At 59.8% G+C, this 115,343-nt stretch carries 107 protein-coding genes and 4 pseudogenes (2 of these 111 running past the window's edge); 26 read left to right on the forward strand and 85 right to left on the reverse strand.

Going from position 1 to position 115,343, the window contains the following annotated elements; translation table 11 throughout:
- The 12 genes from ACA067_RS23880 to sdhC form a co-directional block, all read right to left on the reverse strand.
- Positions 1-270 carry the 5' portion of an MAPEG family protein gene (locus tag ACA067_RS23880; RefSeq protein ID WP_497458780.1) on the reverse strand. It extends 132 nt beyond the left edge of the window, so 270 of the gene's 402 nt are visible here — the first part of the coding sequence; its start codon is at positions 268-270; its stop codon lies off the left edge, out of view.
- Positions 270-1,007: a DUF599 domain-containing protein gene (locus ACA067_RS23885; RefSeq protein ID WP_497458781.1), complete on the reverse strand. Its 738-nt coding sequence runs from the start codon at positions 1,005-1,007 to the stop codon at positions 270-272. Before ACA067_RS23885 ends, ACA067_RS23880 begins: the two co-directional genes overlap by 1 nt.
- A gap of 279 nt (positions 1,008-1,286) precedes the next feature.
- Positions 1,287-2,600 carry a branched-chain amino acid transport system II carrier protein gene (brnQ, locus tag ACA067_RS23890; RefSeq protein ID WP_497458782.1) on the reverse strand — a complete coding sequence of 438 codons (1,314 nt, stop codon included), beginning with the start codon at positions 2,598-2,600 and terminating at the stop codon, positions 1,287-1,289.
- A 421-nt stretch (positions 2,601-3,021) separates the two neighbouring features.
- Positions 3,022-3,903 carry a succinate--CoA ligase subunit alpha gene (gene sucD, locus ACA067_RS23895; protein WP_007898976.1) on the reverse strand — a complete coding sequence of 294 codons (882 nt, stop codon included), beginning with the start codon at positions 3,901-3,903 and terminating at the stop codon, positions 3,022-3,024.
- Positions 3,903-5,069: an ADP-forming succinate--CoA ligase subunit beta gene (gene sucC, locus ACA067_RS23900; protein ID WP_103498765.1), complete on the reverse strand. Its 1,167-nt coding sequence runs from the start codon at positions 5,067-5,069 to the stop codon at positions 3,903-3,905. The genes sucD and sucC overlap by 1 nt, the downstream gene beginning before the upstream one ends.
- A gap of 196 nt (positions 5,070-5,265) precedes the next feature.
- On the reverse strand, positions 5,266-6,702 hold the full coding sequence (gene lpdA / locus ACA067_RS23905) for a dihydrolipoyl dehydrogenase (protein WP_497458783.1): 1,437 nt from the start codon (positions 6,700-6,702) through the stop codon (positions 5,266-5,268).
- Positions 6,703-6,800: 98 nt separating this feature from the next.
- Positions 6,801-8,021, reverse strand: a complete 1,221-nt coding sequence (gene odhB / locus ACA067_RS23910) for a 2-oxoglutarate dehydrogenase complex dihydrolipoyllysine-residue succinyltransferase (protein ID WP_010456848.1) — start codon at positions 8,019-8,021, stop codon at positions 6,801-6,803.
- 42 nt (positions 8,022-8,063) lie between these two features.
- A complete protein-coding gene (locus ACA067_RS23915) occupies positions 8,064-10,895 on the reverse strand; it encodes a 2-oxoglutarate dehydrogenase E1 component (RefSeq protein WP_497458784.1) in 2,832 nt (943 codons plus the stop codon).
- A 261-nt stretch (positions 10,896-11,156) separates the two neighbouring features.
- Positions 11,157-11,861, reverse strand: a complete 705-nt coding sequence (locus tag ACA067_RS23920) for a succinate dehydrogenase iron-sulfur subunit (RefSeq protein ID WP_064679033.1) — start codon at positions 11,859-11,861, stop codon at positions 11,157-11,159.
- A gap of 11 nt (positions 11,862-11,872) precedes the next feature.
- On the reverse strand, positions 11,873-13,645 hold the full coding sequence (gene sdhA, locus ACA067_RS23925) for a succinate dehydrogenase flavoprotein subunit (protein ID WP_497458785.1): 1,773 nt from the start codon (positions 13,643-13,645) through the stop codon (positions 11,873-11,875).
- A 3-nt stretch (positions 13,646-13,648) separates the two neighbouring features.
- Entirely contained in the window at positions 13,649-14,017 is a 369-nt protein-coding gene (gene sdhD / locus ACA067_RS23930; RefSeq protein WP_007959040.1) for a succinate dehydrogenase, hydrophobic membrane anchor protein, read from the reverse strand.
- Complete coding sequence (gene sdhC, locus ACA067_RS23935; protein ID WP_497458786.1) at positions 14,011-14,385, reverse strand: succinate dehydrogenase, cytochrome b556 subunit; 375 nt, start codon at positions 14,383-14,385, stop codon at positions 14,011-14,013. Before sdhC ends, sdhD begins: the two co-directional genes overlap by 7 nt.
- Positions 14,386-14,747: 362 nt before the next feature.
- Between sdhC and gltA the strand changes: the two genes are divergently transcribed.
- Positions 14,748-16,037 carry a citrate synthase gene (gene gltA, locus ACA067_RS23940; RefSeq protein WP_497458787.1) on the forward strand — a complete coding sequence of 430 codons (1,290 nt, stop codon included), beginning with the start codon at positions 14,748-14,750 and terminating at the stop codon, positions 16,035-16,037.
- A gap of 1,134 nt (positions 16,038-17,171) precedes the next feature.
- Here the strand turns inward: gltA and ACA067_RS23945 are convergent.
- The 3 genes from ACA067_RS23945 to ACA067_RS23955 form a co-directional block, all read right to left on the reverse strand.
- Positions 17,172-18,830 (reverse strand): cation acetate symporter, encoded by a 1,659-nt coding sequence (locus ACA067_RS23945; RefSeq protein WP_497458788.1) that lies wholly within the window; start codon positions 18,828-18,830, stop codon positions 17,172-17,174.
- Complete coding sequence (locus ACA067_RS23950) at positions 18,827-19,138, reverse strand: DUF485 domain-containing protein (RefSeq protein WP_017337238.1); 312 nt, start codon at positions 19,136-19,138, stop codon at positions 18,827-18,829. Before ACA067_RS23950 ends, ACA067_RS23945 begins: the two co-directional genes overlap by 4 nt.
- Positions 19,139-19,432: 294 nt before the next feature.
- Complete coding sequence (locus tag ACA067_RS23955; protein ID WP_497458789.1) at positions 19,433-20,284, reverse strand: glycine betaine ABC transporter substrate-binding protein; 852 nt, start codon at positions 20,282-20,284, stop codon at positions 19,433-19,435.
- A gap of 301 nt (positions 20,285-20,585) precedes the next feature.
- Here ACA067_RS23955 and ACA067_RS23960 point away from each other — a divergent pair, with 301 nt between their 5' ends.
- Positions 20,586-22,181, forward strand: coding sequence for a glycoside hydrolase family 17 protein (locus ACA067_RS23960; RefSeq protein ID WP_497458790.1), 1,596 nt, complete (start codon positions 20,586-20,588; stop codon positions 22,179-22,181).
- Positions 22,182-22,316: 135 nt separating this feature from the next.
- Here the strand turns inward: ACA067_RS23960 and ACA067_RS23965 are convergent, their stop codons facing one another.
- A complete protein-coding gene (locus tag ACA067_RS23965; protein ID WP_497458791.1) occupies positions 22,317-22,685 on the reverse strand; it encodes a hypothetical protein in 369 nt (122 codons plus the stop codon).
- Positions 22,686-22,909: 224 nt separating this feature from the next.
- On the opposite strand from ACA067_RS23965, the gene ACA067_RS23970 reads away from it, so the two are divergent.
- Positions 22,910-24,208 (forward strand): serine/threonine protein kinase, encoded by a 1,299-nt coding sequence (locus ACA067_RS23970; protein ID WP_497458792.1) that lies wholly within the window; start codon positions 22,910-22,912, stop codon positions 24,206-24,208.
- Positions 24,201-24,989, forward strand: a complete 789-nt coding sequence (locus ACA067_RS23975) for an MlaA family lipoprotein (protein ID WP_497458793.1) — start codon at positions 24,201-24,203, stop codon at positions 24,987-24,989. Before ACA067_RS23970 ends, ACA067_RS23975 begins: the two co-directional genes overlap by 8 nt.
- A gap of 198 nt (positions 24,990-25,187) precedes the next feature.
- Here ACA067_RS23975 and ACA067_RS23980 read toward each other — a convergent pair whose 3' ends face one another.
- On the reverse strand, positions 25,188-26,102 hold the full coding sequence (locus tag ACA067_RS23980; RefSeq protein ID WP_497458794.1) for a DUF808 domain-containing protein: 915 nt from the start codon (positions 26,100-26,102) through the stop codon (positions 25,188-25,190).
- Positions 26,103-26,236: 134 nt separating this feature from the next.
- On the opposite strand from ACA067_RS23980, the gene ACA067_RS23985 reads away from it, so the two are divergent.
- On the forward strand, positions 26,237-26,845 hold the full coding sequence (locus ACA067_RS23985; protein ID WP_448145269.1) for a TetR/AcrR family transcriptional regulator: 609 nt from the start codon (positions 26,237-26,239) through the stop codon (positions 26,843-26,845).
- 126 nt (positions 26,846-26,971) lie between these two features.
- Here ACA067_RS23985 and ACA067_RS23990 read toward each other — a convergent pair.
- Together ACA067_RS23990 and ACA067_RS23995 are read right to left on the reverse strand one after the other, a co-directional pair.
- Positions 26,972-27,425 (reverse strand): annotated as a pseudogene (locus tag ACA067_RS23990) (REP-associated tyrosine transposase).
- Positions 27,426-27,638: 213 nt separating this feature from the next.
- Entirely contained in the window at positions 27,639-28,079 is a 441-nt protein-coding gene (locus ACA067_RS23995) for a GlcG/HbpS family heme-binding protein (protein ID WP_497458795.1), read from the reverse strand.
- Positions 28,080-28,345: 266 nt separating this feature from the next.
- Between ACA067_RS23995 and gcl the strand changes: the two genes are divergently transcribed.
- From gcl to ACA067_RS24035, 8 genes are all read left to right on the forward strand, one after another.
- Complete coding sequence (gene gcl, locus ACA067_RS24000; RefSeq protein WP_497458796.1) at positions 28,346-30,121, forward strand: glyoxylate carboligase; 1,776 nt, start codon at positions 28,346-28,348, stop codon at positions 30,119-30,121.
- A 154-nt stretch (positions 30,122-30,275) separates the two neighbouring features.
- Positions 30,276-31,058 carry a hydroxypyruvate isomerase gene (hyi, locus tag ACA067_RS24005; RefSeq protein WP_497458797.1) on the forward strand — a complete coding sequence of 261 codons (783 nt, stop codon included), beginning with the start codon at positions 30,276-30,278 and terminating at the stop codon, positions 31,056-31,058.
- A 191-nt stretch (positions 31,059-31,249) separates the two neighbouring features.
- On the forward strand, positions 31,250-32,143 hold the full coding sequence (locus ACA067_RS24010) for a 2-hydroxy-3-oxopropionate reductase (RefSeq protein WP_497458798.1): 894 nt from the start codon (positions 31,250-31,252) through the stop codon (positions 32,141-32,143).
- A 175-nt stretch (positions 32,144-32,318) separates the two neighbouring features.
- Complete coding sequence (locus ACA067_RS24015; protein ID WP_497458799.1) at positions 32,319-33,599, forward strand: glycerate kinase type-2 family protein; 1,281 nt, start codon at positions 32,319-32,321, stop codon at positions 33,597-33,599.
- Positions 33,589-35,004, forward strand: coding sequence for a pyruvate kinase (gene pyk, locus ACA067_RS24020; RefSeq protein WP_497458800.1), 1,416 nt, complete (start codon positions 33,589-33,591; stop codon positions 35,002-35,004). Before ACA067_RS24015 ends, pyk begins: the two co-directional genes overlap by 11 nt.
- 132 nt (positions 35,005-35,136) lie before the next feature.
- On the forward strand, positions 35,137-36,051 hold the full coding sequence (locus ACA067_RS24025) for an urea transporter (RefSeq protein WP_497458801.1): 915 nt from the start codon (positions 35,137-35,139) through the stop codon (positions 36,049-36,051).
- 21 nt (positions 36,052-36,072) lie between these two features.
- Positions 36,073-36,897, forward strand: coding sequence for an ion transporter (locus ACA067_RS24030; protein WP_497458802.1), 825 nt, complete (start codon positions 36,073-36,075; stop codon positions 36,895-36,897).
- 199 nt (positions 36,898-37,096) lie between these two features.
- A complete protein-coding gene (locus ACA067_RS24035) occupies positions 37,097-38,095 on the forward strand; it encodes a sulfate ABC transporter substrate-binding protein (protein ID WP_497453379.1) in 999 nt (332 codons plus the stop codon).
- A 108-nt stretch (positions 38,096-38,203) separates the two neighbouring features.
- On the opposite strand, the gene ACA067_RS24040 is transcribed toward ACA067_RS24035, so the two are convergent.
- Complete coding sequence (locus ACA067_RS24040; protein ID WP_497458803.1) at positions 38,204-38,833, reverse strand: hypothetical protein; 630 nt, start codon at positions 38,831-38,833, stop codon at positions 38,204-38,206.
- Between the two features lie 231 nt (positions 38,834-39,064).
- Here ACA067_RS24040 and ACA067_RS24045 point away from each other — a divergent pair, with 231 nt between their 5' ends.
- Positions 39,065-40,270, forward strand: a complete 1,206-nt coding sequence (locus ACA067_RS24045) for an MFS transporter (RefSeq protein WP_497458804.1) — start codon at positions 39,065-39,067, stop codon at positions 40,268-40,270.
- A gap of 65 nt (positions 40,271-40,335) precedes the next feature.
- On the opposite strand, the gene ACA067_RS24050 is transcribed toward ACA067_RS24045, so the two are convergent.
- From ACA067_RS24050 to ccmA, 14 genes are all read right to left on the reverse strand, one after another.
- Positions 40,336-40,740, reverse strand: a complete 405-nt coding sequence (locus tag ACA067_RS24050; RefSeq protein ID WP_497458805.1) for a type II toxin-antitoxin system HicB family antitoxin — start codon at positions 40,738-40,740, stop codon at positions 40,336-40,338.
- The gene (locus ACA067_RS24055; RefSeq protein WP_497462840.1) at positions 40,740-40,952 is read right to left on the reverse strand and encodes a type II toxin-antitoxin system HicA family toxin; all 213 of its coding nucleotides are present in this window, start codon (positions 40,950-40,952) and stop codon (positions 40,740-40,742) included. Before ACA067_RS24055 ends, ACA067_RS24050 begins: the two co-directional genes overlap by 1 nt.
- A gap of 198 nt (positions 40,953-41,150) precedes the next feature.
- Complete coding sequence (gene phnP / locus ACA067_RS24060; RefSeq protein WP_497458806.1) at positions 41,151-41,900, reverse strand: phosphonate metabolism protein PhnP; 750 nt, start codon at positions 41,898-41,900, stop codon at positions 41,151-41,153.
- Positions 41,891-42,460, reverse strand: coding sequence for a phosphonate metabolism protein/1,5-bisphosphokinase (PRPP-forming) PhnN (gene phnN / locus ACA067_RS24065; RefSeq protein ID WP_497458807.1), 570 nt, complete (start codon positions 42,458-42,460; stop codon positions 41,891-41,893). The genes phnP and phnN overlap by 10 nt, the downstream gene beginning before the upstream one ends.
- Positions 42,461-42,504: 44 nt before the next feature.
- The gene (locus ACA067_RS24070) at positions 42,505-42,915 is read right to left on the reverse strand and encodes a hypothetical protein (protein WP_497458808.1); all 411 of its coding nucleotides are present in this window, start codon (positions 42,913-42,915) and stop codon (positions 42,505-42,507) included.
- Positions 42,916-42,929: 14 nt separating this feature from the next.
- The gene (gene ccmI / locus ACA067_RS24075) at positions 42,930-44,132 is read right to left on the reverse strand and encodes a c-type cytochrome biogenesis protein CcmI (protein WP_497458809.1); all 1,203 of its coding nucleotides are present in this window, start codon (positions 44,130-44,132) and stop codon (positions 42,930-42,932) included.
- Positions 44,125-44,598, reverse strand: coding sequence for a cytochrome c-type biogenesis protein (locus ACA067_RS24080; protein WP_497458810.1), 474 nt, complete (start codon positions 44,596-44,598; stop codon positions 44,125-44,127). The genes ccmI and ACA067_RS24080 overlap by 8 nt, the downstream gene beginning before the upstream one ends.
- On the reverse strand, positions 44,595-45,131 hold the full coding sequence (locus tag ACA067_RS24085; RefSeq protein ID WP_497458811.1) for a DsbE family thiol:disulfide interchange protein: 537 nt from the start codon (positions 45,129-45,131) through the stop codon (positions 44,595-44,597). The genes ACA067_RS24080 and ACA067_RS24085 overlap by 4 nt, the downstream gene beginning before the upstream one ends.
- Positions 45,128-47,131, reverse strand: coding sequence for a heme lyase CcmF/NrfE family subunit (locus ACA067_RS24090; RefSeq protein ID WP_497458812.1), 2,004 nt, complete (start codon positions 47,129-47,131; stop codon positions 45,128-45,130). Before ACA067_RS24090 ends, ACA067_RS24085 begins: the two co-directional genes overlap by 4 nt.
- Positions 47,132-47,134: 3 nt before the next feature.
- On the reverse strand, positions 47,135-47,590 hold the full coding sequence (gene ccmE / locus ACA067_RS24095; RefSeq protein ID WP_307328183.1) for a cytochrome c maturation protein CcmE: 456 nt from the start codon (positions 47,588-47,590) through the stop codon (positions 47,135-47,137).
- Positions 47,587-47,763: a heme exporter protein CcmD gene (ccmD, locus tag ACA067_RS24100; protein WP_064679077.1), complete on the reverse strand. Its 177-nt coding sequence runs from the start codon at positions 47,761-47,763 to the stop codon at positions 47,587-47,589. Before ccmD ends, ccmE begins: the two co-directional genes overlap by 4 nt.
- A complete protein-coding gene (locus ACA067_RS24105) occupies positions 47,760-48,515 on the reverse strand; it encodes a heme ABC transporter permease (RefSeq protein WP_497458813.1) in 756 nt (251 codons plus the stop codon). The genes ccmD and ACA067_RS24105 overlap by 4 nt, the downstream gene beginning before the upstream one ends.
- Positions 48,516-48,609: 94 nt before the next feature.
- Entirely contained in the window at positions 48,610-49,278 is a 669-nt protein-coding gene (gene ccmB, locus ACA067_RS24110; RefSeq protein WP_093225052.1) for a heme exporter protein CcmB, read from the reverse strand.
- Complete coding sequence (gene ccmA, locus ACA067_RS24115; RefSeq protein WP_497458814.1) at positions 49,275-49,910, reverse strand: cytochrome c biogenesis heme-transporting ATPase CcmA; 636 nt, start codon at positions 49,908-49,910, stop codon at positions 49,275-49,277. The genes ccmB and ccmA overlap by 4 nt, the downstream gene beginning before the upstream one ends.
- A gap of 198 nt (positions 49,911-50,108) precedes the next feature.
- Here ccmA and fliK point away from each other — a divergent pair, with 198 nt between their 5' ends.
- The gene (gene fliK / locus ACA067_RS24120) at positions 50,109-51,683 is read left to right on the forward strand and encodes a flagellar hook-length control protein FliK (RefSeq protein ID WP_497458815.1); all 1,575 of its coding nucleotides are present in this window, start codon (positions 50,109-50,111) and stop codon (positions 51,681-51,683) included.
- Positions 51,680-52,009 (forward strand): EscU/YscU/HrcU family type III secretion system export apparatus switch protein, encoded by a 330-nt coding sequence (locus tag ACA067_RS24125; RefSeq protein ID WP_497458816.1) that lies wholly within the window; start codon positions 51,680-51,682, stop codon positions 52,007-52,009. Before fliK ends, ACA067_RS24125 begins: the two co-directional genes overlap by 4 nt.
- A gap of 104 nt (positions 52,010-52,113) precedes the next feature.
- On the opposite strand, the gene ACA067_RS24130 is transcribed toward ACA067_RS24125, so the two are convergent.
- Positions 52,114-52,368, reverse strand: coding sequence for a hypothetical protein (locus ACA067_RS24130; RefSeq protein WP_497458817.1), 255 nt, complete (start codon positions 52,366-52,368; stop codon positions 52,114-52,116).
- Between the two features lie 362 nt (positions 52,369-52,730).
- Here ACA067_RS24130 and ACA067_RS24135 point away from each other — a divergent pair, with 362 nt between their 5' ends.
- Positions 52,731-53,090, forward strand: a complete 360-nt coding sequence (locus ACA067_RS24135) for a hypothetical protein (protein WP_497458818.1) — start codon at positions 52,731-52,733, stop codon at positions 53,088-53,090.
- Positions 53,091-53,270: 180 nt separating this feature from the next.
- Here ACA067_RS24135 and ACA067_RS24140 read toward each other — a convergent pair.
- The 15 genes and pseudogenes from ACA067_RS24140 to flhA form a co-directional block, all read right to left on the reverse strand.
- Positions 53,271-53,888 (reverse strand): annotated as a pseudogene (locus tag ACA067_RS24140) (EamA family transporter); the annotation flags it as partial.
- A 134-nt stretch (positions 53,889-54,022) separates the two neighbouring features.
- On the reverse strand, positions 54,023-54,418 hold the full coding sequence (locus tag ACA067_RS24145; protein WP_497458819.1) for a DUF2802 domain-containing protein: 396 nt from the start codon (positions 54,416-54,418) through the stop codon (positions 54,023-54,025).
- Positions 54,419-54,904, reverse strand: coding sequence for a chemotaxis protein CheW (locus tag ACA067_RS24150; RefSeq protein WP_150764505.1), 486 nt, complete (start codon positions 54,902-54,904; stop codon positions 54,419-54,421).
- A gap of 87 nt (positions 54,905-54,991) precedes the next feature.
- Positions 54,992-55,844 (reverse strand): annotated as a pseudogene (locus tag ACA067_RS24155) (CheW domain-containing protein); the annotation flags it as partial.
- A 123-nt stretch (positions 55,845-55,967) separates the two neighbouring features.
- Positions 55,968-56,756 (reverse strand): ParA family protein, encoded by a 789-nt coding sequence (locus ACA067_RS24160; protein WP_497458820.1) that lies wholly within the window; start codon positions 56,754-56,756, stop codon positions 55,968-55,970.
- A gap of 42 nt (positions 56,757-56,798) precedes the next feature.
- Entirely contained in the window at positions 56,799-57,692 is an 894-nt protein-coding gene (motD, locus tag ACA067_RS24165; protein ID WP_497458821.1) for a flagellar motor protein MotD, read from the reverse strand.
- Between the two features lie 15 nt (positions 57,693-57,707).
- Positions 57,708-58,448 carry a flagellar motor protein gene (locus ACA067_RS24170; RefSeq protein WP_497458822.1) on the reverse strand — a complete coding sequence of 247 codons (741 nt, stop codon included), beginning with the start codon at positions 58,446-58,448 and terminating at the stop codon, positions 57,708-57,710.
- A complete protein-coding gene (locus tag ACA067_RS24175) occupies positions 58,448-59,584 on the reverse strand; it encodes a protein-glutamate methylesterase/protein-glutamine glutaminase (RefSeq protein ID WP_497458823.1) in 1,137 nt (378 codons plus the stop codon). The genes ACA067_RS24170 and ACA067_RS24175 overlap by 1 nt, the downstream gene beginning before the upstream one ends.
- Before the next feature lie 50 nt (positions 59,585-59,634).
- The gene (locus ACA067_RS24180) at positions 59,635-61,884 is read right to left on the reverse strand and encodes a chemotaxis protein CheA (RefSeq protein ID WP_497458824.1); all 2,250 of its coding nucleotides are present in this window, start codon (positions 61,882-61,884) and stop codon (positions 59,635-59,637) included.
- A 23-nt stretch (positions 61,885-61,907) separates the two neighbouring features.
- Complete coding sequence (locus ACA067_RS24185) at positions 61,908-62,696, reverse strand: protein phosphatase CheZ (protein WP_497458825.1); 789 nt, start codon at positions 62,694-62,696, stop codon at positions 61,908-61,910.
- Between the two features lie 22 nt (positions 62,697-62,718).
- Positions 62,719-63,090, reverse strand: coding sequence for a chemotaxis response regulator CheY (locus ACA067_RS24190; protein WP_162530195.1), 372 nt, complete (start codon positions 63,088-63,090; stop codon positions 62,719-62,721).
- A 166-nt stretch (positions 63,091-63,256) separates the two neighbouring features.
- Positions 63,257-63,997, reverse strand: a complete 741-nt coding sequence (gene fliA, locus ACA067_RS24195; RefSeq protein ID WP_497458826.1) for an RNA polymerase sigma factor FliA — start codon at positions 63,995-63,997, stop codon at positions 63,257-63,259.
- Entirely contained in the window at positions 63,994-64,824 is an 831-nt protein-coding gene (gene fleN, locus ACA067_RS24200; protein ID WP_497458827.1) for a flagellar synthesis regulator FleN, read from the reverse strand. Before fleN ends, fliA begins: the two co-directional genes overlap by 4 nt.
- Before the next feature lie 116 nt (positions 64,825-64,940).
- Complete coding sequence (gene flhF, locus ACA067_RS24205; protein WP_497458828.1) at positions 64,941-66,272, reverse strand: flagellar biosynthesis GTPase FlhF; 1,332 nt, start codon at positions 66,270-66,272, stop codon at positions 64,941-64,943.
- 11 nt (positions 66,273-66,283) lie between these two features.
- Complete coding sequence (flhA, locus tag ACA067_RS24210; protein ID WP_497458829.1) at positions 66,284-68,413, reverse strand: flagellar biosynthesis protein FlhA; 2,130 nt, start codon at positions 68,411-68,413, stop codon at positions 66,284-66,286.
- Positions 68,414-68,802: 389 nt separating this feature from the next.
- On the opposite strand from flhA, the gene ACA067_RS24215 reads away from it, so the two are divergent.
- Positions 68,803-69,897, forward strand: coding sequence for an RHS repeat-associated core domain-containing protein (locus tag ACA067_RS24215; RefSeq protein ID WP_497458830.1), 1,095 nt, complete (start codon positions 68,803-68,805; stop codon positions 69,895-69,897).
- A 552-nt stretch (positions 69,898-70,449) separates the two neighbouring features.
- Here ACA067_RS24215 and ACA067_RS24220 read toward each other — a convergent pair.
- Positions 70,450-70,992 (reverse strand): hypothetical protein, encoded by a 543-nt coding sequence (locus ACA067_RS24220; protein ID WP_497458831.1) that lies wholly within the window; start codon positions 70,990-70,992, stop codon positions 70,450-70,452.
- 348 nt (positions 70,993-71,340) lie between these two features.
- Between ACA067_RS24220 and ACA067_RS24225 the strand changes: the two are divergent.
- The 4 genes and pseudogenes from ACA067_RS24225 to ACA067_RS24240 all read left to right on the forward strand — a co-directional run.
- Positions 71,341-71,646: pseudogene (locus ACA067_RS24225) on the forward strand (RHS repeat-associated core domain-containing protein); the annotation flags it as partial.
- 1,118 nt (positions 71,647-72,764) lie between these two features.
- Complete coding sequence (locus tag ACA067_RS24230) at positions 72,765-73,127, forward strand: DUF6124 family protein (protein ID WP_497458832.1); 363 nt, start codon at positions 72,765-72,767, stop codon at positions 73,125-73,127.
- Positions 73,128-73,457: 330 nt separating this feature from the next.
- A complete protein-coding gene (locus ACA067_RS24235) occupies positions 73,458-74,555 on the forward strand; it encodes an RHS repeat-associated core domain-containing protein (protein WP_497458833.1) in 1,098 nt (365 codons plus the stop codon).
- A 509-nt stretch (positions 74,556-75,064) separates the two neighbouring features.
- Positions 75,065-75,427: a DUF6124 family protein gene (locus tag ACA067_RS24240; protein WP_497458834.1), complete on the forward strand. Its 363-nt coding sequence runs from the start codon at positions 75,065-75,067 to the stop codon at positions 75,425-75,427.
- Positions 75,428-75,580: 153 nt separating this feature from the next.
- On the opposite strand, the gene flhB is transcribed toward ACA067_RS24240, so the two are convergent.
- The 34 genes from flhB to ACA067_RS24410 all read right to left on the reverse strand — a co-directional run bounded on the left by flhB (position 75,581) and on the right by ACA067_RS24410 (position 111,999).
- Complete coding sequence (flhB, locus tag ACA067_RS24245) at positions 75,581-76,720, reverse strand: flagellar biosynthesis protein FlhB (RefSeq protein ID WP_497458835.1); 1,140 nt, start codon at positions 76,718-76,720, stop codon at positions 75,581-75,583.
- A gap of 3 nt (positions 76,721-76,723) precedes the next feature.
- On the reverse strand, positions 76,724-77,506 hold the full coding sequence (gene fliR / locus ACA067_RS24250; protein WP_497458836.1) for a flagellar biosynthetic protein FliR: 783 nt from the start codon (positions 77,504-77,506) through the stop codon (positions 76,724-76,726).
- Positions 77,507-77,509: 3 nt separating this feature from the next.
- Complete coding sequence (gene fliQ / locus ACA067_RS24255) at positions 77,510-77,779, reverse strand: flagellar biosynthesis protein FliQ (RefSeq protein WP_007948918.1); 270 nt, start codon at positions 77,777-77,779, stop codon at positions 77,510-77,512.
- Positions 77,776-78,534, reverse strand: coding sequence for a flagellar type III secretion system pore protein FliP (gene fliP / locus ACA067_RS24260; protein WP_497458837.1), 759 nt, complete (start codon positions 78,532-78,534; stop codon positions 77,776-77,778). The genes fliQ and fliP overlap by 4 nt, the downstream gene beginning before the upstream one ends.
- Positions 78,534-78,989, reverse strand: a complete 456-nt coding sequence (fliO, locus tag ACA067_RS24265) for a flagellar biosynthetic protein FliO (RefSeq protein ID WP_497458838.1) — start codon at positions 78,987-78,989, stop codon at positions 78,534-78,536. The genes fliP and fliO overlap by 1 nt, the downstream gene beginning before the upstream one ends.
- On the reverse strand, positions 78,990-79,445 hold the full coding sequence (gene fliN / locus ACA067_RS24270; protein ID WP_497458839.1) for a flagellar motor switch protein FliN: 456 nt from the start codon (positions 79,443-79,445) through the stop codon (positions 78,990-78,992). It lies immediately after the preceding gene.
- A gap of 68 nt (positions 79,446-79,513) precedes the next feature.
- The gene (fliM, locus tag ACA067_RS24275; protein WP_150764524.1) at positions 79,514-80,482 is read right to left on the reverse strand and encodes a flagellar motor switch protein FliM; all 969 of its coding nucleotides are present in this window, start codon (positions 80,480-80,482) and stop codon (positions 79,514-79,516) included.
- A gap of 9 nt (positions 80,483-80,491) precedes the next feature.
- Positions 80,492-80,992, reverse strand: a complete 501-nt coding sequence (fliL, locus tag ACA067_RS24280) for a flagellar basal body-associated protein FliL (protein ID WP_497458840.1) — start codon at positions 80,990-80,992, stop codon at positions 80,492-80,494.
- Between the two features lie 201 nt (positions 80,993-81,193).
- Positions 81,194-82,474: a flagellar hook-length control protein FliK gene (locus ACA067_RS24285; RefSeq protein ID WP_497458841.1), complete on the reverse strand. Its 1,281-nt coding sequence runs from the start codon at positions 82,472-82,474 to the stop codon at positions 81,194-81,196.
- 105 nt (positions 82,475-82,579) lie between these two features.
- A complete protein-coding gene (locus ACA067_RS24290; RefSeq protein ID WP_497458842.1) occupies positions 82,580-82,927 on the reverse strand; it encodes an Hpt domain-containing protein in 348 nt (115 codons plus the stop codon).
- 30 nt (positions 82,928-82,957) lie between these two features.
- A complete protein-coding gene (locus ACA067_RS24295; protein WP_497458843.1) occupies positions 82,958-84,664 on the reverse strand; it encodes an ATP-binding SpoIIE family protein phosphatase in 1,707 nt (568 codons plus the stop codon).
- Positions 84,665-84,669: 5 nt separating this feature from the next.
- A complete protein-coding gene (locus tag ACA067_RS24300; RefSeq protein ID WP_497458844.1) occupies positions 84,670-84,969 on the reverse strand; it encodes an STAS domain-containing protein in 300 nt (99 codons plus the stop codon).
- Between the two features lie 212 nt (positions 84,970-85,181).
- On the reverse strand, positions 85,182-85,631 hold the full coding sequence (gene fliJ / locus ACA067_RS24305) for a flagellar export protein FliJ (protein WP_497458845.1): 450 nt from the start codon (positions 85,629-85,631) through the stop codon (positions 85,182-85,184).
- A gap of 6 nt (positions 85,632-85,637) precedes the next feature.
- Complete coding sequence (gene fliI / locus ACA067_RS24310) at positions 85,638-86,996, reverse strand: flagellar protein export ATPase FliI (protein ID WP_497458846.1); 1,359 nt, start codon at positions 86,994-86,996, stop codon at positions 85,638-85,640.
- Positions 86,986-87,792 (reverse strand): flagellar assembly protein FliH, encoded by an 807-nt coding sequence (gene fliH / locus ACA067_RS24315; protein WP_497458847.1) that lies wholly within the window; start codon positions 87,790-87,792, stop codon positions 86,986-86,988. The genes fliI and fliH overlap by 11 nt, the downstream gene beginning before the upstream one ends.
- Before the next feature lie 7 nt (positions 87,793-87,799).
- Entirely contained in the window at positions 87,800-88,819 is a 1,020-nt protein-coding gene (gene fliG, locus ACA067_RS24320; protein ID WP_497458848.1) for a flagellar motor switch protein FliG, read from the reverse strand.
- On the reverse strand, positions 88,812-90,599 hold the full coding sequence (gene fliF / locus ACA067_RS24325; RefSeq protein WP_497458849.1) for a flagellar basal-body MS-ring/collar protein FliF: 1,788 nt from the start codon (positions 90,597-90,599) through the stop codon (positions 88,812-88,814). Before fliF ends, fliG begins: the two co-directional genes overlap by 8 nt.
- Positions 90,600-90,614: 15 nt before the next feature.
- Positions 90,615-90,944, reverse strand: a complete 330-nt coding sequence (fliE, locus tag ACA067_RS24330; RefSeq protein WP_064679115.1) for a flagellar hook-basal body complex protein FliE — start codon at positions 90,942-90,944, stop codon at positions 90,615-90,617.
- Between the two features lie 417 nt (positions 90,945-91,361).
- Complete coding sequence (gene fleR / locus ACA067_RS24335) at positions 91,362-92,747, reverse strand: sigma-54-dependent response regulator transcription factor FleR (protein WP_497462841.1); 1,386 nt, start codon at positions 92,745-92,747, stop codon at positions 91,362-91,364.
- A gap of 5 nt (positions 92,748-92,752) precedes the next feature.
- Positions 92,753-93,976: a sensor histidine kinase gene (locus tag ACA067_RS24340; RefSeq protein WP_497458850.1), complete on the reverse strand. Its 1,224-nt coding sequence runs from the start codon at positions 93,974-93,976 to the stop codon at positions 92,753-92,755.
- 131 nt (positions 93,977-94,107) lie between these two features.
- Complete coding sequence (locus tag ACA067_RS24345) at positions 94,108-95,583, reverse strand: sigma-54 dependent transcriptional regulator (protein ID WP_497458851.1); 1,476 nt, start codon at positions 95,581-95,583, stop codon at positions 94,108-94,110.
- A gap of 172 nt (positions 95,584-95,755) precedes the next feature.
- Entirely contained in the window at positions 95,756-96,052 is a 297-nt protein-coding gene (fliT, locus tag ACA067_RS24350) for a flagellar protein FliT (protein WP_497458852.1), read from the reverse strand.
- Positions 96,053-96,067: 15 nt separating this feature from the next.
- Positions 96,068-96,466 carry a flagellar export chaperone FliS gene (gene fliS / locus ACA067_RS24355; protein ID WP_497458853.1) on the reverse strand — a complete coding sequence of 133 codons (399 nt, stop codon included), beginning with the start codon at positions 96,464-96,466 and terminating at the stop codon, positions 96,068-96,070.
- Between the two features lie 96 nt (positions 96,467-96,562).
- Complete coding sequence (gene fliD, locus ACA067_RS24360) at positions 96,563-97,924, reverse strand: flagellar filament capping protein FliD (RefSeq protein ID WP_497458854.1); 1,362 nt, start codon at positions 97,922-97,924, stop codon at positions 96,563-96,565.
- Between the two features lie 151 nt (positions 97,925-98,075).
- Positions 98,076-100,127, reverse strand: coding sequence for a flagellin N-terminal helical domain-containing protein (locus tag ACA067_RS24365; protein WP_497458855.1), 2,052 nt, complete (start codon positions 100,125-100,127; stop codon positions 98,076-98,078).
- 239 nt (positions 100,128-100,366) lie between these two features.
- Positions 100,367-101,293 carry a ketoacyl-ACP synthase III gene (locus ACA067_RS24370; protein ID WP_497458856.1) on the reverse strand — a complete coding sequence of 309 codons (927 nt, stop codon included), beginning with the start codon at positions 101,291-101,293 and terminating at the stop codon, positions 100,367-100,369.
- Between the two features lie 337 nt (positions 101,294-101,630).
- The gene (locus ACA067_RS24375) at positions 101,631-103,220 is read right to left on the reverse strand and encodes a flagellar hook-associated protein 3 (RefSeq protein WP_497458857.1); all 1,590 of its coding nucleotides are present in this window, start codon (positions 103,218-103,220) and stop codon (positions 101,631-101,633) included.
- 14 nt (positions 103,221-103,234) lie between these two features.
- Positions 103,235-105,259, reverse strand: coding sequence for a flagellar hook-associated protein FlgK (gene flgK / locus ACA067_RS24380; protein ID WP_497458858.1), 2,025 nt, complete (start codon positions 105,257-105,259; stop codon positions 103,235-103,237).
- A gap of 17 nt (positions 105,260-105,276) precedes the next feature.
- Positions 105,277-106,578 carry a flagellar assembly peptidoglycan hydrolase FlgJ gene (gene flgJ, locus ACA067_RS24385; RefSeq protein ID WP_497458859.1) on the reverse strand — a complete coding sequence of 434 codons (1,302 nt, stop codon included), beginning with the start codon at positions 106,576-106,578 and terminating at the stop codon, positions 105,277-105,279.
- An 11-nt stretch (positions 106,579-106,589) separates the two neighbouring features.
- Positions 106,590-107,663, reverse strand: a complete 1,074-nt coding sequence (locus ACA067_RS24390; RefSeq protein WP_497462842.1) for a flagellar basal body P-ring protein FlgI — start codon at positions 107,661-107,663, stop codon at positions 106,590-106,592.
- A 42-nt stretch (positions 107,664-107,705) separates the two neighbouring features.
- Positions 107,706-108,401, reverse strand: coding sequence for a flagellar basal body L-ring protein FlgH (flgH, locus tag ACA067_RS24395; RefSeq protein ID WP_497458860.1), 696 nt, complete (start codon positions 108,399-108,401; stop codon positions 107,706-107,708).
- Between the two features lie 52 nt (positions 108,402-108,453).
- Positions 108,454-109,239: a flagellar basal-body rod protein FlgG gene (flgG, locus tag ACA067_RS24400; RefSeq protein ID WP_128871735.1), complete on the reverse strand. Its 786-nt coding sequence runs from the start codon at positions 109,237-109,239 to the stop codon at positions 108,454-108,456.
- Positions 109,240-109,287: 48 nt separating this feature from the next.
- Positions 109,288-110,025 carry a flagellar basal body rod protein FlgF gene (locus ACA067_RS24405; protein ID WP_150764546.1) on the reverse strand — a complete coding sequence of 246 codons (738 nt, stop codon included), beginning with the start codon at positions 110,023-110,025 and terminating at the stop codon, positions 109,288-109,290.
- Positions 110,026-110,439: 414 nt separating this feature from the next.
- Entirely contained in the window at positions 110,440-111,999 is a 1,560-nt protein-coding gene (locus ACA067_RS24410; protein ID WP_497458861.1) for a sigma-54-dependent transcriptional regulator, read from the reverse strand.
- Between the two features lie 434 nt (positions 112,000-112,433).
- Between ACA067_RS24410 and phhA the strand changes: the two genes are divergently transcribed.
- The 4 genes from phhA to ACA067_RS24430 all read left to right on the forward strand — a co-directional run.
- Positions 112,434-113,219, forward strand: a complete 786-nt coding sequence (gene phhA, locus ACA067_RS24415; RefSeq protein WP_497458862.1) for a phenylalanine 4-monooxygenase — start codon at positions 112,434-112,436, stop codon at positions 113,217-113,219.
- 117 nt (positions 113,220-113,336) lie between these two features.
- On the forward strand, positions 113,337-113,693 hold the full coding sequence (locus ACA067_RS24420; protein ID WP_428269888.1) for a 4a-hydroxytetrahydrobiopterin dehydratase: 357 nt from the start codon (positions 113,337-113,339) through the stop codon (positions 113,691-113,693).
- Positions 113,693-114,886 carry an amino acid aminotransferase gene (locus tag ACA067_RS24425; protein ID WP_497458863.1) on the forward strand — a complete coding sequence of 398 codons (1,194 nt, stop codon included), beginning with the start codon at positions 113,693-113,695 and terminating at the stop codon, positions 114,884-114,886. Before ACA067_RS24420 ends, ACA067_RS24425 begins: the two co-directional genes overlap by 1 nt.
- A gap of 334 nt (positions 114,887-115,220) precedes the next feature.
- Positions 115,221-115,343, forward strand: partial view of a hypothetical protein gene (locus ACA067_RS24430; RefSeq protein ID WP_307328006.1) — the 5' portion only. 9 nt of this gene lie beyond the right edge of the window; 123 of the gene's 132 nt are visible here — the first part of the coding sequence; it begins with the start codon at positions 115,221-115,223; its stop codon lies beyond the right edge, outside the window.

Here is a 115,343-nt window from a genome sequence, read left to right on the forward strand (position 1 = left end):
CACGAAAATGATTGCCAGCGAATCGATAAGCCACCCCGCCGTCTGCGTGGTGTGCGCCATCAACACCCCCACCGCAAACAATATGAATGCCTCGATACAGTTCTGATGCGCCGCCAGCGCCCGGGCACCGAAGCCGGTGAGTTGCGCCTGCTGCTGGCGCGGCAGGTGGTTATCGTAACCGCCCTGCTCTTTCATGGCCTTGGCCACCGGGATGCGGGCCACATAAATCAGCAAGGCACTGATAAACACACACCAGAACGGAATACTCATCAAGCGACCTCTTTATTCACCTCGGGCAAGGGTGCCTCTGTAGGGGTATAGACCATCACGTCGAGAACGTCGGAGTGAAACTCCCGGCGATAAAGCACCAATACCACCCCGGTACTCATCAACATGAACAGCCAGGGACTGACGAACCACGCCAGCATGGTCATGCCGAAGTAATAGGAGCGCAGGCCGAAGTTGAACTGGTTGGCGGCCATGGAAATCACCCGGGCTGCCCGGGCGGCAAAGGCCTTGCGTTCCAGTTCGGAAACATGCCGTTCACCGACCATCGGCGCCGAACCCACCAGAATCGCCGCGAAATTGTACTGACGCATGCACCAGCTGAAGGTAAAGAACGCATAGACAAATACCAGCGCCAGGCACAACAACTTGATTTCCGACATGCCCTGGGACGCTTGCTGCACCATCGGGATATCCGCCAGCAACGACACTGCCCTTTCGGAAGCACCCAGTACCGTGAGAATGCCCGCCAGAATAATCAGCGTGCTGGAAGCGAAGAACGAGGCGTTGCGCTCCAGGTTGCCGATCACACTGGCATCGGCGATACGGTTATCGCGGAGCAGCATGCGGCGCATCCAGTCTTCGCGGTACAGGTGCAGCACGCTGGCCAGGCACGCGGTGTCGCGGGCTTTCCACGTCGCATAGCGGGTGTAGCCGCCCCAGCAGATGACAAACCAGGCGGCGGCGAGAATGTGGATCAGGTTGGCGAGGATGAACGACATGGAGGTCCTTGTGGTGTGTCTGCGCAAATACTGCCCCGTGTGGGAGCGAGCTTGCTCCGGGCGGCGTTCCGACGATAGCGGTCTGACTTCAGCAGATAGGCTGATTGATACACCGCTATCGCGAGCAAGCTCGCTCCCACAGGGAACGGGCAATGCTTCGACGTTAACTTAAGAGAAAAGACACTGCACCGAGTCCAAAAAAAATGCCCCGTATCGATTGATACGGGGCATTTCTGTTTATGCTTTCACAGGCCCGCTTGTGGCGGTCCTTGCAGCGGCTTACGCCAGCGCTTCTTCGCGCTTGCCCAGCAAACGATCACAAACCACAGCCACCACCAGCGTCATGACCGATGGTACCAACCACGCCAGACCTTGCTCGCTCAACGGCAGGTGAGCCAACTGAGTGGGCAGCCAGTCCGCCAGACCGGCGCCTTTGAGTGCATCAATCAGGCCGAAAATGAAGGACACCAGCATCACCGGGCCGACAATACGGCCCTGCTCATGCCAGAAGTCCTTGCAGAAGCTCAGGGCCACCAGGGCGATGCACGGCGGGTAGATTGCGGTCAGTACCGGGATCGAGAACGCGATCAGCTTGGTGAGGCCCAGGTTGGACACCAGCAGGGAAAAAGCGGCGAGGATGATCACCAGTGTCTTGTAGGACAGCGGCAGCACACGGCTGAAATATTCAGCACAGGCACAGGTCAGGCCGACCGCCGTGACCAGGCAGGCCAGGGAGATCAACACCGCCAGGAAGCCGCTGCCCAGGGAGCCAAAGGTGTGCTGCACGTAAGCGTGCAATACCGCCGCGCCATTGGTCGCACCGGCGGCCACTTCATGGCTGCCCGAACCGAGACGGAACAGGCTGACGTACACCAGGGCCAGACCCACGCCGGCAATCAGCCCGGCAATGATCGCGTAACGGGTGATCAGCGCCGGCGACTCGACACCACGGGAGCGGATGGCATTGACGATGACAATGCCGAAGACCAGCGCCCCCAGGGTATCCATGGTCAGGTAACCATTGATAAAGCCTTGGGAGAATGGTGCCGCCACGTACTCGGGAGTGCCCGCGCCGATGTCGCCGGCCGGCAATGCAAACGCGGCGATGCCGAGAACAGCCAGGGCGATGATCTTCAGAGGCGCGAGGAAACGTCCTACGGTATCCAGCAAACGGCCCGGGTACAGCGAGATGAAGAACACCAGCAGGAAGTACACCGAGCTATAGAGAAACAGCGCCAACGGGCTTTCGCCGGTCAGCGGTGCCAGGCCGACTTCGAAGGATACGGTCGCGGTGCGCGGCGTCGCGAACAGCGGGCCGACAGCGAGGTAGCACGCAGCGGCCAGCAGGCCCCCGGCGACTTTACCGATCGGGCTGCTCAAGGCATCCATGGCGCCGCCGACTTTGGCCAGGGCTACCACTGTGATCACCGGCAGACCGACTGCGGTGATCAGAAAGCCCAGCGCCGCCAGCCAGACATGAGGTCCGGCCTGCAAGCCGACGATAGGCGGAAAGATAATGTTGCCAGCCCCGACAAACAGGGCAAAGGTCATAAATCCAAGTGCCAGGATGTCCTGGCCTTTCAACACTTTCATTAAGGAAATACCACACTACTGAATCGGAATTTAGAGGGGGACTTCCCTATGGGTGAGGGAAATGCTGTCGGTCCGAATAGGACTGACCCGTTTAGCGCGTCGCTGCCTTGTGAGCTGCGGACGCAAAAATGGCGGTTAGCCTAACGAATTTGGCCGGGAAACGCACTGTTAGGGTGCGAACTATCCGATACACGACATTTCCATGTCGCGTTTACATATCTAAATTTCATGTCTCGGCACAGATCGTTCCCACGCTCTGCGTGGGAATGCATCCCGTGACGCTCTGCGTCACATCCAAAGGCGGAACGCGGAGCGTCCCCGGCGGCATTCCCACGCGGAGCGTGGGAACGATCACCCGGAAACGACAAAGGCCACCCGAAGGTGGCCTTTGTCTTGGCGAAGCGTCAGATAAGCGCGAGGCTTACTTGATCGCCCAACCGGTCAGCTCGGACAAAGCCTTGCCGATGTCTGCCAGCGAACGCACGGTTTTCACGCCTGCGTCTTCCAGGGCAGCAAACTTCTCGTCTGCAGTGCCTTTGCCGCCAGAGATGATTGCGCCAGCATGGCCCATGCGCTTGCCCGCAGGGGCAGTCACACCAGCGATGTAGGAAACAACCGGCTTGGTCACGTTAGCCTTGATGTAGGCAGCCGCTTCTTCTTCAGCCGAACCGCCGATCTCGCCGATCATTACGATCGCTTCGGTCTTCGGGTCTTCCTGGAACAGCTTCAGGATGTCGATGAAGTTCGAACCCGGGATCGGGTCACCGCCGATGCCGACGCAAGTCGACTGACCGAAACCGGCGTCAGTAGTCTGCTTGACAGCTTCGTAGGTCAGGGTGCCGGAACGGGAAACGATACCGACCTTGCCTGGCAAGTGAATGTGACCTGGCATAATGCCGATCTTGCATTCGCCTGGAGTGATCACGCCTGGGCAGTTAGGACCGATCAGGACTACGCCCAGCTCGTCACACTTGACCTTGGCATCCAGCATGTCCAGGGTAGGAATGCCTTCAGTGATGCAAACGATCAGCTTGATGCCGCCGAAGGCTGCTTCCAGGATGGAGTCCTTGCAGAAAGGAGCTGGAACGTAGATCACGCTGGCGGTGGCGCCAGTGGCAGCTACAGCGTCTTTCACGGTGTTGAACACTGGCAGACCCAGGTGCTCGGTGCCGCCTTTGCCCGGAGTAACGCCACCGACCATCTTGGTGCCGTATTCGATGGCTTGCTGGGTGTGGAAACTACCTTGCGAACCGGTAATACCCTGGCAGATAACTTTGGTGTCTTTATTGATCAGGACGCTCATTATTTGCCCTCCGCAGCTTTGACAACTTGTTGAGCAGCGTCGGTCAGGCTGGTAGCAGCGATGATGTTCAAACCGCTTTCTGCCAGTACTTTAGCGCCCAGCTCAGCGTTGTTGCCTTCAAGGCGAACAACAACCGGGATTTTCACGCCGACTTCTTTCACAGCGCCGATGATGCCTTCGGCAATCATGTCGCAACGAACGATGCCGCCGAAGATGTTGACCAATACTGCAGCGACGTTAGTGTCGGACAGGATGATCTTGAACGCTTCGGTAACGCGTTCTTTGGTAGCACCGCCGCCCACGTCGAGGAAGTTGGCTGGCTTGCCGCCATGCAGGTTGACGATGTCCATGGTACCCATGGCCAGGCCAGCACCGTTGACCATGCAACCGATGTTGCCTTCCAGCGCTACGTAGTTCAGTTCGAACTTGGCAGCGTGCGCTTCGCGCGGATCGTCTTGCGACGGATCGTGGAAAGTCTTCAGCTTCGGCTGACGGTACATGGCGTTGGCGTCGATGTTGATCTTGGCGTCGAGGCAATGCAGATCGCCGTCAGCCTTGATCACCAGCGGGTTCACTTCCAGCAGAGCCAGGTCGTGATCCTTGAACAGCTTGGCCAGACCGACGAAGATCTTCGCGAACTGAGTCACTTGCTTGCCTTCCAGGCCCAGCTGGAATGCCAGCTCGCGACCCTGGAATGGCTGAGCGCCAACCAGTGGATCGATGGTGGCCTTGAGGATTTTCTCAGGGGTGTCGTGAGCGATTTTCTCGATGTCCACGCCACCTTCGGTGGAAGCCATGAACACGATGCGACGGCTCGAACGGTCAACGACAGCGCCCAGGTACAGCTCTTTAGCGATATCAGTGCACGATTCAACCAGGATCTTGGTGACTGGCTGACCATTGGCATCAGTCTGGTAAGTCACCAGACGCTTGCCCAACCACTGTTGAGCGAACGCTTTGGCGTCTTCTTTGCTGCGAACCAGCTTGACGCCGCCCGCTTTACCGCGACCACCTGCGTGAACCTGGGCTTTGACAACCCATTCGGTCCCGCCGATTTTGTCGCACGCTTCTGCTGCTGCTTCCGGGGTGTCTACGGCGAAACCCTGGGATACTGGCAGGCCGTATTCAGCGAACAGCTGCTTACCCTGATACTCATGAAGATTCATGCTTATTACCGTCTTCGTTAGGTACTGCGCATTCGGTGCTGCACTTGTTCAAGTGCCGCACCACCTGTGACTGCTGCTTGCATAGCCTTTCCGGACAACCGGTGCAGCTACGCAAGACTGCGTCCAGCGGATATTCCGCGGTGAGTCTTGCAAGCAAGGCTCACGACGGGCCATACCGCCGTGGTTTCTTATTGTCTTAACGCTTCTTCTTGTTGGCGATGTGAATGGCGCCGCCATTCACTGCCAGAGCGGCTTCGTGCAAGGCTTCGGACAGGGTCGGATGGGAGAAGACCATCATGCCCAGGTCTTCAGCGCTGGTGCCGAATTCCATACCGATCGCGCCCTGCTGAACCAGTTCTGCAGCGCTCGGGCCAATCACGTGGACGCCCAATACGCGGTCAGTCTTGGCATCGGCAATGACTTTCACGAAACCGCCGGTATCGTTGGCTGCCATGGCACGGCCACTGGCTGCGAACGGGAAAGTGCCGACGTTAACTTCAACGCCTTCAGCTTTCAAGGTCTGCTCGGTTTTACCGACCCATGCGATTTCCGGGTGAGTATAAATAACCGAAGGGATCAAGTCATAGTTCATCTGGGCTTTGTGGCCCTTGATGCGCTCGACAACCATGATGCCCTCTTCCGAGGCCTTGTGAGCCAGCATCATGCCGCGAACCACGTCGCCGATCGCGTAAACGCCCGGTACGGTGGTGGCGCAGTGATCGTCAACGTGCACGAAACCGCGCTCGTCGAGGGTCACGCCGCAATCGGCGGACAGCAGATCAGCGGTCACCGGACGGCGACCAACGGCTACGATCAGCTTGTCGAACGTGATGTTCTGTTCGCCCTTGGCGTCGGTGTAGTTCACCACGACTTCGTCGCCGTTCACTTTGGAACCGGTGACGCGAGCGCCCAGCTTGATGTCCAGACCCTGTTTGGTCAGGGTTTTCAGCGCTTCCTTGGAAACGGCAGCGTCAGCGGCCATCAGGAAGGTGTCCAGCGCTTCGAGAACGGTGACTTCTGCGCCCAGACGGGACCAGACCGAACCCAGTTCCAGACCGATGACGCCAGCGCCGATCACGCCCAGACGTTTTGGTACGGATTGGAATTCCAGCGCGCCCGTCGAATCGACGATCACATTCTGGTCAACCGGAGCCGGTGGAATGTCGATCGGACGCGAACCTGGCGCCAGAATCACGTTTTCGGCTTCGATGATTTCTACCGAACCGTCAGGTTTGGTGACTTCAACTTTCTTGCCGGCCAGCAGCTTGCCGTGACCCTGGATGGAGGTCACACCGTTGGCTTTGAACAGGGTCGCAACACCGGAAGTCAGACCTTTGACGATGTTGGCCTTGCGGCCGACCATCGCTGGCACGTCCATGGTCACGCCGGCGTGGTTGATACCGTGGATCGCGAAGCCTTCTTTGGCTTCCTTGTATTTCCAGGAGCTGTCCAGCAGCGCCTTGGAAGGAATGCAACCGACGTTCAGGCAGGTACCGCCCAGAGCCAGCTTGTCTTCCTTGTCGGTGTACTTCTCGATGCAGGCCGTCGTCAGACCCAGCTGCGCGGCCTTGATGGCAGCCACGTAGCCGCCAGGGCCCGCGCCGATCACTACTACGTCAAATTTCTGCGACATTCAAAAAATCCTCTTTTGGCAACAAGCTTGAAGCCACAAGCCTCAAGCCAGGCTGCAATTTCTTGCAGCTTGTGGCTTGAAACCTGTAGCGGCTTCTATCAGATATCCAGCAGCAAACGAGCCGGGTCTTCCAGCAGGTTCTTGATGGTAACCAGGAAGGTCACAGCTTCTTTGCCGTCGATCAAACGGTGATCGTAGGACAGCGCCAGGTACATCATCGGACGGATAACCACCTGACCGTTGATCGCCATAGGACGCTGCAGAATGTTGTGCATGCCCAGGATGGCCGCTTGCGGCGGGTTGACGATCGGTGTCGACATCATCGAACCGAAAGTACCACCGTTGGTGATGGTGAACGTGCCACCGGTCATCTCGTCCATCGACAGTTTGCCGTCACGAGCCTTCTTGCCGAAGGTGGCGATGCCGCCTTCGATTTCAGCCAGGCTCATCAGTTCGGCGTTACGCAGAACCGGTACAACCAGGCCGCGGTCGCTGGAAACAGCCACACCGACGTCAGCGTAGCCGTGGTAAACGATGTCGGCACCGTCGATCGACGCGTTGACGGCCGGGAAGCGTTTCAGCGCTTCGGTGGCAGCCTTGACGAAGAACGACATGAAGCCCAGGCGCACGCCGTTATGGCTCTTCTCAAAGAGATCCTTGTACTTCGAACGCAGGGCCATGACTTCGGTCATGTCGACTTCGTTGAAAGTGGTCAGCATCGCCATGTTCGATTGAGCTTCAACCAGACGCTTGGCGACGGTGGCCCGCACGCGGGTCATCGGTACGCGCTTCTCGATGCGATCGCCAGCAGCGAACACTGGAGCAGCAGCGGCAGGCGCAGCAGCCTTGGCTGGCGCGGCAGCCGGAGCGGCTTTCTTGGCAGCAACAGCCGCTACCACGTCTTCCTTGGTCACACGACCGCCTTTGCCGGTGCCGGCAACGGAAGCGATGTTGATGCCGTTTTCTTCAGCCAGTTTGCGAGCAGCCGGTGCAGCAACCGGATCGTCTTCGCCTTCGGCGGCTGGCGCTGCAGCCTGTGCAGCGGCCGGAGCAGCGGCAGCGGCTGGAGCGGCAGCAGCGCCGCCCGCTTCGATGGAGCCCAGGACTTCGTCGGACAGAACGGTGTCGCCTTCGTTCTTGACGATAGCGCCCAGTACGCCATCAGCGGTAGCCAACACTTCCAGTACGACTTTGTCGGTTTCGATGTCGACGATCAGGTCATCGCGCTTGACGGCGTCGCCCGGCTTTTTGTGCCAGGTGGCAACGGTGCCATCGGCAACCGATTCCGGGAAAGTGGGGGCTTTGATTTCGATAGCCATTATCTGTGGGTCCTTAAATTCGGTTTCATGTGCGCGAAGGCGTTAAACAGTAAAGGCGTCTTGCAGCAGTTTTTCTTGCTGCTCAGCGTGCATCGATGCGTAACCGCATGCAGGTGCAGCAGAAGCATCACGGCCGGCGTACTCGAGTACGAGCGACTTGTTGTGATTACCAACGATGCGACGCATGTGGTGTTGGCTGCAGTACCAGGCACCCTGGTTCATCGGCTCTTCCTGACACCAAACGATATGTTTGAGGTTGGTGTACGGAGCCAGGACTTCGTTCAAGTCGTCCTCAGGGAATGGGTACAGCTGCTCGATACGCACGACGGCGATGTCGTCACGACCTTCGGCACGGCGTTTTTCCAGCAGGTCGTAGTAGACCTTGCCGCTGCACAGAACGACGCGCTCGACCTTTTTCGGGTCTTGAGCATCGATTTCCGGGATAACGGTCTGGAATGAACCTTCGGCCAGATCTTCCAGGGTCGATACGGCCAGTTTGTGACGCAACAGCGACTTCGGAGTCAGAACGATCAACGGCTTGCGCAGCGGGCGAATCACCTGACGACGCAGCAAGTGGTAGATCTGAGCCGGTGTAGTCGGTACCGCTACCTGAATGTTGTGCTCGGCGCACAGCTGCAGGTAACGCTCCAGACGAGCCGAAGAGTGCTCCGGACCCTGACCTTCATAACCGTGCGGCAGCAGCATGGTCAGACCGCAGAGACGGCCCCACTTGTGCTCGCCACTGGTGATGAACTGGTCGATCACCACCTGGGCACCGTTGGCGAAGTCGCCGAACTGGGCTTCCCAGATAACCAGCGCCTCTGGCGTGGTGGTCGAATAACCGTATTCGAACGCCAGGACCGCTTCCTCGGACAGGAACGAATCGTACAGGTCGAAGCGTGGCTGACCCTTGTACAGGTTCTGCAGCGGAATGTAGCTGCCGGTGTCTTTCTGGTTGTGCAGGACGGCGTGACGGTGCGAGAACGTACCGCGACCGATGTCCTGACCCGTCATGCGAATCGGGTGACCTTCGAACGCCAGGGTCGCGTACGCCATGGTTTCGGCGTAACCCCAGTTGATCGGCAGGCCGCCGGCTTGCATCTTCTGACGGTCTTCGTAGATTTTCGAGACCTGGCGCTGAACCACGAAGCCTTCCGGAATTTCCAGCAGCTTGGCAGACAGTTCCTGCAAGGTTTTCAGATCGAAGCGAGTGTCGTGACGCGCGGTCCAGGCGTGGCCCAGATATGGACGCCAGTCCACGAACAACTCTTTGTTCGGCTCTTTGACCAGGCTTTTCACGACGTGCAGACCGTTGTCCAGCGCGTTGCGGTATTCGTCGACCTTGGCCTGAACACGCTCAGCGTCGAGCACACCGCCCTGGGTCAGGCGATCGGCATACAGCTCACGGGTGGTGCGCTGCTTGGCGATCTGCTGATACATCAGCGGCTGGGTACCGCTTGGCTCGTCGGCCTCGTTGTGGCCGCGACGACGGTAGCAGACCAGGTCGATCACCACGTCACGCTTGAACTGCATGCGGTAGTCGATGGCCAACTGGGTCACGAACAATACGGCTTCCGGATCATCACCATTCACATGGAGGATCGGCGCCTGGATCATTTTCGCGACGTCGGTGGCGTACTCGGTGGAACGCGAGTCCAGCGGGTTGCTGATGGTGAAACCGACCTGGTTGTTGATCACGATGTGCACGGTACCGCCGGTCTTGAAACCGCGGGTCTGCGACATCTGGAAGGTCTCCATGACCACGCCTTGACCGGCGAATGCCGCGTCACCGTGGATGGAAATCGGCAGAACCTTCTCGCCGGTAGGGTCGTTACGACGATCCTGACGGGCACGCACCGAACCCTCGACCACTGGCGAAACGATTTCCAGGTGGGACGGGTTGAAGGCCATGGCCAGGTGAACTTCACCGCCGGTGGTCATGACGTTGGACGAGAAGCCCTGGTGGTATTTAACGTCACCGGAGCCCAGCTCGACCTTCTTCTTGCCTTCGAACTCGTCGAACAGCTCGCGCGGGTTCTTGCCGAAAGTGTTGACCAGCACGTTCAGACGGCCACGGTGGGCCATGCCGATCACGATTTCCTTGGTGCCGTAGGAACCGGAACGCTGGATCAACTCGTCGAGCATCGGAATCAGGCTCTCGCCGCCTTCCAGACCGAAACGCTTGGTGCCCGGGTATTTGGTGCCCAGGTATTTTTCCAGGCCTTCACCGGCAGTGACGCGCTCGAGCAGGTGACCCTTGATATCTGCGGAGTACGTCGGACGGCCGCGCACGCTTTCCAGACGCTGCTGGAACCACTGGCGCTGCTCGGAATCGGTGATGTGCGTAAATTCAGCGCCGATGGTGCGGCAATATGTCTGCTGCAACGCTTCGTGAATTTCGCGTAGGCTCGCCTCCTCTTTGCCGATGAACAGGTCGCCGGCACGGAAGGTCGTATCAAGATCGGCATTGGTCAAGCCGTAATGATTGATCGACAGGTCTGCAGGTGCAGGACGCTGCCACAGCCCCAGCGGGTCAAGCTGGGCTGCCTGGTGGCCACGCATACGGTAGGCCTGGATCAATCGCAGCACTTCAACTTGCTTCTTCTCGTGCTCACTGCTCACGCTGCCGGCGGAAACCGGTTGGGCGCGGCGCTGGTTCTTTGCCAGCAAGACGAAATGATCGCGAATCGTGGAGTGCGAAACATCGGTGGCAGTGTTGCCGTCGGCAGGCAACTTCTGAAAGTAGGTGCGCCACTCTTCTGGCACAGCGTTAGGGTCGTGCAGGTAGAGCTCGTAGAGCTCTTCCACATAGGCAGCGTTACTACCGGAAAGGTAGGCGCTGTTCCACATGCGCTGCATCACGCTTTCTTGCATGCTTGGTCACCCTCGGTTAGGGGAACACCACCGGTGTCGACACCGAGCAAACTTGCAGAAGTCCGAATGCAGCGACCAAAACAAGCCACTAGGATCACACTGATAGTCCGGGTACCAGCCCGGATGCCCCTGCTTGTCTCATTTCTTCAAAATAAGAGCCGCAGCCTTTTAAGCTGCTGCTCAGGTTAAAACTACGGCGCCGGTTGAAGCCTGCGCCGTAGCATCTACGGGTACAGCGGTCTTGCGGGTACTACAGCTGAATCACACGCCGCTTTGCAGAAGCATGTTACGGATGTGACCGATGGCCCTAGTCGGGTTCAGGCCTTTCGGACAGACGTTGACGCAGTTCATGATGCTCCGGCAGCGGAATACGCTGAACGGGTCATCCAGCGCAGCCAGACGCTCGGCAGTCTTGGTGTCACGGCTGTCTGCCAGGAAGCGATACGCTTGCAGCAGGGCAGCTGGACCCAGGAACTTGTCCGGGTTCCACCAGAAGGACGGGCAGGAGGTCGAGCAGCAAGCGCACAGGATGCACTCGTACAGACCGTCGAGTTTTTCACGCTCTTCCGGGGTCTGCAGACGTTCGATGGCCGGAGCCGGCGTGTCGTTCTGCAGGTAGGGCTGAACTTTTTCGTATTGCTTGTAGAAGATGCTCATATCGACGACCAGGTCACGGATAACCGGCAAACCTGGCAGCGGACGAACGATCAACTTGTTACCTTTTACGACGGCAGACAGCGGCGTGACGCACGCCAGGCCGTTTTTGCCGTTGATGTTCATGCCGTCGGAACCGCAAACACCTTCACGGCAAGAGCGACGATAGGAGAAACCTTCGTCCTGCTCTTTGATCAGGGCCAGCACGTCCAGCACCATCAGGTCTTTACCACCGGTATCGACCTGGAATTCCTGCATGAACGGCGCAGCGTCCTGATCAGGGTTGTAGCGATAAACACTGACTTTCAACATGGCGGCCACCCTTAATAAGTCCGAATCTTAGGTTCAAAAGTCGGAACAGTCTTCGGCGAGAAGTTCACAGCACGCTTGGTCACGCGCTTGTCACCCGGGAAGTACAGGGTGTGGCACAGCCAGTTTTCGTCGTCGCGATCTTCGTAGTCTTCACGGGCGTGAGCGCCGCGGGACTCTTTGCGGATCTCGGCAGCGATGGCGGTGGCTTCGGCCACTTCCAGCAGGTTCTGCAGTTCCAGCGCTTCGATACGTGCAGTGTTGAACGCCTGCGACTTATCGTTGATCTTGACGTTGGCGATACGCACGCGCAGGTCAGCCAGCTGGGCAATACCCTTCTGCATGTATTCGCCGGTACGGAATACACCGAAGTAGTTCTGCATGCAGTTTTGCAGCTCGCGACGCAGGGTTGCCACGTCTTCGCCATCAGTACGCTCGTTCAGAGCGGACAGACGGGCCAGGGCCGTTTCAATGTTGGCGTCGGTGGCGTCGTCGTATTCGATACCGTCGGTCAGCGCTTTTTCCAGGTGCAGACCCGCCGCACGACCGAACACAACCAGGTCGAGCAACGAGTTGCCGCCCAGACGGTTGGCACCGTGAACCGATACGCAAGCCACTTCGCCCACTGCGAACAGGCCAGGAATGATGGTGTCGACGCCTTCGGCATCCTGGGTGATCGCCTGACCATGAATGTTGGTCGGAACGCCGCCCATCATATAGTGGCAAGTCGGAACAACCGGAACCGGAGCAACCACCGGATCAACGTGAGCAAACGTCTTGGACAGTTCGCAGATGCCTGGCAGACGGCTGTGCAGCACTTCTTCACCCAGGTGGTCGAGCTTGAGCAATACGTGGTCGCCATTCGGACCGCAACCGTTGCCGGCGATGATCTCTTTAACCATCGAACGGGCAACAACGTCACGACCGGCAAGGTCTTTGGCGTTCGGAGCGTAACGCTCCATGAAACGCTCACCGTGCTTGTTGATGAGGTAACCACCTTCACCACGGCAACCTTCAGTAACCAGTACACCAGCACCGGCGATGCCGGTCGGGTGGAACTGCCACATTTCGATGTCTTGCACCGGCACGCCAGCACGCAGAGCCATGCCGACGCCGTCACCGGTGTTGATCAAGGCATTGGTGGTGGACGAGTAGATACGACCGGCACCGCCAGTGGCCAGAACGGTGGCCTTGGCGCGGATGTAGCTGGTTTCACCGGTTTCGATGCAGATGGCAATCACACCGACGAATGCGCCGTCCTGGTTTTTCACCAGATCAACAGCGTAGTACTCGTTCAGGAACGTGGTGCCGGCTTTCAGGTTGCCCTGATAAAGCGTGTGCAGCAACGCGTGACCGGTACGGTCGGAGGCGGCGCAGGTACGGGCAGCCTGGCCACCTTTACCGTAATCCTTCGACTGACCGCCGAATGGACGCTGGTAGATACGACCTTGTTCGGTACGGGAGAACGGCAGACCCATGTGGTCCAGTTCAAACACCGCAGCCGGGCCTTCCTGACACATGTATTCGATAGCGTCCTGGTCACCGATGTAGTCGGAGCCCTTGACGGTATCGTACATGTGCCAGCGCCAGTCATCGTTCGGATCAGCCGAAGCGATGGCGCAGGTAATGCCACCCTGAGCGGAAACAGTGTGCGAACGGGTCGGGAACACCTTGGTGATCACGGCAGTCTTGTGACCGCCTTGCGCCAGTTGCAGCGCTGCGCGCATGCCGGCACCGCCACCACCAATAATGATGGCGTCGAAAGAAATCGTTGGAATGTTAGCCATGGATCAGATACCCCAGAGAATCTGCACACCCCAGACGAAGTAAGCGAACATCGCAACGCCGCATACTGCCTGAAAAAGGAAACGTACTGCAGTCGCGGACTTGCCCAGCGCCATCGGCGTCAGGTAGTCGGTCGCGATGGTCCACATGCCGACCCAGGCGTGAGCGCCCAGGGCCACGAGGGCCAGCAGACTGAAGATACGCATTCCGTTGTGGGCGAACAGACCATGCCATTGGTCGTAGCCAATGCCCGGGTTCGCAACGAGGTATCCGATCAGGAAGATGAAATAAGCCGCGAGAACGACCGCAGACACTCGCTGCGCCATCCAGTCATAGAGGCCTGAACGCGACAGGTTCGTAACGCTGGTTACCATATCCAAACTCCCGCCAGAACGATCAACACCGCAGATACGGCGATAATGATTTTCGAGCCCAGCGTGCCGCCTTCCAGCGTCTCACCGATGCCCATGTCCATGATCAAGTGGCGCACACCGGCTACCAGGTGATACAGCAGAGCGGACAGGAGGCCCCATGCTACGAACTTGGCCAGAGGGCTGGTCAAGGTTGCCTTCACGTCGGCAAAACCTTCCTCGGAACCCAGGGATTTGCCCAATGCATAAAGCATGAAGCCAAGGCCCAGGAAGAGGATGATGCCGGAAACACGGTGAAGAAACGACGTAACGCCGGTGATGGGGAGTTTGATGGTCCTTAGGTCTAGGTTTACAGGTCGTTGGCTTTTCACGGCTTTTTTTCACACTGAAGAGCCCCTAACAATCAGGGCAAAGTTGTTGGGGAGTGCACTGGTCAGGTAACCACCACCCAGGGATGCGACCCCCAATAAAGCAGGCCCAAAAGCCCCTGGCGGTCGGTGGCCGAGTATAGACAGTTAGGGCACTAATGACAACGCGTTCGCCTACCCCCAATAGCGCATTGCACAAGTTGGATAAAAGGCGTAAATGGCAGTCAATTTCGAGGAAAAAGTCCGGTTAAAGCCTTCTGGAGCAAGAGTTTAGGCAAATTGACATTCGAATTTATCTCACTATAGTGGTGCGGGCCCTGCGTGGGGGGTCTGTCTGATGATTTCAAGCATAAATAGGAGGCCACATGGCTGACAAAAAAGCGCAGTTGATCATCGAGGGCGCAGCCCCCGTCGAGCTGCCCATTTTAACCGGCACCGTTGGTCCCGATGTTATCGATGTCCGGAGCCTGACGGCCACGGGCCGTTTCACCTTTGACCCTGGTTTCATGTCGACCGCTTCCTGCGAGTCGAAGATCACCTATATCGACGGTGACAATGGCATCCTGCTGCACCGCGGCTACCCGATCGAACAGCTGGCTGAAAAGTCGGACTACCTTGAAACCTGCTATCTGCTGCTCAACGGCGAGTTGCCGACTGCAGAACAGAAGGCCCAGTTCGTCAGCACCGTCAAGAACCACACCATGGTTCACGAGCAGCTGAAGACCTTCTTCAACGGCTTCCGTCGCGACGCCCACCCGATGGCCGTCATGTGCGGTGTAGTCGGCGCCCTCTCGGCCTTCTACCACGACTCCCTGGACATCAAAAACCCGCAGCATCGCGAAATCTCCGCGATCCGCCTGGTGGCCAAGATGCCGACCCTGGCAGCGATGGTTTACAAGTACTCCATGGGTCAACCCATGATGTACCCGCGCAACGACCTGACGTACGCGGAAAACTTCCTGCACATGATGTTCAACACCCCGTGCGAGATCAAACCGATCAGCCCGGTGCTCGCCAAGGCCATGGACAAGATTTTCATCCTCCATGCCGACCACGAGCAGAACGCATCGACCTCCACCGTACGCCTGGCCGGTTCTTCGGGTGCCAACCCGTTCGCCTGTATCGCCGCCGGTATCGCTGCACTGTGGGGCCCTGCCCACGGCGGCGCGAACGAAGCCGTTCTGTCCATGCTTGACGAAATTGGCGATGTCTCGAACATCGACCAGTACATCGCCAAGGCCAAGGACAAGGACGATCCGTTCAAACTGATGGGCTTCGGTCACCGGGTTTACAAAAACCGCGACCCACGCGCCACCGTGATGAAGCAGACCTGCGACGAAGTGCTGAAGGAGCTGGGCATCACCAACGATCCGCAACTCGAACTGGCCATGCGCCTGGAAGAGATCGCCCTGACCGACCCGTACTTCATCGAACGCTCGCTGTACCCGAACGTCGACTTCTACTCGGGGATCATCCTCAAGGCGATCGGCATTCCAACCAGCATGTTCACCGTGATCTTCGCCCTGGCGCGGACCGTCGGCTGGATCTCCCACTGGAAAGAAATGCTCTCCAGCCCGTACAAGATCGGCCGTCCGCGGCAGTTGTACACCGGCTACGAGTCGCGTGACATTCCTAATCTGGAAGATCGCAAATAAGACCTGTCTTGCGATAATGTCTTGAGCTGTACCGGGAACGGCCTCTTTTACAGGGGCCGTTTTTGTTTGCGTCCCTTTTTTGATGCGCGGCGGCCTTAGGGCCGACCGGGCTGTTTGGTTGGGTACATATCCGTTTCTTCGGTCAAGGCGACTTAGGGTTCCGCCCTTACGGCGGGTCACTTGGAGAAGCGGAACGCCGCCCGGCGCCAAGTAACCAAGCGCTTTTGCCCCTGTCGTTCGGTGCCTCGCTAATGCTCGGCATGCCCTCGCTCCGGTCCTGCTCCGTGGGCCCGCCGCGATCGGCCATCCATGGCCGTGCGCGGCTAACCCGGCATCCATGCCGGGTTGCCCACTGCGCAGAACCTCCACTCGGCCTCTCGGAGGGGGCGGGTACTGACAAAGCCAAAGCGAGGCGGCCTACCGGCCGGCCTATCCTTCAAGCGCACGCGTACCCCTGTAGGAGCTGGCGAAGCCTGCGATCTTTTGATCTTTGCTGCGGATCAGGCACCGCGCAATCATGTTGAAGATCAAAAGATCGCAGCCTACGGCAGCTCCTACCTTGGGTCAGCGTACATCCGACAGAGATTAGTCGGCTGTCAGGCCGCCTTCGCGAGCAGGCTCGCTCCCACAGAACAGCAGATCGGCGCACACCCGCTCTTCACCACTCATCAGGCCGAGCGTTAGCTCGCCTGCAGCTCTTGATCTTGATCTTGATCCACCCGCCCCTTCGGGAGGCTGAGTGGAGGTGTTCATCCGGGGAGTGGCGCGCAGCGCCGTTCGACGCAGTCGAACACGCTGCATGTAGGTCGTCGCGAAGCAGACCGGAGGGCAGTGTCCCCGGATGAATACCGGAGCGAAGGAACGCCGAGCCCTAGCGAGGGGCCGGACGCCGGGGCGAGACCTTTTGGTTCCTTTTGGGGCGTTTGCCAAAAGGGACTCGCTGTAAGAGCGAAACCATAGGCGGCCGTTACCGCAGCAACGGATATGTACACCATCAACAACCATGTCGCCTGATACACAGCCTTCGCCGACAAGCCAGTTCCTACAGTAAATATCAGCCCCCACAAAAAAATGCCCCGATCTCACGACCAGGGCATTTCGTCCAGCTCAGCTTATATACGGAAACCCGAAGCCTCAGTGCGAAACCGCCCCACTCGCCCCCAAACCAGTCTGCGAGCGAACAAATTGCGGGAAGAACAACGCCCGCTCTTTGACCCCAGCCGCGGACTTGTCGGTGATCGAGAAGAACCAGATGCCGATAAACGCAATGGCCATGGAGAACAGCGCCGGGTACTCATACGGGAAGATCGCCTTCTCGTGATGCAGAATCTGCACCCAAATGGTTGGCCCAAGCACCATCAAGCCAACGGCACTCACCAGACCCAACCAGCCACCGATCATCGCACCACGCGTGGTCAGCTTCTTCCAGTACATGGAAAGCAACAGCACCGGGAAGTTACAGCTCGCCGCGATGGAGAACGCCAGGCCCACCATGAACGCGATGTTCTGGCTTTCGAACAGAATGCCCAGGCCGATCGCCAACACGCCAAGACAGACGGTGGTGATTTTCGAGACACGGATTTCATCCTTGTCGTTGGCCTTGCCCTTCTTGATCACACTGGCATAAAGGTCGTGAGACACCGCCGTAGCACCGGCCAGGGTCAAACCAGCCACGACCGCCAGAATGGTCGCGAACGCCACTGCCGAGATAAAGCCCAGGAAAACACTGCCACCCACCGCGTTGGCCAGGTGCACCGCCGCCATGTTGTTGCCGCCCAACAGCGCGCCAGCCGCATCTTTAAAGACAGGGTTGGTGCTGACCAGCAGGATCGCGCCGAAGCCGATGATGAAGGTCAGGATGTAGAAGTAACCGATGAAGCCGGTTGCATACAGCACGCTCTTGCGAGCTTCTTTTGCGTCACTCACGGTGAAGAACCGCATCAGGATGTGCGGCAGGCCCGCGGTACCGAACATCAGGGCCAGGCCAAGGGAGAACGCAGAGACCGGATCTTTCACCAGACCGCCCGGGCTCATGATCGCCTCACCTTTAGCGTGAACCTTGATCGCCTCGGAAAACAACATGTTGAAGTCGAAGTTGACGTGCTTCATCACCATCAGCGCCATGAACGAGGCACCGGACAGCAGCAACACGGCCTTGATGATCTGCACCCAGGTGGTCGCCAGCATGCCGCCGAACAACACGTACATGCACATCAGGATACCGACCAGGATCACGGCGACGTAGTAGTCGAGACCGAACAGCAGCTGGATCAGCTTGCCGGCACCGACCATTTGCGCGATCAGGTAGAACGCTACCACCACCAGCGAGCCGCAAGCGGACAGCGTGCGGATCTGGGTTTGCCCCAGACGGTAGGACGCCACGTCGGCAAAGGTGTATTTACCCAGGTTACGCAGGCGCTCGGCGATCAGGAACAGAATGATCGGCCAGCCCACCAGGAAGCCGATCGAGTAGATCAGGCCGTCGTAGCCGGAGGTGAACACCAGGGCGGAAATACCCAGGAAGGACGCCGCGGACATATAGTCACCGGCAATGGCCAGACCGTTCTGGAAGCCGGTGATCTTGCCCCCCGCCGCATAGTAGTCGGCCGCCGAATTGTTGCGCTTGGAGGCCCAGTAGGTGATGCACAGGGTCAAGCCGACGAACGCCACGAACATCAGGATCGCGGAAACGTTGAGCGGTTGCTTGTGCACTGCGCCGGTGAGGGCTTCAGCGGCCCAGGCGCCAGGTGCAAAGGCTGCGATGCTCAATAGAGCCATTAGACGCCGGATCATTGCTGAGCCTCCTTGAGAATCGCATTGTTCAGGTCGTCGAATTCGCCATTGGCGCGTCGTACGTAGATTGCCGTCAGGATAAAGGCCGAGAGAATCAACCCGACACCAATGGGTATGCCCCAGGTAATCGACGATTCAGGACTGATTTTCGCGCCCAGGATATGCGGCCCATAAGCAATCAAAAGGATGAATCCGGAGTAAAGCCCAAGCATGATCGCCGAAAGAATCCAGGCGAACCTTTCTCGCTTACTAACCAGCTCCTTGAAGCGCGGGCTGTTTTGAATCGAGAGGTAAATGCTGTCGTTCATTGTTTTTATCCTCGCAGCACAGATGAAGTTGTAACGTCATCCACTCTATGCGGCTGCGGAACAGGTTCCAGACGACCTTAGTATTAGAACGACATGACGGAATCGCCATTTGTGGGAGCGAGCTTGCTCGCGATGAGCTCAAAGGCACCGCGTTAATCTGGAAAGCACGCGTTATCGTTAACGACCATCGTCGGAACGCCGCCCGGAGCAAGCTCGCTCCTACAGAAAAGCAAAGGCCGCTTGGCGTAATGCCGAGCGGCCCTGGGAGGTGCTGACCAGACAGGTCAGCTCAAATCATTTGGTCCAGTCTGCAACGCGTTCCGGGTGTTTGGCCACCCAGTCCTTCGCCGCCGCTTCAGGCTTGGCACCTTCCTGAATCGCCAGCATCACTTCGCCGATTTCATCTTTCGACGCCCACTGGAAGTTCTTCAGGAACTTGACCACTTCCGGTGCCTTGGCTTCCAGGCCTTTGCTACCAATGCTGTTCACGGTCTCGGCCGCGCCATAAACGCCTTTCGGGTCGTCCAGGAAGCGCAGTTTCCACTTGGCGAACATCCAGTGCGGCACCCAACCCGTGACGGCAATGGATTCCTGTTTCTTCTCGGCACGGGTCAGCTCGGCAATCATGCCGGCACCGGAACTGGCCTTGAGCTGATAGCCGGTCAGATCGTAGTCCTTGATCGCCTGCTCGGTCTTGAGCATCACGCCCGAACCGGCGTCGATGCCAACAATGCGTTTTTTGAAGCTCTCGTCGGTTTTCAGATCTTCAAGCGACTTGGCCTTGACGTATTCCGGCACGATCAAGCCGATCCTGGCGTCCTTGAAGTTCGGGCCGTAGTCGACCACCTGGTCCTTGTTCTTGGTCCAATAATCGCCGTGCGTCACCGGCAACCAGGCCGAGAGCATGGCGTCGAGTTTGCCAGTGGCGACACCCTGCCACATGATACCGGTGGCGACCGCTTGCAGCTTCACGTCGTAATCGAGTTTCTGCTTGATCACTTCGGCTGCCACATGGGTGGTCGCAACGCTGTCGGACCAGCCGTCGACGTAACCGATGGTCACGGCTCCCTTCGCGGCCAACGCCTGGGTGGAACCAATCGCGAGCACCAGAGCGGCACTTGCGCCTAAAAGTCGTCGCATCTTCATCGTTACTTCCCCGAAAGTGCTGCGCTCGACGGATGCCGAGTCGCGTCAACGTATTGTTATGGTGCGCAGCGCCCCCATCGCGCCTCACCGCAAACTCGTTCCAACATCAGCGCGATTTATTTATGAGAGCACTGACGCCTCGATAATCAACCTGACGACAACAGAGACCTGCTCTGCCAGCGACCTCAAGGCATCGAGAAACGACATCAGAACGCCATTAATCTAGACCACCGAAAGTCCGCCGGCCAATCCGCCCGAACTTTGCATGTCAAAATCATGCAGGCCACCAGGCACGCGGCAAATGCAGGTAACATGCGCGGCTTTGCTCCCAGACGGCCTGACCATGCCCGCGACATCGCGCTTTCCTTTTTTTGCTTATCTATTTGCCTGCCTGCTGGGGCTTTTTGCCTTGGGTGGCTTCTGGTACGGCCTCGGCAAACCGGTGATTCTGCCGGACGTGGCCAGCGCGACGCACAAGCTGCAATGTGCCTCCTACACCCCCTTCGACAAGGACCAGTCGCCGTTCGATGTGCCGTTCAAGTTGCGTCCCGAGCGCATGGACGCCGACCTTGCGCTGCTGGCCAAAAGCTTCGAATGCATCCGCACCTACTCCATGACCGGCCTCGAGGCCCTGCCCGACCTGGCGCGCAAACACGGGCTGAAGATGATGATCGGCGCCTGGATCAACAGCAATCCGGTGGACACCGCGAAAGAAGTCGACCTGCTGATCGCCTCGGCCAATGCCAACGCGGACGTGGTGACCTCGGTCATCGTTGGCAACGAAACCCTGCTACGCAAGGAAATCACTGGCGCGCAGCTGGCCAAACTGATCGACAAGGTAAAAAGCCAGGTTAAACAACCTGTCACTTATGCCGACGTCTGGGAGTTTTGGCTCAAACATCCGGAGGTCGCCCCAGCGGTGGATTTCCTGACCATCCATTTGCTGCCGTACTGGGAAGATGATCCCTCGAACATCGACGCCGCGCTGCAGCACGTGGCCGAAGTGCGCCAGGTGTTCGGCAACAGGTTCGCGCCCAAGGATGTGATGATTGGCGAAACCGGCTGGCCGAGCGAAGGCCGTCAACGGGAAACAGCCCTGCCGAGCCGGGTCAACGAAGCCAGGTTCATTCGCAATTTTGTGATCATGGCCGAGCAACAAGGCTGGCACTACAACCTGATCGAAGCCTTCGACCAGCCATGGAAACGCGCCAGTGAAGGTGCAGTCGGCGGGTACTGGGGGCTGTTCGATGCCGATCGCCAGGACAAGGGCGTGCTGGCCGGTCCGGTGTCGAACGTACCGTACTGGTCGCAGTGGCTGGCAGTCGGTGGCTTGATCTTCCTCGGCACGCTGATCCTCGGTGGCTGTGTACGCAGCACGCGCGCGGCGCTGGTTCTGCCACTGCTCGGTGCGCTGGCCGCCTGCTCGATCGGCGCCTGGGGCGACCTGGCCCGCGTCACCACGCGTTTTGCCAGTGAATGGTTGTGGGTCGGCTTGCTCACGGCGTTGAATCTATTGGTGCTGGCTCATGCGGCGCTGACCTTGAGCGCACGTACCGGTTGGCGTGAACGGGCGTTCAACTTCCTGGAGCGTCGGGCAGGCTGGTGGCTGGCGGCGGCAGGGTTCGCCGCGGCGGTGACGATGCTGGAGTTGGTATTCGATCCGCGCTATCGCAGCTTCCCGAGTGTTGCGTTCATCCTGCCAGCGCTGGTTTACCTGTGCCGCCCGGTGAGCGTGCCGCGCCGAGAGATTGCGCTGCTGACCTTCATTATCGGTGCCGGGATTGCGCCGCAGTTGTATCAGGAAGGTCTGCAGAACCAGCAGGCCTGGGGTTGGGCGCTGGTGAGTGTGTTGATGGTTGGGGCGTTGTGGCGCAGTTTGCGGGTTCGCAAAGGCTAATCTTCAGCGCGGCTGCCGGCCTCTTCGCCGGCAAGCCGGTCTCGCTCCCACAATGGATCTTCGGCTGCCACAGAATTTGTGCACGGCAAAGATCAAATGTGGGAGCGAGACCGGCTTGCCGGCGAAGACTGACTATCAAGCGCTAGGCGAAGCCCTGACCAGACGCAATGCAGCAATCACCACCGCAAACACCGCCAACGTAGTGTTGTACAACGCCAGCGCCGGCAACCCGAACACCAACGCCAGCACCGCCAACCACCACCCTGCCCGGCCCGGCAGCACAAAACCGATCACCGCAGCAACCAGTGCCGCCCAACCCAATACCCTGAAATGAATCATCAACCCCAGGCTCGAACGCACCTGGCATTCCCAGCGGCTCGCTTCATCCACACAGATGCCGACCCACTGAGCATCCTCCATGAAGCCATAACGCGCGCCATAACTGGCGGCCAGCCATAACGGCAGCATAACTAGCAGCAGAATCACGGGCAGACGGCGGGACATGAAACACTCCAATACGCGAAAACGGCGGCCAGCTTAATCCCCCGGCAGCGGTTAGCAAGCGCGCGACACAGAAAATTGGTCACGAAACAGCTGCAAAGTGTATCGTCCAGCTACCATTACTCCGAAATTAGGCCTGATTGGTGCCGATCCATGGCACTTTGGCGCCAAACCCGTGGTCATAGCCTGCGAACTTCATTCGGCACCTTCCTCTAAGGGATCTAGTCATGCTCCGTTCCTTGCGCTTCGCCGCCCTGTTTGGCGGCATTATTTTGAGTGCGTCCGCACTGGCCGTCGATATCGACGCCGCCAGTTATGGCTACCCCTTGACCAACCCGTTCGAGGCGACCATTGCCACGACGCCACCGGACCTGCGCCCGGAGCTGCCGCTTGACGATGACATCAATCAGGCAACCCGCAGCGTCACGTTGCGCCCGGAGCGTGAATTCGAGTTGCCAGACAACTTCTGGCCGGTGAAGAAACTCACTTACCGCATCGCCACCCAGGAAAAAGCCTCACCGCTGATCTTTCTGATCGCCGGTACCGGCGCACGCTATGACAGCACTCTCAACGAATACCTGAAGAAGCTCTACTACAACGCCGGCTACCACGTGGTGCAATTGTCGTCGCCCACCAGCTTCGACTTCATGAGCGCTGCCTCACGCTTTGCCACGCCGGGCATCACCAAGGAAGACGCCGAAGACATGTATCGGGTGATGCAGGCCGTGCGGGCGCAAAACCCCAATGTGCCGGTCACCGATTACTACCTGAGCGGTTACAGCCTGGGCGCGCTGGATGCGGCATTCGTCGCCCACCTGGACGAAACCCGCCGCAGCTTCAACTTCAAGAAAGTCCTGCTGCTCAACCCGCCGGTCAACCTCTACACCTCGATCACCAACCTGGACAAGCTGGTCCAGACCGAGGTCAAGGGCATCAACAACTCCACCACCTTTTATGAATTGGTGCTGGACAAACTGACCCGCTACTTCCAGCAAAAGGGCTACATCGACCTCAACGATGCGCTGCTCTACGACTTCCAGCAGTCCAAGCAGCACCTGAGCAACGAACAGATGGCCATGCTGATCGGCACCTCGTTCCGCTTCTCGGCGGCCGATATCGCTTTCACCTCAGACCTGATCAACCGTCGCGGCCTGATCACGCCGCCGAAATACCCGATCACCGAAGGCACCACGCTCACGCCGTTCCTCAAACGTGCACTGCAATGCGACTTCGACTGCTACCTCACCGAGCAGGTCATCCCGATGTGGCGTGCCCGCACCGACGGCGGCAGCCTGCTGCAACTGATCGACCAGGTCAGCCTGTATGCACTGAAGGACTACCTGCACGACAGCCCGAAAATCGCCGTCATGCACAACGCTGACGACGTGATCCTCGGCCCTGGCGATCTTGGTTTCCTGCGCAAGACCTTCGGCGATCGCTTGACTGTTTATCCACTGGGCGGCCACTGCGGCAACATTAATTACCGCGTCAACAGCGACGCCATGCTGGAGTTTTTCCGTGGCTAAATACCTCCTGCTTATCGCAGCGTTACTCTGTGCAGGCGTCGCCAGTGCCGACAACAGCAAAGCCAAGGCCCCGGTCGTGATCGACAATGACGGTTTCAAGGAGCCGCTGAGCAAACTCAAATTCAACCCGGGGCTGGATCAGCGCGAGTTCGAGCGCTCGACGCTCAACGCGCTGAACGTCTACGACCCGCTGGAAGAGTGGAACCGCCGCGTCTACCACTTCAATTACCGCTTCGACCAATGGGTGTTCCTGCCGGTGGTGGACGGTTATCGCTACATCACCCCGAGCTTCCTGCGCACCGGCGTCAGCAATTTCTTCAATAACCTCGGTGATGTGCCGAACCTGATGAACAGCCTGCTGCAGTTCAAGGGCAAGCGCTCGATGGAAACCACCGCGCGCCTGCTGCTCAACACCACCGTCGGTATCGCCGGCCTGTGGGATCCGGCCACGGCCATGGGCTTGCCGCGCCAGAACGAAGACTTCGGTCAGACCCTGGGCTTCTATGGTGTACCGGGTGGCGCCTACTTCGTGTTGCCGATCCTCGGCCCTTCGAACATCCGCGACACCGGCGGCCTGGCCGTCGACTTCACCGCAGAGTCGGCGATCAACTTCCTGAACGTCGCCGAAGTCAGCGCCAACCATCCCGAGGTCTGGCTCCTGCGCAGCGTCGACAGGCGCTATCAGACCGGCTTTCGCTACGGCCAGCTGAATACGCCGTTCGAGTACGAGAAGGTGCGTTACGTGTACACCGAATCGCGCAAGTTGCAGATCGCCGAGTAACGCCATCGGCCACAAAAAAGGCCATTCGGTGCGAATCGAATGGCCTTTTTCATTTCTAGACTTTCCACAAATCCCCTGTGGGAGCGAGCTTGCTCCGGGCGGCGATCCGACGATAGCGGACTACCAGTCGACTTGGATGTTGAATGTTATGGCCCTATCGCGAGCAAGCTCGCTCCCACAGTTGAACAGTGTCAAGCTTCAGCCTTTGACTGTTTTCCAGATTTTGCTGGCAACCATCACCCCCGCCAACACCACCGCACCCGCCACGATCCCCGCCACCGCATTCAGCAATGTCGGCACAATAAACCCGGCTCCGCCCGCCCCCGCGCTGACACTTTCAATCCAGTGATGAACCACCGGCACGCCATGGGTCAGGATCCCGCCGCCCACCAGGAACATTGCAGCCGTGCCGATCACCGACAGGCTCTTCATCATGTACGGTGCCGCACGCAAAATTCCGCCGCCGATGCTTTTGGCCATCTGCCCGGGTTTCTGGGTCAGCCACAAACCGAGGTCGTCGAGTTTGACGATACCGGCCACCAGGCCATAGACGCCGATGGTCATGACGATGGCGATGCCCGAGAGCACGATGACCTGCTGGGTCAGCGAGGCATCCGCCACGGTACCCAGGGTGATGGCGATGATTTCCGCCGATAGGATGAAGTCAGTGCGAATCGCGCCCTTGATCTTGTCTTTCTCGAACGCCACCAGATCGATTGCCGGATCAGCCACCGCTTCGACCAGCTCTGCATGCTCGGCTTGATCCTCGGCCTTGCTGTGCAGGAATTTGTGCGCGAGTTTCTCGAAACCTTCGAAACACAGGTAGGCGCCGCCGACCATCAACAACGGTGTGACCAGCCACGGAATGAACGCACTGATCGCCAGGGCCGACGGCACCAGGATCAGCTTGTTCAGGAACGAGCCCTTGGCCACCGCCCATACAACCGGAATTTCCCGCTCGGCACGTACGCCGCTGACCTGCTGGGCGTTGAGCGCCAGGTCGTCACCGAGCACGCCGGCAGTCTTCTTCGCTGCCATTTTGGTCATCAACGCCACATCGTCGAGTACCGCGGCAATGTCGTCGATCAGCAACAGCAAACTGCTTCCTGCCATGAATCAGGCTTCCTTCTTGAATGAATGCTGCGCAGCATAACGCGGCTCAACGCGCTGCGGGGCATTCTTGAGCGTCGCGCGAGGCCGGTGCTACCATGCGCAACCGCCAGCACCGGCAAGGAACCACCTGGTTTATGAGCACTATCCGCGAGCGCAACAAAGAACTGATCCTGCGTGCCGCCAGTGAAGAATTTGCCGACAAGGGCTTCGCTGCGACCAAAACCAGTGACATCGCAGCCAAGGCGGGATTGCCCAAGCCCAACGTCTACTACTATTTCAAATCCAAGGAAAACCTCTACCGCGAGGTCCTGGAAAGCATCATCGAGCCGATCCTGCAAGCCTCGACGCCGTTCAACGCCGACGGCGTGCCCAGCGAAGTGCTGAGCGGCTACATCCGCTCGAAAATCCGCATATCCCGCGACCTGCCCTTCGCCTCCAAGGTGTTTGCCAGCGAAATCATGCACGGCGCCCCGCACCTGAGTCCCGACCTGGTCGATCAGCTCAACGGCCAGGCCAAGCACAACATCGACTGCATCCAGACCTGGATCGACCGCGGCCAGATTGCCCCCATCGACCCCAACCACCTGATGTTCAGCATCTGGGCCGCGACCCAGACTTATGCCGACTTTGACTGGCAGATCACCGCCATCACCGGCAAGGCCAAGCTGGATGAAAGCGATTACGAAGCGGCGGCGCAGACGATTATCCGGTTGGTGCTGAAGGGGTGTGAGCCGGATCGATAAACCGCAGTACCCCTATCGCGAGCAAGCTCGCTCCCACAGTAGATTTGGGGTGAACACAAAATATGTGAACACCAACAATCCTTGTGGGAGCGAGCTTGCTCGCGATAGGGGCAACTGGGTATCTGATCAAAGCCAAATAGCATCCCACAACGGATAGTCGCCAAGCTTCTCCACCAGCTCCGCCCGCAAAGGGTTGGCCACAACATACCGGGCCAGCTTCACCAAGTCTTCCTCACGACGCAGCGCCCGATCGTGATAACCCTGCTGCCAGAGACTGCCCTTTCGACCGGTGGCCATATTTACCGATCGAGTACTCAATGACTTGGTCTTTTGCATCAGCCCACTCAATGATCCCTGCTGCAGCTCGATCAACCAGTGAAAATGATCAGGCATCACGACCCAAGTCAACGAATTCGCCCAACCCTGATTTTCGGCATGACGAAACTCACAATCAACCGCCCCAAAGAGAAATCTTTGAAGACAGGCGTTCGGCCAAGTGTATTGGTAGTCAGTAGATAGATGCGGTTTGGTTCAGCATGCGCCCAAGACGCAGGCGATGTGAAGCTGGAAGATCAGGCATTCCTTTGCCTCTCTCATGATTGAGTCATGAGGAATGCTAGACCTGTGAATGCATGAGAGCGGGGCAGATTTTTTAGCTGGATGTGTCCTGCAGGACGCCATCGCGAGCAAGCTCGCTCCCACAGGGGTTTCGGGGCTCACAAATTTTTTGCTCATCCCAAATCCACTGTGGGAGCGAGCTTGCTCGCGATGGCGGCGGTTCAGGCGCTGAAGATCAAGCACTCACCCCCGCATCCGCCCTCAACCCCAGCGCCTCGATCGCACTGATCGCACACTGCTCGTCAACATCCGACAGATCCCCGCTGATCCCCAGCGCCCCCAACACATCCCCATTCTGATCCCGAATCAGCACCCCTCCCGGTGCCGGCACCACACTGCCCTGCCCCAAGCTATTCAAAGCAGCAATAAATGCCGGGCGTTGCTGGGCGTCCAGCGCCAGCAGGCGTGAGCCCTTGCCCAGCGCAATGGCGCCCCAGGCTTTGCCGATGGCGATCTGCGGGCGCAGCAGGCTGGCGCCGTCTTCGCGTTGCAGGGAGACCAGGTGCCCGCCGGCATCCAGCACGGCGATGGTCAAGGGGGCCGCGGCGATTGCACGCCCGGCGGAGATGGCCTGGCTGGTCAGGTTGACTGCGACTTTCAAGGTTAAAGCGCTCATGGTGCTGTCCTCATTTTGTTATAGGGAAAGCCGTTGGACTGCTTTTTGTTCAGAAGTCCGATGCAACAAATAGAACACAAAGATTTATTTTTTTGTATACAATAATTCTCGAAAAGCGCCACATGCGACGAAAAGCCACAGCAGATCAGGCTTCCGACAAATGAAACAGGCGCTTGAGAAAATGGATTGACCTGCGCAGCCCGCCGTGAATACACTCTGCGCAAAGCAACTTGTATACAATTATAAAACGTACGAGGCACAAAACAATGAGCAAAATGAGAGCAATCGAAGCCGCCGTTCTGGTGATGCGCCGTGAAGGGGTTAATACCGCTTTTGGCATCCCGGGCGCCGCGATCAACCCGCTGTACTCCGCCTTGCAGAAGGTCGGTGGCATCGATCACGTCCTCGCTCGCCACGTTGAAGGCGCCTCGCACATGGCCGAGGGCTTCACCCGCACCAAGGCCGGCAATATCGGCGTGTGCATCGGTACTTCCGGCCCTGCCGGGACCGACATGGTCACCGGGCTCTACAGCGCCTCGGCCGACTCGATCCCGATTCTGTGCATCACCGGGCAAGCACCCCGCGCCCGTATGCACAAGGAAGACTTCCAGGCGGTCGACATCACCGCCATCGTCAAGCCAGTGACCAAGTGGGCAACCACCGTCATGGAACCGGGCCAGGTGCCGTACGCGTTCCAGAAAGCCTTCTACGAAATGCGCTCCGGCCGCCCAGGTCCAGTACTGATCGACCTGCCGTTCGACGTGCAGATGGCTGAAATCGAATTCGACATCGACGCCTACGAACCGCTGCCGCTGGCCAAGCCCGCCGCCAACCGCGTGCAGATCGAGAAAGCCCTGGCCATGCTCGATCAGGCCGAGCGTCCATTGTTGGTCGCCGGTGGCGGCATCATCAATGCCGACGCCAGCGAGTTGCTGGTGGAGTTCGCCGAGCTGACCGGTATCCCGGTGATCCCGACCCTGATGGGTTGGGGCACTATCCCGGACGATCACCCGCTGATGGTCGGCATGGTCGGCCTGCAAACCTCGCACCGCTACGGCAACGCGACGATGCTCAAATCCGACCTGGTGTTGGGCGTCGGTAACCGTTGGGCCAACCGCCACACCGGCTCGATCGACGTGTACACCGAAGGCCGCAAGTTCATCCACGTCGACATCGAGCCGACGCAAATCGGCCGCGTGTTCAACCCGGACCTGGGTATCGTGTCCGACGCCGCGGCCGCGTTGACCGTATTCATCGAAGTCGCTCGCGAATGGCAAGCCGCCGGCAAACTGAAAAACCGCAGCGCCTGGCTGCAGGATTGCCAGCAGCGCAAGGCCAGCCTGCAGCGCAAGACTCACTTCGATAACGTGCCGGTCAAGCCACAGCGCGTGTATGAAGAGATGAACCAGGTGTTCGGCAAAGACACTTGCTACGTCAGCACCATTGGTCTGTCGCAGATTGCCGGCGCGCAGTTCCTGCACGTCTACAAGCCGCGTCACTGGATCAACTGCGGCCAGGCAGGTCCCTTGGGCTGGACCATTCCGGCAGCGCTGGGCGTGGTCAAGGCCGACCCGACCCGCAAGGTCGTGGCACTGTCGGGCGACTATGATTTCCAGTTCATGATCGAAGAACTGGCGGTGGGCGCGCAGTTCAAGCTGCCGTACATCCACGTTGTGGTCAACAATTCGTACCTGGGGCTGATCCGTCAGGCCCAGCGCGGTTTCGACATGGATTACTGCGTGCAGTTGTCCTTCGATAACCTGAACGCTCCGGAACTCAACGGTTACGGTGTCGACCACGTCGCGGTAGCCGAAGGCCTCGGCTGCAAGGCGCTGCGTGTGTTCGAACCGGCTCAGATCCAGCCTGCCCTGCGCAGGGCCCAGGAACTGATCGAAGAGTTCAAGGTACCGGTGATCGTCGAGATTATTCTGGAGCGCGTGACCAACATTTCCATGGGCACCGAGATCAACGCCGTCAATGAATTCGAAGACCTGGCGCTGGTCGGCAACGATGCGCCAACCGCGATTTCGTTGCTCGATTAACTTGTAGGATCGTTCCCACATCCTGTGGGAGCGAGCTTGCTCGCGATAGCGGTGTGTCCGTCGACATGGATGCTAAATGGCACTGCGCTATCGCGAGCAAGCTCGCTCCCACAGGGATCCGGGAACGCCCACCACACATACACGGGAAACCACCATGCCGCGTTTCGCAGCCAACCTGTCCATGCTGTTCACCGAACAGGATTTTCTTGCCCGTTTCGAAGCGGCCGCCAAGGCCGGCTTCAGTGGCGTCGAATACCTGTTTCCTTACGACTTCAGCTCCGCCGAAATCAAGGCCAAGCTCGACGCCAACGGCCTGACCCAGGTGCTGTTCAACCTGCCGGCCGGTGACTGGGCCAAGGGCGAGCGCGGTATCGCGTGCCTGCCGGACCGGGTCGAAGAGTTCCGCGCCGGTGTCAACCTGGCGATCGCTTACGCCAAAGTGCTGGGCAATACCCAGGTCAACTGCCTGGCGGGTATCCGTCCACAAGGCGTCGACGATGCCACCGTGGAAAAAACCTTCGTCGCCAACCTCAAGTACGCGGCCGACAAGCTGCAAGCGGCGGGCATCAAACTAGTGATGGAAGCGATCAACACCCGGGACATCCCCGGTTTCTACCTGAATAACACAGCACAAGCCCTGTCGATTCGCGAGCAGGTCGGCAGTGCCAATCTGTACCTGCAATACGACATCTACCACATGCAAATCATGGAGGGCGACCTGGCCCGCACCATGGCCGCGCACCTGGGCGAGATCAACCACATCCAGTTGGCCGACAACCCTGGGCGCAACGAACCGGGCACCGGTGAAATCAACTACCGCTTCCTGTTCGAACACCTGGACCGCATCGGTTATCAGGGTTGGATCGGCTGTGAATACAAGCCGCTGACCACCACTGAAGCGGGCCTGGGCTGGCTGAAAACCCATAACGCAATCTGAACGAACAACACAAAACCCTGTGGGAGCGGGCTTGTCGGATCGCCGCACCGCCGCGATGACGTCGGCACAGCACACATCAATGTTGCCTGACCCACCGCCATCGCAGGCAAGCCAGCTCCCACATGAATCTGCTGCGTCCCCAAGACTGTATTGCCGCATCGGAATATGCGTCAAATAAAGAGGAATTTCTCATGGCTAAAATCGGATTTATCGGCACCGGCATCATGGGCCACCCAATGGCGTTGAACCTGCAGAAAGCCGGTCACAGCCTGTTCCTGTCGGCGCACCACGACGCCGCCCCCGCCGACCTGATCGCCGCTGGCGCCGTCGCCCTGGCCAACCCGAAAGAAGTCGCCCAGGAAGCCGAATTCATCATCATCATGGTGCCGGATACTCCGCAGGTCGACGACGTGCTGTTCCGCGCCGACGGTGTTGCGGCCGGTGTCGGCAAAGGCAAAGTCGTGATCGACATGAGCTCGATCTCGCCGACCGCCACCAAGGCATTCGCGGCGAAAATCAACGAAAAAGGCGCGCAGTACCTCGACGCGCCAGTGTCCGGCGGTGAAGTCGGCGCCAAGGCCGGGACACTGAGCATCATGGTCGGCGGTGATACCGATGCTTTCGAACGCGTGTTGCCGCTGTTCCAGGCCATGGGCAAGAACATCACCCTGGTCGGTGGCAACGGCGACGGTCAGACCGCGAAAGTGGCGAACCAGATCATCGTCGCGTTGAACATCCAGGCCGTGGCCGAAGCCCTGCTGTTCGCCTCGAAGAACGGTGCCGATCCAGCCAAGGTGCGTGAAGCCCTGATGGGCGGTTTCGCTTCGTCGAAGATCCTTGAAGTACACGGCGAGCGCATGATCAAAGGCACCTTCGACCCGGGCTTCCGCATCAGCCTGCACCAGAAGGACCTCAACCTGGCCCTGGCCGGCGCCCGCGAGTTGGGGATCAACCTGCCGAACACCGCCAACACCCAGCAAGTGTTCAGCACCTGCGCGGCCATCGGTGGCAGCAACTGGGACCACTCGGCGCTGATCAAGGGCCTGGAACACATGGCGAATTTCTCGATTCGCGATAACAAGTAAGCCCTGCACAAAACCGCATCAAACCTGTGGGAGCGAGCTTGCTCCGGGCGGCGATCCGACGATGAGGCCCTGACATTCAACATCAATGTTGACTGATCCACCGCTATCGCGAGCAAGCTCGCTCCCACAGGGTTCGAGTCGTTCTCCAATAACAAGAAATTCCCGGGAGCCCGCCATGTCGGTCGATCCGCAACAATTGCTGCGCGAGCTGTTTGCCACAGCCATCGACGCCGCCCATCCACAGCAAGTCCTCGAAGCCCATTTGCCCACTGACCGCAGCGGTCGGGTGATCGTCATCGGCGCCGGCAAAGCCGCGGCGGCCATGGCCCGGGTGGTCGAGCGTTGCTGGCAGGGTGAAGTGAGCGGTCTGGTGGTGACCCGTTACGGCCACGGCGCCCCGTGCGAAAAAATCGAAGTGGTCGAAGCCGCGCATCCGGTGCCTGATGCTGCCGGTCTGGCGGTCGCCAAACGTGTGCTGGAACTGGTCAGCGACCTGACCGAAGATGACCGCGTGATCTTCCTGCTTTCGGGTGGCGGATCGGCATTGCTGGCCCTGCCCGCTGCCGGTATCACTCTGGCGGACAAGCAATCAATCAACAAAGCCCTGCTCAAATCCGGCGCCACCATTGGTGAGATGAACTGCGTTCGCAAACATCTCTCGGCGATCAAGGGCGGTCGCCTCGGCAAAGCCTGCTGGCCTGCCACCGTTTATACCTACGCGATTTCCGATGTACCGGGTGACCTCGCCACGGTCATCGCTTCCGGCCCGACCGTGGCCGACCCGAGCACCTCTGCCGAAGCGTTGGCGATCCTCAAGCGCTATGGCATCGAAGTCCCGGCTTCGGTGCGCAACTGGCTGCAAAGCCCGGAATCGGAGACGGTCAAACCCGGCGATCCGAGCCTTGCGCGCAGCCATTTCCAACTGATCGCCCGCCCCCAGCAATCGCTTGAGGCCGCGGCGGTGAAAGCCCGTCAGGCCGGTTTCAGTCCGCTGATCCTCGGTGACCTGGAAGGCGAATCCAGGGAAGTGGCCAAGGTTCACGCCGGCATCGCCCGTCAGATCGTGCTGCATGGCCAGCCACTGGCGGCACCCTGCGTGATCCTCTCTGGCGGTGAAACCACCGTCACGGTGCGCGGTAACGGCCGTGGCGGACGCAACGCCGAGTTTCTGCTGAGCCTGACCGACAGCCTCAAAGGCCTGCCCGGCGTCTACGCCCTGGCCGGTGACACCGATGGCATCGACGGCTCCGAAGACAACGCCGGCGCGCTCATGACCCCGGACAGCTACGCCCGCGCCGCCGCTCTCGGCCTGAGTGCCAGCGACGAGCTGGACAACAACAATGGCTATGGTTATTTCGAGGCGCTGGACGCCCTGATCGTCACCGAGCCGACCCGCACCAACGTCAATGACTTCCGCGCCATCCTGATTCTCGAGAGCACAAAAAATGACGCCTGACAAAAAGGTCAAAATCCTCGCCACCCTCGGTCCTGCCACCACCGGGATCGACGACATCCGTGAGCTGGTGCAGGCCGGGGTCAACATTTTCCGCCTGAATTTCAGCCACGGCGATCACGCCGACCACGCCCAGCGCTACCAGTGGATTCGTGAAGTCGAGCGCCAGCTGAATTATCCGCTGGGTATTCTGATGGACTTGCAAGGTCCGAAACTGCGGGTCGGCCAGTTCACCGAGGGCAAGGTGCAACTGCATCGCGGTCAGGCGTTCCGTCTGGACCTGGACCCGACGCCGGGGGATCAGCGTCGAGTCAACCTGCCGCACCCGGAAATCATCGCTGCGCTGGAACCGGGCATGGACCTGCTGCTCGATGACGGCAAACTGCGGCTGCGCGTGGTTACCCAATACGCCGATGCCATCGACACCACCGTGCTCAATGGCGGCGAATTGTCAGACCGCAAAGGCGTCAACGTACCGCAAGCGGTGCTTGAGCTGAGCCCGCTGACCGCCAAGGATCGTCGCGACCTGAGCTTCGGCCTGGAGCTGGGCGTGGACTGGGTGGCGCTGTCATTTGTACAGCGTGCGGAAGACATTCGCGAGGCTCGCGAACTGATCGGCAATAAAGCGTTTTTGATGGCCAAGATCGAGAAGCCGTCGGCGGTGGCTCAACTGCGGGAAATCGCCGAACTGAGCGACGCGATCATGGTCGCTCGCGGCGACCTGGGCGTGGAAGTGCCGGCCGAAAGCGTGCCGCAGATTCAGAAAAACATCATCGGCATCTGCCGCCAGCTTGGCAAGCCAGTGGTGGTGGCGACGCAGATGCTGGAGTCGATGCGCTTCTCTCCTGCGCCAACCCGTGCCGAGGTGACCGACGTTGCCAATGCCGTGGCGGAAGGCGCGGACGCGGTGATGCTGTCGGCGGAAACCGCGTCCGGCGAGTACCCGCTGGAAGCGGTGCAGATGATGAGCAAAATCATCCGCCAGGTGGAAAACGGCCCGGACTATCAGGCGCAACTCGACGTCAGCCGGCCGAAGGCCGAGGCCACGGTATCCGACGCCATCAGCTGTGCGATCCGGCGCATCAGCAACGTACTGCCGGTGGCAGTGCTGGTGAATTACAGCGAGTCCGGCACGTCCAGTTTGCGTGCGGCGCGGGAACGGCCGACGGTGCCGATCCTCAACCTGACGCCGAACCTGCAGGCCGCGCGCCGGTTGACGGTGGCGTGGGGCGTGCACTCGGTGGTCAATGATCGGTTGCGGCAGGTGGATGAGGTGTGCTCGACGGCGCTGGAAATTGCGCAGGCGCAGGGGATGGCTCAGCGCGGAGATACGTTGTTGATCACGGCGGGAGTGCCGTTCGGGCAGCCGGGGTCGACTAACTCGCTGCGCATCGAGACGTTGATTTAGCGCCTGCACCGGCCTCTTCGCGAGCAAGCCCGCTCCTACAGGGATCACGCGGTCCCTGTAGGAGCTGGCTTGTCGGATCGCCGCACCGCAGCGAAGCAGGCGACTCGGTCCCCCTGACATACGAAAAAAAAAATGCCTGCCCACCACTTCAACCCCCACTGCCCCGACTGGGCCACAGCCCTGCTCAACGGCTTCAGTCAGATTTTCCTCCAGCGTCATCCGCTGTGCGGTCTGCTGTGCCTGTTGGCGATTCTTTTCACCGCGCCATCCCTGCTCGGCGGTGCGCTGCTGGGCGGCGTCGCCGGATTGCTCACCGCCCAACGTCGCGGCTACGCCAAGGCCGATCGCCAGGCCGGGTTGTTCTGTTACAACGGTATTTTGCTCGGCATGCTGCTGAGCCTTTGTTTCCCCTGGTCCGCGATGTTGCCGCCGCTGATCATCGCCTCCGGTGGCCTCAGTGCGATGCTGATTCAACAGTGGCTCAAACGCGCCCGCGATCATCATTGCCTGCCCGCCTACACCACACCCTTCGTCGGGTTGAGCTGGTTGCTGCTCTCGTTTGCCGCCCCCCAACATCCGGCGCCACTGATCGAACTGAATACCCTCAACGTGCTTGCCGCCTCATGGAAGGGGCTCGGTCAGGTGATGTTTCTAGGGCATCCGTTGGCCGGTGCGCTGATTGCGGCGGGGTTACTGATCGCTGATCGGCGTGCATTTCTCTGGGCGTTGCTCGGCTCGATTGCCGGTGTCGGATTCGCTCTTTTGCATTACGAAACGTCAAACGCGCTGCTGGGTTTGAGCGGCTACAACCCGGTGCTCGCTGCCCTCGCCTTCAGCCAGGTTCGCCGCCAGCCCTGGCTGCCGTTGCTGGGCATTGTCCTGGCAATACTGCTCACACCAGGCTTCGCCGCACTCGGTCTAGCCCCATTGACCGCGCCATTTATCCTCGCCTGCTGGCTGATCCGTGCCGGCATTCGTGTGCTGCGCCAGGCCGCCGCTGACAGTGCGCCTTGCGCAACCACCGGGAATCACCCTAGGCTTCGCTGATTCCCGATTCAGGCGTTTTCCATGGACAGCAACAAAAACTGGCGTGAAGAGCTTTACGTCATGATTTTCCAGAGCGACACCAAGGCCGGGCGGCGCTTCGACGGCATCTTGCTGTTGATCATCCTCGCCAGCATTGTGATCGTGATGCTCGACAGCATCGACGCGATCCACCAGAACTACGCCAACCTGCTGGCGTACATCGAGTGGGGCTTCACCATTATTTTTGCGATCGAGTACGGCCTGCGCCTGTACTGCTCGCCCAAGCCGTTGCGTTATGCGTTCAGCTTTTATGGGCTGGTGGATTTGCTGGCGATCGTGCCCGGCATTCTTGCGCTGTATTACAGCGATGCGCAGTACTTGCTGATTATCCGGATCATTCGGATGCTGCGGATTTTCCGCGTGCTCAAGCTCAGCCCGTACCTCAAGCAAGCCAACTATCTGATGTCGGCGTTGCGCGGCAGCAAGCAGAAGATCGTGGTATTTCTGCTCAGCGTCTGCACGCTGGTCACGGTATTCGGCACGCTGATGTATGTGATCGAAGGCCCGGAACACGGGTTCACGAGCATTCCCAAAGGTATCTATTGGGCTATCGTAACGTTGACCACCGTGGGGTTCGGCGACATTGTCCCCAGGACGCCGCTGGGCCAGGTGGTTTCGTCCCTGGTGATGATCACCGGCTATTCGATCATCGCTGTGCCGACCGGGATTTTCACTGCCGAACTGGCGAACGCGATGCGCGGTGAACAGCAGCAGACCGATTGCCCCGTGTGCAAGAAAAACAGCCACGAACAGGGTGCGGCCTTCTGCTCACGCTGCGGCAACGCATTGTTTAAGAAACTGGAATAAGCAAAGCACTTTTTAATCTTTAAAGGACTATGCGCGGCCGGCTATAGTCGCTGGCAAAACGGTGGCAACACTTTTGATCAATAACAAATGACCCGTAGGAGCTGCCGAAGGCTGCGATCTTTTGATCTTGCTTTTGAAAGATCAAGATCAAAAGATCGCAGCCTGCGGCAGAGCTCCTACACAAAACAAGGAATGCGCAGTGAAAAAACTCTTTGGCGCCTCACTTCTGGCCGCTGGCCTTGCCCTGACCAGCGTGGCTCAAGCCGCGCCGACCCTGCTCAACGTTTCCTACGACGTGATGCGCGATTTCTACAAGGACTACAACACTGCCTTCCAGAAACACTGGAAAGCCGAGCACAACGAAAACATCACCCTGCAGATGTCCTTCGGTGGCTCCAGCAAACAGGCGCGTTCCGTGATCGACGGCCTGCCAGCCGACGTCATCACCATGAACATGGCCACCGACATCAATGCCCTGGCGGACAACGGCAAACTGATCCCGGACAACTGGGTCACCCGCCTGCCGAACAACAGCGCGCCCTTCACCTCGGCCACCGTGTTCATCGTGCGTAAAGGCAACCCGAAAGCCCTGAAAGACTGGCCGGACCTGCTCAAGGATGGCGTGCAAGTGATTGTGCCGAACCCGAAAACCTCGGGTAACGGCCGCTATACCTACCTCTCGGCCTGGGGTTATGTGCTGAAGAATGGCGGTGACGAAACCAAGGCCAAGGATTTCGTCGGCAAGCTGTTCAAACAAGCGCCGGTGCTGGACACCGGTGGCCGCGCAGCCACCACCACCTTCATGACCAACCAGATTGGCGACGTGCTGGTGACCTTTGAAAACGAAGCGGAAATGATCGCTCGCGAGTTTGGCCGCGATCAGTTCGAAGTCATCTACCCAAGCGTCTCCGCCGAAGCCGAGCCGCCGGTCTCCGTGGTCGACAAAGTGGTCGAGAAGAAAGGCACCCGCGCTGCCGCCGAGGAATATCTGAAGTACCTGTGGTCGCCGGAAGGTCAGGAGATTGCCGCGGCGAACTACCTGCGTCCGCGTGATCCGGCGGTGTTGGCGAAGTACACCGATCGCTTCCCGAAAGTGGATTTCCTGTCGGTGGAGAAAACCTTTGGGGACTGGCGCACCGTGCAGAAGACCCACTTCAATGATGGCGGGGTTTTTGATCAGATTTACAGCGGTCAGTAAGCGCTGAGCAGCAATGAAAAGGGCGATCTGCGAAGATCGCCTTTTTTTGTGGGAGCATTGGGGATGCGGCCTGCTCCGCGTCCTTTGTAGGGGTTTGCGCACTCGCCATTACATCGGCGGGGTGACGCCATCCTTGCCTGCGGAGATGGATTGGGCGGTGAGCGTTCCGTCCGCACTTTGGGTCACAAAGGTCACGATCTTCACCCCAACCTTCAGCAAGCTACGATCCCCCGGCAGCAGATTGACGATCGGCACGTCTTCCGGCACCAGGATCTTCTGTTGCCCGCCCTTGTAGTGAACGGTCAGCACCCGGCCATTGCTCACGACCAGGTCGCCGACACTGCCATTGGTCATGCTGCTGCCCTTGGCCAGGTCAAAGGGTCGATGCCCGTCGCCGCTGCCGGCCAGTTCCGGTGGAAAGACGTGAACTTCCAGGGCCTTGAGGGTGCCGTCTTCTTGCGGCACGGCAGCCGAGCCGATGTAGCTACCAGGTTTGATGTCTTCGATATTGGCCAGGGTGACAGCGCGGACTTTGGTGTCTGGAGTCAGGTGGATGACCACGTTTTCACCGCTGTATACATGGACGTTCAACACATCGGCGTTGACGCCAGTGATCTCGCCGCGCACGCCGATGCGCATGCCTGGTGCGTCTTGGGCCTGAGCCAGGCCAGCGGTGCACAAGGTGATGAGGGTGATAGCAGAAGCGCCGCGAATCAGCTGACGAAACATCGCATTCATGGAAAGGGCCTTCCGGTTATGTAGTGTGGAGAACATAAGCACGCTATCGAACAAGATGTAAGTGAATGTATCATCAGTCCTCGAATTTTTGACGCATGGTGCTTCGGCAACCACGCAAAGCCGGAGTCAATCATTGCGCACAGGCATGATGATTATCACTCCAATCCCTCTTCCGCCGCTTTGGCCTGCCGCTTAGCCTGCGCGCCTTCCCTTTCGTTAGCGAGACTCGTTATGAGCCCAGCGACCCAGGTGCCCCACGGCACCGCGACAATGACCCGAGGCATGGTGCTGCTGTTCGCCTTCTGCTGCGGCGCCATTGTGGCCAACCTCTATTACGCCCAGCCGATCATCGAGCTGATCGCTCCGGATGTCGGCCTGACCAGCTCCATGGCCAGTTTCATCGTTTCGCTGACCCAGATCGGTTACGCGTTGGGCATGTTGTTCCTGGTGCCGCTGGGTGATCTGCTCGAGAACCGCCGACTGATGATCATCACCAGTGTGGTGGCGATTGCCAGCCTCCTGGGCGCGGCGTTCACCGATCAGCCGAACGTGTTTTTGCTGATTTCGCTGCTGGTGGGTTTCAGTTCGGTGTCGGTGCAGATCCTGATTCCGCTGGCTGCGCACCTCGCGCCGGAAGAATCTCGTGGTCGTGTGGTCGGCGGGATCATGGGCGGGTTACTGCTGGGTATTCTGCTGGCGCGACCGGTGTCCAGCGTGGTGGCTGACCATTTCGGCTGGCGGGCGATGTTTGTGATTGCAGCGGTATTGATGGCGGCGATCAGCATCGTTTTGGCGGTGACCATTCCCAAGCGCCAGCCTGATCACAGCGCTACGTATGGGCAGTTGTTGGGTTCTCTCTGGACCCTGTTGCGTAAAGAACCGGTACTGCGTCAACGCGCGCTGTATCAGGGCTGCATGTTCGCGACCTTCAGCCTGTTCTGGACCGCCGTGCCGCTGGAGCTGGCGCGCAATCATGGCCTGTCGCAAACCCAGATCGCAATCTTCGCCCTGGTCGGGGCCATCGGCGCCATTGCCGCGCCCATCGCCGGTCGCCTGGCCGATGCCGGCCACACCCACATCGCTTCACTTCTGGCCCTGCTGTTCGCCAGCCTGAGCTTCCTGCCAGCCTTCATCCATCCGGTCTACAGCGTCATCGGCCTGGCGGTCACCGGCGTGGTACTCGACTTTTGCGTGCAGATGAACATGGTCCTCGGCCAACGCGCGGTCTACGCCCTCGACGCCAAGAGTCGTAGCCGTTTGAATGCGCTGTACATGACCAGCATCTTCATCGGTGGCGCGTTTGGTTCGTCGGTGGCCAGTGCGGTGTATGAGCATGGCGGCTGGTTGTGGATCGTGATCGTCGGCAGTGCGTTTCCGTTATTGGCGTTATTGAGGTTTTTGAATGTTTCAGAGAAGCGTTCGCTAGCTACCGCATAAACCGTCAAAAAGCATCGTCGGATCGCCGCCCGGGCGATCCGACGTGGCGATGTGACTGACACCACTCAATGCCGAACCAGCTTCTCCATCGCCGCATCCGCCAGGAAGGAAGAGCGGCTTTTGACATTGTGCTCGCGCACATAGCGGTCAATACGCTGGATCACATAGCCAGGCAACGTCACATTGACCTTCTCGGTCTTGCCCATATAAGGCGCGATGTCCAGCTCCAGCATTCCCCAGCCCATGTCGACAAACTCCGGATTGCCGCGATGCGCAGCCGCCGAACTCGGCATCGGAATCGATACCCCGTCAGCCGCCATCTCTTGCAGCATGATGTGGGCAATTTCGATTGCCGCGTTGTAGGCATCTTCAAAAGTATCCCCGGCGGTTACCGCGCCTGGAATATCGGGGATCTGAATACCGATGGCGGTGTTCTCGTCGCCCCACTCGATACAGATTGGATATTGCATTATGGATCTCCTGTGCAACCGGCTTGCGGGTAAATCAGCCCGGCTCGCCTCCTGATGCTTTTGACCGTCCCGATCGGTAAATCCTTTTTCGGATGAGGGACGGGAATCGTGTATGGGTTGTATGGATGAGTGAAGAGGTGATGACTGCCAGTGACCCGATCCAGCGTCCAGCCCGCCTCTTCCAGCTCCTTGATCAATAACCTGCTCTGCACCACCAGCCTCCTTGCTCCGGCCCAAATAAAAGTAACCCTAGAGTTATCTTTACTCAAGCACAAAAACCCGGAGTACGACGTTCGGTTGTTTTACGGCGTGTGATTGAAGATCGCTGCATTCCCCAGGCATTGCGTTCAAGATCAAAAGATCGCAGCCTCGCTTCGCTCGACAGCTCCTACAACGGCTCAACGCGACCGCTAAAGCACACACCCATCGAAACCCACAGTGACATTGCGCGGCAACTCACTACGATGCTCCAGTAACCACACATCCAACGCATGCCCAACATGGGTCAACACCGCCAACTCCGGTTGCAGGTCTTCAATGCAACGCAATGCCAGGTTCAGATCGTTGTGGTTACGCGGAGCCTGGGGCTGCGGCGGTATCGAGCAGTCGAGTACCAATACATCAAGGGGCGCCTGTTGCAGCCAGGTGGTGGTGGCCGGCGGCAAGCCTACGGTGTCGGTCAGGTAGGCGATACGCCGTCCCTCGCCTTCCAGCAGGTAGCCGAGGATTGGCCTGGAGTGTTGCAGCGGCAACGCCGTGACGCTGAGTGCCCCGAACCGGCAGGTGTCGAAGGCTTCGAACGGCTGACTGAAGTCGAGAATGCCGGGGTGTTTATAGAGATCGGCCAGGCCTTCCAGGTCCACCGGCCCATGCACCGGAATTACAAGACCCTGCCCCCAGCGCAGATGCAGCAGACCCTGGGCGTGATCGGCATGGTAGTGGGTCTGGAAAATGCCGTTGAAGCTGCGCGGCGGGAAGCGTTCGGCCAGGTCGGGCAGGCCGCTGTCGATCAACCAACGCTGATCGCCGCATTCGATCAGTGCGCTGCACGGGCGACGGCGCAGGTGTTCATCATTGCGAGCCAGGTCGCAGGCTGCGCAGTCGCAGCCGTAGACCGGCACCTGGCGGGCGTCACCGGTGCCGAGCAAGGTCAGGCGCATTCGGATTGTCCGTCGACGCAGGCCAGCAAACGTTCGACCGTGTGCTTCAGCGGCCCGGAGTTGTCGATCACGTGCACTGCCGGATCGTGCCCGGCGAGCACGCGCTCGCTGAAGCGGGCATTGCGCGCCAGCCGCGCCTCGATCTCGGTGACCGACTCTCGCCCCCTTGCCAACAGGCGCTGGCGCAAAACGGTTTGATCCACGGCCAGCAACAGCACGAGCAGGTCTGGATAACGCAGGCGCGTAGCCGGCAGATGACCGCGCGAGCCATTGACCAGTACGTCCTGCCCTGCTGCCAGCCAGTCGTCGATTTCCCGCGGGATGCCATAGGCCAGGCCATTGGCGTGCCAGCACAGGGCAAACGCGCCCCGCGCCTCCATGTCGGCGAACTGTTGCGCAGTGACACCTTGCGCCGCCTCCCCCACCGCTTCAGCCGAGCGGGTGATGACCCGTCGCACCATGCGACAGCCACGATCGGCCAATGGCGCTCTTGCCGCATCCAGCAGGCTGTCCTTGCCCGAACCGGAAGGTCCGATGAGATAGATCAACCTGCCCGCCATCAACACACCCTCATCGCCTGTCGCCAGACGTGTTGAACGACTGATTACTGCCCGAACTGCCGTCCCAACCCGCCCGGCACACCCTGGATATCGGTATCTTCCCACGGCCCGTTCGGGCTGATCGACCGACTCCAGCCGTTGTTCCAGCGGTAGTAGGTGCGCTGGCGGTAGAAGGTGTTGGTCTGATCTTCGAGCACGTACACGCCGAGCTTGGGATCCCAATGGCTGTTGCCACCCGGCGGCGGGGCGAAGCTGGCGGAGGTGCGAGGCAGCGGTTTGGCGGGCTTGGCCGGAATGCTCGGCTTGCTCGGCGTCGGTGTGGTAGATGGGGTCGGGCGGGGCTGCGAGGGCGGGATGGGCGGCAGCGGCGTTGGCGGCGGCTCGGGCCGCTGGACCGCGCAAGCGCTTAACCCCAAAACCATACTGAGCAGGGTGATACGAGCGATGGCGGTCATGGTGACGTTTCCTGTTATTTATCTGGACTGTCGATGGTCAGTTGTTGCTGTGCGGTGGTGCTGCTGGCCAAGGGCTGGCTGCGACCGATCCATTCGCCAGCCGTGGGTTGGCCGGCGCGGGAGATGCGTGCAACCAGTTGGACTTCAGGGAAGTTCGACAGTTTCAACTGCGGCATCATGGCATCGGCATCGCCCAGCTCGACGGTCGCCGGCAAGTCGGCCACAGTCAGGCGTTTGGCGGCCAGTGGCGCGGGCGGACCGGACGTGGCGCGGGCAAAGATGAACACGCTGTCGCCCGGCTGGACCTTGGCTTTGAGCTCGGGTGAAAGATCCACACGGACCTTGAGCACCGCTGCCACCTTGGCCGCCGGCGCCTGGGCCACCTTGCCGCCGCTGGCGACGAGTTTTTCGCTGGCCCGCGCAATCCCGCCTTGCAGCGCGGCACGGGAATTGTCATCCGGCGGCAATTGCGCCAGCAGGCGATTCCAATAGTCGATGGCGTCCTGATAACGCTCGCTTTCGAAAGCGGCGATACCGAGCAGGCCGAGGCTGGTGACTTCCTTCGGATCGGCTTTGAGCGCTTCGTCGGTCAAGGCCTGGACCTTGTCCGACCACTTCTTGCCATCGGCGAAGTACTGGGCTTGCGCCCACTGGCCGAGCAGCTCCGGCTGACGACCGGCCAGGTTGACCGTGCGTTCGAAGATCTTCGCCGCGTCAGCTGGACGATCCTGAGCCATGTAGGTGCGACCGAGGAAGTACAGGCCTTCCGCCGAATCCGGCAGCGCCTCGACCGCGCGCTCCAGGCGACGGGTCATCTCTTCCATCGACTGTGGCGCCTGGGCGAATTCGCGGGTCAGTTCGACCTTGTCGCTGGCCCCGAAATGCAGGTACAGCCCAAGCCCGAGGATCGGCACCAGGATAGCCGCCAGCAGCGGCAACGGCTTGCCCAGGCGGGACACGCGCGGTGCCTCGACCCCTTCGGTGTCCGCCAGCAACTCACGAGCGGCTTCGGCACGGCCGGTGTCCATTTGCACGGCGTCGAGAACGCCCTCCTCCTGCTGGGTTTGCAGTTCGGCCACGCGCTCCTGATACAGCGCGACGTTGAGGGCAGTACGATCCTCTTCAAGCTGGGCGCGACGGCCACGCAGAACGGGGATCAGCAGAAAACTCAGGGCAACCAGAAGCAGCAGACCTGCAGCGAGCCAGAAATCAATCATTCTTGGTTTTATCCAACAGGTGGTCGAGGCGCTCACGCTCCTCGGCAGAAAGCTCGTCCTTGGTGGCAGCGCTTTGCACGCGACGACGGCGGACGATCACGGCGATGATCACGAAACCGCCCAGCAGCAGGCCGGCAGGGCCGAACCAGAGCACTGCCGTCTTGGCGTTCAGCGCGGGTTTGTAGCGCACGAAATCACCGTAGCGGTCGACCATGAAATCGATGATCTGCTGATTGTCCTTGCCCTCGCCAAGCATGCGGAAAATCTCTTTGCGCAGGTCGGCGGCAATCGGTGCGTTGGAATCGGCAATGTCCTGATTCTGGCACTTGGGGCAACGCAGTTCCTTGGTCAGCTCGCGAAAACGCTCGCGATCGCCTTCTTTGGCGAACTCATAAGTGTCGATGGCCGCGTGCGCCACGCCGGCCATGCTCAAGCCCAACACCACAGCGGCTATCCAGCGCTTCATGGCTTGGCCTCATCCACCAGCGCCTGATACTTGGCCGCCAGTTTTTCACGCCAGACTTGCTCGTCGATCACCCCGACGAACTTGTCGCGGATGATGCCCTTGGCGTCGATGAAGAAGGTTTCCGGGGCTCCATACACACCGAGGTTCAGGCCCAAGGTACCGGCGTCATCACGGATATCCAGCTGGTACGGGTTGTGGAATTCTTCCAGCCACTTCAAGGCATCGGCGTTGACGTCCTTGTAGTTGATGCCGTAGATCACCACGCCCTTCTCGGCCAGCTTGTTCAGCACCGGGTGCTCGACCCGGCAGGAAATGCACCAGGTGCCCCAGACGTTGACCAGCGCCGGCTTGCCGAGGATGTCGGCCTTGGTCAAGGTCTTGTCGCCCTGCACCGCTGGCAGGGAAAACTCCGGGAACGGTTTGTTGATCATCGCCGAGGGCAACTCGGCCGGGTTCAGGTACAGGCCGCGGTACAGGAACACGGCAACCACCAGGAAAATCGCCAGGGGCAACAGCATCAGCCAACGTCTCATGCCGTCGCCTCCGACATGCCCAGTGCTTCACGCACGCGGCTTTTCACCTTGACCCGATAACGCCGATCCATCGCCGCCAGCAACCCGCCGAGACCGGTGAGCAGGCCGCCGAACCAGATCCAGCGCACGAACGGCTTGACGTGGACGCGCACGGCCCAGGCGCCATCGCCCAGCGGTTCGCCGAGGGCAACGTAGAGATCACGGGTGAAACCGGCGTCGATTCCGGCTTCGGTCATTACCGAGTTCTGCACGGTATACAGCCGTTTTTCCGGGTGCAGCACACTGATTTCCTTGCCGCCCTTGATCACGCGTACGGTGCCCTTGTCGGAGGTGAAGTTAGGGCCTTCGAAGTGTTTGGCGCCTTCGAACACGAACTGGTATCCGCCCAGGTCCATGGATTCGCCTGGCGCCAGGCGCAGGTCGCGCTCGGCACTGTTCTGGCTCGACAACACGACACCGAGGGCGCACACGGCAATGCCAATGTGCGCGACCTGCATGCCCCAATAGCTGCGGGTCAGGGTTGGCAGGCCTTTGATCAGGCCCTTGTGGCGAGTCTTGTCAAAGATGTCGCGAACGCCGGCCAGCAACACCCAGGCCGCGAGCATGAAGGTGGCGATCACCGCCCAGTTGAAATCACCGTAGGCGACGCCGGCCACCACCGCCAACGCGGCGCTGCCGAGCAACACCGGAGTCAACATGCTCATCAGCCATTTGACCGGGGTATCTTTCCAGCGCACCAGCATGCCGACCGCCATCACCACCATCAGCAACGCCATCAGGGGAATGAACAGCGCGTTGAAGTACGGCGGGCCGACCGACAGCTTGGCGCCGGTCATCGCATCGAGGATCAGCGGGTACAAGGTGCCGAGCAGAATCATCGAAGCCGCCACCACCAGCACCAGGTTATTGCCCAGCAGCAGGGTTTCCCGGGACCAGAGGTTGAAGCCGACATGACTCTTGACCACCGGTGCGCGCAGGGCGAACAGCGTCAGCGAACCGCCGACCACAAACAACAGGAAGATCAGGATGAACACACCACGCTCGGGGTCGGACGCAAAGGCATGCACCGACGTCAGCACACCGGAACGGACGAGGAAGGTCCCGAGCAGGCTCAACGAGAACGCGGCGATGGCCAGCAACACGGTCCAGCTCTTGAACACACCACGTTTTTCCGTGACCGCCAACGAGTGAATCAGCGCCGTGCCGACCAGCCAGGGCATGAAGGAGGCGTTTTCCACCGGGTCCCAGAACCACCAGCCGCCCCAGCCGAGCTCGTAATAGGCCCACCAGGAGCCCAACGTGATGCCGATACCGAGGAAGGCCCAGGCGACGATGGTCCACGGACGGGACCAGCGCGCCCACGCGGCATCGAGACGACCACCGAGCAACGCGGCGATGGCAAAGGCGAAGGCCACGGAAAAACCGACATAGCCCATGTACAGCATCGGCGGGTGAACGATCAGGCCGATGTCTTGCAGCAAGGGATTGAGGTCACGACCGTCCGTTGGAATCTGCGGCAGGATCCGTTCGAACGGGTTGGACGTCAGGATCAGGAACAGCAGGAAACCGATGCTGATCATGCCCATGATCGACAACACACGGGCAAGCATCACTTGCGGCAACTGCCGGGAGAACACCGACACGGCGAAGGTCCAGCCGCCGAGGATCAACGCCCACAGCAGCAACGAGCCTTCGTGAGCACCCCATACCGCGCTGAACTTGTAATACCACGGCAAGGCGCTGTTGGAGTTGCTGGCGACATAGGCCACGGAGAAATCGTCAGCCATGAACGCGTACGTCAGGCAACCGAAGGCAAACAGCAGGAACGCGAATTGCCCCCAGGCGGCCGGCTGGGCGAGGCTCATCCACAAGCGGTCGCCGCGCCAGGCACCGAGCAATGGCACCACGGCCTGAACCAGCGCGAAACAGAGCGCCAGGATCATTGCCAGGTGGCCCAGTTCGGGGATAAACAGCCCTGAGCCAAACAGTGCGGAAGTCATCGATCAACCCTCCTTCGCGGGCGTTGGAGCAGATTGACCGCTGTCTTTCAAAGCCTTGGTCACTTCAGGCGGCATGTATTTTTCATCGTGCTTGGCCAGCACTTCATCAGCCACCACAACGCCATCGGCATTGAGCTTGCCCAGGGCGACGATGCCCTGCCCTTCACGAAACAGATCCGGAAGGATACCGCGGTAGCTGATGGTCACGGACTCCTTGAAGTCGGTGACAATGAATTTCACGTCCAGGGAATCGCCGGACCGTTGCAGCGAACCTTTCTCGACCATGCCGCCCGCGCGGATGCGCGTGTCTTGCGGCGCTTCGCCGTTGGCGATCTGGGTCGGGGTGTAAAACAGATTGATGTTCTGTTGCAGGGCGCTCAGGGCCAGGCCGACGGCAGCGCCGACGCCGACCAGGATCGCGAGAATGATGATGAGACGCTTTTTACGCAGGGGATTCACTTGCCGTTCTCCCGGCGCAGACGACGCGCCTCTTGTTGCAAATACCGCTTGCGGGCCAGGACCGGCGCCGCCACGTTGAGGACCAGTACCGCCAGGCAGATGCCATAAGCCGACCAGACATACAGGCCGTGATGGCCCATGGCGAGGAAGTCGCCGAATGAAGCAAAACTCATCGAGCGACCTCCAGGCTATTCTGCACTTCGGCCTTGACCCAGCTGGCGCGGGCTTCGCGCTTGAGCACTTCAAGGCGCATGCGCAGCAACAGCACGGCGCCGAAGAAACAGTAGAAACCCAACACCGTCAGCAGCAGTGGCAGCCACATCTCGACCGGCATCGCCGGTTTTTCGGTGAGGGTGAAGGTCGCGCCCTGGTGCAGGGTGTTCCACCACTCCACCGAGTATTTGATGATCGGGATATTGATCACGCCGACGATCGCCAGCACCGCGCAAGCCTTGGCCGCGCTGTCACGATTGCTGATCGCGTTGCCCAGCGCAATGAGACCGAAGTACAGAAACAGCAGAATCAGCATGGACGTTAGTCGCGCATCCCAGACCCACCACGAACCCCAGGTCGGTTTGCCCCAGATCGCGCCGGTGACCAGCGCCACGGCAGTCATCCAGGCCCCGATGGGCGCCGCGCATTGCAGGGCGACGTCGGCCAGTTTCATCTTCCAGACCAGCCCGACGATGCCGCACACGGCCAGCATCACGTAGATGGACTGCGCGAGCATGGCGGCCGGGACGTGGATATAGATGATGCGAAAGCTGTTGCCTTGCTGGTAGTCCGGCGGCGCGAAGGCCAGTCCCCATACTACGCCAACGCCGATCAGCAGCAACGCCGCGACGCCAAGCCACGGCAGCAGTTTGCCACTGATGCCGTAAAACCATTTGGGTGAGCCGAGCTTATGAAACCAGGTCCAATTCATTGCTGTTTCCATCACGGTTGCCGCTCGTTGTCACGAGCTGGCCAGGGTCTGCTTTTTTAAGCAAAAATGGTTAAAAAATAACCAGACCTCATTATTATTCGCCGACGCTGATCTTCAGGCCAGCAGCTATTGCAAAAGGTGTCAGGGTTATCGCCAGGGCGGTCAGGCTGCCAAGCCACAGGAGATAACCGGTCGCCGGCATGCCCTGCAAGGCCGCCTGCAAGGCGCCACTGCCCAGGATCAACACCGGGATGTACAACGGCAGGATCAGCAACGCCAGCAGCAGGCCGCCTCGCTTCAATCCCACCGTCAGCGCCGCGCCCACCGCACCGAGCAGGCTCAGCACCGGTGTACCCAGCAATAACGAAAGCAGCAACACCGGCAGACAGGCGGCAGGCAAACCGAGCATCAATGCCAGCAGGGGTGCGAGCAAAACCAGTGCCAGGCCAGAGAAGGCCCAGTGTGCCAGTACCTTGGCCAATACCAGAAGAGGCAGGGGGTGCGACGAAAGGACCCACTGCTCCAGGGAACCGTCTTCGAAATCACTGCGGAAAAGCCCGTCCAGCGAGAGCAAAACCGATAAAAGGGCGGCGACCCAGACCAGTCCCGGAGACAAGGTTTGCAACAATTGAGACTCGGGTCCGACCGCCAACGGGAACAGGGAAACGACGATCGCGAAGAATACGAGCGGATTGGCCAATTCCGCAGGACGGCGGAACAGCAAACGGGCCTCACGGGCGACCAACAGGCCGAAAACACTCATACGGCCCAGTTCCCCAGATCAATGTCGCGATAACCGGCCGGCATCCGGCTCAGGGTGTGGTGCGTGGTCAACACCACCATGCCACCGCGCTCGCAATGGGCGGCCAGGTGTTCTTCAAGTTGCGCCACGCCTTGTTTATCGAGCGCGGTAAAGGGCTCATCGAGGATCCACAGTGCCGGGCTGTCCAGGTACAACCGCGCCAATGCCACGCGGCGCTGCTGGCCGGCGGACAGGGTGTGGCAGGGAACATCCTCGAAACCGCGCAGACCGACAGCGGCCAGCGCTTGCCAGATCGCCTCGTGGGAGGCCGGGTGATGCAAGGCGCAGAGCCAGCTCAAATTCTCTTCCGGGGTCAGCAAGTCCTTGATCCCGGCGGCATGGCCGATCCACAGCAGGTTGTGCGCCAGTTCACTGCGTTGCTCGCTCAGCGGCTGGCCGTTGAGCAGTACGTAACCGGCGGTCGGCTGCATGAGACCGCAAAGCAGGCGCAGAAGGCTGGTCTTGCCGCTGCCGTTAGGGCCACTGATTTGCACCATTTCGCCACTGGCCAGTCTCAATTCGAGATTTTCGAAAAGCAGCCGAAGGTCTCGCTCACAGGCAAGGGCAACGGTTTGCAGGACAGGACTGGTCAAGAGATCACGGGCCTTTACGGTTCAAGTCGGCAGCGGTGCGGCCGCTAAAGAGATGCAGGATAAATGCTTTGGCGGCTCGTTCTAAGGCGCCAGATCAAGTATTTGCAAATGATTTCAGCGCCCCGGATACAACGGGGCCGCATTATACATGCCATGCCCTCCTCTCAAGAGGGCAATTTCCTCAGGTTGTGACCGCATATGACAGGCGAAATGAACATCCTCCCGCTACCGCCAACCGCGCCTGCGACGCCACGTGCGCAGGCGGTCAGCGGTGAGCTGCTCAAGTTGCTGACGCCGATGGAGGGCTTGATCAGCACCGGTCAGAGCGCCAAGGCCGAAGTGCTGTCGCTCAAGCAGGCGGAACAGACTTTTCAACTGCTGCTGAAGGTCACCCTCGACAGCGGCCGCCAGACCACAGTCCAGGCCAACAGTGCCCAGCCGCTGCTCCAGGGCACCCGCCTGGCGATCACCCAGCCATCGGCAGGCAATCTGGCGATCACCGTCGTGCAACAGGCCGTCGCGTCCAGCGTCGCCACCCTCACCCGCATCGACACCGCGCAACTGCCGGCCGGCACCCTGCTGCAAGGCAAAGTGCAGACCTCGCAAGTGATGCCCAAGGTGCCGGGCCAGCCAACGGTTTTTCGTTCGATGGTGAGCCTGCTCAATACGGCGTTGAGCGGCAGCACACTGAGCATCGACAGCCCGCAGCCGCTGCGCATCGGCACCTTGCTGAGCGCGCGGGTGCAGGACGCCCAGACCTTGAAGTTCGTCCCGTTGAGCAGCCGCCAGGAACAACTGGCGGTGACCCAACAACTGGTCAGCCAGCAGAGTCGCCAGGGTTCGATCGACGGGTTGTTGAACATGCTGCAAAACCTGCCCGCGGATCAGACATCCAGCGATGTGCGCGCTGCCGTGGACAAGCTGCTCGCCGGCCTGCCGGACGTTCATCAACTCAGTACGTCCAAGGGCCTGGCCCAGGCACTGGCCAGCAGCGGGCTGTTCCTCGAAGCGAAACTGCTCGGCGGGCACAACCCGACGTTGGCGCCGGACATGAAGGGCGACCTGCTCAAGCTGATCGCACAATTGATGCCGGGATTGCCGGCCAACACTAATCTGAATGCGATCATTGCCGCCAATACCCTGGCCCAGGCCATGCCGGGTTTCCTGCGCAGCGCCCTCGGCATGCTTGGGCAGGTCAGCGCCAAACCGTCGCCGACCAGCTTCCCCCTGCCCGAACGCCTGTTGCAAAGCGCAGACGGCGAGGACGATCTCGAACACCTGCTGCGTTTGGCGGCCGCAGCGGTTTCGCGTTTGCAAAGCCATCAGCTGTCGAGCCTGGAACAGACCGGCCTGACCAGTGACGGGCGCCTGATGAGCACCTGGCAGCTGGAAATCCCGATGCGCAATATGCAGGACATCGTGCCGTTGCAAGTCAAGTTCCAGCGCGAAGACGCTCCCGAAAAGCAGCAGCCAAAAGAACGCCACGAAGAACGCCCCCCCAAACAACACCTCTGGCGCGTCGAACTGGCGTTCGACATGGAGCCGCTGGGGCCGTTGCAGGTTCAAGCGCAGTTAATCAGTGGCAGCCTCTCCAGCCAGCTATGGGCCGAGCGGCCGTATACCGCCAGCCTGATCGAAAGCAATCTGGCTGCACTGCGTCAACGCCTGTTGGATTCGGGCCTGAACGTCGGCGACCTCGATTGCCACCTCGGCACACCGCCGCAAGGCGCCCAAACCCGTCTCGAACAACGCTGGGTCGACGAAACCGCATGAAAACCCCTGATACCCCGCGCCAGGCCATCGCCCTCCAATACGACGGCAGCCACGCCCCTACCCTCACGGCCAAGGGCGACGACGCACTGGCCGAAGCCATTCTGAAACTTGCCCGCGATTATGAAGTGCCGATCTACGAGAACGCCGAACTGGTGAAGCTGCTGGCGCGGATGGAATTGGGGGACAGTATTCCGGAGGAGCTGTATCGCACGATTGCCGAGATTATTGCGTTTGCGTGGAATCTGAAGGGAAAATTTCCGATGGGGCATGATCCCGATGCGCCGATGGTCGAGAAGGACATCACCGATCGCGGGAATGATTATTAAGGTTTCGAAGACGCCATCGCGAGCAAGCTCGCTCCCACATTAGATTTGCAGCGCACATAAATCATGTGTTCGACACCGATAAAGCGTGGGAGCGGACTCGCTATTCAACTATTGCTTTCTCGACGAACCTCTTCTGCAAGGTACTCTCCTCTGTTATTTCGGTAAGCAAGAAACGAAACGCGCTGCCCCACTACCGGGGCATCATCACTCCAAAACTTACCATCCCAATCGAGAAAGCTCCCTGCATGGAAATTACATTGTATTTCCAAATAACCTGAAATATATCCAAGAAACCGTTGCAGCTTCTCGGGCTCGTAGGTTTCTATCATACCGAAATGACGGATCTGTTTTCCATTCATGTTAAATCTCCTGACACTAATTTAATTTGAACTTATTTAACCATTACGCTCACACACAAAAAGGCGAGCGCCTTCATTAAATACTCAGCACAATTAAAAAAACACTATCAGTTGTAACAGTATCTACACCCACGGGAAAACCTCACCATAATAGGTTTGAATTTTGTTTCGTTATTGGCGGGGACATTGGCCTTTCATTCACGTCCGCTACCGCCCACCGGCCCTTACCGAGGCCAATACACTGGCGTAAGACCGAAAGGGGGGTTGAGGTTGCAGGCTCCGGATGCGCCAATGGTGAAGAAGGATGTGACAAAACGGGGGGATTACTGAGGATTTGAGGACGCCACTTTGTAGGAGCAAGCTTGCTCGCGAAAAACCAACGAGCGCGGCGGTTTGCCAGGTATAACGCGTCATCATTGACGATTTTCGCGAGCAAGCTCGCTCCTACAGGGGATCGTGAACGGCCCTGTCAGCTTTTGTGCAACTTGCTCATCAGCTCCGCTTCAGCCTGGGTCAAGCCACACCGCCCTGTCATCGTCCAGCAGCGTTTCATCGCCACTGCCAATCGTGCATTCCCCATGGGGGCAAGACACGCGATCGCCGACTCTCGCGACCGCGAGACCATTGATAAAGTAGAGGGGGATCTTTCAACCACCCGGCCCCCATCAGAGGTAGGGGCGTTGAAAACGATGATGGGGCGCATGATGGACGTCCGTGTTTAAACAGGGCCGAGTCGATTCGCGGAAACACACCGTACTAACGGCAAGCCATTGTCACAAGTCGGCACATTCCGTAAAACTTGTAGACTCGGTCCTAGGACCATCAACTCCGCCTCAGCCTGCGTCAGGCCGCAGAACCGAAGGTGCTCAGACCGAGAAAGACGTGACGGCACGCGGTGATGATTATTGATCGGTAAACTTGATTGCGCGGCGCGTTCGGCTCAGGTGCTTCAAGCCTTCGATGATCAATACCACCACCGCCAGCCAGATCGGCAGGTAGGTCATCCACTGCCCAGGTTTCAGGCTGTCACCGAGCAACAGCGCCACGGCGACCAGCAGCACCAGTTCGGCATAGCTGAGCAGCCCGAACAGACTGAACGGTAATAGCCGGCTGGCGAGGATATAGGCGTACCCCGCCGCCGCACTGACAATGCCCATGAGCGGAATCAACCAGTACAGCGCCGGACGCTGCGCGCCGATGTCGGCCACCGGCTCGCCGCTGAGCACAAACCACAGTGCCGCCGGGATCATCAGCACCATGTCCAGCCACAACCCGCCCAGATTGTCCGTGCCCAGGCGCCGGCGCAACACGAAGTACATCGGATAGCCAAGCGCAACGACCAGCGTGGTCCAGGAAAATCCGCCGGTGCGGTACAACTCGTTGACCACACCGATGGCCGCGAATACCGCAGCGATTTTTTGCAGGTGCGACATGCGCTCGCCATAAACGATGCGTCCGGTGATCACCATCGTCAGCGACAGCAGGAAGTAGCCCAGCGACACGTCCAGACCATGGCCATTGCGACAAGGGAGTCATTGCCATACTTCAACTTTACGGTTGGGAATTAGTCCAATAAAAAAAATGCAACCTGCGCAAGCTTTGACTCGCTCTCGCACCCTGCGATCCTGAACGTGTCGCTGACCGCTCGAATGGCTCAGCTGCTTTTGTGCAACTTACTCATCAACTCCGCCTCGGCCTGGGTCAAGCCGCAGGACTGAGTCAGTTCATTGACGCTTGCGCCCATCCCCACCAGGCGAGCCGCCTGGGCGAACGACAGGCTCGACGGGTCGCGCTGTTCCAGCTGCGCCAGTTTGTCCGGCAACGGCCCGACCACCGCGCGCAATTCTTGCAGATCCTGCCCCATGCGCACGTTGCTGTTCTGGTAATCGTCGACGCGTTTGGCCAGGTCCTTGATGCGCTGATCGCGCAGCGCATCGCCCCGGGCCTGTTGCGCGGCGATCAGCTTTTGCGCGCGAACGTAGGCCAGGAACATCGCCAGCGTGCCTGCCCAGAAGAGGAACAGGACAATGACCGCCACCTCAAGCATCAATCAGATGTTCTCCAGGTCCGACCATTCTTCTTCGCTCATCATCTTGTCCAGTTCGACCAGGATCAGCAATTCGTTGTTCTTGTTGCACACGCCTTGAATGAACTTGGCGGACTCGTCGCTACCGACGTTCGGCGCGGTTTCGATTTCCGACTGGCGCAGGTAAACCACTTCGGCCACGCTGTCGACCATGATCCCGACCACTTGCTTGTCGGCCTCGATGATGACGATCCGGGTGTTGTCGCTGATCTCGGCGTTCATCAGGCCGAAGCGCTGACGGGTGTCGATCACGGTGACCACGTTGCCGCGCAGGTTGATGATGCCCAGTACGTAGCTCGGGGCACCCGGGACCGGGGCGATTTCGGTGTAGCGCAGGACTTCCTGAACGCGCATCACGTTGATGCCGTAGGTTTCATTGTCCAGCTTGAAGGTTACCCATTGCAGGATCGGATCTTCGGAACCTTTTGCAGACGACGCCTTATCATTCATACCCTGACCCCTCGATAAACCGCCCTGGCGGTGTGTGTTCCGTGCGGCGACATGGAGTGCCGCCATCTGTTTGTCATGTAGCTTCCATGTTGGTTTACGGGCCGGCTTTGCTGTCGCCCCTGTGCTTTGCCCCGCCGCTGGCGATCAGCTCGGCCAGTTCGGTAACGTCGAGCAACGCACACATGTGTTCAATCACCGTGCCCGCCAGCCATGGTCGTTGACCGCGGTGGCTGCGCCATTTGATTTCGTTCGGGTCCAGGCGCAACGAGCGACTGACCTGATGCACCGCCAGCCCCCACTCGTAGCCCTGCACCGAAATGACGTATTGCAGGCCCTGGCGCAAGTCATCGCGATAACGGTCGGGCATGACCCAGCGTGCGGTATCCAGCACCTTCAGGTTGCCGGCCTGGCTCGGCAGGATCCCGAGGAACCAGTCCGGCTGACCGAACAGCGGTGTCAGTTCGTGACCGGCCAACGAATAGATCGAACCCAGGCACACCAGCGGCACCGCCAGGGTCAACCCGGCGACATCGAACAACAGGCATTCGAATGGCTCGGCGGCCCATGAAGGACGACCGTTGGGTTCAACTGTTGGCGGCGTGGCGCCGGGCGGCTGATGGACGTCGACCACCGGCGGTACCAGGGTTGGCAACTGCGGGGCGCTGGTGGAAACAGGCGCCAGAACCGGTGCCAGCGTTTCGATCATGGCAACCGGTGTTTTCGTCACCGGCGCAGCAATCACGGCGGGTTTCTGCGAATCGCGGGCCTGTTCTTCAAGTACCGCGGCCTGGAACTCGTCCAGCGCAGCTTCAACCTCGACCACGTCGGGGAGCGTGTCGACGTCCGCTGGCAACTCTTCGGTCGCCTCCATCAGCAAGCTGTCCAGATAGGACTGCAGCGCCAGTTGCGGACGTGAAGTGATCTTTACCGGACGGTTCATACGCGCTCCACTGTAGGAGCTGCCGCAGGCTGCGATCTTTTGATCTTGATTTTTTCGAGACGATTAACAGCCAGGATCAAAAGATCGCAGCCTGCGGCAGCTCCTACGGGGCTCGGGTTCATCTCAGGCTACCTGCGGGACGAGTTGTGCCGCCAGCAGGTGCTTGAGCAGGGCGCGGTAAGCGAGGACGCCGCGGCTCTTGCTGTCGAATTGCGAAGGCGTCATGCCGGCAAGGCTGGCGTCCCGCAAGCGGGTGTCGACCGGGATGTGGCCCTGCCAGATTTCCTCCGGGTACATGTCGCGCAACACCCGCAACGTCCCGATGGAGGCCTGGGTGCGGCGATCGTACAACGTCGGCACGATACTGAACGGCAGCGCCTGTTTGCGTGAGCGGTTGATCATCGTCAGGGTGCTGACCATGCGCTCCAGGCCTTTGACCGCCAGGTGCTCGGTCTGCACCGGGATTACCAGCTGCTGGCTCGCCGCCAAGGCATTGACCATCAGCACGCCGAGCAACGGCGGGCTGTCGATCACTGCGTAATCGAAGTCCTGCCACAACTGCGCCAGGCTCCTGGCAATCACCAGGCCCAGGCCGCTCTGGCCCGGCGACTGGCGCTCGAGGGTCGCCAGTGCGGTGCTCGACGGCAACAGCGAAATGTGTTCATGACTGGTGGACAACAACAACTGACCGGGCAAACCCGGGGGCACGCTGCCCTTGTGCAGGAACAGGTCGTAGACGCTGTGTTCCAGCTTATCGGGGTCATAACCGAAGTAACTGGTCATGGAGCCGTGGGGGTCGAGATCGACCACGACCACGCGCTTGCCCGCCTCGGCCAGTAACCCGGCTAAAGCGATGGAGGAAGTGGTTTTACCGACACCACCCTTTTGATTGGCGACTGCCCAGACTCTCATTGGATTGTTCCTCCCGGTCGAGAGGCTCGACCGAGAAATAGCTCAGGGTATTAATGCGGGTGACGGAGAATTGACGGCACTCTCTCGTCCCGGCGACTTGATCGGGGTCGGTGCAGTTTGTGTGCCAGCACGCCTCAATGCGGCATCCGGTTTGGCATGGGCGGTTCCGGTGCCGGTCAGGCTGCGACGTACATCGAGATTTCGCGACACCACCAACACCACGCGACGGTTGCGCGCCCGCCCCTCGGCGGTCGCGTTGTTGGCCACCGGCTGGAACTCACCGTAACCCACCGACGCCAGACGGCCGGGGTTCACCCCCTGCATCGCCAGCATGCGCACGATGCTCGCCGACCGGGCCGAGGACAGCTCCCAGTTGGTCGGGTATTGCGCGGTGCGGATTGGTCGATCGTCGGTGAAACCTTCGACATGGATCGGGTTGTCGAACGGCTTCAGGATCGCGGCGACCTTATCGATGATGTTGAACGCGATGTCGCTGGGCATGGCGTCGCCGCTGCCGAACAACAGGCTGGAGTTGAGCTCGATCTCAACCCACAACTCATTGCCGCGCACGGTCATCTGGTTGGCGCTGATCAGGTCGCCGAACGCCGCGCTGATGTCATCGGCAATGCTGTTCAGCGGATCGTTGGCGGCCTGCGCGATGCCCGCGTCGATCTGCTCGCTGTCCTTGACCAGCGGCTTGGCCGGGGTCACGGTCTTCGGTCGTTCGTCGCCGATGGGGATCGGCGTGAGCGCACGATCGGCGTCGGTAAAGACGCCGATCAACGCTTCGGAAATAACCTTGTACTTGCCTTCGTTGACCGAAGAGATCGAGTACATCACCACGAAAAAGGCGAACAGCAAGGTGATGAAGTCCGCATAGGACACCAGCCAGCGTTCGCGATTGACGGGTTCTTCAGGTTGCCGGCGACGAGCCATCGTCCATGACCTCCATCAATCCATGAAGCCTTGAAGCTTCAACTCGATAGAGCGAGGGTTTTCACCTTCGGCGATCGACAGGATGCCTTCCAGCAGCATTTCGCGGTAACGCGACTGGCGCAGGGCGACGGACTTGAGCTTGGCGGCAATCGGCAGCAGGACCAGGTTGGCACTGGCCACGCCATAGATGGTGGCGACGAAGGCCACGGCAATGCCGCTGCCCAATTGTGACGGATCGGCCAGGTTGCCCATGACGTGGATCAGGCCCATCACCGCACCGATGATGCCGATGGTCGGCGCGTAGCCGCCCATGCTTTCGAAGACTTTGGCGGCCTCGATGTCGCGGCTTTCCTGGGTGTAGAAATCCACCTCCAGAACGCTGCGGATCGATTCCGGCTCGGCCCCGTCCACCAGCAGTTGCAGGCCTTTGCGCGAGTAGTTGTCGGGTTCGGCGTCGGCCACTCCTTCCAGGCCGAGCAGACCTTCCTTGCGCGCGGTCAGGCTCCAGCTCACCACGCGATCGATACCGCCGGCCAGATCCACCCGCGGCGGGAACAAAATCCAGACCAGAATCTGCAGGGCGCGCTTGAAGGCGCTCATCGGCGACTGCAGCAGCGCCGCACCGACGGTCCCGCCGATAACAATCAATGCCGCCGGGCCGTTGGCCAGTGCGCCGAGGTGACCGCCTTCAAGATAGTTGCCGCCGATGATCGCGACGAATGCCATGATGATCCCGATCAGGCTCAGAACATCCATCAGACACACGCCTCGACCAGATGCCTGCCAATCTCGTCCAGGCCATACACCGCATCGGCCAGTTCGGCTTTGACGATGGCCATCGGCATGCCGTAGATCACACAGCTGGCTTCATCCTGGGCCCAGATCGAGCTGCCACCCTGCTTGAGCAGACGCGCACCTTCGCGACCGTCGGCGCCCATGCCGGTCAATACCACCGCCAGAACTTTGTCACCGTAGGACTTCGCCGCCGAACCGAAAGTGATGTCCACACACGGCCGGTAGTTCAGGCGTTCGTCACCCGGGAGGATTTTCACCGCGCCACGGCCGTCGATCATCATCTGCTTGCCACCCGGGGCCAGCAGCGCGAGACCCGGACGCAGGATGTCGCCATCCTCGGCTTCCTTGACGCGGATGCGGCAGAGCTTGTCCAGACGCTCGGCGAACGCCTTGGTGAAGGCCGCCGGCATGTGCTGGATCAACACGATCGGTGCGGGGAAGCTGGCCGGCAACTGGGTCAGCACCCGCTGCAGGGCAACCGGGCCGCCGGTGGACGTACCTATGGCGACCAGTTTGTAGGCTTTACGCTTGGGTGCCGGCGACGACGATGCCGGGGCGTGCGTACGAGCCGGAATCGGAGCCGGAGCCGGAGCCGGACGCGCAGGCGCGCTGCTGCCGTAACTGCTGACGCTCGAAGGCGTAGGCGCTGGTGCGGCGACCGGGGCCGGGGCCGGAGCGCTGTAGGCGCTGACACGACGGTTACTGCGCGAAATGCTCAGAATCTTCTCGCACAGCAACTGCTTGACCTTCTCCGGGTTGCGCGAGATGTCTTCGAAATTCTTCGGCAGGAAATCCACCGCGCCGGCGTCCAGCGCATCCAGGGTGACCCGGGCGCCTTCATGGGTCAGCGAGGAGAACATCAACACCGGGGTCGGGCAACGTTGCATGATGTGCCGCACGGCAGTGATGCCATCCATCATCGGCATCTCGTAGTCCATGGTGATCACGTCCGGCTTGAGGGCCAGCGCCTGATCGATCGCCTCTTTGCCGTTGGTCGCCGTACCGACGACCTGGATATTCGGATCGGCTGAAAGAATTTCCGAGACGCGGCGGCGGAAAAACCCCGAATCGTCCACCACCAGGACTTTGACTGCCATAAACACTCCATTAGACGCAGCGGGGCCTCAGTCGCCCCGCCCCGCCAGAATCAAATACGCCGCGTGGCGTAACGCTTGAGCATGCTCGGAACATCGAGAATCAGCGCAATGCGGCCGTCACCGGTAATGGTGGCGCCCGAGATGCCCGGGGTTCCCTGAAGCATTTTGCCCAATGGCTTGATGACCACTTCTTCCTGGCCCACCAGTTGATCGACGACGAAGCCGATCCGCTGGGTGCCCACCGAAAGGATCACCACATGGCCTTCACGCTGCTCTTCGTGAGCGGCGGAGCGGACCAGCCAGCGCTTGAGGTAGAACAGTGGCAGCGCCTTGTCGCGCACGATCACCACTTCCTGACCGTCCACCACGTTGGTGCGCGACAGGTCGAGGTGGAAGATCTCGTTGACGTTCACCAGCGGGAAGGCGAACGCCTGGTTGGCGAGCATGACCATCAGCGTCGGCATGATCGCCAGGGTCAGCGGCACCTTGATGACGATCTTCGAGCCCTGGCCCTTGGCCGAGTAGATGTTGATCGAACCGTTGAGCTGGGAAATCTTGGTTTTCACCACGTCCATGCCCACGCCACGACCCGACACGTCGGAGATCTCGGTCTTGGTCGAGAACCCGGGGGCGAAGATCAGGTTGTAGCACTCGGTATCGCTCAGGCGCTCGGCCGCGTCCTTGTCCATCACCCCGCGCTTTACCGCGATGGCACGCAGGACGTTCGGGTCCATGCCTTTGCCGTCATCGGAAATCGACAGCAGGATATGGTCACCCTCCTGTTCCGCCGCGAGTATCACCTTGCCGCCGCGGGATTTGCCCGAGGCTTCGCGTTCTTCCGGCGATTCGATGCCGTGGTCGACGGCGTTGCGCACCAAGTGGACCAGCGGATCGGCCAGGGCCTCGACCAGGTTCTTGTCGAGGTCGGTTTCTTCGCCGACCAGCTCCAGGTTGATCTCTTTCTTGAGCTGGCGCGCCAAGTCGCGAACCAGGCGCGGGAAACGCCCGAAGACTTTCTTGATCGGTTGCATCCGGGTCTTCATGACCGCGGTCTGCAGGTCGGCCGTGACCACGTCGAGGTTCGACACGGCCTTGGACATGGCCTCATCGGCGCTGTTGGCACCCAGGCGAACCAGGCGGTTACGCACCAGCACCAACTCGCCGACCATGTTCATGATTTCGTCGAGACGCGCGGTGTCGACCCGCACGGTGGTCTCGGCTTCGCTGGCGGGCTTCTCAGCCGGTGGCGCCGCGGGTGCACGCGCCGGCGCCGGGGTGGCCTTCGCTGAGTCGGCTTGTGGTTCGGCGGCTTTGGCGACCGGTTTGGGCGCCGCAGCCTTGGCGACCGGCGTGGCCACCGACGCACTGGCGCCGGTAGCGGTGCCGATTTCAGAAAACTTGCCTTTGCCGTGGAGTTCGTCGAGCAGTGCTTCGAACTCGTGGTCGGAGATCAGATCGCTGCCCACCGCTGCGGCCATTGGCGCGACCGGGACCGGAGCCGAAGCAATCGCCGACTCCAGCGCTTCGACCGCGAAGTTGCCCTTGCCGTGCAACTGATCGAGCAGTGCTTCGAATTCTTCGTCGGTGATGTCGCAGCTGTCGCCTGCCACTTTCGGCGCGGTCGCTGCAACCGGTGCGGCGGGCGCTGCTGGCGCAACCACTGCGTCGACGGCGAACCGGCCTTTACCGTGCAACTGATCGAGCAAGGACTCGAACTCGGCATCGGTGATTTCGTCGCTGGCCGCGCCATTATGGCTGACCGGTGCCGGAGCGGAAGGCGCCGCCTCGGCCTGCGCCTTGACCGCGTTCAGCGAGTCCAGCAGTTGTTCGAATTCATTGTCGGTGATGTCACACGACGCGCTGTCGGCCACAGGCGCCACGGCGGCAACCGGCGCCGCTTCGTCGGCCGATTGCGGCTCGGCCAGACGCGCCAGGGCCGCCAGCAATGCAGGCGTGGCCGCCGTGACCGGGCTGCGTTCGCGGACCTCGGTGAACATGTTGTTCACCGCGTCCAGTGCTTCGAGAACCACGTCCATCAGTTCCGAGTCGACGCGACGTTCACCCTTGCGCAGGATGTCGAACACGTTCTCGGCGATGTGACAGCACTCCACCAGCTCGTTGAGCTGGAGAAAGCCGGCGCCCCCTTTTACAGTGTGAAAACCGCGAAAAATTGCATTGAGCAAGTCCGCATCGTCCGGTCGGCTTTCAAGCTCGACCAGCTGTTCGGACAGTTGCTCTAGAATCTCGCCGGCCTCAACCAGGAAATCCTGAAGGATCTCTTCATCGGCGCCGAAGCTCATTAATGGGGTGCTCCTAACAGGTCTTAAAATCCAAGGCTGGAAAGCAAATCGTCCACATCGTCCTGACCGGACACGACGTCTTCTCTTTTATCGGCATGAATCTGCGGACCTTCACCCTGAGAGCGCTGTTTTTGCGGATCTTTTTCTGCCCGCATCGCTTCACGGTCATGTTCGATGCCCGCAAAGCGGTCCACCTGACTGGCCATCAGCACGAGTTTGAGCAGGTTGCTTTCAACTTCGGTGACCAATTGGGTCACACGCTTGATCACTTGTCCGGTGAGGTCCTGATAATCCTGAGCGAGCAGGATATCGTTGAGGTTGCTCGACACAATGCGGTTGTCTGCGCTGCTGCGTGTCAGGAAACCGTCGACCCGCCGGGCCAGTTCGCGGAACTCTTCAGCCCCGACTTCGCGACGCATGAACCGTCCCCAGTCCGTGCTCAGCGCCTGGGCTTCGTGGCTCAGGGCGTTGACCAGCGGCGTGGCGTTTTCTACCAGGTCCATGGTGCGGTTGGCCGCGGCCTCGGTCAGCCTGACCACATAGCCCAGGCGCTCGGTGGCGTCTGTGATCTGGGACACTTCCTCGGCTTGTGGCATGTGCGGGTCAATCTGGAAATTGACGATCGCGCTGTGCAACTCGCGGGTGAGCTTGCCCACTTCCTGATACAGGCCGCGGTCACGGGTCTGGTTGAGCTCATGGATCAGTTGCACCGCGTCGCCGAACTTGCCTTTTTCAAGGCTTGCGACCAGTTCGACCGCGTGTTTTTTCAGGGTCGACTCGAAATCACCCTGTGAAGATTCTTTATGCTCCATAGCTTCCCCGTGGCGCAGTTGCTCAACCAATGCGTTCGAAAATCTTCTCGATTTTTTCTTTCAACGCCTGGGCCGTGAAGGGCTTGACCACATAGCCGTTAACACCGGCCTGGGCTGCTTCGATGATCTGCTCGCGCTTGGCTTCAGCGGTCACCATCAGCACCGGCAGGTGCTTGAGCTTTTCATTGGCACGCACGTGGCGCAGCAGATCGATGCCGGTCATGCCAGGCATGTTCCAGTCGGTGACCAGAAAGTCGATGCTGCCGCTGTTGAGCATCGGAATGGCCGTGGTGCCATCATCCGCCTCGACCGTGTTGGTGAACCCAAGGTCACGCAACAGGTTTTTGATGATCCGCCGCATCGTTGAGAAGTCATCAACGATGAGGATTTTCATGTTCTTGTCCAATTCGACCTCCAAGCAGTCTTAAACGCGCCCAGCACCTGGACGCGCCATTTCAATCAATCCGGCGATACACTCGATGACTGTCTGGAACACAACGGATCGAGACCGGCGCGGTTCAACCCACACCAGCCACGTTCGCAGTGTCCCCACACTGCCTTCAGCGCGCTCGCCACTCCCCCAAACGCCCCCGCAAACGGGCCGCGCACTGGCTGTGCAACTGGCTGACCCGGGACTCGCTGACCCCCAGGACCTCGCCGATTTCCTTGAGATTCAGCTCTTCGTCGTAGTACAGCGCCAACACCAGTCGCTCACGCTCAGGCAAATTGGCAATCGCGTCCGCCAGCGCCGCCTGGAAGCGTTCGTCTTCCAGATCGCGCGACGGCTCCGGATGTGCACTGGCGCCATCCTCGTGCAGCCCTTCGTGTTCGCCGTCCTGCAACAGATCGTCGAAACTGAATAAGCGGCTGCCCAGGGTGTCGTTCAAAATCCCGTAATAATCGTCGAGACTCAATTGGAGTTCGGCCGCAACTTCGTGATCTTTAGCGTCGCGACCGGTTTTAGCTTCAATCGAGCGAATCGCGTCGCTGACCATGCGGGTATTGCGGTGGACCGAACGTGGCGCCCAGTCCCCCTTGCGCACCTCATCGAGCATCGCGCCGCGGATTCGAATGCCCGCGTACGTCTCGAAGCTGGCGCCTTTGCTGGCGTCATATTTGGTCGACACTTCCAACAGGCCGATCATCCCGGCCTGGATCAGGTCTTCGACCTGGACACTGGCCGGCAGACGCGCCAGCAAGTGGTAAGCAATGCGTTTGACCAGTGGCGCGTAACGCTCGATCAGCTCGTACTGCGCGTCACGTGCCGACTGCTTGTAAAAGTTGTAGCCACTGGCTGTCATAGCACCGGTCCTGCGGATTGTTGCACCAGGCGTTCGACAAAAAACTCCAGGTGCCCGCGGGGGTTGGCCGGCAGCGGCCAGGTATCGACCTTCTGTGCAATGGCCTTGAAGGCCAGGGAGCACTTGGATCGCGGGAAGGCCTCATAGACGGCGCGCTGCTTCTGCACCGCCTTGCGCACGCATTCGTCATACGGCACGGCGCCGACGTATTGCAAGGCGACGTCGAGGAAGCGATCCGTGACCTTGGTCAACTTGGCGAACAGGTTGCGACCTTCCTGCGGGCTCTGGGCCATGTTGGCCAGGACGCGGAAGCGGTTCATGCCGTAATCGCGATTGAGCAACTTGATCAGCGCGTAGGCGTCCGTGATCGAGGTCGGTTCGTCGCAGACCACCAGCAACACTTCCTGCGCTGCGCGAACGAAACTGACGACCGACTCACCAATGCCCGCCGCGGTGTCGATCACCAATACGTCGAGGTTATCGCCGATATCGCTGAAGGCCTGGATCAGGCCGGCATGTTGCGCAGGGCTCAGATGAACCATGCTCTGCGTGCCGGACGCGGCCGGGACGATACGAATGCCGCCGGGGCCTTGCAACAGAACGTCGCGCAGCTCGCAGCGGCCTTCGATCACGTCGGCCAGGGTCCGTTTGGGTGTCAGTCCCAGCAGGACGTCGACATTCGCCAGCCCCAGATCGGCGTCCAGCAGCATGACGCGCCGGCCGAGCTCCGCTAGAGCCAGGGACAAGTTCACTGACACGTTAGTTTTCCCGACGCCACCTTTGCCGCCGGTCACCGCGATCACCTGTACGGGATGCATGCTGCCCATGTTATTTCTTTACCTTGTCTTGCATAGACGGAGGCCACATTACTGGCTGCGCGTTCACCAACTGAACAATGCATGGCAGGCCATCGATGTAGGTACAAAAACTATTCATTAATACCTCAGCCGACCTGCTTGGTCGGACTGTGATAAATATCAGCGAACATATCAGCCATGGCTTCTTCGCTGGGTTCTTCCTGCATTTGCACGCTTACTGCACGGCTGACCAGCTGATGACGACGCGGCAGATGCAAATCATCCGGAATCCGCGGGCCATCGGTCAGGTAAGCCACTGGCAAATCATGGCTGATGGCCAGGCTCAACACCTCGCCCAGACTGGCCGTTTCATCCAGTTTAGTCAGGATGCAGCCCGCGAGCCCGCAGCGCCTGTAACTGTGATAAGCGGCCGTCAGCACCTGTTTCTGGCTGGTGGTTGCCAGGACCAGATAATTTTTTGACCGGATGCCACGCACGGCCAGGCTTTCGAGCTGCATGCGCAGTGCCGGATCGCTGGCCTGCAGGCCGGCGGTATCGATCAGCACCACCCGCTTGCGCAGCAAGGGATCGAGTGCCTGCACCAACGATTGCCCCGGGTCGACGTGCGTCACCGGCACATTGAGGATGCGGCCGAGGGTCTTGAGCTGTTCCTGGGCACCGATCCGGTAGCTGTCCATGCTCACCAGCGCGATATGCTGCGCGCCGTACTTGAGCACGTAACGGGCCGCGAGTTTGGCCAGGGTGGTGGTCTTGCCCATGCCCGCAGGGCCGACCATGGCTATCACACCGCCCTCTTCCAACGGCTCGATGTCCGGTGTGGTGATCATCCGCGCCAGGTGTGCCAGCAACATGCGCCAGGCCTGACGGGGTTCTTCGATGTCGGTAATCATCGCCAGCAGATCGCGGGACAACGGACCGGACAGGCCGATGCGTTGCATGCGCCGCCAGAGGTTGGCCTGGGCCGGACGGCTGCCTTGCAGCTGGTTCCAGGCCAGGGAGCCGAGTTGCACTTCCATCAGTTCGCGCAGGCTGTTGAGCTCGAAACGCATCGAGTCGAAGGCACGCGGGTCGACGCCCCCTGCTGCCGCCGCGGCAGGCGCTGGCTCAGGACGCACTGGCTCGGCGTAAGTCGGCTCGACCAGCGGCTCGGCGGCGGTCAACGGCAGGCCGGCGAACAACTGGCGATTGGTGCCCTTGTCGCTCTCGCCTTCGCTGCGCAGGCTCAGTTCGGCCTGGGCGGTGACGATCCGCGACTGGGTCTTGCGCAGTTCGTCTTCGAGCTCCATGTTCGGTACACGCGGCGCCAGCGCCGACAGCTTGTAATCCAGGGCTGCCGTCAGCTCGACACCACCGGCGATCCGGCGGTTGCCAATGATGGCGGCATCGGCGCCCAGCTCATCACGAACCAGCTTCATGGCCTGACGCATATCGGCGGCGAAAAAACGCTTAACTTGCATGAACCCTTACCTCAGCCGTTGGGCCCTACTGTCGCAACGATGGTCACTTGCTTGTTGTCAGGGATTTCCTGGTACGCCAACACATGCAAACCCGGGACTGCGAGCCTGCCGAATCGCGACAGCATCGCGCGAACCGGACCGGCTACCAGCAGAATCACCGGTTGACCTTGCATTTCCTGACGCTGCGCCGCCTCGATCAACGAACGCTGCAGCTTTTCAGCCATGCTTGGCTCCAGCAGAACACCCTCTTCCGAGCCTTGCCCCGCCTTCTGCAGACTATTGAGCAATATTTGTTCCAACCTTGGCTCCAGCGTGATCACTGGCAGCTCGGAGTCAGTGCCTACAATGCTTTGGACGATTGCGCGGGAGACGCCAACGCGTACGGCAGCCACCAGCGCGGCGGTATCTTGACTCTTGGCCGCGTTGTTCGCGATGGCCTCGGCAATGCTGCGAATGTCCCGCACCGGCACCTGTTCGGCCAGCAAGGCCTGCAAGACCTTGAGCAGCTGCGACAGCGAGACCACGCCCGGCACCAGCTCTTCAGCGAGTTTTGGCGAGCTTTTAGCCAGCAATTGCATGAGTTGCTGCACTTCTTCGTGGCCGATCAGCTCACTGGAGTGCTTGTACAGAATCTGGTTCAAATGGGTTGCCACTACGGTACTGGCATCGACCACGGTATAACCGAGGGACTGGGCCTGGGCCCGCTGGCTGACTTCGATCCAGACCGCTTCCAGACCGAAAGCCGGATCTTTGGCGTTTATGCCGTTCAACGTACCGTAGACCTGCCCCGGGTTGATCGCCAGTTCCCGGTCCGGGTAAATCTCCGCTTCGGCCAGGATCACGCCCATCAGGGTCAGGCGATAGGCGCTCGGCGCCAGGTCGAGGTTGTCACGGATGTGCACCGTCGGCATCAGAAAGCCCAGGTCCTGGGACAGCTTCTTGCGCACGCCCTTGATCCGCGCCAGCAACTGACCACCCTGGTTGCGATCCACCAGCGGAATCAGGCGGTAGCCAACCTCCAGGCCGATCATGTCGATCGGGGTGACGTCATCCCAGCCCAGCTCCTTGGTTTCCTGGGCGCGGGCTGGCGATGGCAGCAGCTCCTGCTGACGCTGCACCTCTTGCAGGGCCTGAACCTTGACGGTGTTCTGCTTTTTCCAGAACAGGTAGGCGCCGCCAGCCGCCAGGGCCGCCATGCTGAGAAAGGAGAAGTGCGGCATACCCGGCACCAGGCCCATCACCGCCATCAAACCCGCCGCCACCGCCAATGCTTTCGGCGAGGCGAACATCTGGCGATTGATCTGCTTGCCCATGTCTTCGGAACCGGAAGCACGGGTCACCATGATCGCGGCGGCTGTCGATAACAACAGTGATGGCAATTGCGCCACCAAACCGTCACCGATGGTCAACAACGCGTACACCTTGCCGGCATCGCCGAAGGTCATGCCGTGCTGGAAGATACCGACCGCCATGCCACCGATCAGGTTGATGAACAGAATCAACAGGCCGGCGATGGCGTCACCACGGACGAATTTACTGGCACCGTCCATGGAACCGTAGAACTCGGCTTCCTGGGCCACTTCGGAACGCCGCGCCTTGGCCTGGTTCTGGTCGATCAAACCGGCGTTCAAATCGGCGTCGATCGCCATTTGTTTACCGGGCATGGCATCGAGGGTGAAACGTGCGCTCACCTCGGAAATCCGCCCGGCACCCTTGGTCACCACCACGAAGTTGATGATCATCAGAATCGCGAACACCACGATACCGACCACGTAGTTGCCACCGATCACCACCTCGCCGAAAGCCTGGATCACCTTGCCCGCAGCGGCATGACCGTCCTGGCCGTGGAGCATCACCACCCGCGTCGAGGCCACGTTCAACGCCAGCCGCAGCAGCGTCGCCACCAACAAAATGGTCGGGAACACCGCGAAATCCAGCGGGCGCAAGGCGTAGACACAGACCAGTAGCACGACAATGGACAAGGCGATGTTGAACGTGAAAAACACGTCCAGCAGGAACGGCGGCATCGGCAACATCATCATCGCCAGCATGACCAGCAACAACAACGGCACACCCAGATTGCCCCGACTCAAGTCAGCAACGTTCGTGCGAGCAGTGTTGAATAACTGAGAGCGATCCACCGGCTTTCCCCGTTCCTTTGAAGCAAACTTTTGACGCCAGACGCAGGCGCAGAGGGGGTACTGCAAGAAGCCTTCCAACTTTGCGGGGGTTTGGAATAGTGAAGTTTTAACGGAAGTTTGGCGGCGACAGGACAGGCGCTTTCGCGAGCAGGCTCGCTCCCACAGGGGATCTGTGCTGGCCACATATTCTCTATACAACAGAGATCCAATGTGGGAGCGAGCCTGCTCGCGAAGAGGCCGGCACTGCCAGCGACTATCTCAGGAAGTGAATTACTGATCAGCAAATCGAACGCACAAACCCAGCGAACCTATCAGTTCTGCTAGTACCCAACCCTTGCAAAGCCGCCAATACTGAGATCCCGCACTTCGGACTTTCGGAGCAACCACCCATGACATCGCCGCGCGAAACCGTACTCTGCCAATACCACTACGACCCCCTTGATCGACTGACCAGCCACGCCCTGCCAGACATCCCCGAGCGCCAGCGCTTTTACTGCAAGAGCAGGCTGGTCACCGAGATACAGGGGGCAATGCGCTATTCGATCGTCCAGCATGGCGACCAGTTGTTGGCGCAACAGCAGAATGCGGGTGATGCGCTCGACACCACGCTGATGGCGACCGATCAGCAGCGTTCGGTGTTGCACACTTTAAAAGCCAATCATCAACAGAATCCCATCGCCTATACACCCTATGGCCATCGCGCAATTGAACACGGGTTACTCAGCCTGCTCGGATTCACCGGCGAACGGCCAGATCCAGTGACTGGGTGTTATTTGTTGGGAAATGGGTATCGGGCATTTAATCCGGTGCTGATGCGATTTAACAGTTCAGATAGTTTGAGTCCATTTGGTAATGGCGGGTTAAATTCCTATGCATACTGCCAAGGAGATCCGGTTAATTTTTACGATCCGAATGGACACTTCAAGTTTCGATTATTTCAGTGGACGAGCAATAGCATTTCGAAAAAACTTAACCTTCCCCGCTATCGCAGTTCCCCTGCGACCACCCATCAGACATTAACCATAATTAAAAAAAACACCTTAGAAATTTCTAAAGCTCAAAATAGCACCCAAACAATTAAAACCACCACCCTTATCGATGGCCGGGGTGACCGCCACTTCCTTCAACGGGAGTGGATCAACAGTAAATACATACAGAGAGAGGCTTCCGGCCAAGGAATAACACTCAGAAAAACAAATCCAAGCCTGCAAGAGCTGTCACTCAAAAAATTACCAGAAGTTGAATATCAGGCACTTAATAAAAATTTCGACATCCAAAAGCTAGACGCCACCTCCTCCGGGCACAGCATATATAATAGAGCAACCGAAATAAAAAGAACAACATCATCATACTCACATGAACAAAATTTGAAACTCGCATTTACCGAGGCAATGAATGGAAAAATCAGGGGAGTCGATCCGCGACAGGCGAAGACACTTCACGACGACTGGCAGCGAGACCCACGGCTTACATTCCAGAAATAAGCAACTTTCCTACTAGGAAAAAAATGCCGACAGATCCTGAGAAGTCTCCGCTTTTTTCCTATGGGAAATAAAAAGTTGGGAATTGAAGAGACCTGCATGGGTCGGCAGCTTGCATTGCACCACACAAAAAAAAGATCCCGCCCCCATGCAGGACATCCGATTCTTACACAGCGCGCTCGCTCAAGCACTTACGAATACTGCTTTGCGGACGCCGCTCAAACTCTCGAAAAACTTTGGAGAGACTTGAGCGCTCGTTGCGACACGAGGTACATCAACAGGCACAGGTGCTGGAGTAGATTTGTGGGGATCCCTTTGGGACCGAACCCTTTTTGGACCCTTTTTGTTCCGGCTCCTACAGTGATCGAGGTTGACCGCAAAATTAGCGTTCGACACAAATCCACTGTGGGAGCCGGGCTTGCCCGCGATGAGCATAGGTATCTACACAAATCCCGGTCCTGGTCTATAAAGGGACGGCATGGATATCAAATGACCGGGCTAGATGCCCGACTGACCAAACGATACGACGAGTTAGTCATGGGACACAGTAATGGATTACCGACGCTGGCCGCTGGGATGAAAGCCTTGCCGCGAAGCGACAAGGCTTTTGCGCAGACTCAAGCGCTCTGGAGATTTTTGAGCAATGATCGGGTCAGGCCCGTTGATCTGGTTAAACCACTGCTGGCGCTGGCGCACGAAGGTTGCCGAGATGACTGCGATGATTACGCGCTGGTCATGCACGATTGGTCTCGGCTCAATTACATGCATCACCACAGCAAGGCTGATCGCCTGCAAATGACCCATCGGGGCGACATCGGTTACGAACTGCAAAGCAGCCTGCTGGTCACGGATCGTGACGGCGCACCAATCTGTACTCCCGCCCAAAACCTGGCGACCCGGGACGGCGTTCTGAGCACTCGAGCCGAAGAAGTGCTGGCCCCTGAAAAACACCTTAATGAACTGACACAACGCATCACTTGGCTGGAACAGCAGAATTTTGCCAAGCCTCTTGTCCATATCGTGAGAAACCGCCGTCGTGCTGACTCGCCAAGCCCAGCCTTTCACCAAAGACCGGGCCGACCGCAAGACATTGCGCAAGTCTGGAGAGCCTTTGCCTGCCCGACTTATCGTTAGCCGAATAATTGGGGACAACGGCCACCTGTTGGCCGAATGGTATTTGCTGAGCAACCTTGGGCCCGAGGTCGCGACTGAACGATTGGCGCTCTGGTATTACTGGCGCAGGCGTATCGAGTCCTACTTCAAACTGCTCAAAGGTGGCGGACATCAGCTGGAAAACTGGCAGCAGGAAAGCGGTGAGGCCGTGTTCAAACGGCTGTTGATCGCCAGTCAGGCGTGTGCAGTCAGCTGGCGCCTAATGAGGGCCGAAGGTGAGTTTGCCGAGCAAACCCGAGAGTTTTTGGTCCGTCTGTCCGGTCGCCAAATGAAGCGCTCTCAAGGCAACGTTCGGTGTTGCAGGCGCTCAAGGCCAATCATCCACCGCAGCCCATCGCCTATTCGCCCTATGGCCACCGCCCTGTTGAAAGCGGGTTACTCAGCCTGCTTGGCTTTAACGGCGAACGGCCGGATTCGGTGACTGGGTGTTATTTGTTGGGGAATGGGTATCGGGCGTTTAATCCGGTGTTGATGCGATTTAATAGTCCGGACAGTTTGAGTCCGTTTGATAAGGGTGGGCTTAATGCGTATGCGTATTGCTCGGGGGATCCCGTTAATAGTCGCGACCCTACCGGATATGCTCGTATTTTTGGAGTGTTTAACTTCGCAGATTCTCTGTTCGACACAATACCACGCACGAAAACACTCTCATCTCGAACGACTGTTTCAAACATGCTATACAGAAGCGGACCTGAAATCACGCGCTCACATGTTAAAACACATATCAATTACGCAGGCTGGTCAAAAAGACTCCCTATTCCAACACTTAAAGATCAAAGTTACTCCAAACTAATCCCAGCACAAATGAAAGAACTACACCCCAATTTGCGTAGAACTATAGACATCGAGAATGATCGTTCCAACATAATGAATCACCTAATAGAACAAAAATTTCCCAATGGATCAATTGCTAGAAAGAGAATAGCCAAACAAGCAATGGATGGCAACCTCGCAGGAGTTCACCCTGAGCGAGCAAACAAGTTGATTAGAGAAGGCTTCCTAAATTAATTAAAACGAATTCATCAATATAAAAGCCATCTACTTCAAGAATCACGCCGTAAATCCGGTGGAATCGGGTCCGGCCGTTTGCCCTAGAAAAAGAAGAGAAGAAGAGAAGAAGAGAAGAAAGGGACACCCATTAACCGGCCTCGATTCAAGGTTGAAAACCGCCGCGACCAGCAGTCCCAACAAGCTCACTTGGCAGGCGACCCGGTTACAACATACTTAGGCGGTGACAGCCGGCCAGCCGCTTCAAGATCAAAAGATCGCAGCCTTCGGCAGCGCCTACAAAGGTATGGTGTACACCTGTAGGAGCTGCCGAAGGCTGCGATCTTTTGACTTTAAACATCTATGTTTAATCTACATCTCCAGACACTTACAGAGCCTACACATGCTTGCGCCGTAGCCTACGACTACGCCAGAATCCGCCGGCTTGTGCGCCTGAGGGCCGGGCTCTATCGTTTCGCGGTCGCTGAAAAACAGCGATCGGGTTTGGTAGCCCGCCGCTCACACATGGCGCACAGCGTCACCTTGTCCAGGTGCTTTATCGGCACTTGTTTTTATGGTGGCTGTGCGCAGGGTGCCCTCGGGCGCGCCGGTTTTTCCATGTGGGCCGGTCTACCAACCTGCGTATGGCCGCCACCTTTCGTTTGGTAGCGAAGGTGATGGCTCTTCCCATTACATATGGAGTTCCATCTATGTTCAAAGTAACGCCCAACCCGCCGGAAACCGAAGCCGTTTCCCCAGACACCTCAATCGATCCGCACAAACTCCACGAAGCCGCCGACCGCGCTCTCGATGAGTACATCAACCTGTCTGCCCGCATAAACGCCACGGAGCGGAAGCCCAGCACGATGTTCGTCATTGCGCCCGGCATCGATACCGAAAGCCTGCTGGCCCATGCCTGCGAGTCGCTGGCGTCGGCCAGGGTCGTTGCGGATGACTTTGCTGCAGGGCTGAAAGGTGCTCAGCGCCATACGATGCTGGCCATTTCGCAGATGATCATGCTCGGAGAATTGGCGGTCAATCGCGCGCTGGATAACCTCGATCCGCAGGGTTAGTAAAGGCTTGAAGCCAGACACAATTCATGTGGGAGCGAGACCGGCTTGCCGGCGAAGGCGGCGTGTCAGTCGACATCTTTATCGAGTGGGGCGGCCTCTTCGCGAGCAGGCTCGCTCCCACAGGTTTTTGTGGCTGACGGGTTTGGGGCTGGTCAGGAATCGCGGCGAAGATCCGGGGAATCGAGTCATCCTTAGAAAAAATGGGATACCCATTAGTCGGTCTCAAATCAAGGTTAAAAGCCAGCGCACCTATCAGTTCTGCTAGTACCCAACCCTTGCCAAACCGCCAATACTGAGCTCCCGCGTTTCAAATCTTCGGAGCAAGCACCCATGACATTGCCGCGCGAAGCCGTGCTCTGCCAGTACCACTACGACCCTCTTGATCGACTGATCAGTCACGCACTGCCAGATATCCCCGAGCGCCAGCGCTTTTACTGCAGGAGCAGGCTGGCGACCGAGATACAGGGTGCGATGCGCTATTCGATCGTCCAGCATGGCGACCAGCTGTTGGCGCAACAACGAAGTGAGGGCGATGCACCCGACACCACGCTGCTGGTCACCGATCAGCAGCGTTCGGTGTTGCAGACGCTCAAGGCCAATCATCCACCGCAGCCCATCGCCTATTCACCCTATGGCCACCGCCCTGTTGAAAGCGGTTTACTCAGCCTGCTTGGCTTTAACGGCGAACGGCCGGATCCGGTGACTGGCCATTATTTGCTGGGTAATGGTTATCGGGCGTTTAATCCCGTGCTAATGCGATTTAACAGCCCGGACAGTTTGAGTCCGTTTGACAAAGGCGGATTAAACTCATACGCGTACTGCCTGCACGATCCGATTAATTTCTCTGACACTTCGGGTCATGCCGGTACATTCATTACATTAGTGAAGTCGTTATTTACTCCAGTATCCGACCCCTCGAGTAAATTGCATAACACTCGCTTCGGCAACCGGCCTTTTCCCGTAAAACAAAGACGGCTGTCAGATCCCGGCCCAATGATTTCGTCACCCGTGGAACCAGACTTCCTTGGATATCATGGAACTTCGATAGAAGGCGCCACAGGGTTATTAAAAAAAGGTGTATTACCAAACCACTCAAAGGTAGGAGAGCGCCCAGGTTTTTTCCTCACCCCAGATAAAAGCGTAGCAGACGAATACGCTGAAGCTGCTCATTGGAAGAGCACAAGGACGGAGCAAACGAGATTTGGCAAAGAACATGTCGTGGAAGTTCATATACAGAACTCCCGAGGCATGACACCTGGAAAAGACTACGAATTTAATCATTATGTATTCGACCAAAGAAACCTGAACCATATGACAATGGAGTTCATAGCCAAGCCTCACATATTTAGATCCGTGATCATCAGACAACTTGGTTCTACCCCTTCCGCAAATAAAGTACGCCCTCGAGCTTTTGAGGCTCCATTTTAAAATTTTGTGTTTTCCAATTTTGGAAAAAAGGTTTATGCGGGAATTTTCAGTGTCAGAGCCGGCCAGTCGCTTCAAGATCAAAAGATCGCAGCCTGCGGCAGCTCCTACACAGGTATTACGTACACCCTGTAGGAGCTGCCAACGGCTGCGATCTTTTGATTTTAAACGCCTGTGTTTAATCGACATCTCCAGACACTTACAGAGCCTACACATCCTTGCGCCGCAGCCTACGACTGCGCCAGAATCCGCCGGCTTGTGCGCCTGAGGGCCGGGCTTTATCGTTTCTCGGTCGCTGAAAAACAGCGATCGGGTTTGGTAGCCCGGTAGACTTCGTGCGTAGCACACCTGAAGCAGGCCTTGCGGTTTGTGTCTTTATGGTGGCCATGCGCAGGGCGCCTTCGGGCGCGCCGGTTCTCCAAGTCACCGGTCTACCAACCCGCGTATGGCCACCACCCCCTCGTTTGGTAGCGAGAGTGATGGCTCCTCTTTTCTGATTTGGAGTTCCATCCATGTTCAAAGTAACGCCCAACCCGCCGGAAACCGAAGCCGTTTCCCCAGACACCTCAATCGACCCGCAAAAACTCCACGAAGCCGCCGACCGCGCTCTCGATGAGTACATCAACCTGTCTGCCCGCGTAAACGCCACGGAGCGCAAGCCCAGCACGATGTTCGTCATTGCGCCCGGCATCGATACCGAAAGCCTGTTGGCCCATGCCTGCGAGTCGCTGGCGTCGGCCAGGGTCGTGGCGGATGACTTTGCTGGATGTCTTAGAGGTTCTCAGCGCCATACGATGCTGGCGATTTCGCAGATGATCATGCTCGGCGAATTGGCGGTGAATCGTGCGCTGGATAATATCGATCCGCAGGACTAGCGAACAGCTTGAGCCATGGCGCAATCCCCTGTGGGAGCGAGCTTGCTCGCGATGACGCCGGCACATCCAACATTGATGTTGGCTGACAGTCCGCTATCGCGAGCAAGCTCGCTCCCACAGGTTTTGTGGTGTGGCTGATTGGTTTGGGGCTGGTCAGGAATCGCGGCGCAGATCCGGGGGAATCGGCAGATCATCCTTGAGCGGATCCGGGCGTTTGCCCTTGCCCGCGCGGTGCTGGCGGATCTGGTAGACGTAGGCCAGTACCTGGGCAACGGCCAGATAGAGTCCGCCGGGGATTTCCTGCTCCAGCTCCGTGGAGTAGTAGATCGACCGCGCCAGCGCCGGGGATTCGAGCAGCATCACCTCGTTGGCCACCGCAATCTCACGCATTTTCAGCGCCAGGAAGTCGCTACCCTTCGCCACCAGCATCGGCGCCCCGCCCTTGTCCGGGTCGTACTTGAGCGCCACGGCGTAGTGAGTCGGGTTGGTGATGACGACATCAGCGTCCGGAATCGCCGCCATCATCCGCCGCTGAGACATCTCGCGCTGCAGTTGACGAATTCGTTGTTTAACCTCCGGCCGCCCTTCCTGATCCTTGTGCTCGTCGCGTATTTCCTGCTTGGTCATCTTCAGTTTCTTGGCGGTTTCCCACAGCTGCACCGGCACGTCCACCGCGGCGATGATGATCAGGCCGCAGGCCATCCATAACGTGCTCCAGCCCACCACTTGCAGGCTGTGGATGATCGCCATGTCCAGCGGCTCATGGGCGATGCGCAGCAGGTCGTCGATGTCCGAGGACAACACGGCCAGCGCCACGAACAGAATGATGAAAAACTTGGCCAGGGCCTTGAGCAGCTCGACCACGGCTTTGGACGAGAACATTCGCTTGAGGCCCGCGCCGGGGTTCATGCGGCTGAACTTGGGGGCCATGGTGCCGGCGGAGAACAACCAGCCGCCCAGGGAGATAGGGCCGATCAGTGCCGCCAGCAACAAGGTGATCATCACCGGCTGGATCGCCAGCAACGCAATCAATCCCGAGTGCAGTAGGTAGGTGCCCATGGCGCTCTGGTCCAGCACCACTTCCCGCGACAGCGAGAAATTCAGGCGCATCAACTCCATCAAGTCCTGGGCCAGTGCACCGCCAAAAATCAGCAGCGCGCCGGCACCGGCGACCATGATTGCCAGGGTGTTGAGCTCCTTGGAGCGGGCGATCTCGCCCTTCTCCCGGGCGTCCTTTTTCTTCTTCTCCGTGGGGTCTTCTGTTTTGTCCTGACCGCTTTCGCTCTCTGCCATGACTCAGCGCGCCCGTGCCAGTTCGCGCAACCACTGCAAGGCCTCGGAGGCCAGCGGTTGATACTGGTTGATGATGTCCGCCAGCCCGACCCAGACGATGAACAGTCCGAGCACCAGGGTCAGCGGAAAACCGATGGAGAAGATGTTCAACTGCGGGGCCGCACGGGTCATTACGCCAAACGCGATGTTGACCACCAGCAACGCGGTGATCGCCGGTAGCACCAGCAACAGCGCCGCCCCCAGGACCCAGCCGAGCTTGCCGGCCAGTTCCCAGAAATGAGTGACCATCAACCCGCTGCCGACCGGCAACGTGGTGAAGCTTTCAGTGAGGATTTCGAACACCACCAGGTGGCCGTTCATGGACAGGAACAGCAGCGTAACCAGCATGGTGAAGAACTGCCCGATCACCGCCACCGAGACGCCGTTGGTGGGATCGACCATCGAGGCGAAGCCCATGCCCATCTGAATCGAGACGATCTGCCCGGCGATCACGAAGGCCTGGAAGAACAGCTGCAAGGCGAACCCCAGCACTGCGCCAATGAGGATCTGCTCGGCAATCAGCAGCAGCCCGCTCAAGTCCAGCGCGTTGACCGGCGGCATCGGCGGCAGGCCGGGGACGATCACCACCGTGATGGCCAGCGCGAAGTACAGGCGCACGCGTATGGGCACCAGGGTCGTGCCCACGATCGGCATCACCATCAGCAACGCCCCCACGCGAAACAGCGGCAACATGAAGGTCGCCACCCAGGTGCTGATCTGGGTATCGGTCAGCTGCAACAGCGACATGACTTAGCCGATGACCTGGGGAATACTGCCGTACAACTGCAGGATGTATTCCATGAAGGTCTGCACCAGCCACGGGCCGGCCACGATCAGCGTCACCAGCATCACCAGCAGGCGCGGCAGGAAGCTCAGGGTCTGTTCGTTGATCTGGGTGGCGGCCTGGAACATCGCCACCAGCAGGCCCACCAGCAGACTCGGGATCACCAGCACGGCCACCATCATGGTGGTCAGCCACAGCGCTTCCCGGAAGATGTCGACCGCCACTTCCGGCGTCATGGCGAAACCCCGCCGAAGCTGCTGGCCAAGGTGCCGATGATCAACGCCCAGCCATCCACCAGCACGAACAGCATGATCTTGAACGGCAGGGAAATGATCAGCGGCGACAGCATCATCATGCCCATGGCCATCAGCACACTGGCGACGACCAGGTCGATGATCAGGAAGGGAATGAAGATCATGAAGCCGATCTGGAACGCGGTTTTCAACTCAGAGGTGACGAAGGCCGGCACCAGAATGGTCAACGGCGCCTGATCCGGCGAGGCGATGTCGGTGCGCTTGGACAGGCGCATGAACAATTCAAGATCGCTGCTGCGGGTCTGCGCCAGCATGAAGTCCTTGATCGGCACCTGGGCCTTGGCCACGGCATCCTGGGCAGTGAGTTTTTCCGCCAGATACGGCTGCAAGGCATCCTGATTCACCCGCTCGAACACCGGTGCCATGATGAACAGGGTCAGGAACAGCGCCATGCCCGTGAGGATCTGGTTCGACGGCGTCTGCTGCAGGCCCAGGGCCTGACGCAGGATCGAGAAGACGATGATGATCCGGGTGAAACTGGTCATCAGCATGACGAACGCCGGGATGAAGCTCAGCGCGGTCATGATCAGCAGGATCTGCAGGCTGACCGAGTATTCCTGGGCGCCCTCGGCATTGGTGCCCAGGGTGATCGCCGGGATCGACAACGGGTCGGCGGCGTACGCCAGCGGCGCAGCCAGCATCAAGGCCAGCGTCAAGACGATGCGTAACGCAGCCATCACTTCTTATCCTTGTGATCCTTGCCCATCAGCTCCATCAGGCGCAGGGCAAATTCGGGGGTCGTCTTCTCGGTGCTCGGCACTTGCACCGGCTCCTTGAGCACATGCAGGGCGGTGATGCTGCCGGGACTGAGGCCAAGCAGAATCTGCTCGTTGCCGACCTGCACCAGCATCAAGCGGTCACGCGGGCCAAGCGCGCGGGAACCGATCAGTTCGATCACCTGCCCCTTGCCGGCCGGCCCGGCCTGCTGCACCCGGCGCAGCAGCCAGGCGAGGAAGAAGATCAACCCCAGCACCAGCAGCAAGCCGAACACCAGCTGCGTCAATTGCCCGGCCACACCGCTGCTGACCGCCGGTGCCGCCGCCGTGGCGACAGTCGCCACCGGTTCGGCCGCCAGAACCTTGAACGGCAAGGCCAGCGCTGCCCCCAGTAGAATCCCTGGAACCCTTTTCACTTAGCGCAGCTTCTTGATGCGTTCGCTTGGGCTGATCACGTCAGTCAGGCGGATGCCGAACTTCTCGTTGACCACCACCACTTCGCCGTGGGCGATGAGCGTGCCGTTGACCAATACGTCCAGCGGCTCACCGGCCAGGCGATCGAGCTCGATCACCGACCCCTGGTTGAGTTGCAGCAGGTTGCGGATGCTGATATCGGTGCTGCCGACTTCCATGGAGATCGACACCGGGATGTCGAGGATCACGTCCAGGTTCGGACCCTCGAGGGTGACCGGGTTGTTGTTTTTGGGCACGCCGCCGAACTCTTCCATCCGCAGGCGGTTGGACGACGAGTGGGTCGCATCGGCGGCCAGCAAGGCGTCGATGTCGGCCTGCCCGTCACCGGCTTCTTCCAGGGCCGCAGCCCATTCATCAGCCAGCGCCTGGTCGTCCTGCATATGCATATTGTTAGCCATCATGTGTCCTCGGCGGGCAACCTTTCAAAGGGAAGCCGTCAGTTAAAAGCGAATGTGCAACGCGCCGGTCAACGGCGCTCGATCGGCTCGATCACCTGCAACGCGAGGTTGCCTTTGTGCGAGCCCATCTTGACCTTGAACGCAGGCACGCCATTGGCGCGCATGATCATTTCTTCCGGCATGTCGACCGGGATAATGTCCCCCGGCTGCATGTTCAGGATGTCCCGCAGGCGCAACTGGCGACGGGCAACCGTGGCGCCGATCGGTACGTCGACATCCAGCACATCCTGGCGCAGGGCATTGACCCAGCGCTCGTCCTGGTCGTCGAGGTCCGACTGGAAGCCGGCGTCGAGCATTTCGCGCACCGGCTCAATCATCGAATAGGGCATGGTCACGTGCAGGTCGCCGCCACCGCCATCGAGTTCGATATGGAAGGTCGACACCACAACGGCCTCGCTCGGGCCGACGATGTTGGCCATGGCCGGGTTCACTTCCGAGTTGATGTACTCGAAGTTGACTTCCATGATCGCCTGCCAGGCTTCCTTCAAATCGACGAAGGCCTGCTCGAGCACCATGCGCACCACGCGCAGTTCGGTCGGGGTGAACTCACGCCCTTCGATCTTGGCGTGGCGGCCGTCGCCGCCGAAAAAGTTGTCCACCAGCTTGAACACCAGCTTGGCGTCGAGGATGAACAGCGCGGTGCCACGCAACGGTTTGATCTTGACCAGGTTGAGGCTGGTCGGCACGTACAGCGAGTGCACGTATTCGCCGAACTTCATCACCTGCACCCCACCGACGGCAACGTCCGCCGAGCGGCGCAGCAGGTTGAACATGCTGATGCGGGTGTAGCGGGCGAAGCGTTCGTTGATCATCTCCAGGGTCGGCATGCGTCCACGGACGATGCGATCCTGGCTGGTCAGGTCATAGCTTTTGACGGTGCCGGGTTCGGCAGCGATATCGGTCTGTACCAGACCATCGTCGACACCGTGCAACAGCGCGTCGATTTCATCCTGGGACAGCAGGTCTTGCACGGCCATGTCGTGGTCCTACTGCAGTACGAAATTAGTGAATAGCAATTGTTCGATGACCACTTTGCCGAGTTCTTTGTGCGCCACTTCCTGGACGCTGGCCGTGGCTTTCTGCCGCAACATTTCCTGGCCGACCGGCGATGCCAGGGTGGCGAAGTCCTGCCCGGAGAACAGCATGACCAGGTTATTGCGGATCACCGGCATGTGCGCCTTGAGTGCTTCCAGATCGGCCTTATCGCGGCCCAGCATGGTGATGCTGACCTGCATGTAGCGCTGACGGCCATTCTGGTTGTAGTTGGCAATGAAGGCCGGCAGCAGGGGCACGAAAATCGCCGGCTGTTTGCCGATATCCACGGTTTCCGGCGCGGCGACTGGCGTGCTCCGGGGGCTGTGCATGAAGTACCAGGTGGCCCCCACGGACAAGCCGATCGCTAGCAGCAGGGCGACCACTGTCGCAATGATCAGCTTGATCTTGCGTTTGGTTGCGGGGTCTTTAACTGCTTCTTCGCTCATCGCCATGCCAATAATCCGTCACTAATCGGGGTTTCACAGTCGCCGGGCAAGGCAAGAGCAAGTGTTATGCCAGAATGTTGGAGGACGGGTTATCGGCTGGCGCCGAAAGTCAAAAGATCGCAGCCTTCGGCAGCTCCTACAGGGTGTACTCCATCCCAATGTAGGAGCTGCCGAAGGCTGCGATCTTTTAGGGGGCGCTGCAATTTATCAGGCGTAATAATCCACTGCGCTGGAGCCGATGATGCTGGTCGTGCTGGCTGCCACTTCGGCGCCTGTTGGCGCACGCTCGTCATCCATGGAATCGAGGCGACCACCGCTGGCGCTGGTCCGCCCGCTGTGACTTTGCTGTGCCTGGTCCTGTCCCTGCTGCGAACCACGAGACTGATCGGACACGTTGACATCAACCTGCCCCATACCCTGCTGCGCAAACATCTCACGCAAGCGATGCATCTGCCCGTCCAGCGCTTCGCGGACACCAGGATGCGCGCTCATGAAGGTGACCTGGGTCTGCTGATCCGGCACCATGTTCACGCGAATGTCGAGGCGCCCGAGTTCGGCCGGTTGCAACTGGATGTCGGCCGCCTTGAGGTTGGCGCTGGACAGGTACATGACCCGGTTCACCACTTCTTCGGTCCAGCCACTTTGATGCAGGGCGATCGGCTGGTTCACCGGCAACGCGTTGGCGGTTTTCGGCGTGGCCGCCTGGGTCAGCGCCGCCAGGCGGTTGGCGAAGTCGTCGACACGGGTATCGCTGCTGGCGGTCTTCAAGTCTTTCAGGCCGTCATCGAGCAGGCCGCTGAAGGCCTTGTCCCCGCCCTCGGTGCTGTCCTTTTCGGCCTGCACGTCAAGCATGCTCGCCAGGCCGGCGACCAGGTTTTGCGCCGAGGGCGGCAGCGCTTGGTGCTGAGCCTGGCTGGAAGCGCAAATGTGCCCGCCCTGCTCCATGGCCATGCGCAAGGCTGGCAGGGCATCGAGGGGGTCGGCCTGGGGATCGAACGTGGCGTCGACGGTGACGGCCGGCGTCGTTGCCGCAACAACCGGCTGTGCGCCCAGGGGCGGCACAGCGTCTACTGCTGGCGGAGTTTGCGCAACGAGTGTCGGCCCTGCGGGATCGGCAGTTGGCTCGCCCGTCGCCTCGGTGACAGAGGCGTCAACGGCATCCGAACCATCGTCGGCGATCGGGTCGTCGGCCGCCGGTTTATCGGCGGGCAAGGATTTGCCGCTATCGGCAACGGCCGGTTTCGGGGCGGCAGCCTTGTCGTGGCCGAGGTCCTTTTTACCCGGCCCCTCAGCGGCGGTGCCGCGCATGGGCTTGGCCAGCCCGTCGTTCCCTGCAGAAAGTGTATTCCGAGCCTGATTGGCGTAGACATGAGCGAAGCTGGAGGCCTTGTCCCCGGGCTCGGCGACCTGCGCCGGTGTATTGGCGGACGCCGCCTTGGCCTTGGTCTGGGCGGCGGCCTGCAGAAGCATATTGGGGGTAACGGGCATGAAACGGTCTCCGCCGCACTGGGAACGTAGGTACAGTTGACGGAGATCAAAGCAAGGGTCGCGCCAGGTTCAAGTGTCAGGCGCGAAAAGCGGCAAACAGTCTTCCTAGTCGGCGAGAGAGCGCTGACGCTCGGCCTCATAAAGCGGACGGACAAGGGCGAATTCGCCGTCAATTTCGCCCACCAGTTTTTCAACGCCGGCGAGGCTTTTCTGCTTGGCGCATTGCTCCAGCTCATGGCACAACCGGGCCAGGCGAATGGCGCCCATGTTGCTGCTGCTGCCCTTGAAACTATGGGCAGCATTCATCAGTTGCTGGGCATCGTCTGCCTTGTGCAACAGAACCAGGCGTTCTTCAGCGTCGGCGAGAAAGGTATCCAGCAACATCGGATACTCATCCTCCATGACTTCTTGCAACGCGCTCAGCACGTCGCGGTCCAGATGTGTGTCAGCCACTTGCTCACTCCTTGATCAAGAATGCGTGGATTATGCCAGAGCCTCCCAGAAAAATTCCACGCGGGCACTTCGACCTTCGTCGGACCAGCTGGCATTACGGCTCAATTGACGGATCAGACCGACGCCACGTCCCGACAGACGGATACCATCAGCGGGCAGCTGCAACACCCGATCGACATCAAACCCCTTGCCACTGTCTTCGACGCGCACCGTCAGGCAACCGCCCTCGCCCTTCGGTATCACCTGCAAATGTACCCGGATGAAGCCATCCTGCAATTCATCCAGGCGTGTATTGCGCTGTTGATAATAGCGGGCAAAACCCGAGGCATCCCGTTTGAGGCTGGAGTCCAGGCCCAGTACGCCATGCTCGAGGGCGTTGGAGTACAGTTCCGCCAGCACACTGTAGAGCGCTCCGCTTTGCGCCCGCAGACCATGGACCTCGAGCAGCAACTGCAACAGATAGGGTAGCGGGTTGAAGCGTTTGAGCGTGGCCGCGCGAAACTCGAAACTCACCGACCAGTCCAGCGGACAGGACTGGCCACTGTCGGAATACACCAACACCGGCGGGCTGACCTGCGCCGCCTCCAGCAAGCTGACCTCGACCATACTGACGTCGTCACGGGCTTCACCGCGAAAATCGCGCAGCGCCTGCTCGATCTCGGCGAATAACGCATCAGGCTGACGATTGGCGGCAAACACTTGCTGCAATCGCTCGACACCAAACAGTTGTTCGTTGGTATCGCAGGTATCGAGCACACCGTCGGATAACAGGAACACCCGATCGCCGACCGCCATCGGCAACACGTCGGTGCGATCGTCAAAGGTTTGCGGGCTCAGCACGCCGAGCGGCAAGTGCTGAGCCTTCAGCGGCGTGCGCTCACCCGTGGCGATGCGGTGCAGGTAACCGTCCGGCATGCCGCCGTTCCACACCTCCACCGAACGCCGCTGAAAACTCAGGCACAGCAGCGTGGCACAGCAGAACATGTCCACCGGCAGGATGCGCTTGAGCTTGGCATTCATCTCGCGCAAGGTTTCGGACAGGCCGTAACCCTTGGCCGTCATGCCATAGAAGACTTCCGCCAGGGGCATGGCCCCGACCGCCGCCGGCAACCCATGGCCGGTGAAATCCCCGAGCAATATATGCATGTCGCCGGCCGGGGTGAACGCGGCCAGCAGCAGGTCACCGTTGAACAGCGCGTAGGGCGATTGCAGGTAGCGGATATTCGGGGCATTCAGGCAACCGGAATGAGCCACCTTGTCGAATACGGCCTTGGCCACCCGCTGCTCATTGAGCAGGTGATGGTGATGCCGGGCGATCTGGTCACGCTGCTGCAACACGGTGGCCTGCAACCGGCGCAAGCGGTCCATCGCCTTGATTTTGGCGGCGAGGATCACCTGGTTGTAGGGTTTTGCCAGAAAGTCGTCGCCCCCGGCCTCCAGACAGCGCGCCAGGGCTTCGCTTTCGGTGAGCGACGTCAGGAAGATGATCGGCACCAGGGTTTGCCCGGCCAACGCCTTGATCTGCCGCGCCGCCTCGAAGCCATCCATCACCGGCATCATCGCGTCCATCAACACCAGCTGCGGGCGTTGCTGACGGAACGCTTCGACCGCCTCGGCACCGTTGGCGGCCGTCAGCACTGCATGGCCCTGGCGCCGGACGATGCTCGACAGCAGCATGCGATCGGCCGCGCTGTCTTCGGCGATCAGGACCGTCAGTGATTCGAGCGGCGATTGCATGCCGCTCAACTGATGTCGAACAGTTTGTCGAAATTGGAGATGGCGAGGATTTTCTTCACGTCGGAACTGCTGTTGACCACGCGAATGTCGGAATTGTCGCCACCGGCATGATCGCGCAGCAAGAGCAACATGCCCAGTGCCGAACTGTCGAGGTAGGTGGCTTCTTTCAAGTCGACGACAACTGCGCCGAGGTCCTTGTGCTCGTAGGACTCACGAAATTCCTGATGCTTGGCGAAATCGAATCGTCCCTTGATCGATATCGTCAGCTTTTGTCCATCGGGGGATACTTCTGATAAGACTGACATGAACGGCTTCCTTGTCATTGGGGAACATACGTGTAGAAGGTTTAGCACTTGGCGGGGGCGGGGGCAAGGCTGGGGAATTGCAGCGTCGGTCAGATCGTCATCGCGAGCAAGCTCGCTCCCACAGGTTTTGTGTCGTTCACAGCATTTGAATACGACACAGAACCTGTGGGAGCGAGCTTGCTCGCGAAGAACGATAACGCGGTCTCACTGATTCAATACGGATCCTGCCGCGGCAACCGCTGCGACAATTCATCCAGCAGCTTCTGCTCACGCTTGTCTTCCAGCCGCCGCGCTTCATCCGTATATCGCTGGACCAGCTTGCGCAATCCTTCGACCCGGGCATACGCCTGCTGCCAGGTTTCCCGTGCCTTGTTCAGATTATTCTGATGCCAGGCGAGGCTTTGTCGTTGCTGATCGATGGCCGTGCCCAGCTGCGCCAGGAAGCCTTGATACCCCAGCAACCATTGACCGGAAACGCCGCTGCTGCCGCGCACGATCCATTGCTCCTGGTAGTCGAGCCGAAAGGCTTCGAGGTCGGCGAGTTTGCTTTCGGCCAGACGGGCCTGCCCCTGAAAGTGCCCCAGGCGCTGGACCGCGGCTTTCTCGACCTTTTCCGCCATGTCCACCACCGGTGCCAGGCGTGCTGCGCGACTTTGGGCCATGGCCGGTTAGCCGCCAGCCGCGGGGGCGAAGATCGAGCCCAGATAGGCTTCGCTTTCACCCAGGCTGATGCTGTCGTTCAGGCCCTGGCGCTGGTATTTGACCAACTGCGGTTGCAGGGCAATCGCCAGGTCGGTTTCCCGGTCACCGCCGGCGACGTAGGCGCCGACGCTGATCAGGTCGCGACTCTGCTGATACCGCGACCACAATTGCTTGAAATACTGGGCGCGGGCCATGTGTTCGGCTGACACCACCGACGGCATGACCCGGCTGATGGACGCTTCGATATCGATCGCCGGGTAGTGACCCTCCTCGGCCAGGCGCCGGGACAGCACGATGTGCCCGTCGAGCACGCCTCGCGCCGAGTCGGCAATCGGGTCCTGCTGGTCGTCGCCTTCGGACAACACGGTGTAGAACGCCGTGATCGATCCGCCGCCCTTCTCGGCATTACCGGCGCGCTCCACCAGTTTCGGCAACTTGGCGAACACCGAAGGCGGATAACCCTTGGTCGCGGGCGGTTCGCCGATGGCCAGGGCGATTTCCCGCTGGGCCTGGGCGAATCGGGTCAGGGAGTCCATGAGCAACAGCACGTTCTTGCCCTTGTCGCGGAAATATTCGGCGATGCGCGTGCAGTACATGGCCGCGCGCAGACGCATCAGCGGCGCATCGTCCGCTGGCGAGGCCACCACCACCGAACGCTTGAGACCTTCTTCACCGAGGCTGTGCTCGATGAACTCCTTGACTTCACGACCCCGTTCACCGATCAGCCCGACCACGATGATGTCGGCCTCGGTGAAGCGGGTCATCATGCCCAGCAGCACACTCTTGCCCACGCCCGTACCGGCGAACAACCCGAGACGCTGGCCGCGACCGACCGTCAACAAGCCGTTGATGCAACGAATGCCCACGTCCAGCGGCTCGCTGATCGGTTCACGCTTGAGCGGGTTGATGGTCGGGCCGTCCATCGGCACCCAGTCTTCGGCCTTCATCCCGCCCTTGCCGTCCAGCGCCCGACCGGCGCCGTCGAGTACCCGCCCGAGCATGCTCATGCCCATCGGCAGGCGGCCGCTATCCGCCAGCGGCACCACGCGCGCACCGGGGGCGATACCGGTGACGCTGCCGACCGGCATCAGAAAGACTTTGCTGCCCGAGAAGCCCATGACTTCGGCTTCGACCTGCATCGGGTGGTAACTGTCGTCGTTGATCACCATGCAGCGGCTGCCCATGGCGGCGCGCAAGCCTTCGGCCTCGAGGGTCAGGCCGACCATGCGCAGCAGGCGGCCTTCGAGGATCGGCGCGCCGGCCAGCGTCGTGGCCTCGGCGTAACTGCCCAGGCGCTTGGCGAAGCTGGTGCGGTCAAGGCGCATCGGGCAGCTCCGGTGCGGGGGCGACTGGCGGTGTGTTGCCCGTCGGCAGCTCCAGGCTCAGGTCCGGCGCAGCCGGGTGCAGCGCCTGTTCGTGCAGTTGATCGAACAGCTTGTCCATGACCCGCGCAATACGGGTTTCTACCGAAGCGTCAATGCGACTGTGCTCGGTCTCGACCCGGCACCCTCCCGCCAGCAATGACTCGTCCTCGACGATGCGCCAGGTTTCTTCATGACGCTCGCGCAGGGCTTTGACCTGTGCGAAATCTTGCGGATTGATGTACAGCCGCACGTTGCCCACGCCCAATGGCAACAGTTTGAGGGCTTCGCGCATGACGTGTTCGATCTGTGTCGAGTCGATGGCCAGTTCGCGCTGAATCACCTGTCGGGTGATGTGCTGCACGAGGTCGACCAGGGACTTCTCGATCTCGGTGTCCTGCTCGGCAATGGGTTCCAACAGGTGGCCCATCAGCTTTTCCAGCGCGGCAAGCTTCGCCGTCAGCGCCACTTCGGCTTCCTGGCGGACCTTGAGCGTGGCGCTGTGAAAGCCCTCCCGCTCGCCGGTGGCAAAGCCTTCGTTGTAAGCCTCCTGGCGAATGCTTTCGAGTTCTTCGAGGGTCAGCGGCTGGACGTCCTCCAGCGGCACTTCCTCCATTTGCGGCGGCTCGGGTTCAGGCTCGGGCTCGGGCTCCGGCTCCGGGACGTACGGATCGAAACTGGGCAACGACCAGAGATCGACACCCCTGACGTCCTTGGCTCGGATCAGGTCGGTCTGAGACTCATCATGTTCGCTCGACATAGTGATGTCAGATCATCTCTTCGCCGCCCTTCCCGCCGAGAACGATTTCTCCGGCTTCGGCCATACGGCGGGCAATGGTGAGGATTTCTTTCTGCGCGGTTTCCACGTCGCTGACGCGCACCGGACCCTTGGCCTCGAGGTCGTCGCGCAACAGTTCGGCCGCCCGCTTGGACATGTTCTTGAAGATCTTGTCCTTGACGTTTTCATCCGAGCCCTTGAGGGCCAGCACCAGCACATCGGAGGACACTTCGCGCAGCAACGCCTGGATCCCGCGGTCATCGACATCGGCCAGGTTGTTGAACACAAACATCAGGTCTTCGATCCGGCCGGACAGGTCTTCGTCGACTTCGCGGATCGAGTCCATCAACTGGCCTTCGACCGAGCTGTCGAGGAAGTTCATGATGTCGGCCGCGCGCTTGATGCCCCCCAGGTTGGTACGCGAGGCACTCGAATTGCCGGCGAACTGCTTCTCGAGAATCTGGTTGAGTTCTTTCAGGGCGGCTGGTTGCACGGTGTTGAGCGCGGACACCCGCAAGATAATGTCGAGGCGCACCTTGTGATCGAAGTTGCCCAGCACCTCACCGGCCTGGTCCGGGTCGAGATAGGCGACCACGATGGCCTGGATCTGTGGGTGCTCATAACGGATCACGTCGGCGACGGCGCGCGGCTCCATCCACTTCAGGCTGTCGAGGCCGCTGGTGTTGCCGCCCAGCAGGATGCGGTCGATCAGGCCGTTGGCCTTCTCTTCGCCCAGGGCCTGGGTCAGCATTTTGCGCACGTAGTCGTCGGAGCCGACGCCCAGGCTGGTCTGGTCGCCGACGATGTCGACGAACTCGCTCATCACCTGCTCGACCTGCTCGCGGTGCACGTTGCCCATCTGCGCCATGGCCACGCCCACCCGCTGAACCTCCTTCGGGCCCATGTGGCGCAACACCTGGGCGGCGTCGGTGGAGCCCAGGGACAGCAGCAGGATCGCGGCTTTGTCGACCTTGGACAGTTTGGCGGCAGCGGCTCGGTTATCATTCATCTGCGTTAATCCACTCTTTCACGACCTGGGCCACGCGACCCGGGTCTTCTGCCACCAGGCTCTTGATTGCATTCAACTGGGCGTCATAGCCTTCGCTCGGGCTCGGCAGCAGGATGCTTTGCGGCCCGCCGAGGCTGACGCGGTCATTGGCCAGTTCGCCATCCAGACCGCCCATGCCACCCAATTCGACGTCACTGCCAATGCCGGCCAGCTGCTTGCCTTTGCCGCCATTGGTGATGTTGTTCAGTACCGGACGCAGCACGCCGAAGACCAGCACCAGGATGAACAGCACACCCAGCACTTGCTTGAGCACATCCCAGAACCACGGCTGGGAGTAGAACGGCACATCGGCGATCACTTCAGCACGCTCGGCGGAGAACGGCATGTTGATCACGCTGACGCTGTCGCCACGGCTGGCGTCGAAACCGACGGCGTCCTGCACCAGGCGGGTGAAGCGCGACAATTCATCGGCAGTCCACGGCGCACGGGTGGTTTCACCGTTGGCCGGGTTGATCCTGACCTGATCATCCACCACCACCGACACCGACAGGCGATTCAAACGGCCCTGCTGCTGTTTGGTGTGGCTGATGGAACGGTCGAGCTCGAAGTTACGGGTGGACTGGGAACGCTTGTCAGCCGGGTACGGTGCGAGCATCGGCTGGCCGGTGGCCGGGTCCATGATTTGCTGACCGTTGGCGTCGAGCAACGGCTGGCCAGGCTGCACCATGCCGGCCGACGCGGTGCCGCCACCGGTGGTTGCAGGGGCGGACGCCGGCGATGGTGGCTGGTTGCTCAGGGCACCCGGCACGCCTTGCGGGCCATTGCTGGTGGTGCGTTGTTCGTTCACCGATTGTTCGCTGCGCAACGCCGGCTGGTCCGGGTTGAACTGCTCGGAGGTCGACTCGACGGCACTGAAATCCACATCGGCCGAGACTTCGGCTTTGTAGCGATCATTGCCCAGCACCGGTTGCAGGATGTTATGCACGCGCTGGGTGAGCATGCTTTCCATGCGGCGGCTGTAGTCGAATTGCTTGCCGGCCATGGTCAGCTCGGAATTTTCCGCCTGATCCGACAACAGGTTGCCCTTCTGATCGACCACGGTGACCTGGGATTTGCTCAGCTCAGGCACACTGGTGGCGACCAGATTGATGATCGCCAGCACCTGGCCAGGTTCCAGGGAACGGCCGGAATACAGCTCGATCAGCACCGACGCGCTGGGCTTGCGCTCATCGCGCACGAACACCGAGCTTTTCGGAATGGCCAGGTGCACGCGGGCACCCTTGACGTTGTTCAGGCTGGAGATGGTCCGTGCCAGTTCGCCTTCCAGGCCGCGCCGATAGCGGGTCGCTTCCATGAACTGGCTGGTGCCCAGGCCCTGGTCCTTGTCGAGGATTTCAAAACCGATATTGCCGTCGCTGGGAGTGACACCAGCGCCCGCGAGCTTGAGGCGCGCGCGGGACAGGTCTTCGGCCTTGACCAGCAAGGCGCCGGAATTGGGTTCGACAGAGTAGGCAATATCGGCGGCCGCCAGGGTATCCATGACCTGCTTGGCGTCCATCCCGGCGAGGCTGCCGTACAGAGGCCGGTAGTCCGGTTGCTGGGACCACAACACCACGGCAAAGCCAATCGCCACGCTCGCCGCCAGACCGACCAACAGGCCCACCTGACGCAGCATGGTCATCTCGGAGAGATTTTCCAGGAAGGACAAGCCGAACAGCGGCGGCTTGCCGCCTATCGGAGTGGTCCTGGCCGGAACGTTATCAGCGCCTGGTTCTGCCATGACTCGATATCGTCCTTAAACCGGCATCTGCATGATGTCTTGGTAGGCCTGGACCAGCTTGTTACGGACTTGGGTGATCGCCTGGAAAGACACACCGGCTTTTTCCTTGGCAATCATCACGTCGGTCAGATCGACACCGCTTTTGCCGATCTCGAACGCCGTGGACAACTGGCTGGAGGCCTGCTGGGTTTCGTTCACTTTATTGACGGCCTGACCGAGCATGTCGGCAAAGCTGCTGCCCGGCAGTTGCGGGACGGCAGCCGTCGGTTTCGGCGCAGACATGGCATCCATTTGCATGGCCCGCATGTCCAGCATCAACCGATTGAATTCAATACCTTGGCTCATCGTCTACTCTCTTTGGCGACCGCAATTTTTTGACGCTCACTCGGCGGGTAGTCAGGTGTTAGCAACAAGGGTGCCAGCTCCATGGCCACGAAAAACAAAAGCCCCTGCGGGCTTTGACTCAACCGTTAATCACCGCAAAACATTGTGGGAGCGAGCTTGCTCGCGAAGGCGGCGTGTGAGGCGATACATGTATTGGCTGACACTCCGCCCCCCCCCTGTAGGAGCTGGCTTGCCAGCGAAGGCGGTGTGTCAGGCGACACATGTATTGGCTGATAGACCGTCTTCGCTGGCAAGCCAGCTCCTACAGGGGGGCGGTGTGTCAGGCGACACATGTATTGGCCAATAGACCGTCTTCGCTGGCAAGCCAGCTCCTACAGGGGGTCGTGTTGCGGCATGATTGGGTGGTTCGTTTCCGGATCAGGTGGCGAACAGGCAGGCTTCCACATCCATTCCCGCATCACGCATCTGCGCCAGCTTGTAACGCAAGGTGCGCGGACTGATACCCAGGCGTTCGGCCGCCTCTTTGCGCCGCCCACGCTCGGCGCGCAAGGTGTCGATGATCATCTGGAACTCACGGCGCCGCAGATCATCGCCCAAGGCCCCGGCAGATTCCGCTTCGACCTCAACGGCGCGCACCGTGGCAGGCGCCAGGCCCGGCAACGGCGCACAGGCAACCGGCCCCGCCAGGCAAAAATCCTGAGGCTGAATCAACCCGCCCTGCTGCAGAATCAGCGCCCGCTGAATCGCATTATCCAGCTCACGCACATTGCCGGGCCATGGATAACCGATCAGGCATGCCTGCGCCTCGGGCGACAGGCGTGCCGCGGCATGCTTCATTTTGTGGACGTACTTGGCCAGCAAGCGCTCGGCCAGCGGCAGGATATCCGCAGTACGCTCGCGCAACGGACGCCAGGCCAACGGAAACACCGACAGCCGATAATACAGGTCCTCACGGAACCGCCCCGCCGCCACTTCAGCGGCCAGGTCACGGTTAGTGGTGGCAACCACCCGAATATCCAGGATGATCGGCTTGCGTGCACCGACCCGCTCGACCTCCCGCTCCTGCAACACCCGCAAAAGCTTGGCCTGCAAACCCAAGGGCATTTCGGAAATTTCATCGAGCAGGATGGTCCCGCCGTCCGCCTGTTCGAACTTGCCGGCCTGCGCCGCGATGGCGCCGGTGAACGAACCCTTCTCGTGACCGAACAGCGTGGCCTCGAGCATGTTGTCGGGGATGGCTGCGCAGTTGATCGCAATAAACGGCTGACTGGCGCGCCGGGAGTGCTGATGGATGTACCGGGCCAGCACTTCCTTGCCGGTCCCGGACTCACCGGAGATCAGCACCGTGGAATCACTGCGCGCGACCCGCGCGGCCAATTCGAGCAATTGCGCACTGGCCGGCTCAAACGCTATCGGCCCCTCGCCTTCGCTCGCACCAAGACTGCCAAGCGCATGCCGCGCCACCAGGTCAAGCAAGGTCCTGGGCTCGAACGGCTTGACCAGATAATCCGCCGCACCTTGACGCATCGCGTCGACCGCCCGCTCCACCGCGCCATGGGCCGTCATCAGCAACACCGGCAATTGCGGCTGACGCGCCCGCAGCAAGCCGAGCAATTGATGGCCATCCATGCCCGGCATGTTGACGTCGCTGAGCACCAGATTGAACGCCTCGACACTGACGGCGGCCAGCGCCTCCTCCGCCGAACCCACGGCGGTGTAAGCGTGACCGCCGAGCAGCAGCGTATCCGCCAAGGCTTCGCGCAATGCGCGGTCGTCCTCGACCAGCAATACCTTGATCGCCATGTTGTTCATTGCGCCCCCTGAACGCGGGGCTTGTCTGCCGAAAAAAGCGGCAGGCTCACCAGTGCGCAGGTGCCGCGACCCAGCCGCGAGCGCAACTGCAATTGGCCCTGGTGGGCCCGCGCCACCGCCTTGACCACGGTCAGGCCGAGGCCGGTACCGGTGGCCTTGGTGGTGAAAAATGGCTCGCCCAGGCGGGCCAGCACCTGGCTGTCGATGCCACTGCCGCTGTCACTGACCGCGACGCGCAAGCTGTTGTCGCGGCTATAGAGATGAACCTTCAAGCGCACCTCACCGGCACTGGCCTGAATCGCGTTCTCGATCAGATTCAGCAGGGCGCCGACCAAGGTGTCGCGATTGCACAGCAGCTCCCCCGAATGGCTGTCGCACTGCCAGCGGATCGGCAACGCCTGCACCTGGGTCAGCGCCGCCGCCTGCAGCGCCTGCAAGAGCATTTTCGGCGTGACGCGATCGGTCAGCGGTAGCTCGCCGCGGGCGAACACCAGCATGTCGCGCACCTGATGCTCGAGCTCATGCAACCGCTCCTTGAGGCGCCCGGCGAAACGTTGCTGGGTCTCGACCGGCAGCGTTTGCTCAGTCAAATGACTGGCATAGAGCAAGGCCGCGGACAACGGCGTGCGAATCTGATGGGCAAGCGAGGCGACCATGCGCCCCAGGGATGACAGCCGTTCGTGGCGCGCCAGTTGATCCTGCAGGTGGCGGGTTTCAGTCAGGTCGTTAAGCAACACCAACTGCCCCGGCTCGGCATCCAGCGACCGCGTGGCGATCGACAGGCGTCGGCCATCCTTGAGGGACACTTCATGGCCATCGTCCTCCCGGGGCGCGAAGCACCGGGCAATGACCTGCCGCCACAACTCGCCTTCGAGGGGCAGCCCCAGCAGTTCACAGGCCGCGGGATTGGCTTCGCGCACGATGCCCTGGGCATCGATGACGATGACGCCGCCGGGCAACAGATCAAGGAGGTTTTGCAGGCGGTTGGCCAGGCGTTCCTTTTCCGCCAGTTCCTGCATGCGCTGGGCGCTGACCACTTCCAGCTCACCCTTGAGCTCGGTGACCCGGGCCTCGAGCATGCTGTAGGAGTCGGTCAATTGGCTCGACATCTGGTTGAACAGGGCAAACGACTGCTCAAGGCCAAGCCGGCTTGTCTGCTCTACGGACGACGGTAGCCCCAAGGCGTCAGGGACAGGAGACATCTGGGCGGCTTGGGGCATCGTGCTCTCTCGCTGGGCTGACCGTCATTTAAACGGAAGGTTGCGAGGGCTGTAGCAATACCCGTGCCCAAAAAAAACCGCCTACTGTAGGAGCGAGCTTGCTCCTACAGGGGGGGGTTGCAAAACAGGCGTCAATCCTCCGCCTGTTCATCACCCTCACGCCGGCTCATGCCGTATTTGCGCATCTTCTCCACCAGGGTGGTGCGACGAATACGCAGCCGTTCCGCGGCGCGCGCGACGATGCCATTGGCATCATCCAGTGCCTGCTGAATCAGCCCCTGTTCCAGACCACCGAGGTAGTCCTTCAGGTCCAGGCCTTCCGGCGGCAGCAGCGCGTTGGCGCTGAAGTCCGGGGTATGCCCGTTGATGGCCACCCGCTCTTCGAGATCGCTGCGCAGGCTGTCGACCAGTTGCTCGTCTTCATCGTCGACATAGCGAAATTTCTTCGGCAACTCGACCACGCCGATCACCCCATAGGGATGCATGATCGCCATGCGCTCCACCAGGTTGGCGAGCTCACGGACGTTACCCGGCCAGCCATGACGGCACAGCGACATGATCGCCGCGGAATTGAAACGGATCGAACCGCGCTTCTCGTGCTCCATGCGCGAGATCAGCTCGTTCATCAGCAGCGGGATGTCTTCGACACGCTCGCGCAGGGGCGCCATTTCAATCGGGAACACGTTCAGGCGGTAGTACAGGTCTTCGCGGAACGAGCCGATCTCGATCATGCTTTCGAGGTTCTTGTGGGTCGCCGCGATGATGCGCACATCGACGCTCTGGGTCTTGTTACTGCCCACACGCTCGAAGGTGCGCTCCTGCAACACGCGCAACAGCTTGACCTGCATCGGCAGCGGCATGTCGCCGATTTCATCGAGAAACAGAGTGCCGCCGTTGGCCAGTTCGAAGCGCCCGGCCCGGCTGGTGATCGCCCCGGTGAAGGCGCCCTTCTCATGCCCGAACAGTTCGCTTTCCAGCAACTCGGCCGGAATCGCCCCGCAATTGACCGGCACGAACGGCGCGTCACGCCGCTTGGAGTGGTAATGCAGATTGCGCGCAACCACTTCCTTGCCAGTGCCGGACTCCCCGAGGATCAGCACGCTGGCATCGGTGTCGGCAACTTGCTGCATCATCTGCCGCACGTGCTGAATCGCCCGGCTGGTACCGACCAGACTGCGGAAAAGATTGGGCTCGCGATGACGACCGCGCTCGCGCGCCTGGTCATACATCTCGCGATAGACCTGGGCACGGTGCAACGAGTCGAGCAATTTGCTGTAGCTGGGCGGCATTTCCAGGGTCGACAGCACGCGACGACGCAAGTCTTCCGGCAAGTCAACGGAAGAATTATCGCCCATCAGCAACACCGGAAGGAACTCATCCCAGGTCGAGAGTGTCTTTAACAAGCCCAGCAGTGCGCCAGGCGCACTGACCGTGCCAATGAGGACACAGATCACTTCACGACTAGACGACAACGAGCCGACCGCCTGCTGCCAGTCATGGCTGCCGCAGGGTAAATTTTCTTCGCCAAGAAAATTCAAAATCACCGCCAGATCCCGGCGGCGAACGCTATCGTCATCGATCAGCAGAATTTTGGTTTCACGCCACATGCAATAGCTACTTCCCTAGTCAACCCGGTGCCCGAAATGAGTGGGCAAGCCAGACGCTCGCAGACCGAAAAGCCTGTACACGCCTGAAATCTGGAAACAGCCACTAGTTAAGTCAAAAAACCGTGCACAGTCAAATTTATGGCGCAGTACAATTTGGACTAATGTCGGTTTTTCAACCGAACAGATGGTAAACCTTTGCCGCGCTCTTCGCTTGGGTGATCTGGGACATTTCGTCGACTATCGACTGACGCTCACCCATCGCCACCGTCAATAAATCCTTGTAGACCGCCAGCAGGCTCTCCAGATTCGTGCGCACCGCCGCCTCGTCGATGGGTGCTTCGGTGAGCACCTCGTCGACGCATTCACGACACGCCATATCCAGTTCGCCGATCGCATTCCAATTGCGCTCGGCCAGCGCATCGATGAGGGCTTCGCGGGTTTGTTCAATCCGTTGCAGTGCTTGACTCATGGCGTCATCCTCACACTAGCCGACTTGTTGATCCGCAATTGCATCCCAGCCGCTTTTAACCGTGATCAGCAGGCGGGCCACTTCGTCGATGATCTCAGGGTCGTTTTGCGCATTGGCCAGGGTCAAACGGACGGTCATGTATTCGTACAGGCTGTCCAGCTGCTGCAAGGCGGCCTTGTCTTCAGTCTTTTCTTCATCCAGGCCCTGACGCAAGCCGGTGATGATGTCGATAGCCTTGGTAATCAACAGCGCCTTCTGCGCGATATCACCACGACTGATCGCACCTTTGGCCTGTGCCATGCGATCCAGACCGCCTTCCATCAGCATTTGAATCAGGCGATGGGGGCTGGCTTCAGAGACTTGAGCGTGGGAATTAACCTTCTGATACTGACGAAGGGCGCGCATCGGGTTCATGTTTCTACCTCATTACAGATGACAGGCAAAATGACTGGGACATGCTCTCTATGTCGACGGTGGCGCGAAAAACTTTAGCCCCGAGATTGAGCCAAATCAGTCGTCTTTAGGGTTATTCAAAGAGTTGAGCGTGGTCATGATGCTGGAGCTGCTGGCATTCATCTGCGCGATCAAGGTGTCCATCGCCGTGTATTTGGCGCTCAGGGTGCTTTTCAAGGACTCCATACGGCGATCCAGGTCGGCTTGCTCAGTGGTCAGGTCGGTCAGCTTGGTGTTCAAGTCCGAGGCACGAGAGGCCAGCAGGCCGGCGGTACCAACATAGGCACCCGTGGCTTTGGTCATGCGCGCAACCAGACCTGTGTCACCGGTAAACACCTTGGAAATCTCAAGCGCACCGTCAGGTGTCGCCACCGCGGCGTCCCATTTTTTGTCATCCAGAGTCAGCAACCCGCTTTTCTGGTCGGTACTGATGCCCATTTGCGACAAGTTGCCGATGCTCGACCCACTGGTGTTTTGCAGCAGTTCGTTGCGAATACCGTTGACCAATTGACGCATGGAAGCATCGCCGGTCAGCGCGCCCGAGGTGGTAGTCGCCGCATCACCCGTCGCCGTGACTTTGGTTTGGGTGTTGATCGAAGTCAGCAGCGCGTTGTACGCCGTCACAAACGACTGAACCGAGGTTTTCAGGGTGCCGGTGTTGGAGGCCACGGTGATGGTCGAGGCCTTGGTGTCAATCAGCTCAAGGCTCACGCCACTGATGGCCGACGTGATTTTGTTGCTCGACGATTCCATGGCGATGCCGTCGATGGTGTATTGCGCGTTAACCGGCGGTTTACCGGCGCTATACCCGGTCGACAACTCAGAGTCACCGCTAATGGTAATGTCGGTGCCCTTGCCCGTGGTCTGCGAGCTGATCACCAGGCGTGAACCATTGGCGTCGGTCAGGACGTTGGCACTGATGCCTTTGGATTGCAGCTGCGTGTTGATCGCGTCACGGGTCTGCTGCATGGTCGCACCCGCCGGGATCGCGACGTTGTAGTCGTTATCGGACTGCGAGATGGTCAGGGTCGTGGACTGCGTACCCGCGTTGACAACCGCCGAAGCACCGCCCTCAAACACCTTGCTGGTCACTTTTGAAGCCGTCGCCAATTGAGTGACATCCAGCGCATAGGTACCGCTGGAGGCCTTGTCATCAATCGTGACCTTGGAAATTTTCTCGTCAGACGACGAAGCGGCCAAACCGTTGAAGCTGGACACGCTATTGAGCTTGGCAATCGCCGTACGATAGGTTTCGAGCGCGACTTTTACCGTACCCACCGCCGACAACTGAGTCGTGGTACTGGTTTGCAGCTTGGTGATCTGGCTTTGCTTGGGTGCTTTTTCAGCATTCACCAAGGCAGTCACAATCCCGACGGTATCGAAACCTGAACCGACACCCGTAATGGTTGAACTGGCCATCTGTATTCTCCTTAGCCGGTGGCTGCTGCTTTATTGGCGAGCAAGGCCGATGCGGCAGACAGCATCACAATTCGTGCCACCTTCAAACGCTGAAAACTGAAAAAACAAAAGGGCACGTAAACGCACCCTTCTGTTCAACCAAGCGCTGAAATTACTGAAGCAGTTTCATCACAGCGGATGGCAGCTGGTTAGCCTGGGACAGGATCGCAGTGGATGCCTGTTGCAGGGTTTGTTGCTTGGTCAGTTCAGCAGCTTCGGAAGCGAAGTCAGTGTCCTGAACACGACCCAGTGCAGCGGTGGAGTTCTCGGTGATGCTTTGCAGGTTGGCCACGGTGCTGGTGAGACGGTTTTGAACGGCACCCAGAGCGGAACGCTGGGTGTCGATCTGCTGGATCGCGTCGGCCAGAGCCTGGACGGTACGCTGGGAGTCAGCGGCAGTCAGAACGCTCAGGTCGGAAACGGTGGTTTCTACGGTGGTGGCGGTGGTTTTACCCGTGCCAGCACCCGCTGCTGCGGCGGCGGTCAGACCCAGTGCTTCCAGACCAGTACCTGCACTGCCATTCTTGACGGTGATGTCTTTGTTGGAGAACAGCTTCAGGGTGCCATCAGTGTTTTTGCTGGCGGTTACGCCGGTGCTGGCGCTGTTGATCGAGGAAACGATCGTGTCAGCGGAATCACCCTTCTTGAATTTGACTTCAACACCGTTCAGCTCGATCGACGTGTCTGCGGTCAATTTAGCCTGAGAAGTACCTGCCGACAGACCCAGCTGAGCCAGCGAACCGCCTGCAGCGTTGGTCAGCTTGATGTCCTTGCCATCAGTGGAGGTCAGCTCGACACGGCCTTCGGTGTTGAAGGTGGCGGACTTGATGCCTTCGATCGCGCTCATCTTGTCGATGACTTGAGAGACGGTATCAGTCTTGGTCCACGAAACGGACTTGCCGTTGATCGCGATTTCACCGGCCGTACCCATTGCAGAACCGGCTGATTTAGGGGTAGTAGTGGTGGCTGCTGTGGTGTTGGCCGAAGTCGCGGTCAGACCGGATTTCGCTGCGTCAGCACCGCCCACGGCGATTGCGGAAGCCGAGGTCAGCTTCATCACGCCAGTCGCGTCATTGAAGGTCGCTGTTACTGTCGCATCAGCAGCCGTGATTGCTAAAGCCAGCGCGGTACCTTTCATGCCGTCTGTAATGGCAACTTTGTTGCCGTTGATGGTGATTTCGTCTGTCGCCAACAGGGTGGAAGCGGCACCACCGGTGGTCAGGGTCGAAACGGCAGAACTTGTCGCTGTGGCGCCAGTCGTTACTGCAGTCGTTGTTGCAGCAAGACCGGAGTTAGCGATATCTGCACCACCCATGACGATGGCGGAAGCGGAAGTCAGCGTCAGTGTGCCTGCGGTTTCATCCCACGAGGCGTTGACGGTGCTGTCAGCGGTGGTGATGGCCGCAGCAAGAGCGGCACCTTTCATGCCAGCTGTCAGCGCAACGGAATTACCGTTAACAGTGATGTCATCAGCAGCAGTAATTGTTGAAGTACCCGCCGTCTGCAAGTTCGCCTGAGTCGAACCCGTCACGGATGCAGCAGTAACAGTACGGGAAGTCGTCGTGGTGGTAGCAGTCGCCAGCACTGTACCGACGGAGGAGGCTTCCAGGTTTTTCATCGCAGCGCCACTCACAGCCGCTTCGCTGTAAGACCCCTTCAAACCAGTAGCGCTGATATCGCTCATGCCAAACGAGATAGTCTGGTTGGCATCAGAACCGATCTGGAACGCCTGGTTCTGGAACGAGCCGTCCAGCAGGTTGCGACCACCGAAGGTGGTGGTTTGGGCGATACGGGTCAGTTCACCGGTTTTCGCCGTGAATTCTTGCTGCAGGGCGGAACGGTCAGCGTCGCTTTTGTCACTGTTCGCGGACTGCAGGGCCAGTTCACGCAGACGTTGCAGAATGTTGGTCGACTCTTGCATCGCGCCTTCAGCGGTCTGTGCAATCGAGGTGCCGTTGTTGGCGTTGGCGATCGCCACGCTCATGCCTTTAACCTGGGAGGTCAGACGGTTGGCGATCTGCATGCCAGCAGCATCGTCCTTGGCGCTGTTGATTTTCAGGCCGGAAGACAGACGGGTCATCGAGGTGCTCAGCGCATCACCAGCTTTGTTCAGGTTCTTCTGAACAGTCTGGGAGGTGAGGTTGGTATTTACTGACATAGACATGACGAAATCCTCATTGGTTGGGTGCTGCGGCTTCCGGCCCTGGCAACCGCCGGGTGTGGCCTAGAGAACCTTCGTAATGGTTATCGTCGTGAACGCATTTTGCTTGAGGGCTTTTTTCGAATTATTTACTAGCACCGTGCCACTTCTTGAGATTCAAGGCCTTACATCACTCTGCCCAAACGCAAAAACGCCCATGACCTTTCGGTCATGGGCGTTTCGTTGTAGCCGTTATTCGCGGATCAAGGGCGGTGGATAATCGCCGAGCCCCAGGACAGGCCCACACCAAAACCACTGATCGCCACCCGCTTCCAGCTGGAATCAAACATGTGCTTTTCCAGCAACAGCGGAATGCTCGAAGACACCGTGTTGCCAGTCTCGACCATGTCCTTGATGAACTTCTCCGGCTCACCTTCAAAACGTCGCGCCACGGCATCAACGATAGCCGCACTACCCTGGTGAATGCAGAACGCATCAACGTCCCGGGAGGTCAGGCCCGACTCATTAAGCAACTCATGCAAATGCGCCGGCACCTTGAGCAAGGCAAAGTTGAACACCTGCCGCCCGTTCATATAGAACACCCCATCCGTCACCTTCAGGTGAGGCGCGCCGGAGCCGTCGGTGCCGAACTTGGCTTTGTCCAGCTGCCAGACTGCGTCTTCACCCATCCAGGTGGCTGTGGCAGCGTCGCCAAACAACATGGTGGTGTTGCGGTCTTCCGGGTCGACGATCTTCGAATACGGGTCGGCGGTGATCAGCAGGCCGTTCTTCAGGCCTGTGGCTTCCATGAAGCCCTTGATGGCATAGATGCCGTAGACATAGCCGGAGCAACCCAGGGAGATGTCGAAGGCCGCGACGTTGGTCGACAGGCCCAGTTTGTCCTGGACGATGGCGGAGGTGTGGGGCAGGCCTTCTTCGTCACCGTTCTGGGTGACGACGATCAGCACGTCGATGGATTGACGATCGAGTTGCGGATTATTCGCAAACAAGGCATTGGCCGCCTCGACACAGAGGTCGGAGGTTTCCTGCGTAGCGTCCTTGCGCGGCAGGAAGGCCGAACCGATTTTCCCGAGGATGAACTCTTCATCCTTGTCGAACTTCGCGCCCTGAGCATAATTATCCAGCCCACTCGCTGGCACGTAGCTGGCAATGCTTTTTATGCCAATCATTGTGGCTTCCCAATACTAAATAGCTGGAGATCACCGCTCGCAGACCGAGAGGTACTGAAATACTGGATTTCACCGAGCGAAAAAATACGGTGCAGACGCTTCAGGAACCCTGAAAACACGTCCGACAAGGGTCAGCCCCCTGCCCATCCTTTCTGACACAATACAGTGAAGATGCTCATTATGACTCGCAGGTCACGCATTATGCGTGCCTTGTGCCAAACATCCTTCCACAAACAAGCGATCAGCCGCCAACCGGATGACAAAAAACCCGCGACGAATGGAAAAAAGGGCCTGCGAGAGCGGGCCGGCATCGTGAATGCCGGCCATCGAGCAAGGATCAAAGCTTGTTGAACAGACTCAGCTGGGCGATTTTCACAAACGCCAGCTGCGAAGCCTGCAGCAGTGATTGCTGGAATGCCAGTTCGATGGACGCCGTGGCGACATCCGTATCACCGATAGCCGCCTGGGTACTGGTGTTGCTCAAGCCCTGGCTGACATTCTCGGCGCTCTGGATGTCTATGGCGTTCAATCGCGCCCCTATCGACCCTCGAACGTTATCGACCTGCTCGCTGGCATTGGACAGGTTGCCGATCGCCGCCGCTATCGTGTCCTTCAGCTTGATCTGTGCCAGAACGTTGCCATCGGACGGTGTTTCCAGCGCCTGGCGTAACTGACTCAAGGTATCCAGTGCACTTTGCGTCTGGTGGTTGCTGGCCCCCACCACAAACTGATCCTGCGCTTGCGGGTCGCCGGTAAAATCAAACTTGACGCCCGCGAACGTGATCGAGCCGGCAGTCAGGCCACCCTCGCCGATCGGTTTGCTGTCTGCCCCCATAGGCTGGGCATAGACTTGGTAATTGGTGGCGTCGGTGAACTTGATGACCACACCACTGTTGGGAAATCCTTTGACGTAGTCGTCCTGGTTCGCGACGCCGGACTGGGTGATCTGGGCCGTCGAATCGTTGCTCGGTGTCCGTGATGCGTTGAAGCTGTCAGGTTTGGTGCCCAGGGAGAAAGTGTAACCCTCGACCTCTTTGTCAGGCGTCATTGGCAGGGTGGTCGCAGGATCAACAGGCGCCTTGAGTCGCAACGTGATGTCGAACTCCACACCCCGCAGACTGATGGTCGAGCCACCTTCTTTTTTCGAATCGAATAGGCCGTTGCCAGACACTTCGGACGTCACATCCTTACCATCCTTGTCTGCGACGGTGTAATGAGTACTGTCTACAAACTTCAGTTCGTAGGGCTCTCCAGCAGTAAAACTATTGGTGTAAGCCGCGTTCGACTTCATCAAGCCAGCGGACACTGAAACGGTACCGTCATTAGGCTTCGACGGATCAGGAAGCGCCTGGGTGCGCCCCGAGTTCGTAGCCGACTCGAGGATGTTTTTACCGGTATCGCTGCTGGCAATGGACAGAGTGTCCGACACCTGAAGGTTCAACTGGGTATCGTCACCCTGATAAGCGTAAGTGCCATCGTTGTTGCGCACATAAGGCGGTGTCGAGGTTTTCGAGCCGGAGAACATGTAGTTGCCCAACGAGTCCTTGCTGTTGAGCAAGCCCAATACTTGCGCTTCAATCTCGCCTATCTCGTTGGCAATGGTTTTTCGATCGGCATCGCTGTAGCCACCATTCCCCGCCTGGAGCGCCAACTCGCGAGCACGCTGCAGCGCGGTGTTGACGCTATCCAGCACACTTTCCTGGGTGGCCAGCGAACTCTTGATGCTGCCCATGTTGGTGCTGTACTGCCCCAGCATCGCCTTCTGCTGTTGCAGCATCAGCAACTGCGCAGCGCCCACAGGGTCATCCCCGGCACTTTGAATACGCACACCCGAGGTGATCTGCTCCTGGGTCTTGACGATCGAGGAGAAGTTATTCTGGTACTTGGCCGCACTCGTCTCAAAGTACTGGGCTGTAGAAATTCGCATCGTCGAAGACTCCCTTAAAGACTGTTGATCAGCGTGCTGAAGATTTCTTGCGCGGCCTTGATAATCTGCGACGACGCGGTGTAGTACTGCTGGAACTTGACCAGGTCGGCGGCCTCATCGTCGAGGTTGACCTGGGAGACAGAGGCGACCTCGGACTTGGCCCGCGCCAGAATCGCACCGCTCGCCGTGCTGTCGCCGAGGGCCTGGCTGGCCTTGGCGCCGACCTGTCCCACCAGCTGGCTGTAAGCGGTGCCCATGCTCATGCCGGCGTTGCCTTCACTGACACCGACCGTGGCCTTGGTCTGCAAACCCAACAGCTCGTTGGCGTTGCGGTTGTCTTTCTTGCCATCCACGTTGAACGCGACTTCGTACTTGTCATTCTTCGAAGGCGCGCCACTGACCGTGGTGTTGAAGGAAAACGATTTGCCGGGGATCGCCGCGCCAGACGCGTCGAGCATCGGCACCTTGATGGTCAGATCGTTGCCTTGGCCTGGAACGATTGTGCCCTTATCAATACTCTCCCCTTTCGAGTTGAATACTTCGTAATCCTGGCTACCGCCCACCGCGTCTTTGAAAGTCAGCGTCACCGGCATCGAATTCTTGACGCCTGCTTGCAGGCTGGCCAGGTCGGCGCCGCCATAAATGTCCAGTGGAATGGACAATGCGGGCGGTGTCAGCGCACCGGAACCACTGTTGCCGGTGCCGCTGGTCGCGACGAGAGGGCCGGCAAACGCCAGCTTGTTCGAGTCGGTCATCTGGGTCGTGATGGAACTCGCGCCGGAACGGGTCGGCATGACCTTGAACGAATCTCCGGCGCTCAGACCGCCGCCGTTGAGATCAAGTTTGAAACCATCGATTTCTGCCGCGGGCGACAGGTCGAAAGACCCCATCTCCTTGCCATCGGAACGCTTGACCGTGTACTTGTCCGCGGCCGTGAACGTGACCTGGTAGTCAAACGTGGTCAATGCACTGGAATTGGTGATGGTGACGTTGAGGTTGCCGGAACCTTTACTGTTAGTCGAAGCCCCCACGCTTCGCTGACTGATGGCGGCAGCACTGTTGATGTTGGAGAACAACGAGGCACCAAACTCGCCATTGGCATCGAGCCCCTGTCCCATCTGACGGTTGATCTTGTCGGCAACCACCAGCGCCGTGCGGCCCAAGTCGTTCATCGCCGGCACCAGCACGTCTTCGCGATAGCGCAGCAACCCGCCGATCTTGCCGCCGCTGATCACAGCCGTCACGTCACTGACCGACGACGGCGAGTTGATCTGGATATTCAGCTGATTCTTGTCGATCCCGCTTCTGACGGTCGAAAGTGTATTCGCCGTGTTGCCCATCACCAGCGACTGCCCCGTTCCCAGGGAAACGTTGTAGCTGCCGTTGTACTCCTGGACGGTAACTCCGACCAATTCATTGAGCGTGCGCACAGCTTCATTGCGGGCATCAAGCAAGTTGTTAGGGCCACTGCCGGTTGAGTTGCTGGCCTGGGAAATTTGCTGGTTCAACGAGGCAATCGACGACGTCAGCTGGTTGACCTTGTCGGTCATGGCGGTCAACTGACTGTTGATACCTTCGTTCTGCTGCTGCATCTGCGACGCCAGGGCGTTGAAGCGGTTGCTCAACGTTTGCGCATTGGTCAACAGCAACTGCCGCGCAGCGTTGTCGCTCGGCGCACCGGCAGATGTCTGCACCGAGGCAAAGAAGCTGCTCAATACCGCACTGATCCCCGTGGTCTTGTCGGAGAACAGCTTGTCCAGCGGGCTTACCTGCTCGAGGTAGGCGTTGGCATCGTTACTCAGTGAGGTGGAGGTTTGCAGCTGGTTGTCGAGGTAAGCGTTATAGACCCGACGCACATCGGCCAGGGTCGTACCGCTGCCGATAAACACCCCGCCATTAAGGTGCGAAGTATTACTGCTCTGAATGGTTTGTTGGCGTGAATAGCCGGCGGTGTTGGCGTTGGCAATGTTGTTGCCGACGGTCGCCAATGACACCTGGCTGGCGTTCAGACCCGACATCCCGATATTGAGCAAACTCATGATTCAGACCCTTATGCCTATAAAGGCGTGGTGGAAACGCCCGCCGCAGCGTAGTTCTGGTAACTGGTCATCTGCCTGGCTATCTGCGAAATCTTGCTGGCGTAGTCCGGGTCGGTGGCGTAACCGGCCTTCTGCAACTCGCGCACAAATTGTTCCGGGTTATCGGCGGATTTCACGACGTCTTGATAACGATTGTTCGATTGCAGCAAGGTCACAAGGTCATGGAAGCTGTCCTTGTAGGAGGCGTAGGAACGGAACTGCGCTGTCTCCTTGACCATTTCGCCATTTCTGAATTCGCTGGTGATCGCCCGCGCCGAATCGCCCTGCCAACTGCTGCCGGCCTTGATGCCGAACAGGTTGTGGCTGCTGCTGCCGTCCTGGGCGCGCATGACCGATTTGCCCCAGCCGGTTTCCAGGGCGGCCTGGGCCACCAGGTAACGGGGATCGACGCCGATGCGGTCGGCGGCTTCCTTGGCCATGGGCAGCATGGTGTTGACGAACTCGTCGGCGGAGCTGAAGGCCTTTTTCGCCGGTGCCAGGGGGATTTGCGCCATGGCACGGCCATGGACCTGCAAGCGCCCGCTGGAAGTGGTATCCGTTTGCGCAGTCAGCCAATCGCCGTTGTACAGGGGACCGGAACCGGTCTTGGTGCTCGGCGCCACCTGGATGTTGTTCAGCGCCGTCGTGGCGGACGGCGCCGTGGTCGATGCCGATGGCACCAGCCCGGCGAGCAAGCGGTCGGCCAGTTTCGGTGGCAGGGCCAGGCGTCGTTGATTGATCAGGGCCATGTCGTTGTGATGCGCGCCATCGCCCGCGCTCGCCGCCGACTGTACCGAGCGCGAAGCCCACAGCGGTCGCTCGCCATTGAGGCGCGACAAGGGGCCGTGGGTGGCGGCCGTGCCGGCGGCGATCGGTGTTTCCACGGCGGCTTTGGCGGCAGCCTGCTTGGCGGCGGACGCTGCCGCGGCCTCGCCCGGCGCCAGCGGTTTGTTCTTCGCCATCTGCCGCACCAACACGTCCGCCAGACCGATGCCGCCGCCTTCGCGGGACATGGATACGGCGAGCTGCTGGTCGTACATTTCCTGGTACTGCTTGGCCGCCGGGGTGTTGAGCGGGTTGTCCTGGCCCAGCGCGTCGGTGGCCGAGCGCATGGATTTGAGCATTTCACCGAGGAACAGCGACTCGAATTCCTGCGCGACCTTGCGCAGGTTGCCGTCACTGTTCTTGTCGCCGACCTTGAGCTGGTTCAGGCGATTGAGGTCCGAATAGGAGCCCGAGTCGCTGCTGCTGACCCCCACACCGCCCTTGCGCATGTCCATGGTCGTCATCCTCAGATCACGATCAAGTCGGCTTGCAAGGCGCCGGCCTGCTTCAGCGCTTCGAGGATGGCCATCAAGTCACCCGGCGCGGCGCCGACCTGGTTCACCGCTCGCACGATTTCGTCGAGGGTGGTGCCCGGGCCGAACTTGAACATCGGCTTGGCTTCCTGCTGGGCGTTGACCCGCGAGCGCGGCACGACCGCCGTCTGCCCGTTGGACAGCGGGCCGGGCTGGCTGACGATCGGGTCTTCGGTGATGGTCACGGTCAGGCTGCCGTGGGTCACGGCAGCCGGCGAAACCTTGACGTTCTGGCCGATCACGATGGTGCCGGTGCGGGAGTTGATGATGACTTTCGCCACCGCCTGCCCCGGGTCGACTTCGAGGTTTTCCAGGATCGACAGGTAGTCGACGCGCTGGCTCGGGTCCAGTGGCGCGCTGACGCGAATCGAGCCGCCGTCGATGGCCTGGGCGACGCCGGGGCCGAGCAGGTCGTTGATCTTGTCGACGATGCGCTTGGCGGTGGTGAAGTCCGAACGGTTGAGGTTCAGGGTCAGGCTGTTGCCCTGGTTGAACCCGCTCGGCACCGAACGCTCGACCGAGGCACCGCCCGGGATGCGCCCGGCCGAGGGCACGTTGACGGTGATCTTGGAACCGTCGCGACCTTCGGCATCGAAGCCACCGACCACCAGGTTGCCCTGGGCGATGGCGTAGACGTTGCCGTCGATGCCCTTGAGCGGGGTCAGCAGCAAGGTGCCGCCGCGCAGGCTCTTGGAGTTGCCGATGGAGGACACGGTTATGTCGATCTGCTGACCCGGCTTGGCGAACGCCGGCAAGTCGGCACTGATCGACACCGCTGCGACGTTTTTCAATTGCACGTTGCCCGAACCCGGCGGCACCTTGATGCCGAACTGCGAGAGCATGTTGTTGAAGGTCTGCAGGGTGAACGGGGTCTGGGTCGTCTGGTCGCCGGTGCCGTTGAGCCCGACCACCAGGCCGTAGCCGATCAATTGGTTGGAGCGCACCCCGGAAATGCTGGCGATGTCCTTCAGTCGCTCGGCCTGGGCGCTGGACGCTGCACACACCATCAAGGCCGCAACGATGAGACTTCTCAAATTCAACGTGGCCACCTAGAAAGGGAACAGCGGGCTGAGGAAGAAACGGTCGAACCAGCCTGGCTGACTCGCGTCGGCAAAGGCACCGGTGCCCGAGTAAGTGATGCGCGCGTCGGCGACCCGGGTCGAGGACACGGTGTTGTCGGTGGCGATGTCATCGGCGCGCACCAGGCCGGCAATCCGCACCAGCTCGTCGCCGGTGTTGAGGGTCAGCCACTTCTCGCCGCGCACGGCGATGATGCCGTTGGGCAACACCTCGGCGACAGTCACCGTGATCGAACCGGTCAGGCTGTTGCTCTGGCCGGACTTGCTGTCGCCCTTGGTTGCGCGGTCACCGGCGTAACCGACGTCCAGGCTCAGGTTACCGCTGCCCACCGGATCGCTGGTGTTCAGGCCGCCGCCGAAAAACGAGCTCAGGCCGATGTCGGTCTTGCTGTTCTTGGCGGTTTGCGAATTGGCGTTCTTGCTGGCCTGGGTGCGCTCGTTCAAGGTGATAGTGATGATGTCACCGACCCGGAACGCCTTGCGGTCGCTGTACAGGTTCTGTTCGAAACCGGCCTGGTAGATCGAGCCGTTGTTGGCCGCCGCCGGCAGCGGCGTGCGCGGCAACACCGGGGCGTAGTAAGGGTCATTGGGCTTGGGCGGTGGGGCGACACACCCCGCGAGCGCGGTGATCCCACTCAGTGCCAGGACAGATACAAAGCGATTCATGACCCTACCTCACGGTGTTGCTGGCGACCTCGTGGCCGCCCCATGGACTTGATTACAGATTCTGCGTGACGAACGAGAGCATCTGGTCGGCGGTGGAAATCACCTTGGAGTTCATCTCGTAGGCGCGCTGGGTGGTGATCATGTTGACCATCTCCTCAACGGTGCTGACGTTGGAGGTTTCCAGGGTGTTCTGCAGCGTGGTGCCGAACCCGGCCAGGCCTGGGGTGCCGACTTGCGGCGCGCCGCTGGCGGCGGTTTCCAGGAACAGGTTGTTGCCCACTGCCTGCAGGCCGGCCGGGTTGATGAAGTCGGCGGTTTGCAGGTTGCCGATCACCTGGGCGGCCGGGTTGCCGGCAACGGTGATGGACACGGTGCCGTCGCGACCGACCGTGAAGGTCTGGGCGTCGTTCGGGATGACAATGGCGGGTTCCAGGGCGAAGCCGCTGGCGTTGACGATCTGGCCGTTGGAGTCGAGGTGGAAGGTACCGTCACGGGTGTAGGAGGTGGTGCCATCCGGCTGCAGGATCTGGAAGAAACCGCGACCGTCGATGGCCATGTCCAACGGTTGCTCGGTGGTCTGCAGGCTGCCGGCGGTGAAGTTTTTCTGGGTGCCGACGATGCGCACACCGGTACCCACTTGCAGACCCGACGGCAGTTCGCTGTCCTGGGTCGACTGGGCGCCTGGCTGGCGCTTGATCTGGTAGAGCAAGTCCTGGAACTCGGCGCGGTCACGTTTGAAACCCGTGGTCGATACGTTGGCCAGGTTGTTGGAAATGGTCGTCAGGTTGGTGTCCTGGGCAGACAGGCCTGTTTTGGCAACCCATAGAGCCGGAAGCATTCGATTCTCCTCGTGCGCCTGTTTTACGGCGCGACGTTCTGATGATTATTAGATCTGCAAGACCCGAGCCATGGCCTGGTCGTCTTCTTTGGCGGTGTTCATCATCTTGACGTGCAGTTCGAACTGCTTGGCCAGGGCCAGCACCGAGGTCATCTCTTCCACGGCATTGACGTTGCTCGACTCGAGGAAACCGGACACCAGCTTGACGTTGGCATCGGCCTGCGCCGGTTGGCCGTCCTTGGTATGGATCGAACCGTCCAGGCCTTTGGTCATGTTCCTGAAGTCCGGGTTGACCAGTTTGATCCGGTCGACTTGCGCCATCACCCGCGGGCCCTCGCCCATCGCGCGAATACTGATGCTGCCGTCCTCGCCCACTTCGATCTGCTGCTCGGGCGGCACGGCGATCGGCCCGCCATTGCCCAGCACCGGCATCCCGTTGCCGGCCCGCAGCACGCCGAGAGCGTCGACGTTCAGGCTGCCGGTGCGCACGTAGCTTTCGCCGCCGTCGGGGTTCTGCACCGCAATCCAGCCGTTGCCTTGCACGGCGACATCGAGGTCGCGGCCGGTCTCTACCAGCGCGCCAGGGGAAAAGTCGGTGGCCGGACGCTCGGTCAGGGCAAACGCACGCGCCGCAAAGCCGTCACCGAACACCGGCATCGAACGCGCCTGCTCCAGGTCTTTCTGGAAGCCATTGGTGGAGATGTTCGCCAGGTTGTTCGCATGAGCCTTCTGCGCCAGTGCATTCTGGCTGGCGCCGGTCATTGCCACATAAAGGTACTTGTCCACACTCTTTCCTCTGCATGCCGGACGTTTGCCGCCCACAGCTGTACTGCTGAGCCATAAGCAATTTGCAGACCAACTTTTTTCTGGCGGCGCGGGGGCCGGTAAACAAAGGGGTTGAGGGAGTCGGAGGGGATTGGGGGGAATGGGTCGGAGACGAAAAACCGGCGGTGTTATGCCGCTTCGCGGCAACACCTGACCTTGAGGCTGGCAGGTCTACCGCTATCGCGAGCAAGCTCGCTCCCACAGTGGATTGTGTCGCACCAACGATCCCTGTGGGAGCGAGCTTGCTCGCGATGAGGCCTGTACCAACACAGCAAATATCCGCTATGTCCCCCACAGAGGATTGTGTTGCACCAACGATCCCTGTGGGAGCGAGCTTGCTCGCGAAGAGGCCTGCACCAACACAGCAAATACCCGCTATGTCTCAGTCTTGCCCACCTCATATTCGCGCAACTTGTTGGCAATGGTGGTATGGGAAACCCCCAACCGCTTCCCCAGTTGCCGACTGCTCGGATGCTCGGAATACAGCCGCTCCAGCACCGCCTTCTCGAAGCGCCCGACAATCTCGTCCAGCCCACCCTCCAGCGAGAAATCGCCAAGCGGCTGACGCACCCCGTAATCCGGCAGTCGAATGTGTTCGGCCTTGACCGTCCCGCCCTCGCACAACGAAACCGCCTGGAACAACACGTTCTCCAACTGCCGGACATTACCCGGCCAATGGTAGTGACTGAGCCGCTCCATCGCCGCCGGCGCCAGTTTCGGCAGCGGGCAACCGATCTGCCGGCTGGCCTGATCGAGGAAGTGTTCCACCAGCGGCGTCAACCCGTCGAGACACTCGCGCAATGGCGGGATATGCAACGACAGCACGTTCAGGCGGTGATACAGGTCCTGGCGAAACTCCCCGCGAGCGCACAGCTCGGACAGGTCGACCTGGGTCGCGCAGATCACGCGCACATCCAGATAAACCTCTTCATCACTGCCTACACGACGGAAGCAACCGTCCTGCAGGAAGCGCAGCAATTTCACCTGCAGACGCGGGCTCATTTCGCCGACGCCGTCGAGAAAGAGCGTACCGCCCGAGGTCAGCTCCAGCAGCCCGAGCTTGCCTTCGGCCCGCGCCCCTTCGAAGGCACCGGGGCCGTAGCCGAACAACTCGGTCTCGGCCATGGATTCCGGCAGGCCGGCGCAGTTGAGCGCCATCAGCGGTGACTGTCCACGAGGGCTCGCCAGGTGGCAGGCTCGCGCCAGCAATTCCTTGCCGGTGCCGGTTTCGCCTTCTATCAATAGCGGCGCATCCAGTGGCGCCATGCGTCGGGCTTCGCGCACCACGGCGGCCATTACTTTCGAACTCTGGAAGATGCTGTCGAACCCGCGCAGTTCCTGCTTGCGCACGTTATAAATACGCTCGCCCACCCGATCCGCGCGATGCAGGGTCAGCACCGCGCCGGCCATGGCTTCGCTGTCGTCATGCTCCGACTGCAACGGCGCAATGTCGGCGAGAAACACGTCGCCCTTGACCTTGACCCGCAGCCCATTGATCCGCGACTTGTTGGCGCGCACCAGTTCCGGCAAGTCGAAATCCTCGGCGTAGCGCGACAACGGGATCCCCGGCACCTCATCGACGCGCACCCCGAGCAACTGCGCCGCCGCGCGGTTGGCCGCAACGATCGAGCCGCCCATGTCGATCGACAGCACCGGAAACTCCAGCGCGCCGAGCAAGGCATTGAGCTCCATGTGCCGACGCTCGCTGGGCATCAGCCCTACCCGCTTGACCCCGAAGACCCCGGCAATCGATTCGAATTTCGGCCGTAGCGCCTGGAACTGAATGTTGATCAGGTTCGGGCAATGCAGGTAGATGGCATTGCCATGCTCACCGCCGACCTCGCCGCGAGCGACGTTGATCCCGTACTCCACCAGCAGGTTGAGAATGTCGCGCAGGATGCCGATGCGGTTCTGGCAGTGGACTTTGATACGCATATAAAAGGCCCGAAAAAACGGTGAATGAGGTTTTGATGCTGGACGCATAACCTGTGGGAGCGAGCTTGCTCCGGGCGGCGTTCCGACGATAGCGGTGTGTCAGGCGACAACAATTTGCATGACACACCGCTATCGTCGGAACGCCGCCCGGAGCAAGCTCGCTCCCACAGGGGTATGTGCAGTGTTCTCGGCCCTATTTATTTGCCGAGACGCTCAGATAGTCGTCAAGATTATGTGACACCTGGAGGCCATTTCAAACCCGCAGATCTCAATACTTGCGCGGCAACCGGAAAACCGTAACGAATACTTTACGAAAATCGAAGTATTTTCCTGTGCGCAAGGCCAACCACCTGCTGCAACGCCGAACACCTTGGGGTATTTCTAAGTCCATAGCAGGACATAACAAGAACGAAATCCCCTAGCAGGAGAGCAGCATGAAGCAGACGCACTACGTGGCCCGCGAGCCCGATGCGCAAGGTTTTATCGACTACCCCGCCGAAGAACACGCGGTGTGGAACACGCTGATCACTCGCCAACTGAAAGTGATCGAAGGGCGTGCGTGCCAGGAATACCTGGACGGTATCGAAAAACTCGGCCTGCCCCACGACCGCATTCCGCAACTGGGCGAGATCAACAAGGTCCTCGGTGAAACCACCGGCTGGCAAGTTGCCCGGGTGCCTGCATTGATCCCCTTCCAGACCTTTTTCGAATTGCTCGCCAACAAGCAGTTTCCGGTGGCGACCTTTATTCGCACCCGCGAAGAGCTGGATTACCTGCAAGAGCCGGATATTTTCCACGAGATCTTCGGTCACTGCCCGCTGCTGACCAACCCCTGGTTCGCCGAATTCACCCACACCTACGGCAAACTCGGCCTGCAGGCGACCAAGGAAGAACGCGTGTACCTGGCGCGCCTGTACTGGATGACCATCGAGTTTGGCCTGGTCGATACGCCGCAAGGCATGCGCATTTACGGCGGCGGCATTCTCTCCTCGCCTAAAGAAACCGTTTACTGCCTGTCGGACGAACCTGAGCATCAGACGTTCGATCCGCTGGAATGCATGCGCACGCCGTATCGCATCGACATCCTACAGCCCTTGTATTTTGTCCTGCCGAACCTCAAGCGCCTGTTCGATGTGGCTCATGAAGACATCATGAGCATGGTCAAGCAAGGCATGCAGCTGGGCTTGCACACACCGAAATTTCCGCCGAAAGCCGCGTGATCCGCTGCTTTTAGAATCAAGTGAGCCTGTCAGGAACCGACGCTTTGGTTTAGCGTGGTGAGACCGCGCGGTTCCGCTGACGGCCGATGTCCAATAATTCGATTTCAGGAACCCATCATGTCCACATTGAACCAAGCCCACTGCGAAGCCTGCCAAGCCGGTGCCCCTCAGGTCAGCGACGAAGAACTGCCAGTACTGATCAAGCAGATCCCTGACTGGAACATCGAAGTCCGCGACGGCGTGATGCAGCTGGAAAAAGTGTTCCTGTTCAAGAATTTCAAGCACGCCCTGGCGTTCACCAACGCCGTCGGTGAAATCTCCGAGGCCGAAGGTCACCACCCGGGCCTGTTGACCGAGTGGGGCAAAGTCACCGTGACCTGGTGGAGCCACTCCATCAAGGGCCTGCACCGCAACGACTTCATCATGGCCGCGCGCACTGATGTAGTGGCCAAGGACGCCGAGGGCCGCAAATAATGCATTTCGACGCCATAGGCCGAGTACCCGGCGACCCGATCCTCGGCCTGATGGAGGCCTATGCGCAGGACCCCAACCCGCGCAAATTCGACCTCGGCGTGGGCGTCTACAAAGATGCCCAGGGGCTGACTTCGATTCCTCAGGCGGTGAAACTCGCCGAGGCGCGACTGGTGGATCGCCAGGCCACCAAGACCTACATCGGTGGTCACGGCGAACCGGCGTTCGGCAAAGTCATCAATGAGCTGGTACTGGGTGCCGACTCTGCGCTGATCGCCGAACAACGGGCCGGTGTGACGCAGACGCCAGGCGGCACCGGTGCGTTGCGCTTGAGCGCAGACTTCATCGCCCAGTGCCTGCCGGGCCGTGGCGTATGGTTGAGCAATCCGACCTGGCCGATTCACGAAACCATCTTCGCCGCGGCGGGCGTCAAGGTCAGTCACTACCCTTACGTGGGCAGCGACAACCGTCTCGATGTCGATGCCATGCTGGCGGCACTCGAAGCAGCGCCAAAGGGTGATGTGGTACTGCTGCACGCCTGCTGCCACAACCCGACCGGGTTCGACCTGTCCCATGACGACTGGCGCCGGGTACTGAAGGTGGTGCGCGACCGCGACCTGTTGCCCCTGATTGACTTTGCCTACCAGGGCTTCGGCGATGGCCTGGAACAGGATGCCTGGTCGACCCGGCTGTTCGCCGCCGAGTTGCCGGAAGTGTTGATCACCAGTTCCTGCTCGAAGAACTTCGGCCTGTACCGCGACCGTACCGGCGCGTTGATTGTCTGCGCGAAGACCGCTGACAAGCTGGTGGATATCCGCAGCCAACTGGCCAACATCGCCCGCAACCTGTGGTCGACGCCGCCGGATCACGGTGCCGCTGTCGTGGCGACCATCCTTGGCGATCCGCAGCTGAAAAGTCTCTGGGCTGATGAAGTGGAGACGATGCGCTTGCGTATTGCCCAGCTGCGCAGCGGCCTGGTGGAAGCCCTTGAGCCACACGGGTTGCGCGAGCGCTTTGCGCATATCGGTGTACAGCGCGGGATGTTTTCCTACACAGGGTTGACGCCGGAGCAGGTAAAAAAACTGCGTGATCAGCACAGCGTGTACATGGTCGGCACTGGCCGGGCGAACGTGGCGGGGATTGATGCGACGCGCCTGGATCTGCTGGCCGAGGCAATTGCTGACGTCTGCAAATAACCATCAAACACCGCAATCCCCTGTAGGAGCTGGCTTGCCAGCGAAGACGGTGTGTCAGCCAAAACATGTATCGACTGACACACCGCCTTCGCTGGCAAGCCAGGCTCCTACACGGGGTGGAGGTGTGTCAGCACGTTTATGTATTGCCTGACACGCCGTCTTCGCTGGCAAGCCAGCTCCTACAGGGGCCAGCCGGCCTGTCTATACAACCCCATCCGTCGAAACAAATGGATATAAAAGTCTATGTGTCCTTTCGACTGCTGTATCCTTCCCAGGCTTTTTTAAAAGCGCGGATCTACCCAGATCTATCAACAGACTTTGCGAGGAGCGCGATATGCACGAGATCCCTAATCTCCCCTTCCCAAGCCTGCACGAAACTGAGCAGACGACCACGCAACAAGCCGGTGCCCAACAGCCCGAGCCGAAAGAAGCATCTGAACGCCGCCAGGCCGACAGC

The sequence above is a fragment of the Pseudomonas sp. LBUM1674 genome, from assembly GCF_059695635.1.

Excerpts from the sequence above, each read along its gene's own strand:
- ACA067_RS23885 (WP_497458781.1), bottom strand. The coding sequence starts at position 1,007 with ATGTCGTTCATCCTCGCCAACCTGATCCACATTCTCGCCGCCGCCTGG.
- brnQ (WP_497458782.1), bottom strand. The coding sequence starts at position 2,600 with ATGAAAGTGTTGAAAGGCCAGGACATCCTGGCACTTGGATTTATGACC.
- sucD (WP_007898976.1), bottom strand. The coding sequence starts at position 3,903 with ATGAGCGTCCTGATCAATAAAGACACCAAAGTTATCTGCCAGGGTATT.
- sucC (WP_103498765.1), bottom strand. The coding sequence starts at position 5,069 with ATGAATCTTCATGAGTATCAGGGTAAGCAGCTGTTCGCTGAATACGGC.
- lpdA (WP_497458783.1), bottom strand. The coding sequence starts at position 6,702 with ATGTCGCAGAAATTTGACGTAGTAGTGATCGGCGCGGGCCCTGGCGGC.
- odhB (WP_010456848.1), bottom strand. The coding sequence starts at position 8,021 with ATGGCTATCGAAATCAAAGCCCCCACTTTCCCGGAATCGGTTGCCGAT.
- ACA067_RS23915 (WP_497458784.1), bottom strand. The coding sequence starts at position 10,895 with ATGCAAGAAAGCGTGATGCAGCGCATGTGGAACAGCGCCTACCTTTCC.
- ACA067_RS23920 (WP_064679033.1), bottom strand. The coding sequence starts at position 11,861 with ATGTTGAAAGTCAGTGTTTATCGCTACAACCCTGATCAGGACGCTGCG.
- sdhA (WP_497458785.1), bottom strand. The coding sequence starts at position 13,645 with ATGGCTAACATTCCAACGATTTCTTTCGACGCCATCATTATTGGTGGT.
- sdhD (WP_007959040.1), bottom strand. The coding sequence starts at position 14,017 with ATGGTAACCAGCGTTACGAACCTGTCGCGTTCAGGCCTCTATGACTGG.
- gltA (WP_497458787.1), top strand. The coding sequence starts at position 14,748 with ATGGCTGACAAAAAAGCGCAGTTGATCATCGAGGGCGCAGCCCCCGTC.
- ACA067_RS23945 (WP_497458788.1), bottom strand. The coding sequence starts at position 18,830 with ATGATCCGGCGTCTAATGGCTCTATTGAGCATCGCAGCCTTTGCACCT.
- ACA067_RS23950 (WP_017337238.1), bottom strand. The coding sequence starts at position 19,138 with ATGAACGACAGCATTTACCTCTCGATTCAAAACAGCCCGCGCTTCAAG.
- ACA067_RS23955 (WP_497458789.1), bottom strand. The coding sequence starts at position 20,284 with ATGAAGATGCGACGACTTTTAGGCGCAAGTGCCGCTCTGGTGCTCGCG.
- ACA067_RS23960 (WP_497458790.1), top strand. The coding sequence starts at position 20,586 with ATGCAGGTAACATGCGCGGCTTTGCTCCCAGACGGCCTGACCATGCCC.
- ACA067_RS23965 (WP_497458791.1), bottom strand. The coding sequence starts at position 22,685 with ATGTCCCGCCGTCTGCCCGTGATTCTGCTGCTAGTTATGCTGCCGTTA.
- ACA067_RS23970 (WP_497458792.1), top strand. The coding sequence starts at position 22,910 with ATGCTCCGTTCCTTGCGCTTCGCCGCCCTGTTTGGCGGCATTATTTTG.
- ACA067_RS23980 (WP_497458794.1), bottom strand. The coding sequence starts at position 26,102 with ATGGCAGGAAGCAGTTTGCTGTTGCTGATCGACGACATTGCCGCGGTA.
- ACA067_RS23985 (WP_448145269.1), top strand. The coding sequence starts at position 26,237 with ATGAGCACTATCCGCGAGCGCAACAAAGAACTGATCCTGCGTGCCGCC.
- ACA067_RS23995 (WP_497458795.1), bottom strand. The coding sequence starts at position 28,079 with ATGAGCGCTTTAACCTTGAAAGTCGCAGTCAACCTGACCAGCCAGGCC.
- gcl (WP_497458796.1), top strand. The coding sequence starts at position 28,346 with ATGAGCAAAATGAGAGCAATCGAAGCCGCCGTTCTGGTGATGCGCCGT.
- hyi (WP_497458797.1), top strand. The coding sequence starts at position 30,276 with ATGCCGCGTTTCGCAGCCAACCTGTCCATGCTGTTCACCGAACAGGAT.
- ACA067_RS24010 (WP_497458798.1), top strand. The coding sequence starts at position 31,250 with ATGGCTAAAATCGGATTTATCGGCACCGGCATCATGGGCCACCCAATG.
- ACA067_RS24015 (WP_497458799.1), top strand. The coding sequence starts at position 32,319 with ATGTCGGTCGATCCGCAACAATTGCTGCGCGAGCTGTTTGCCACAGCC.
- pyk (WP_497458800.1), top strand. The coding sequence starts at position 33,589 with ATGACGCCTGACAAAAAGGTCAAAATCCTCGCCACCCTCGGTCCTGCC.
- ACA067_RS24025 (WP_497458801.1), top strand. The coding sequence starts at position 35,137 with ATGCCTGCCCACCACTTCAACCCCCACTGCCCCGACTGGGCCACAGCC.
- ACA067_RS24030 (WP_497458802.1), top strand. The coding sequence starts at position 36,073 with ATGGACAGCAACAAAAACTGGCGTGAAGAGCTTTACGTCATGATTTTC.
- ACA067_RS24040 (WP_497458803.1), bottom strand. The coding sequence starts at position 38,833 with ATGAATGCGATGTTTCGTCAGCTGATTCGCGGCGCTTCTGCTATCACC.
- ACA067_RS24045 (WP_497458804.1), top strand. The coding sequence starts at position 39,065 with ATGAGCCCAGCGACCCAGGTGCCCCACGGCACCGCGACAATGACCCGA.
- ACA067_RS24050 (WP_497458805.1), bottom strand. The coding sequence starts at position 40,740 with ATGCAATATCCAATCTGTATCGAGTGGGGCGACGAGAACACCGCCATC.
- phnP (WP_497458806.1), bottom strand. The coding sequence starts at position 41,900 with ATGCGCCTGACCTTGCTCGGCACCGGTGACGCCCGCCAGGTGCCGGTC.
- phnN (WP_497458807.1), bottom strand. The coding sequence starts at position 42,460 with ATGGCGGGCAGGTTGATCTATCTCATCGGACCTTCCGGTTCGGGCAAG.
- ACA067_RS24070 (WP_497458808.1), bottom strand. The coding sequence starts at position 42,915 with ATGACCGCCATCGCTCGTATCACCCTGCTCAGTATGGTTTTGGGGTTA.
- ccmI (WP_497458809.1), bottom strand. The coding sequence starts at position 44,132 with ATGATTGATTTCTGGCTCGCTGCAGGTCTGCTGCTTCTGGTTGCCCTG.
- ACA067_RS24080 (WP_497458810.1), bottom strand. The coding sequence starts at position 44,598 with ATGAAGCGCTGGATAGCCGCTGTGGTGTTGGGCTTGAGCATGGCCGGC.
- ACA067_RS24085 (WP_497458811.1), bottom strand. The coding sequence starts at position 45,131 with ATGAGACGTTGGCTGATGCTGTTGCCCCTGGCGATTTTCCTGGTGGTT.
- ACA067_RS24090 (WP_497458812.1), bottom strand. The coding sequence starts at position 47,131 with ATGACTTCCGCACTGTTTGGCTCAGGGCTGTTTATCCCCGAACTGGGC.
- ccmD (WP_064679077.1), bottom strand. The coding sequence starts at position 47,763 with ATGAGTTTTGCTTCATTCGGCGACTTCCTCGCCATGGGCCATCACGGC.
- ACA067_RS24105 (WP_497458813.1), bottom strand. The coding sequence starts at position 48,515 with ATGAATTGGACCTGGTTTCATAAGCTCGGCTCACCCAAATGGTTTTAC.
- ccmB (WP_093225052.1), bottom strand. The coding sequence starts at position 49,278 with ATGAGTGTTTTCGGCCTGTTGGTCGCCCGTGAGGCCCGTTTGCTGTTC.
- fliK (WP_497458815.1), top strand. The coding sequence starts at position 50,109 with ATGACAGGCGAAATGAACATCCTCCCGCTACCGCCAACCGCGCCTGCG.
- ACA067_RS24125 (WP_497458816.1), top strand. The coding sequence starts at position 51,680 with ATGAAAACCCCTGATACCCCGCGCCAGGCCATCGCCCTCCAATACGAC.
- ACA067_RS24130 (WP_497458817.1), bottom strand. The coding sequence starts at position 52,368 with ATGAATGGAAAACAGATCCGTCATTTCGGTATGATAGAAACCTACGAG.
- ACA067_RS24150 (WP_150764505.1), bottom strand. The coding sequence starts at position 54,904 with ATGAATGATAAGGCGTCGTCTGCAAAAGGTTCCGAAGATCCGATCCTG.
- ACA067_RS24160 (WP_497458820.1), bottom strand. The coding sequence starts at position 56,756 with ATGAGAGTCTGGGCAGTCGCCAATCAAAAGGGTGGTGTCGGTAAAACC.
- motD (WP_497458821.1), bottom strand. The coding sequence starts at position 57,692 with ATGGCTCGTCGCCGGCAACCTGAAGAACCCGTCAATCGCGAACGCTGG.
- ACA067_RS24170 (WP_497458822.1), bottom strand. The coding sequence starts at position 58,448 with ATGGATGTTCTGAGCCTGATCGGGATCATCATGGCATTCGTCGCGATC.
- ACA067_RS24175 (WP_497458823.1), bottom strand. The coding sequence starts at position 59,584 with ATGGCAGTCAAAGTCCTGGTGGTGGACGATTCGGGGTTTTTCCGCCGC.
- ACA067_RS24180 (WP_497458824.1), bottom strand. The coding sequence starts at position 61,884 with ATGAGCTTCGGCGCCGATGAAGAGATCCTTCAGGATTTCCTGGTTGAG.
- ACA067_RS24185 (WP_497458825.1), bottom strand. The coding sequence starts at position 62,696 with ATGGAGCATAAAGAATCTTCACAGGGTGATTTCGAGTCGACCCTGAAA.
- ACA067_RS24190 (WP_162530195.1), bottom strand. The coding sequence starts at position 63,090 with ATGAAAATCCTCATCGTTGATGACTTCTCAACGATGCGGCGGATCATC.
- fliA (WP_497458826.1), bottom strand. The coding sequence starts at position 63,997 with ATGACAGCCAGTGGCTACAACTTTTACAAGCAGTCGGCACGTGACGCG.
- fleN (WP_497458827.1), bottom strand. The coding sequence starts at position 64,824 with ATGGGCAGCATGCATCCCGTACAGGTGATCGCGGTGACCGGCGGCAAA.
- flhF (WP_497458828.1), bottom strand. The coding sequence starts at position 66,272 with ATGCAAGTTAAGCGTTTTTTCGCCGCCGATATGCGTCAGGCCATGAAG.
- ACA067_RS24215 (WP_497458830.1), top strand. The coding sequence starts at position 68,803 with ATGACATCGCCGCGCGAAACCGTACTCTGCCAATACCACTACGACCCC.
- ACA067_RS24230 (WP_497458832.1), top strand. The coding sequence starts at position 72,765 with ATGTTCAAAGTAACGCCCAACCCGCCGGAAACCGAAGCCGTTTCCCCA.
- ACA067_RS24235 (WP_497458833.1), top strand. The coding sequence starts at position 73,458 with ATGACATTGCCGCGCGAAGCCGTGCTCTGCCAGTACCACTACGACCCT.
- ACA067_RS24240 (WP_497458834.1), top strand. The coding sequence starts at position 75,065 with ATGTTCAAAGTAACGCCCAACCCGCCGGAAACCGAAGCCGTTTCCCCA.
- flhB (WP_497458835.1), bottom strand. The coding sequence starts at position 76,720 with ATGGCAGAGAGCGAAAGCGGTCAGGACAAAACAGAAGACCCCACGGAG.
- fliR (WP_497458836.1), bottom strand. The coding sequence starts at position 77,506 with ATGTCGCTGTTGCAGCTGACCGATACCCAGATCAGCACCTGGGTGGCG.
- fliQ (WP_007948918.1), bottom strand. The coding sequence starts at position 77,779 with ATGACGCCGGAAGTGGCGGTCGACATCTTCCGGGAAGCGCTGTGGCTG.
- fliP (WP_497458837.1), bottom strand. The coding sequence starts at position 78,534 with ATGGCTGCGTTACGCATCGTCTTGACGCTGGCCTTGATGCTGGCTGCG.
- fliN (WP_497458839.1), bottom strand. The coding sequence starts at position 79,445 with ATGGCTAACAATATGCATATGCAGGACGACCAGGCGCTGGCTGATGAA.
- fliM (WP_150764524.1), bottom strand. The coding sequence starts at position 80,482 with ATGGCCGTGCAAGACCTGCTGTCCCAGGATGAAATCGACGCGCTGTTG.
- fliL (WP_497458840.1), bottom strand. The coding sequence starts at position 80,992 with ATGGCGATGAGCGAAGAAGCAGTTAAAGACCCCGCAACCAAACGCAAG.
- ACA067_RS24285 (WP_497458841.1), bottom strand. The coding sequence starts at position 82,474 with ATGCCCGTTACCCCCAATATGCTTCTGCAGGCCGCCGCCCAGACCAAG.
- ACA067_RS24295 (WP_497458843.1), bottom strand. The coding sequence starts at position 84,664 with ATGCAATCGCCGCTCGAATCACTGACGGTCCTGATCGCCGAAGACAGC.
- ACA067_RS24300 (WP_497458844.1), bottom strand. The coding sequence starts at position 84,969 with ATGTCAGTCTTATCAGAAGTATCCCCCGATGGACAAAAGCTGACGATA.
- fliJ (WP_497458845.1), bottom strand. The coding sequence starts at position 85,631 with ATGGCCCAAAGTCGCGCAGCACGCCTGGCACCGGTGGTGGACATGGCG.
- fliI (WP_497458846.1), bottom strand. The coding sequence starts at position 86,996 with ATGCGCCTTGACCGCACCAGCTTCGCCAAGCGCCTGGGCAGTTACGCC.
- fliH (WP_497458847.1), bottom strand. The coding sequence starts at position 87,792 with ATGTCGAGCGAACATGATGAGTCTCAGACCGACCTGATCCGAGCCAAG.
- fliG (WP_497458848.1), bottom strand. The coding sequence starts at position 88,819 with ATGAATGATAACCGAGCCGCTGCCGCCAAACTGTCCAAGGTCGACAAA.
- fliF (WP_497458849.1), bottom strand. The coding sequence starts at position 90,599 with ATGGCAGAACCAGGCGCTGATAACGTTCCGGCCAGGACCACTCCGATA.
- fliE (WP_064679115.1), bottom strand. The coding sequence starts at position 90,944 with ATGAGCCAAGGTATTGAATTCAATCGGTTGATGCTGGACATGCGGGCC.
- fleR (WP_497462841.1), bottom strand. The coding sequence starts at position 92,747 with ATGGCGATCAAGGTATTGCTGGTCGAGGACGACCGCGCATTGCGCGAA.
- ACA067_RS24340 (WP_497458850.1), bottom strand. The coding sequence starts at position 93,976 with ATGCCCCAAGCCGCCCAGATGTCTCCTGTCCCTGACGCCTTGGGGCTA.
- ACA067_RS24345 (WP_497458851.1), bottom strand. The coding sequence starts at position 95,583 with ATGTGGCGTGAAACCAAAATTCTGCTGATCGATGACGATAGCGTTCGC.
- fliT (WP_497458852.1), bottom strand. The coding sequence starts at position 96,052 with ATGAGTCAAGCACTGCAACGGATTGAACAAACCCGCGAAGCCCTCATC.
- fliS (WP_497458853.1), bottom strand. The coding sequence starts at position 96,466 with ATGAACCCGATGCGCGCCCTTCGTCAGTATCAGAAGGTTAATTCCCAC.
- fliD (WP_497458854.1), bottom strand. The coding sequence starts at position 97,924 with ATGGCCAGTTCAACCATTACGGGTGTCGGTTCAGGTTTCGATACCGTC.
- ACA067_RS24365 (WP_497458855.1), bottom strand. The coding sequence starts at position 100,127 with ATGTCTATGTCAGTAAATACCAACCTCACCTCCCAGACTGTTCAGAAG.
- ACA067_RS24370 (WP_497458856.1), bottom strand. The coding sequence starts at position 101,293 with ATGATTGGCATAAAAAGCATTGCCAGCTACGTGCCAGCGAGTGGGCTG.
- ACA067_RS24375 (WP_497458857.1), bottom strand. The coding sequence starts at position 103,220 with ATGCGAATTTCTACAGCCCAGTACTTTGAGACGAGTGCGGCCAAGTAC.
- flgK (WP_497458858.1), bottom strand. The coding sequence starts at position 105,259 with ATGAGTTTGCTCAATATCGGGATGTCGGGTCTGAACGCCAGCCAGGTG.
- flgJ (WP_497458859.1), bottom strand. The coding sequence starts at position 106,578 with ATGGACATGCGCAAGGGCGGTGTGGGGGTCAGCAGCAGCGACTCGGGC.
- ACA067_RS24390 (WP_497462842.1), bottom strand. The coding sequence starts at position 107,663 with ATGGTGTGTGCAGCGTCCAGCGCCCAGGCCGAGCGACTGAAGGACATC.
- flgH (WP_497458860.1), bottom strand. The coding sequence starts at position 108,401 with ATGAATCGCTTTGTATCTGTCCTGGCACTGAGTGGGATCACCGCGCTC.
- flgG (WP_128871735.1), bottom strand. The coding sequence starts at position 109,239 with ATGCTTCCGGCTCTATGGGTTGCCAAAACAGGCCTGTCTGCCCAGGAC.
- ACA067_RS24410 (WP_497458861.1), bottom strand. The coding sequence starts at position 111,999 with ATGCGTATCAAAGTCCACTGCCAGAACCGCATCGGCATCCTGCGCGAC.
- phhA (WP_497458862.1), top strand. The coding sequence starts at position 112,434 with ATGAAGCAGACGCACTACGTGGCCCGCGAGCCCGATGCGCAAGGTTTT.
- ACA067_RS24420 (WP_428269888.1), top strand. The coding sequence starts at position 113,337 with ATGTCCACATTGAACCAAGCCCACTGCGAAGCCTGCCAAGCCGGTGCC.
- ACA067_RS24425 (WP_497458863.1), top strand. The coding sequence starts at position 113,693 with ATGCATTTCGACGCCATAGGCCGAGTACCCGGCGACCCGATCCTCGGC.